Raw genomic sequence first — 108173 nt, forward strand, 5'->3', positions numbered from 1 at the left:
CTTTCCAGTGGATGCTTGAAGCGCACCAGCCGCGCTGGGAGTGATCGGACAACCGGTTCCCGGCGAGCCGCAACGATCGGTTGTGCACGCCTAGGGTGAACCGGTGGACACCGAGGCATTGCGATCGTTCGTCCGGGCGGCCGAGGTCGGACGGCTGCGGCATGCGGCCGATGAGCTGGGCGTGACGCAGCAGGCGGTCTCCAAGCGGATCGCCGCCCTGGAGCGCGAGCTGGGAGTCCGTCTGTTCACACGTACCGCCCGAGGGGTTGAGCTGACGCTCGACGGTCAGGCGTTTCTCCCCCACGCGCGGAGCATCGTCGCGGGTGTCGAGCGCGCCGTCACCGCGGTCAGGCCGGGCTCCCGGGCCCTTCGGATCGACGTCCTCGGTCTGCGGAGCGCGCAGGCCGTCGTCCTGCACGACTACTGGCGGTCGCGTCCCGGAACCGACCTCGACGTGGTGACCCTCCGGGTCGACGACCCGAGCGTGGTGGTCGCCGCCGTCGAAGCAGGCGATGTCGACGCCTCGTTCCGTTCCGTCACCGACCCGGCCGTGCTTCCGCCCGACGTGCAGATGGTCCACGCGTTCGACTCCCCGCTGGAACTTCTCGTCGGCCCGGGGCATCCGCTCGCCTCCGCGCGGAGACTGACGCCGCCGCAGCTGCGCAAGCACCGGATATGGGTGCCGGGTATCGCGCCCCGAAGCGAGTGGGCGGAGTTCTACGATCAGCTCGCCACCGACTTCGACCTGCGCATCGACGCGGCAGGCCCGCACTTCGGAGACCAGGTACTTCTGGACACCCTCGCGGACTCCGCGGACGTGGCCACCCTCGTCGGGGCGCGCGACCGGTACGTCTGGCCGGCGGACCACGACCTACGCCGCATCCCCATCGTGAATCCGACCCTCGCGTACCCGCTCTCGCTCATCCTTCCCAGCAGGAATCCGCATCCGGGACTCCGTGGCGTCATCACCCACCTCGGAAGCCTGCCGAGGCTCCCCGGGGCGGTCTGGCTCCCGTCCTGGGCGACGACGCCGCGGCGCGGCGACACCGCGAATGCCCGCACGGCCCACCCCTGACGAAGGCGGCCCGGGTGGCCGCTGACAGCAGCCCCCACCGGCGTCCGGCGAGTCTTACCCGGTCACCGCTCCACCAGAAAGGACCGTGGCATGTCCGACGACCGTCTCATACGCATCCACAGCGCCGAGTTCCAGGCCATGGCCGACAGGGTCCTGCGGGTCACCGAGCTCACCTCGCGCCTGAACGTCCTGCCCTTCGAGGACGGATCAGGCAGGGCGGAACTGTTCGAACGGATCCTCGGCAAGCCGCTGCCGGCGGGAGTCACGATCTATCCGCCCTTCTACACGGACCACGGCCTTCGCCTGGACCTCGCGGAGCGCGTGTTCATCAACCAGAACTGCACGTTCCTGGACTACGCCGGCATCCGGCTCGGCGATCGTGTGATGGTCGGGCCGAAGGCCGCGTTCATCACCGTCGGTCACCCGGTCGATCCCGAGGAGCGGCGGGAGTGGCTGAGCGGTGCACCCATCGACGTGGCGGAGAACGTGTGGATCGGCGCCGGTGCCACGATCCTGCCCGGCGTCAGCATCGGCCGTGATGCCGTGGTCGCCGCCGGCGCCGTCGTGGCCGACGACGTTCCGCCGGCGAGCCTGGTGACCGGTGGCAAGGCGACCGTGCGCCGACGGTGGTGACGGCATCTCCGGGCCGCGGAGAGCGCCCGAGGCCCTCTCGCCGTGACCCGCCGGCTCACGCGGCCGGCGCATCCGCGATCCTCGACGCCGGCGTCCGCTCGATACGTCGTGATCGTACGATGAAGTCGGTTTTCTCGCCTTTGCGACGTCATCGTGCTGCCGCCCTCCACCAGGCAGCGGTCGAAGGCGGGCTGGCGGCGACGCCCATCCTGGACTGGGGACATCCCCGGGTGTCGAGGTTGGTGAGCGATGCCCGGCGTGAGAACACCGGGACGGACCGGGGTTTTCTGATCGCAGCCCACCGGCTCATCGCCGCACGGGTACGTCCGGTATATGCCATGAACGACACGCAACCGGTCTCCAGGACGCTTCTCCTGGAGCGTGGATCATGCAGCCAGCGGCTGGCGGTGCTGGAAGCGGTGGGGCGGGCCGGCGGGATCGCCGGCCGGGTCAGAGGGCTGCTGGTGGACGGGCGTTTCTGGCATTCGCGATTTCCCCGGCTGCGGGCGTTGGTCCCGCATCAGGTGGTGCTCGCCTGGCCGGAGTTCATGCTCGGCGGCCAGTGGGTGGCCGTCTCCGAGCTCTACGGTGATCTGGGCACGTTGCAGGAGGGAGGCGGGTTCACCAACACCGGCGGTGAGACGCTCTTCGACGCGGTGGCCCGCACCGCCGTGGACTGGGACGGTACGACCTGCTCGTCATGTGACCTGTCCGGCCACGTCCTGACCGATCTGGGGTATTTCAGCTCCCGTGATGCCTTGTTCCAGGCGCATGGCCAGACGCTGTGCCTGCCGGTTCGCATCATCGCGGACCCCATCATGGCTCGCCGGGCGGCGTGAGTCCTGCCGGCGCCGCGCGGAATCCGGAACGGCCGTTCGTCCGTGAACGCCGGGCCCGTCGGGACGCTCCCGCAGGATGGTCACCGGCGACCGCCGGGACACGCGGTGCCCGCGCTCGATCACGGACCACGGATTTTTTCGGCGTACTGTGTCGATCCGGCGGGAGGCCGTTCGTGTAGGTGGTGAGAGGCCGGGAACGCCGGCCGCGACATCCGACTCATCAGGGAGACCAGGGACGATGAAGCACTACCTGCTCAGCATCCAGCAGCCCGACGGCGGCGCCGCCGCCCCCGAGGTCCTGGAGCCGATCATGCGGGAAGTGAACGCATTCAACGACGAACTGCGGGCCGCGGGCGCGTGGGTCTTCGCCGGCGGGCTGCACGACCCCGGCACGGCCACCGTGGTGCGGGTCCGCGACGAGGAGGTGCTCATCACCGACGGCCCGTACACCGAGGGCAAGGAGCACGTCGGCGGCATATCCATCGTCGCGGCGCCCGATCTGGACGCCGCGCTGGAGTGGGGACGCAAACTCGCCCGGGCGACCACGCTCCCGGTGGAGGTGCGCCCGTTCCAGGGCGAACCGGGTGATCACCTGGCGTAGGGGTCGCATGTACCTGTCCACCGCGGAGATCGAGCGGGTCTTCCGCGAGGAGTACGGCCGAGCCGTCGCCGTCCTGGTCCGCCGCTTCGGTGACATCGACGCCGCCGAGGAGGCGGTCCAGGAGGCGTTCGCCGCGGCGCTGCGGCGCTGGCCGTCCGAAGGCCTGCCGCCCAGCCCGGCGGGCTGGATCATCACCGCGGCCGTCAACCGGGCCGTAGACCGCCATCGGCGGGAGTCCTCGCGGGAGCACCGATACGCGCAGGCCGTCCTGCTGAACACCCGCGACGAACCGGCCGAGGAGGGGCCCGTGCGCGACGACCGGTTACGCCTGCTGTTCACCTGCTGCCATCCGGCGCTGGCTCCCGCCGCCCAGGTCGCGCTGACGCTGCGGTTGCTGGGCGGGCTCACCACGGCGCAGATAGCGCGTGCGTTCCTGGTGCCCGAGCCGACGATGGCCCAGCGGCTGGTCCGGACCAAGAACAAGATCCGCGACGCCCGGATCCCCTACCGGGTCCCGCGCGAGGCCGATCTGCCGGACCGCCTGCGCGCGGTGCTGGCCGTGGTCTACCTGATCTTCACAGAGGGCCATACGGCCGGCTCGGGCGAGCGGCTGGGCCGCGACGACCTGTGCGCCGAGGCGATCCGCCTGGCACGTCTGCTGGCCGAGCTCATGCCCGACGAGCCGGAGGTCCTGGGGTTGCTGGCGCTCCTGCTGCTCACCGAGTCCCGGCGGGTCGCCCGTACCGGCCCGGACGGCGGGCTGGTCCTCCTGGCCGACCAGGACCGCACCCGCTGGGACCACGACCTGATCGCCGAGGGCCAGGAGCTGGTGCGGGCGTGCCTGCGGCGCGGCCGCCCCGGCCCGTACCAGGTCCAGGCGGCGATCAACGCCGTGCACAGCGACGCGCCGGACGCCGCCGGCACCGACTGGCGGCAGATCCTGCGGCTGTACGACCTGCTCCTGACCCTGGACCCGAGTCCGGTCGTGGCGCTCAACCGCGCCGTCGCCGTCGCCGAGGTCGACGGGCCGCAGGCGGCGCTTCCCCTGGTCGACGCCCTGGCACGGAACCGGTCGCTGAACCGCTACCACCTGTACCACGCCGTCCGCGCCGACCTGCTGCGCCGCCTGGGCCGCGGAGCCGAGGCCGCGCGGGCCTACGAGGCGGCGATGGCCCGCACGCAGAACGCGGCCGAGCGCGCCTTCCTGCGGAGCCGCCGCCAGGAGCTGGACCCCGACCTGTGACTGCTGATCACCGAACGCGATGCGCTCCGCCGGGAGCAGGCGGACCTCCGGCCCAGGAGGTAGAGCCTGGCCGCCCCGCCTGCCGTCGACGGGCGGGCGCGCTAGCCCGCGGGAGAGGGTACGGCCTGCGCCGCAGCCGGTCCGTCCGCGACGGCGGGAGCGGTTGAGCGGCGGGCGAGGGCGGTGTGGACGAGGCGGGAGACGATGACGGCGGTGGCGGCCAGTGCCCCGGTGCCCGCCCAGATGTACAGCGCGGGCCAGATGTAGGAGACCTGGTCCAGCGTGCCCTCGCGGCGCATCAGGAAGCCGATCGCATCGGCGAGGCCGAGGAAGAGAACGACCGGCAGCGCGTGGGGGATCAGCCGTACGGCCGGGCGCCACACGGCGCGGCCTGCGCGGCGGCGGGCCCAGGCGCGGGCACGGCGGACCCCGATGGAGCCGAGCACGAGGTTGAGCAGCGCCAGGCCGCCCAGCCAGAGGTCCGCGGTCATGGCGAGGGGGACGGCGCCCGCGTCGGGCCGCCCTTCGAGGAGGTCGATCAGGCCGTCGGTGATGATGAGCGCGTCGTCACCGGAGACCATCCCGGTGTTGGTGACGACGGCGATGCCGTACCCGCTCGCGGGCAGGAGCGTCTGCGCGGAGTTGTGGGTGAGCAGCCAGCCGGTGTGCCGGAGCCTGGGCGCTCCTCCGGCGGTCCTTCCCGTCACCCATCCCATGCCGTAGTCGCTGCCGCCCGTGCCGGACGCGGTCTGGGCGGTCCTGACGGTCTCCTCGGGGAGGACGCCGCCGGCGCCGCTCTGCGCGATCAGCCACCTGGCCAGGTCATCGGCGGTGCTGACGACGCCGTAGGAGCCGTTGACGAACCACTTCGGGTGGGAGCGCCTGATGATTCGGTCGTGGATGCGGACGTGGCCCTCGCCGGCGTGGGGGAGGTCCGCGGTGGTGTCCACCGTCATGGTGGACGCCATGCCGAGCGGGCGGAACACGGCGGCGGCCATGTGGTCGGCGAACGGCATCCCGGCCACCGCCTCGGCCAGCCGTGCCGCGACGGCGTAGTTGGGGTTGTGGTAGGCCATCCTGGTGCCCGGGTCGGCGGCCAGCGGGGCGGTCCGCAGCATCGCGACGGCGTCCTCGAGGGTGTCCGGCGCGGGGAGCGTCAGCTCCGGGAAGGTCCGGTCGCTCATCCCGGAGGTCTGCTGGAGCAGCTGCCGCACCGTGATCCTCTCGGCGCGGGGGTCGGCCATGGCGAACTCGGGCAGGTGTTTCCGGACGGGGTCGTCCAGGTGGATCCTGCCCTGGTCGGCGAGGCGCAGCACCGCCAGTGCCGTGAACGACTTCGACAGCGAGGCGAGCGGCATCGGAGTGTCTTCGGTGATCGCCTCGCCGCCGGCCGTGCGGCCGTATCCTGCGGTGTGCACGACCTGGTCGTTCCTGGTGACGGTGACCACGGCGCCCGGCAGCCGGGTCCGCTCGATGTAGTCGCGCACGTGGCGGTCGACCGAGGCCGCCAGCGCGCCGGCCTCGGGCGCTTCCACCGAGGCGCCCGCTCCCGCCGCTCCCGTCCCGAGCAGCATGGCGGTCAGCCCGGCGATCGCTGCGACCTTCCGTACTCTCATCGAGTGCCCCTCCGAGGTGTCCGTTCACGTGGAACGAACGCTAGAAGCGGGCGGGAGGGGCGCACAGCGGACGATCGGACGGACCTCCCCCTGACTTTCGTCAGGTACGGAGCCCTCCGGAGCCATGTTCCTCCGGGCCTGCCCCGGACGGGCATGAGCGATCATCCGAAACGGTGATCTCACGGCAGAATCGGCACATGCAGACCCGTGTTGAGCGCTACCTGGCGCACCTCGACCGCCTCTCCGGCGGGCGGGAGCCGAAGTTCACCCCTTTCCGTTCGACCAGGCCGGGGATGCGCGGCGTCACCGCGATCGTCTACCGCGATCTCCCGGAACCGGGGATCACCACCGGTCTGACCTACGGGCTGTCGCTGTCCGGCGACCCCTCCTGGACCCGCAGCACCCCGGAGCTGTGCATCAGCGTGCACTCCACCGACGATGCCTGGGGCTGGGCGATCGCCTACCTCGCCGAGCGGCTCCGCGGCGGGGACTGCCACTTCGCGTACGGGGACACCATCGGATTCGGGGAACGCGTCTCCAAGGAGAGCGACATGGACGCCTTCGTGCTCTCCGCCCCCCTCGGACTCGCCCGGGAGGACTTCGCGGGCATCGACGTCGGCGACGGCCTTCCCGTCGACATCACCGGCTGCTACCCCATCCACTCCAGCGAACGCCGCTTCATCCAGGACAACGGCGTCGAGGCCTTCTGGAACCTCGACTGGGACCCTTACGACGTGACCCGCGCCGCGGTGGTCGCCTGACCGTCCGGCGGTCTCCGCGCGGCGACCCCGGGCGGCCCGCGGAACCCGCGGTCCGCCCGGCCCTGCCGCGGATCGGGGGAGGCCCGTGCTCACACCGTGAGGACGATCTTGCCGCGGGCGTGCTCCGTCTCGAGGTGGTGGATGGCGTCGGCGGTCTCGCTCAGGGGATAGGTCCGCTGGATGACCGGGGCGAGCTTCCCCGCCGCCACGAGCCCGGCGAGGAAGGCGAGACCCTCGACGTCGGGTTTCTCGATCAGGACGCGGAGCCGCTGGCTCACGAACGGCGAGGTCGCGACGGTGGCGACCAGCCGCGGCAGGGGCCCGAGCAGGGTGCCCATGTTGCCGTGGGAGGCGATGTAGACGCCCTTGGGGTTGAGCACCCGGCGGAACCCGGAGAGCGGGTGGTTGCCCAGGAGGTCGAAGACGGCGTCGAATCGCCGCGCGCCGCGGGTGAGGTCCTCGCGGGTGTAGTCGATCACGTGGTGGGCGCCGATGGAGCGCACCAGTTCCGCGTTGCGGGTGCTGCAGACGCCGGTCACCTCCGCGCCGAGCAGTCCGGCGAGCTGCACGGCGAAGGTGCCGAGCGCTCCGGAGGCCCCGTTGACGAGCACCGTCCGGCCGGGGCCGGCCTCGGCGAGGCGCATCCCCTGCAGCGCGGTCGTCGCCGCGATCGGCAGGGTGGCGGCCTGGGCGAAGGTCACCTCCGGGGGCTTGACGGCCAGGCGCGTTTCCGCCACCGCCACGTACTCGGCGAAACCCTGTTTGTTCGTCTGGCCGAGCACCTCGTCGCCGACCCGCAGGCCTGTCACCTTCGCTCCGACCGCCTCCACCGTCCCGGCGACGGCGCGGCCGAGGACGGGCTGCCTGGGGCGCCGGAGCCCGAGCGCCAGGCGGGCGATGGCGGGGGAACCGTGCATGTCGACCCGGTCGCCGTAGTTGACGGAGGCGGCGCGGACCCTTACGAGCACCTGGTCGTCGCCGGGGACGGGCTTGTCGACGTCGGCGTGGTGCAGGACCTCGGCCGAGCCGTACGCGTTGTGGATGATCGCTTTCATGGGGGTTCCTCGTTCCGGTGGCGGGTGGGAGGGGTTTCCGGGCAGGGGGCATCGCGCCGGGGGGTTCGTCCGGCGTGGGGGTCGGGTCGGGGACGGGGACCGGGGGCTGCTCAGCGGTGACGCGCCCGGCGGATCCCTTCGGCGACGGTGTGGACGATCGTGAGGGCGGAGACCGCGATGATCCCGATGGTGATCCACCGGGGGACGCTCGCCGGCCAGCCGGCCGCCTGGACGAAGGCCGGGTTGAGCACCTTTCCGTTGGCGGCGAGCCAGATCGACGTGACCGGGCAGGCGATGTCGACGAGCGACCCGGTGACGGCGAGGGGGACGCTCCAGCGCAGGTAGTACTTGGCGTAGGAGAAGCCGAGGCTCGCGACCAGCAGGACGATGAACGCGTACACGACGCCGGTCTCCCACAGCCAGGGCGAGAACACGCCGATGGGTGCGCCGTCCGCATCGGTCCGGGTGCTCACCAGCGGTGAGAGCAGCACGAACGCGGTGCCCAGGACCAGCGCGACGGACTCCGTGATCAGCTCGGCGTACCGCAGGCGGCGGCTGGGCGGCTCCGGGAGGGCGGAGGGAGTCCACGGCCGGGGCGGTGTCCGGTGCGGGGCGGCGGCGCGTTCGATGATCGCGAAGAGCAGGGTGGTCCAGACGGCGATGTGCACGCCGGTCGTGAGCGCCGCACTGAGCGTGTCACCGGCCACGCGGAGGGCGGGGGCGCCCTGGAGGGCGCCCACGAGCCCGACGGCCGCGGCGACGGCGGGCACGACCGTCGTGAGCAGGGCCGTCAGCAGCCGCGTGTAGTCGAGGTAGAGGGCGGGGCCGATGAGCTGGATCGGGCGGTCCGCGTAGCCGGCGGCGAGCCGTACCGGGTCGCCGAGCTCGGTGAGGACCGCGAGCTCCGCTGCGGCGGGATCGTCCCCGGCGTCGATGCGGTCGTCGACGGCGTCCGCGATCGAAGCGCGTAGTTCCTTCTCGATGTCGGGGCGCTGCCTGCCGGGCAGGCGGCTCAGGGCCGCCTCGACGTAGCGGTCGGTGAGGGTGCGCGTGGTGGTCATGACCCCCCTTTCAGGGTGCGCAGTGCGGTGTCGAGCTCGTCCCAGTCGCGGCTCAGGGCGTCGGCGAGCGCGGCGCCCAGGTCGCTGGTGCGGTAGAACTTGCGCGGCCTGGACTCCTCGGTGTTCCAGTCGCTGGTCAGCAGCCTCTGCTTCTCGAGGCGGCGCAGGAGCGGGTAGAGGGTGTTGGCGTCGACGGCGAAGCCCGACCTGTCGAGCAGGTCGAGCAGGGCGTATCCGTAGTTCGGCTGCTTCAGGACGAGCAGGCAGGCGAGGACGACGGTCCCTCGCCGCAGTTCCTGCAGGTGCGTCGAGAGCAGCTCATCGTCCAGCATGACTGACACAATACTGTGTGCCACACACTATTGGAAGACCCCCGCCCACTGCGGGGACGGTGATGTCACCCTGGAGATCGTTCGGGACGGATGCGGGCGCGTGCCCGGACCGGACCGGCTAAAGGGTGTCCCCGTACTCGTCGACATCGAGTTCAGCCCGCGTGACCTGCAGAAAGTCGAGAATGCGCCGATCGATACGCCAGCCCAGCGGCCGATGCCGGACGGGGGCGCCGGAAGGTTCCCGATGACCTGACGCGGTTTCCGTGTCCTCGTCGCCGAAGTGGCGGACGACCTGCAGGACGGCGGTGTGCCCGGGTTCGTGCCGGTCCAGGTCTCCGGCCAGCCCGCCGATCACCTCGGCGTACGGCTCCAGCCGGTCGAGCAGGAGCAGGATCATGTCGTCCACCGGCATCGCCGATGACCTGGGGCCGTTGACCTGCCAGATGTGAACGCCCGGACGCGGCGGTTCCAGCCGCCTGCTGCCTCGAATCGTGATCTCGTCGGGTTCGAGGCCGAGCCGTACCGTCATCTCCGCCGCAGACATGCGCTCGCTCTTGAGCGCGAAATAGACATACTGATCGACTTGCATGAGGCGATTCTGCACGCGGCCGCCGGGAAATCCCGGTCGGTGGATGCTCGGGAGGGTATCTCTGGGTTCAGCGCCTCATGATCCGTTGCGCGGCTTATCGCGCCTTCCGTCTCATCGGCGGTACCGGTGGCAGTTCGCCGACTACAAGAGGCCGTCAGTCGTCGGGTGGCATGACATCGATCACGTATTCGAAGACATGGCGATCGCCGACGGCGATCGAGTCGAGCAGTTCCACCGGCAGGCCGGTCACGTCGACTGCGAGGCGTCGAACTCGGGCGACCGGCACACCGGGGCCGATCTTCAGGGTCGCGCTCTCGTCGGGAAGCGGCATTCGGATGCCCAACTGTTCGATGAACCGAGCGATTCGCCGGCCCATCACGTCCTCGATGTAGGACGCCACACCGCCCCGGATTCTGTGATGTTCGGCGATCGGCGTGGAGGCGAACATGACGGCGGGGTAGTAGCCGTCGCTTCGTTGAACGGGCTCGCCGTCGACCATGAAGAGCCGACGTCGGAGGATCACGGGCTCGTTCTCTGCGATCTGGAGGCGTTCGGCTACTTCGGCCGACGCCGGGAGCGTGGTGACCTCCAGCAGTTGCTGCTCGACGTCCAGCCCGTTGGCCGTCATCTCCGCGTTGAAGTTGGACAGCCCGGTGCTGCGCCTGTCGCGCCAGACCGCTCCTGTGGACTGCACGAGGATCTTCGAACGCGGCCTGACGTAGGAGCCGCTGCCCTGCGAGCTGACGATGTGGCCTTCGGAGCGCAGGACGGCCAGGGCCTTCCGCACGGTCGCCCGTGTGGTGTTGTACCGAGTCGTCAGTTCGTTCTCCGACGGCAACTGCTCCCCGGACGTGAACCGGCCGGTGACGATGTCGTCTCGTAGATCGTTTGCGATACGGCTGAACAGCGCCGTACTCATGGGCGTCCTTCCCGTGTCGTCCTCCTCTCAGTGTTGCGGGTTGTAGGACCAGCCGCTCCACGACTCGACCGTGACGGAGACGACCGGGCCCTCGGGAGGCCGGTCCCGGTACTGGCCGTACCGGGCGCTCAGCTGTGTGAGTGCGCGGGCACGGATATCCGGATCATTCGTTATCGCTGCTCGACCGTCCGCACGTGCCCACCACAGCTGGGACCAGTCGTCGTCGTAGTGGTCCGTCAGAAGACAAACCTGATCGTTTTCGACGATGTTGCGTAGCCTGCGGAGGTTCATGGTGCTCTTGGGTTTGTGGTCGATGGCGAACACGATGACGTCCGCATCGACGGCGAAGGTGACGGGCACCAGATGAGGGATGCCGTCACGATCTGCGGTGCCCAGTCTGGCGACCCGCGCCGAGGCGAACCGCTGTCTCGCGTCTGCTCTGTCCATGCGGGCATTCAATCAAGCTGGACCTGACAGTTCGCTTGCATGACCAAGTGTGCTGACCTAGAGTCCAGCTTGGGTATGCAAGTAGGCCGTGGTGGCTGAAAAGCTCGGGCCCGGCAGGCGCTCCAACGCCGTACCGGGCCCTTGATCAGGAATAGAGGTCCTGACCCGTGACACACACTAGACCCCCGAACGCCGCGAACGAGCCTGCCGGTGAGCCGTGCTTCTCCACCGGTCGGCCGCCGCTTCCGATGGGCTGCGCGGTGTGCAGGCATCCGCCGTACGACCACGGTTGCCTGCACCTCGACGCGCACGACTACCAGGCGCCCTCCGATGTCCAGGTGGCCGCCCGCTGGGATCTGATCCGCGCGGCCCGCCTGGGCGAGCTGAGGATGCCCGCCTGGAACTGGGTACGGCCCACCGAGTGTGCCCCGGCGCCCGTCACGGTGGCCGGGACCGAGACCACCGCTCCGGCGACCGCCGACCAGCAGCCCGTCGAGGCGCTCCCGCTCGTGCCCGAGCCCCGTCCGGCCGAGGGCGCGGAGCCGTACCACCTGCCTGTCCAGCCGGTCGGGCACCGGTCTGTCGCTCTCTCAGACCCGATGCCCGCGCCTCGCCCGGCGGAGCCGCCCGAGGCCCGTGCCGTACGGCTTGCGCTCGCTCGTGAACCCCTCGTCATCCGACAGGCCCGCATCATGGCCCGCCGCAGACAGGAGCCCTCCCCGGAAGCTCTCCCCCAGGTGACGGCACGAGGGCCGCAACGCCGAGCCGGAGCAGGCGGGACCGGCCTTGCGACGGGCGCGGGCCGGGTGCGCCGACGAGCTGCCGGTGCTCGGGGAGCGTCTGGCCGTCCAGCCCCGCACCGTCCTCGGGGCGCGAGAACGACGAGCGTGGCCGGCATCTCGGGGGAGGTGCCATGTCCCTGATGACCATGGACCGGGAATGCCCTCAGCGGTCCCTCGTGCTCGCTGAGGAGCGGCAGGCCGCGCTCGCCGACCGCATCGCCCGCGCGTTTCCCGCGTGGACGATCTGGTGGAACGCCGGCATCTGGTACGCCACCGGCCCCTGCTCGCAGTCCGGATGCGGGTGCAGGCGCACATTGCACGCCCCCACCGCGGACGGCCTACGCGAGCAGTTGGCCGCCGGGGAGGAGTAGCGACGGCCACCGTCAGGCAGTCGAACCCGGAGACCACGACGGCCGACTCCGGCGTGACGAGGGAGATGGCTCCGGCTGCGGGGCTGTCGCCTCATCCGCTCCCACCGACGGCGGGTGTGATCGAAGTTGCCTGGCGGCCGGTCGTCTCGGGAGACGTCCGGCGGGTCCTCACCCATATCTGGACGCACCGGACGATATCTCTCACAGGAGGTGTGTTCTATCCCGATCGTTCCGGCTCTGCCGCCGTCGTCGTCCTCGCCGGACGCGACCGGAGGGGTGGAGCGGAGTCCAGCGGCGAGGCGTTCTCCTCCCACTTCAACGTATAGCGGGGGCGGGGGCTTGCGGCAAGGCCCCGGTGCGGGCGCAGAATCGGTGGCCGTGAGCCGGACCGGCCCGGGGAGGCGCCGGGTGGATGCGCGGGGCTCACGTTCACGCCGCGGCCGGCCGGTCGCGGCCGGAGCCGTCACAGGGGAGTTCTGATGCGCGTGCTGCTGTCCACCATCGGGTCGCGTGGCGACGTCCAGCCGCTGGTGGCGCTGGCGTCGGAGCTGAGGGGTCTCGGGCAGGAGGTCCGCATGTGCGTGCCGCCCGACTTCCGGGACTGGATCGACGGCCTCGGAATCCCCGTCGTGCCCATCGGTCCCGAGCTGCGTACGGCCGCCGCCGGCCCGCCGGCCGCGTCGGCGCCGCCGTCACCCGAGCGCATGCGCCGGCTGGCGGAGGCCACGGTCGCCGCCCAGTTCGAAACGGTCGCGGAGGCGGCCCGGGGCTGCGACGTCATCGTGGCCGCCACGGCCCTGCAACTGGCCGCCCGCTCGGTGGCGGAGGGGATGGGGATCCCCTACGTCTTCGCCGCCTACTGCCCGGCGGTCCTGCCCTCGCCGCACCACGCGCCGCCGCCGATGCCGGGGCAGGCACCCGAGGCGGCTGACCACCGCGGGCTCTGGGCCCGGGACGCGGAGCGCTTCGACCACCTGTTCGGCGCCGCGCTCGACTCCCACCGGGCGTCGCTCGGCCTGGCCCCGGTCGCCGGCGTACGCGGCCACATCTTCACCGACCGCCCCTGGCTGGCCGCCGACCCGGTGCTGGCGCCCTGGCCCGAGCCCGCGGACCCCGGCGTCATGCAGACCGGCGCCTGGATCCTGCCGGATGAGCGTCCGCTCCCTCCCGAACTGGAGGCGTTCCTCGACGCGGGCGAACCACCCGTCTACTTCGGTTTCGGCAGCAGCCTCATGAGTGATCCGCAGGACCTCGCCCAGGAGATGGTCACGTCGGCCCGCGCGCTCGGGCGCCGTGCGATCGTGTCCCGCGGATGGGCCGGCCTGTCACCGGCGGACGGCGGGCCCGACTGCCTGTCCGTCGGCGAGGTCAACCAGCAGGCGCTCTTCCCCCGGGTCGCGGCCGTGGTCCACCACGGCGGGGCGGGCACCACGACCGCGGCCGCGCGGGCCGGGACGCCCCAGGTCGTCGTCCCCCAGGTCTACGACCAGCACTACTGGGCGCAACGAGTCCACCGGCTCGGGATCGGAGCCGCGCACCCGCCCGCCGTACCGACCGCCGGCTCGCTGGCCGCGGCTCTCGGCCAGGTCCTCCGGCCCGGCGTGGCGGCCCGGGCGCGGGCCGTCGCCGCCGAGGTGCGCACCGACGGCGCCAGGACGGCCGCGCGGTGCGTGACGGCCTCGGACGGACCGTCCTGAAGCCGGGGTTCCCGGCGCCTCAGAAGCGGTAGCGCAGGATCCTCAGAAGCGGTAGCGCAGGATGCGGCCGATGTCCCGCAGGCCCGGGATGCGGGCCACGATCCACATCTGCACCCGGCCCGCGGCGGGCAGCCTGTCCAAGCCGGGCATGTCGACGCTGCGCAGCGCGTCGAGGCACTCCAGCCCCTCGTGCCAGCCCTCGATCTCGGACGGGTCGTCGACGCCCCAGTGCAGGGTCGCCCCGGCGTTGCGCACGGCGGGCACCAGCTTCTGCATCCGGATGCCCATCGTGCCGTAGCAGTCGAAGAGCAGCTGCCCGCCGGGGAAGTGCCCGGTGATCCGCTGGATGAGCCGCCTGCCCTCCTCCTTGCGCAGGTACATCGTCAGGCCCTCGAAGACGGCCACGACGGGGCGGTCGCCGGGCACCTCGGCGAGCCAGCCGTCGCCGGTCACCGAGGAGCCGATCATCCGGTAGTCGCCCTCCGGGACGGGGAGCAGCCGCTCGCGCAGCTCGACGACCTCCGGATAGTCGACGTCGAACCAGCGGACCGAGGGCGGACGCTCCAGCCGGTGGACCCGGGTGTCCAGGCCGCAGGCCAGGTGCAGGACGGTGGCATCGGGGCGGGCGGCCAGGAACTCGGCGGTCCAATCATCGAGCTGCCTGGCGCGGAGCGCGACGCCGGCCGCGGTCGTGGCCGTGATCCCGGTCCTGCGGAAGTCGTAGTCGATGCGCCGCACCGCCCGCTCGGCCTCGGTGTCGCCCAGGACGGGGTCGGGCGAGCGGCTGTCCAGCGCCCTGCCGTACAGCGTGGCGAGCAGGGTCTCCCGGGCGCCGGTGAGAGTGATCTTCTCGCGGTCCATGGTGCCCCCGGTCGGCTCCGGCGGCCGCCGTACGGCCGCCGCTCCACACTACGCCCGCCGTGTCGGGGATACGCAGGACAGGAGCATCGGCCGGGCCGGGGGTCCGCCACCGGCCCGGCCCCCTCGCCGGTTCCCGGCCCCGTTTCCCTCCGGCCGGCGGGGCGCACCTCCGGCGTCCCCGCCCCGATACCCGTACCACCCGCGAGCCCGGTGCGCGCCCGCCTGTAGCATGCCGCTCGGCCGGCCCGGCCCGGCTCACCGGCCGCAGGGCTCACACGTCTCCGGTCCCCACGCAAGGAGCGCCTCGTGCGAGACATCACCGTGTTCAGCGGCAGCGCCCACCCCGAGCTGGCCGCCGAGATCTGCTCGCACCTGGGAACGCCGCTCCACCCGGTCCGGGTCAAGCGCTTCGCCAACGACTGCCTGGAAGTGCAGCTGCAGGCCAACTGCCGGGAGCGCGACGTGTTCCTCATCCAGCCGCTCGTCGCCCCGGTGCAGGAGAACCTCGTCGAGCTGCTCCTCATGCTGGACGCCGCCAGGGGGGCCTCGGCCGCCAGGACGACCGTGGTGATGCCGCACTACTCCTACGCCCGCTCCGACAAGAAGGACGCCCCGCGCATCTCCATCGGAGCCCGCCTGGTGGCCGACCTCCTGGTGGCCGCCGGAGCGAGCCGGGTGCTGACCATGACCCTGCACTCGCCCCAGGTGCACGGCTTCTTCAGCGTCCCGGTCGACCACCTGCACGCCCTGCGCGAGCTGGCCGAGCACTTCCGGCGGTACGACCTGTCCAACACCGTCGTCGTCTCCCCCGACCTGGGCAACGCCAAGGAGGCCGCGGCCTTCGCCCGCATCCTGGGGGCCGGGGTCGCCATGGGCGCCAAGCAGCGCATCAGCGACGACCGCGTCGTCATCGGCTCGGTGATCGGCGACGTCGAGGGCAAGGACGTCATCATCCTGGACGACGAGATCGCCAAGGGCACGACCGTCATGGAGCTCCTCGACCGCCTCCGCGAGCGGGGGGTCAAATCGGTGCGCGTCGCCTGCACCCACGGCCTCTTCGCGGACGGGGCCGTCGACCGGCTCGGCGACCGGCCCGACGTCGAGGAGATCGTCTGCACCAACACCGTGCCCGTCCCCGACGCCAAGCCCGGCTCCAAACTCCGCGTCCTGTCGATCGCCCCCGCGCTCGCCGAGGCCATGCGCCGCATCCACGACGGCGAGTCGGTCAGCGCCCTGTTCGACGCCCCCTGACCCGCCCGGACGGGCCGCTCCGCCGCGGGTCGCCGCGGCGCCGGGCACCGTCTAGGGTGATCGTCCATGGACGACCTGCCGGGGACGATCGGTACGGCCGCCGCCGTCTTCGCGGGGACCAACGTCGACGACCTCATCGTCCTGACGGTCCTGTTCCTGTCCTCGCGGGCCGGTGGCAGGCCGCGGCCCTGGCAGATCGTCGGCGGCCAGTACGCCGGGATCGCCGTCCTGGTCGCGATCTCGGCCGTCGCGGCGCTCGGCCTCACCGTCGTCCCCGACGCGTGGGTCGGCCTGCTCGGCCTGCTCCCGCTCGGTCTCGGCCTGTGGGGCCTGCGCGGGGCCGTACGGCCGGGCGGCGGAGACGGGGACGGTTCTCCCGTGATCGCCACCGGGCTCCTGACGGTGGCCGGCGTCACCGTCGCCAACGGTGCGGACAACATCTCGGTGTACACCCCGGTGTTCCGCACCACCGGGCTCGCCGCGAGCCTGGTCACCGTGGCCGTCTTCGCGGTCCTGGTCGCCGTCTGGTGCGCGGCCGGATCGTGGCTCGGCTCGCACCGGAGGGTCGTCGCCGCCGTCGAACGGTCCGGCCACTGGCTCGTGCCGGTCGTCTTCATCGTGATCGGGGCCGTCATCGTGCTCGAATCCGGCGTGCTCGGCCGCCTCTGACGCTTCCCGGCCCGGGGCCACGGCAGGCGTCGATCACCGTCGCCCCCGTCCCACGCGCGGGCGGGGACCGGGACGGGCCCGGCGGGGAGGCGGGGCGCGGTGCCGCCGGATCAGCCGGGCGGGGTCGCGACGGGCGTCGGGGCCGGCGCCGGAGACGTCATCCCGGGCGTCGGGGGCGTGGCGCCGGGCGTCGGGGGCGTGGCGCCGGGCAGCGGGGGTGCCGCGCCGGGTGACGGGGACGCCGTGGACGTGCCGCAGGTGCCGGCGGCCCGGCGGGCCAGGACGATCTCGTCGACGCCCTTGGACCGGTACTCCGCCTCCTCCTGCGGGGGCAGGACGTACCGCCAGGAACCGCCCTCGCGGGTGAAGTCGTAGTCGTAGGCGGCCGGGTCGCCGGCACGGGTGGCCGTGACCAGGGCGGTCTCTCCGGTGATCGAGACGTCGGTGACGGTGAACGCCGCGCCGGGGAAGAGCGGCGGGCAGAGCTGGAACAGGCGCACGTACTCGTCACGCGTGATCAGCGTCTGGGACTGCGGGCTCCACAGGTCCCAGAACTCGCCGGAGGCCCCGCTCGCGTAGGCGTCGAACGCCGTCCGGGCGGCCTGCCGTACCGACTCCTCCGTCCGGGGCGCGCCCGAGGCGGAGGAGGCCGGCGGGGAGTTCGGTGCGGCGGGCGGCGGGTTCAGCACCGTGAGGACGATCACGACCGCCCCGATGAGCAGGCCGGCGGCGGTGAGGGCGATCACGGCCAGCCCTCGGCCCGTCTCGCCCTTCGGCGGCGGGCCGTGCTGCGGCGGGTAGCCCACGTTCGGTCTCCGGGGCCGGTCGGAACGGATGCCTGTGATCGTAACGCCCGGGACACCGGGCTGACCATGATCGTCAGCCCTCGTACGGCTCCGCGGGAGCGTCGATCTCCACGAGGTCCGTGGCGGCGAGCTCGGGATGGACGACCCCGGCCGGCAGCTCGTCGAGCGTGCGGGGGATCCAGGTGCCGGTGACCTCGACCCAGGTGTCGGCCGGGGGCGCGGCGACCCCCTTGACCGCGACCTTGAGGGGGAACGCGTCGGCGGCGCAGCAGGCCAGCTGCATGCGGGTGACGTACCACTGGCCTTTCTTCTTCGACGGCACGACGAACCCGGTCAGCCTCACCGGGCGGCCGGTGAGGGACTTCTTCTCGTCGTCCCAGGCCCTGCCGATGAACTCGCCGATCTTCATGTCCACCGGGCCGTCGCCGGCCAGCGGGGTGAAGGCGCTGAGCGCCTGCGAGCGGGGCGGGGGCGTGTCGTCCCGGGCGGCGGCGAACGAGCCCAGGGCGGGCGGCGCGATCAGGAAGATCGCGAACACCGGCAGGCACATCAGCCACGCGATCCGCGGCCCGGCGCCGTGCGCGTGACCGTGCCCGCCGCTGTGCCCGCCTGCGTGACCGTGCCCGCCGTCGTGCCCGTCCGCGTGACCGTCCCCGCCGCGGCCGGCGGCCTCCTTCTCCGGCCGCAGCGACTGGAGCAGACCGGCGAGGCCGAGGAGCACCAGCACCACCCCGGCCCCGATCAGGAACGGCCGGAAACCGGGCTTCACGTAGTTCAGATAGGTCGTGGAGAACGCCGAGATCCGCAGCACGGCCCCGCCGAGCAGGGCCAGGATCAGGTTCTGGGTCACACGGTTCACAGCAGCAGCCATCCGAACAGGGCGCTCGCCGACACGGCGAGCCCGAAGGTCAGCGGGACGAACCTGACCGTGAAGGCCCGGCCGAACGTGCCGGTCTGCAGCGCGATCAGCTTGAGGTCGACCATCGGTCCGACGACCATGAAGGCCAGCTTGGCGATCGGCGAGAACGCGCTCATCGAGGCGGCCACGAACGCGTCCGCCTCCGAGCAGATCGAGAGCAGCACGGCGAGCAGCGCCATGACCAGCACCGCCAGCCACGGGATCTGCGCCACCGCGGTCAGCCACTCGCGGGGGACCAGCACGTTGATCGTGGCCGCGGCCAGTCCGCCGACGATGAGGAACCCGCCCGCGTGCAGCAGGTCGTGCCGCATGGCCTCGGCGAACGCTGCCAGCTTCGAGCCCTCGCCGTGCGGGCGGGACGGGATCCGCAGCCACTCGCTCCTGCCGAACCGGAGCCACAGCCAGCCCGCCAGCACCGCCACGACCAGTGAGGCGCCGAACCTGGCCGCGACCATCAGCGGCTGGCCGGGGAAGGCCACGGCGGTCGCGACCAGCACGATCGGGTTGATCGCCGGGGAGGCGAGCAGGAAGGCCAGCGCCGCGGCCGGGGTCACCCCCCGTGCCATGAGCCCCGACGCGACCGGGACGGACGCGCACTCGCAGCCCGGCAGCACGGCCCCGGCCATCCCCGCGACGGGCACGGCCGCCGCCGGGTGCCGGGGCAGGGCCCGGGTCCAGGACGAGGCGGGGACGAACGCGGTGATCGCGGCGGACAGGGCGACCCCGAAGACCAGGAACGGCAGCGCCTGCACGCAGATCGCCACGAAGACCGTGGCCCAGGTCTGCAGCGCCGCCGAGGTCAGGTACGGCGCGAGCACGAAACGCCCCGCGACGAGGAGCACGACGACGAGCACGAACCCCCACGGCAGAGCCCGCCCCGGTGAGGCGTCGCGCCTCCCCCAGGAGGCCGGCGGGATCGACCCGTCCTCAGCGGCCCACGGCCGGTCCGAGTCTGCGCGGAGAGAGGACATGGCCCGCATCGTCTCAGATTCCGCGGGGTCCGGACCCGCGCCTGTGGACATGTTCCACGTGAAACCCCGGATGTTCACCGGGCGGGGCCGCCCGCGGCGGGGAGGGGCGCTCTCCCGCTCCCGCCGTCCTCCGCACCCGGGACCGGGCGGTGGCGTCCCCGGCTCTCAGGAGCCGGCGGCCGAGAGCTGGGCGAGGAGCCACCGGGGGCCGGTGACCTCGGCGCCGCGCTCGGTGACCCGCTCGCGCAGGGCCCGGTCGGCGGTGACCACGAGGACGTCCTCCCAGGAAGGGGCGTCCTGTACGGCGCGCACGATGGTGTCGTCGCCGCTGCCCGGGGCGGCCATGACGGTGACGCCGGGCAGCGGGGCCACCCCGCGGGCGGCGCCCTCCACCACCATCACGATCCGGGGGAACCAGCGGGCCAGGGCGGGGAAGCGCTCGGGCACGGCACGCAGCCCGCTGCCGACGAGGGCGCTGACCTCGGTCGCCAGCCGGGCGGTGGCCCCGGCTCGGTCCCTCCACCAGCCGTGCTCGGCCCTGGCCCCGACGATGTTGGCGGCGTCCAGGACGATCACCAGGGGGCGGAGGGCCCGGCTGACCGCGGGCCAGGTCTCGGCGAAGCCGGGATGGAGCCTCCTGGCGGCGACCTGGTCGAGGGGGAGCCAGCGCAGGTCGGCGCTCTCGCTGTTGGCCGGGGCGGCGGGCAGCAGTCCGTCGGCCTCGGCGATGACGGTCTCGAAGGACCAGCCGCCGTGGTCGTCCAGGTACACGCCCTGCACGCGCAGGCCGTCGCCGTACAGCGCGGCCTCCTCGCGGGCCTCGCGCAGCGCGCTGGAGATCGCGTCCTCGTGGCTGTCCCTGGCCCCGCCGGGCAGGCCCCAGGTACCGCCGTGGTGGCTCCAGAAGGAGCGCTTCTGCATCAGGATGTGCGGCGTGCCACCGGCATCGTGGTGCACCGCGAGCAGCCCGGAGGCACCGTGCACCCCCCAGTGCCGGTGCCCTCGCGCGCAGTGGGCCCAACCGTCCCCATCACCGGCCGCCATAGCGTCCATTATGCTTAGCGATTTCCTCGCAGGGGGATCCCTCTTCGGCGTTTTCCCGTGCTCCCGGGGGAGCGGACGGGCCCGCTCGTGCGGGAGGGCCCCGCCGCGCGGGGGACGCCCGCGCGGCAGGGCCCCGGGATCCGGGCGGGGCGTCAGCTCCGGCGCAGCCCCGTGTAGTGGAGCTCGGCGAAGCCGGCGACCGCGAGGGCCTGCGCGATGACGAAGGCGACGCCCAGCGGGTTGGGGTCGACCCAGCCGGTGAACAGCAGCGCGATGCTGTCGACGGTCCACAGCACGTTGACGGCGATCACCGCCTGCACGCCCCGCCGGGGAGGGGCCGGACGGGTCGCCAGGTAGGCGAGGTAGCCGGTGAACGGCAGCAGGACGATCCCGGCCCAGCGCAGCAGCGGCTCGGGGAGGTCGAGCAGACCGGCGAGCGGGGTCGCGGCGGCGGCAAGGATGACGGCGAACCCTCCGGTGAGGACGGTGTCGGCCTGCAGCGCGCGGGTGAGCAGGGGGGTGCGGCGGGTCGCGGTGGCGGTCGCGGTCATCGGTCTCTCCTCTGTGGTTCGGCTTTGCGAGTGCGTCGGCTTCCGACGTCCTCAGCACACCGCCTCACCCGCTGCCATCTGCAGACATGGCACTGCCATTCACTGCCGGTTCTCCGTACGGAGATCGTCGGCGACGAGTTTGGCCGCCGCGTTCTGCCAGTTGTAGAGCGTGCGTTCGGGAACCTCGCGGAGGAACCAGTCGAACGCCTGCCGATCCTCGGGGCCGAGCCCGCCGCGCCCGGCCCCGCGCCGGTACGGCCGCAGGCCCCGGACGTACGGGAAGTAGAGCACGTTGTAGAACCGCCACTCCTCGCTCGTGCCGAACTCCCCGTCCCGGGGCTTGAGCCGCCGGATGCTCTCCAGCAGGAGGGTGCGCAGCTCGGCCGCCCGCTCCAGGGGACTGTCGCCGGTGACCCGCTTGTCGATCACCGGCAGGTTGGCGAGCGGGCTGCTGGCGAGCTTGCCCAGGTCGCCGTAGCCCGCCAGGGCCCGCCGCGTCAGGCGGGTGAACTCGGCCTCGTCCAGCGGCGGCGGACCCTGCTCGCGGCGGGGCAGCGCCTCGGCGGAGTCGCGCAGCTCGGCCCGCTCCCGGCGCAGCTCCCGGTCGCCGGGGAAGGCGATCCGGTCCAGGGCCCGGTGCACCGGACCGGCCAGCGTCTGCACGGCGACGGCCACGGCGACCACGCCGAACAGCAGTGCCGCCAGGGCGGGGGAGGTCCCGCCGAGCACGATGGCCAGCGCCACCTGCCCGCCGGAGGCGGCCATCACGACCACCGCCCCCAGCAGGGAGCGCAGCATGTCGCGCCAGAGCGCCTCACCCGCCTGGAACGCGCTGGACATCGCGATGGCCACGCCCAGCAGGGCCATGTCCACGTCGATGGCCAGTACGGCGAGCGTGCCGACCGGGCCGGCCGGGTCGAGCAGCGGGAACACCAGCAGCGCCGCGCCCAGCCCGAAGAACAGCGTGGCGACCGTCACCAGCCCGCCGACCCGCGGCGGCCTGGCCCGAACCAGCAGCGCCAGGACCCCGGCCAGCGGAACCAGCAGAAGCACGCCGGTCACCGCCCGCACCGCGACGCCCGCCCCCGCGACCGCCGCCTCCCCGGCCCCCGCCTCCGAGTCCCAGCCGGTGATCGTCAACCACGCGAGCGCGGCGGCCGTGATCGGGACGAGCCCTCTCGACCAGGCCCTGTCCAGCCGCTCACTCCCGGGGACCAGTGTCAGCACGGCACCGGTCCACAGCAGCACCGGCAGATGCGCCAGCACCGTCTCGGCCGCGGCCAGCACCTCGGAATCCCCGGCGGCGGCGCGCAGCCGCCCGGCCGCCAGCGCGAGCCCGTAGGCCAGCAGTCCCAGCCCGGCCCGCCGCGGCCCGCGCTCCCCCGGATCCCGCACGATCACGTAGAGCCCGAGCCACCATGTCAGCCCGAAAACGGCCGCGACGGCGAAAAGCATGGAAATCCCCTTTCCCCGCCGCGAGCGTACCGATCACCGCCCGTCCCCGGCCCCGTCCCGGAACCGGGCGCCGGGTCGTTCGGCGCGGACCGCAGCCGTTCGAACCGGTGGCCGGAAGCGGTCAACCGCTCGCGGACGCGGACCTCGCCCAGTCCGGCTTGACCGCCATCATCCGGGCCGTCTTGGCGGGGTCCCGGTCGACGAGATCCCCGAGGATCTCGTCCACCCGCTTCAGGACGGCCTCGTCGATCGTCCTGCCGGACGCCGAGGCGTTCTCGGTCACCTGCTCGGGCCTGGTGGCGCCGGCGACCACCGAGGAGACCCCCGGCTGCCGGAGCACCCAGGCGATCGCGAGCTGGGCGGCGGAGAGGCCGCACTCCGCGGCGACGGGGAGCAGGTCCTGCACTTGTTCGAGAAGCCGCGGGCCGAGCACCCTTCCGATGAACGCGGGAGCCCGCCCGCCGGCCTTCCCCCTCGACCCGTCCGGCGGCTCCTGCCCGGGCCGGTACTTCCCGGTCAGCACTCCCTGCGCGAGCGGCTGGAAGGCCAGCTGGCCGATGCCCTCGCGCAGGCAGAGCGGGACGACCTCCGGCTCGATGACCCGCCACAGCATGTTGTACTGCGGCTGGTTGGAGACGATGCGGCTGCGCAGGCCGAGCTCGCGGATGACGGTCAGGGCCGACTCGATCTGCGTGGCCGTCCACTCCGAGACACCGAGGTAGAGCACCTTGCCCTGCCGTACCAGGTCGTCGAAGGCGACCAGGGTCTCCTCCAGCGGAGTCGTCTCGTCGAAACGGTGCGCCTGGTAGAGGTCGAGGTAGTCGGTGCGCAGCCGGCGCAGGGACGCCTCGCAGGACTCCATGATGTGCTTGCGGCTCAGCCCGCGGTCGTTCGGGCCGTCGCCGGTGGGCAGGCAGACCTTCGAGGCGATGACCAGGGACGACCGCCGCACGCCGCCGAGCGCGGTGCCCAGCAGTTCCTCGGCCGCTCCCCGCGCGTAGACGTCGGCTGTGTCGAACGTGGTGACGCCCGCGTCGAGCGCCGCCCGGATGCAGGCCACGGCCTGGTCCCGGTCCACCAGTTCGCCGTGGGTGAGCCAGTTCCCGTAGGTGACCTCGCTGACCATGAGGCCGCTCTGCCCGAGGTGGCGGTGTTCCATCGGCAGTCAGGGCACGGCGCTCTCGTGCGAGGCCGCTCGCCCCGATCCTCCTTTCATGATCGGCAACAGTACCGGGCCCCCCGGCGTGGGGACAGGCCGTCCCGCAGGCGCCGCTCCGGAAGACGGCCTCCGCTCCCCCACTTTCCGTACGATGTACGGTACAGTGTACGGAAAACGATGAGAAGGAGTCGCGATGCAGCAGGACGACGTGCGGAACGGGCTGTTCACGCCGAGCGCCGAAGATCTCGCCGGAGTCGAGGCCTGGTTCGCCGAGTACGACGCCCTGGCCGCGCGGGGCGCCGTCGAGGAGATCGCCGGCCTGGCGGTCTTCCCGCTCAACCTGGCCACCGACGTGCCCGGCGGGTTCGGCGCCGTCCGCCAGTGGGACCGGGAGGAGTTCGTGCGGGTGATGACCGAGGTCATGGGCGGCGGTACGGCGGGCACGGAGACGACGTCCGTCCGGACTCCGCGCTTCCTCACGCCCAACCTCGTGCTGGTCGAGACGGAGGCCACGGTCACGGTGGAGGGGGAGCGGCAGTCGATGCGCTATGCCGACCTCCTGGTGCGCACCGCGGACGGGTGGGCGTTCCAGACCATGGTCCAAGGGGGCTGGGGCCATGGCTGGCCGGCCGCGACCCGGGGCTAGCTGTCCTGCCCCGTGAGGCCGGGTACGCGGACGGCGGGCGCCGCCCGGGCGGCTGAACCCGCACCCGCCGGGAACGCGGACGACCTGTGACCCTCGTCAGGAGGGCACGGGTCGTCTGTCCGCGGAGCGGGGCGGGGGTCAGCGGATCAGCGAGCGGACCAGGTCCCGGGTCTGCTCCCGGCGGTCCCAGGCGACCAGGGCGAACACCGCGGCGAAGGCGACCGGCAGCAGCGCCCAGGCCGGCTCCAGGACCAGGACCTGGGTCAGCGCGGCGCCGGCCATCAGGCCGATGAGCCCGGTCGCCGCGGCCCCGGCCAGCCGGGGGACCAGCAGGCCGATCCCGCCGGCGAGCTCGACGGCCCCGGTCACGTACCGGAACCACTGGCCCCAGCCGATGAGCTCGAAGGTGGTCACCGCGTTCGTCTCCCCGGCGAACTTCGGCAGCGCCGAGGCGACGACCAGGAACAGGCCGATGAGGATCTGGAAGGCCCACAGGACCCTGCGCAGGGTACGGCGGGCGGAAGCGGCGGGGGCGGCGGGGGTCTGGATGGCGGTCATGAGGCGTCCTCTCCGGTGCTGGATCGTTTTCGTTCTCCGACCAGGCGTCGTACGGCCGGACGCGGAATCGACACGGCTCCCGGATTCTTTTCAAGATTTTTCCGCGGCCATCGGGACCGGACACTTCTCGTCGCTCCCGGTGGCAGTCGGTTCGGCATCGCCGAAGAGATCATCATGCCGCTGTCGGCGGGCACTCGCGTCGTCGCCCACTCCCTTCTCGAGATCAAGGCCCTCGACTACTTCTTCTGGATCGAGGACGGCGAACTGCGGTTCTGCTTCGTCGCGCAGGACGGCTACCCCGCACCTCGGTCCGGAGGCTTTCCCTGTCCATGGTGAGCCGGATCCGGCAGGGACGATCCCGACCAGAGATCATCGAAGCTCGTTGCCGGTGTCGCCGCGGTGACGGCCGTGACGGTCGCCCACTTCGGCGATGACCGCGATCGGCCGGGGCGATCTGCGAGGGCAGGGCGCACGAGGGTGTGAGAGGACGGCAGGCACCGGGAACCGATGAGAGGCCGGACCGCAGGCCGGCCGCCCACTGGCGATGCCGGTCCAGGCCTCAGCCGCCGCCCTTGCTGAAGTGCTGGTAGTCCTTGATGCCGGACCAGTAGCCGCCCCACTCCCAGCCGAGCCGTTCGAAGGCCCTGACCACCCGGTCTCCGGGGTTGATCACGCCGGGGGCGTCCACCGGGCGCCTGGCGAACTTCCGGGCGTTGCGGTGCGCCACCGATCCGTCGGAGGAGACGTAGGGGTTCTCCCGGGGGTTGAGGTCGATGGCCCTGCCGTACGCGTGCTGGGACCAGCTGCTCGACCCGGTCGCCGGGCGGCAGTTGAACGCCGAGGTGTTGCCGGCGTCGATCGAGTCGAAGTCGTCGCCCCCGTAGACGTCGACGAGCTCCATCCGGTAGATCGGCCAGCGCCAGCCGTACAGCCGCCGGAAGACCGTGACCACGTCGCCCGTGACGTCCTCGTGCACGACCAGCTCGCCGAGGTGCGGCCTGCCGTCGAAGCCCCAGTAGGTCATCGTGACCAGCCTCAGGTCGCGCACCGGCACCGGGCAGCCCGAGCGCCAGGAGTGCTCGAGCCGCTCGCGGGCGATCCGGGTGACCTTCGCGGAGAACTCCGGCGGCCCGGTGGCGGACGGCGCCGGGGCCGGTGCCGCGGACGGGACGGCCGGCGGGGCCTCGGACGGGGAGGCCGGGGCGGGGGTCGGCGAGACCGGGTGGAGGAGCGAGGCGGAGGCCGAGGGAGAAGGCGAGGAGGGCGGGGTCGCGGCCTTCGAGGGCGCCGGGGACACCGTGGGCGGCACGGGGTCCGGCGCGGGCGTCGTGGCGGGCCCGGAACCGCCGCAGGCGGCCACCGCCAGGCAGGCCGTCAACGCGAGGGCCGCCCGGACACGTGTCACCGAGCCCATCCGGACACGCGTCATGGAATCAGAGCTTCTCACCTGTTCGTCACCCCCGGCGGATGAACGCGACACCTCTCAGCGTAGTCGTTCGCATTCCGGGAGTGAGAACGGCTCGCGCCGCCGCTCCGCCTGCGGGCTCCGGCCGCCGAAGGCGCGTCCCGGCCCCGTGCGTCAGGGGAGCCCCGGCCGCACGGCCCCGGGGGGTCGCCGGAGACCGGGGGTCGTTGACTCTGAAACCAGTTTCCGTCCCCTACTGTGAGCCGGATGGAGCCGGTCGTCGTGGTCGGATGGTGGACCGTGCCGACGCACGGCCTCTTCGTCGGACTGGGAGTCGCGGTCGCCGCCGTGGTCTTCGTGGCCGAGGCCCGCCGCCGGGGGGCGCCGGCGGAGCAGTCGCTGGTGGCCGTGGCGGGCGCGCTGGTGGGCGGGGCGATCGGCATGCGCCTGTCCGGCTGGGCCGAGCACCTCGACCCGGACCTCAACCCGTCCCTGCTCGAAGCCTGGATGTTCGGCTCCCGCAGCGTCCTGGGAGGCCTCACCGGCGCCTACGCCGGCGTGCTCGTGGCCAAGCGGCTGATCGGCTACCGGGAGAGGACCGGCGACCTGTTCGCGCCCGCGGTCGCGCTCGGCATGGCGGTCGGCCGGATCGGCTGCCACCTCACCGAGGCCCCCGGCCGCCCGACCGGCCTGCCGTGGGGCGTGCACGCCCCCGCGACCACGCCGGGCTGCCCCGGCTGCCTGGCCGGGCAGGCCATGCACCCGTCGTTCCTCTACGAGATCGCCTTCCATCTGGCGGCGTTCGCGGCCCTGTGGTGGCTGCGGAGCCGGATCACCCGGCCCGGCGAGCTGTTCACCCTCTACGTCGCCGCCTACGCCGCCTTCCGCTTCCTGGTGGAGTTCACCCGGGCCAACGAGACGGTCTGGCTGGACCTCACCCGCCCGCAGTGGTTCCTCGTCCCCGGCCTGCTGCTGGTCGCCGCGAGATTGGGGTACGGCTACCGCCGGGGCTTCTACGACCCGCTCGTCCGCAAGAAGGAGATGCGCGCATGACCACGCCGGGAGACCCGCCGCAGGATCCGCCCTCCCAGGACCCCCGGCCGGGGGAGCGGCCGCCCGGAGGGGGTTCCGGCACCCCGGGGCCGCCGCCCGGCGGCGGACCGCCTCCCCCGCCCGGCGGCCCGTCGGGCGCGAGCGTGGGGATGGCGCTCCTCGGGGTGGTCGTCTACGTCGTGGTCAACGTCCTGTTCGGCTTCATCGCGCTCGGAACCGGCTCGACGACCGGCTTCGCCGTGGTCGCGGCGCTCCTGGCGCTGCTCACCTTCGGCAGCGGGGTCGTCCTGGTCAAGAGCGGCACACCCCTGGCCAGGGGGATGGGCGTCGGGCTGATGATCGGCTGGGGCCTGGTCACGGTCCTGTCGGCCGGGTTCTGCACCGGCGTCAACCCGGGGCTGTACCAGTGACCGGGCCGGGAATGGCGCTGCGGGGCGACCGCATCCTCCGCTACGTCAACGCGTTCTGCCCGCGCTGCCACGACGAGGACCCCGAGCGTCCGCTGCACGACGTGCCGCGCCTGACCGGGTACCTCGCCGAGCGCGACGGCCGGGTCTACCTGGAGCGCGGCTGCCGCAGGCACGGCCTGGTGCGCACGCTGTACGACGAGGACCCGGAGATCCTCTCCTACCTGGAGGAGTGGACCGCGCCCACCAAGGCCCACCTGCCCGACACGCCGGGGAACTTCGACCCGGTCCCCTCCGCCTACCTGCGGGGGCTCCCCGAGACGCAGACCCAGCACACCTGCATCCTGCTGGAGGACATCGCCGAGACCTGCAACCTGCGCTGCCCCACCTGCTTCGCCGGCTCCGCGCCCGACCTGGGCGGGGTGGTCCCGGTCGCCGACGTGCTGGCCAACGTCGACCAGCGCCTGGCCAGGGAGAACGGCCGCCTCGACGTGCTCATGCTGAGCGGCGGCGAGCCCACCATCCACCCGGAGCTGGGCCTCCTCCTGGCCGAGCTGACCGCCCGGCCGATCACCCGCATCCTGGTCAACACGAACGGGATCCTCCTCGCCCGCGACGACGCCCTCCTCGACCTGCTCACCGGGCACCGCGACCGGGTCGAGGTCTACCTGCAGTACGACGGGACCTCCGCCGAGGCCTCCCGCCACCACCGGGGCGGGGACCTGCGGCGGTTCAAGGCGGACGCCGTACGGCGCCTGTCGGAGCGGGAGATCTTCACGACGCTGGTCATGACGGCCGCGCTCGGCGTCAACGACGCGGAGATCGGCGAGGTCGTACGGCTGGCGCTCGACACGCCCTACGTGGGCGGGGTGTCGCTGCAGCCGCAGTTCGGCTCCGGCCGGTCGGGGGCGATCGACCCGATGGAGCGGCTGACCCACACCGGGGTGTTGCGGCGCCTCGGCCCGCAGACCGGTGGGGTCGTCACCTGGCGCGACCTGACCGCGCTGCCCTGCTCGCACCCGCACTGCTGCTCGGTCGGCTACATGATCCGCGACGACTCCGGCCGGTGGCGGTCGCTGACCGCGCTGATCGGCCACGACCGGCTCAAGGAGAACCTGGGCCTGGTCTCCAACCGGATCGCCGACAGCGAGATCCCGCGCGAGCTGCGGCTGGCCGTACAGGAGTCGCTGCTCGGCCTGCTGTCGGAGCAGTCGTCGCTGTCGCACCCGCAGATCGGCGACCTGTGGCGCGACATCTGCGAGAACTGCGACCTGGGCGTCTCCACCCTGCTGGCGCTGGCCTCCTCGGCGCTGCCGGGGCGGCGGCGCAGGCTCCGCCGGATGCTCGGCGAGCGGGTGGTCCGCATCACGGTGAAGCCGTTCATGGACATGGCGACGATGCTGGAGGAGCGGCTCGTGCAGTGCTGCGTGCACGTGGGCACCCGGTCGGACCAGGACCAGTGCGCCCCGTTCTGCGCGGTCCAGGCCTGGCCCGCCCTCTCCCGGCAGCGGCTCTCCGCCGTCGCCTCGGCCGACCCCGGAGTACGGCTCCCGCTGGTGGACGTGACGGGGCCGGAAGGGCTGGTGGACGTCCGGTGACGGGACCGGAGGGCGCCGTCCCCGCGGGGCGGACGGGGACGGGCCCGGCGGGCGGCCCGGCCCGGGTCGGAGGGGGCGCGGGCGCGGAGCCGTACGATCCGCTCCGGTTGTGCGTCTACGCGACCGTCGCGCTGCTGGCGTGGCTGGGCGGGGCGTGGGTGGTGCTCGGCTTCGCGGTCCTGGGGTTCGCGGGATACCTGCGGGCGCGCCGGGCCGGGCTGGCCCGGAGCAGGTGCCTGCTGCGCGACACCCGGCTCGTGCTCGGGTATCTCGCGCTCATCGCCGCCGCCGCACTCGCCGCCCTGGTGCGGGGGTTCGCCGGCTAGCCGGCGCTCTTGGCATTCCGGTTGGCGGCCGCGGGGAGAGCTTTTTCCGAAAACTCTCGTCATTGTGTTCGAGGCCGCGCTACAGTCGTAGACACCGGATCGAACACGGGTTCGGGCGCCGTCACCGGTGCCATCCGCCCAGGTGAGGGGTGTGCCATGGCGATGCTCGCGCCGTCCTCCGCCCCCTTCACGCCCGCCCCCTCCCCGTCCGGTCCCGCTCCGCGCCTCCCCGGGCCGCGAGGCCTCGTCCGGCGGCGTGCGACACGCCGTAGCGCTTTCTACGGAAATCTAGGACGGCCGCTATATCCCGTCATAAAGTCCGAGACCGTGGACCCCGTGCGCAACCCCTATGCCCCCGGTGCGGGGCAGCGCCCCCCGGAGCTCGCCGGCCGCGACCGCGAGCTGCAGCAGTTCGAGGTCGTGCTGGAGCGGGTGGCCAGGGGCCGCCCCGAGCGCAGCATGGTCGTCACCGGCCTGCGCGGCGTGGGAAAGACCGTCCTGCTCAACACCTTCAAGTCGATGGCCATGCAGCGGCTCTGGGGCACCGGGAAGATCGAGGCCCGCCCCGACCGGTCGATCCGGCGGCCGGTGGCCGCGGCCCTGCACATGGCGATCCGCGAGCTCTCCCCCCGGCACCGTGCGCCCGAGCGCATCGAGGAGTTCCTCGGCGTGCTGAAGGCCTTCGCGATGCGCGACGCCTCCGCGGCCAAGGGCACCTCCCACTGGTCGCCCGGGATCGACGTGCCGGCGGCGCGCGGCCGGGCCGACTCCGGTGACCTGGAGATCGACCTCACCGAGCTGTTCGTCGACGCCGCGGCGGTCGCCACCGACCTGGGCGTCGGGATCGCCCTGTTCATCGACGAGATGCAGGACGTGCAGGTCCAGGACGTCTCGGCGCTCTGCGCGGCCTGCCACGAGCTCTCCCAGAGCGGCGGCCCGCTGATCGTGGTCGGCGCGGGGCTGCCGCACCTGCCGAGCGTGCTGTCGGCCAGCAAGAGCTACTCCGAGCGCCTGTTCCGCTACGCCAGGATCGACCGGCTCGACCGGGAGGCGGCCGACCTGGCGCTCATCGCCCCCGCCGAGGGCGAGGGCGTGGAGTTCACCCAGGAGGCCCTCGACGCGCTCTACGAGGCGGCCGACGGCTACCCCTACTTCGTCCAGGCGTACGGCAAGGTCGCCTGGGACCTCGCGCTGCACAGCCCGATCACCGGCGAGGACGTCAGGGTGTCGGCGCCGGAGGCCGAGGAGGAGCTCGCGGTCGGCTTCTTCGGCAGCCGCTACGAGCGGGCCACGCCGGCCGAGCGCGACTACATGCACGCCATCGCCTCGATCGGAGACGAGCCGGTGGCCACCGCGGAGGTGGCCGAGATCCTCGGCCGCAAGCCGTCCAGCCTCTCCCCGGCCCGGGACAGCCTCATCAAGAAGGGGCTGATCTACAGCGCCGAGCGCGGGCTGATCGCGTTCACCGTCCCGCACTTCGGAAAGTTCCTCCGTTCCCAGCCGATCTGAACGTGTGTTCGATATACTGGAGGCGGGCCCCTAGCCCTCTATACGGCTCTCTAGTGGGGAAGCTAGAGAGCCGTATAGAGCTGAATCATGTCCTGGTCCGGAGACCCTAGCGACCGGCCGCCACGGGGACGGCCTCCGGCCGCGGCGCGGCCTCGACCGTCCGGCCGTCGGCGCCGACCAGGGCGACCCGCACCGCCGGGCGGCGCCCGCTGAGGTGGACCGCGAAGACCACGTCCACCGGCTCGCCCGCGCGGCTCCGCCCCGGATAGACGAAGAACCGCCAGCAGAGCTCCCGCCAGCTGTCGACCGGCTCCGTGCTCGACAGCAGGTCCTGGTTCGACCGCCAGACCGAGCTGGCGCGCAGCCTGGCGGCGGCTGTCGCCGGGCCGGCCGGGCGCCGCTCGCACGGCGCGCGGTGGCGCAGCCTGGCGGCGGCCTCATCGACCTCCGGCGAGAGCGCGACGACCAGCAGCAGCCCGCCGGCCACGGCCAGGCCCTCGATCCAGGAGATCCCGGCCAGCACCGACCACCCCGTGACCGGCCCGGCCCGCAGCGTTCCCACCGCCATGGCGGTCAGCGCCACGGTGCGGACGAGCGAGCGCACCCCCACCGGGATCGCGCTGACGTCGCCGAAGCAGCCGCAGCCCATGTCCGGCCGCCGGCGCCGCAGCTCCCACAGGACGTAGGTGGAGACCGCGAAGAAGGCGATCGTGCCCCAGCGGAAGAACGGGTGCCCGGTGGCCGTCAGCCCGCCCGCCAGGACCGCCTCCGCCGCCGCGCAGCCGAGCATGGCGGGGGCCTGCCACCGTTCGGCCAGCAGCACCGCCGGGCCGAACCCGCTCAACGCGCCGGGCTGTGAACCGCTCGCGACGGTCTTGACCTTCGCCAGCGCACCCAGGGCCAGGAGCAGGCCCAGAACCGGGAGCTGCGCGCCCGCGACCGCCGTCCACACCTGCGTCTGCGCCACCTGCGCCACCTGCGCCACCTGCGTCATCTGTGTCATCCCAATCCGACCCGGGCGTTGAAGCAGCCCTTGGTGAGGTCCCCGCCCAGTTCCACGAAGGAGGAGGGCGACAGCTCCGCGATCCGGCCGCGCGGGGAGGTCCCGCACTCCAGGCACCGGTCGCAGAACCGACCGGCGAGACAGCCGCACGTCACGATCGGCACGATCGAGGTGCGTTCGGCGCACACGTTGCGCACCTCGAGGGTCGAGCCCAGCGCGAGGTAGGGCAGCCCGGTGCAGGAGACCCCGGCCTCGTCGCAGCCGGAGTCGGCGGACTCCAGCATCGGGTAGGCCGCACCCCGTTCGTCCGGATCGAACGCGTCCGACCAGGTCACGGTGGCCGAGATCTGCTCCTGTGCGCCGCCGTACGCCGGCGGCGGCTCGGGCACCGCCGTCCAGCGGTAGGGCGGCTGCGAGGTCGCGGGCAGCCGGGCCCGGGCGACGCCGTCCTCGCGGACGCCGATGGCGTCGAACAGGTAGCCGGGTTCGAGTTTCGGGTGCCGGACCTGGAGCCTGCCCGAGGCCGCGTAGGGGATGACGACGGTGCGGTGGCCCCGGTGCGGCCCGCAGTAGAGCTCCATCGTGCGGTCCCCCGACCTGCCGCGGATCTTCTCGATCACGCCCGTGACCCGGACGGTGTCCGCCCAGATCCGCTCGGCGACCCGGCCGGCCTGCAGCGTTCTGACGACCACCTGCGCGCCCATCGGGAGGTCGGCCGGGGCGACGGTGTCGCCGCGCCAGGCGGTCGCCCACGGCGCGATCACGAGCCGCTCCTCCCTTCCGTCCGGTGTCCCGATGATGATCAGATGTGGGCTGACGTCCAGGATCTCGCCGCTGACGGCACGCAGCAGTTCGCCTTCGTCGGAGACCGGGCCGGGGTCCTGGAGGTTCCGGCCAAGCGCGGCCGCGGCCAGGACGCGGCGACGGTCAACGCTCCATTGGGGCATCGGCGGTCTCCTGTTCTCGGCGGGGTGTTCTGGTCAGCGTCACATGTTCGACGGGGTCTCATGTTCCACAACCGCAAATAATTCAGACAGGGGCCCTACCGGGTAGCAAAATTCACATCCCTGGTAGAACGCCTTGTTGCCCGGGTCACCGCAGACCCGTACTTACCGCCCTTCACCGGCCGTCTGCCAACTGAACCGATCTTTGCATTCGACAGGACGAAATCTGGATTCCGGTTCAGCCGGATCAGAGCCTCCGGCTGCGATTCTGACGACGAGACGCCCCTTGACCACAGGCCGGTGATCGCGGTGACCGACGGGACCCACGACGAGTTCCGTGAGTACGTCGTTGCTCGCGGACCGGCGCTGCTACGCGCCGCCCACCAGGTCACCGGCAATCCCAACGACGCGGAGGACCTGCTCCAGGCCGCGCTGGTCAAGACCTACCTCGCCTGGGAGCGGATCGAGGACCGCGCGGCCCTCGACGGCTACGTGCGCCGGACGATGGTCAACATCAACATCTCCTGGTGGCGGCGGCGCAGGCTGGACGAGTACCCGTCGGATGAGATCCCCGAGCCGGTCCCCGCGGCCGCCCACGACGGCCTGCCCGGACGCCGCGCGGAACTGCCCGAGCAGGTGGAGCGGGCGCTGGAGTGCCTGCCCGACAGGATGCGGGCGGCGATCGTGCTGCGGTACTACGAGGACATGACGGAGCCGGAGATCGCCAAGGCCCTGGGCATCAGCGTCGGCACGGTCAAGAGCACGGTCTCGCGGGGGATGGCCAAGCTCCGCGGCGCCCTCGCCATCCCGGAGCGGCGGCACCTCGAACCGCAGCCCTGAGGATCGCGGGCCCGGCGGCCCGCGACCGGCGTCACTCGGCAGGAGCGAGGTGCGAGCCCGCGGTGGCGCACGGCCGTACGGCGTCGCGGAGAATCCTGAGCGTGTCGAGGAAGGCCGAGAGCCGCTCGGGGGGGAGCAGCCCGGTGAACCAGGTCTCGATGTCCTGCAGATGCTGCGGGAGCACGGCGGCGAGCCTGTCCGTGCCCGCCTGGGTGATCGCGGCGTAGGAGGCCCGGCGGTCGGTGGCGCACGCCTGCCGTACGACCAGGCCCTCGCGCTCCAGCCGGTCCACGACGCGGGTCACCCCGCTGGTGGACAGGTTGGTCTGTGCGGCCAGGTCGCTCATGCGCAGCCGCTGCCCCGGTGAGCGCGCCAGCCGGATCAGGGTCTCGAAGTCGACCTCCGAGATGCCTCCCGCCAGGAGGGCGGGCATGGTCTTCGCCGACAGGCCGCTGGAGACCTCCGCGAGGAGGCCCATCGCGGTCAGCCGGGGGTCGTCAAAGGGAAGCACGCTCACACTGTATGCGACGATAGTTGACGTGAGAAATATTCCTCAGGTAAGAATGTGTTGACGCAAACATCCTCACGGCAAACGTAGACACGGGAGCAGCCATGACCGTCCGCGCCTGGGAGAACCTCCAGATCCCCACCCCCGGCACCTTCACCCTCGACGTGGCCCACACCCGGATCGGCTTCGTCGTCAAGCACATGATGGTGAGCAAGGTCCGCGGCAACTTCGCGGACTTCTCCGGCACGGTCACGATCGCCGAGAACCCGCTGGAGTCCTCCGCCGAGCTCACGATCAAGGCCGAGAGCATCACGACCGGGGCCGCCGACCGCGACGGCCACCTCCGCAGCGACGACTTCCTCGCGGCCGACAAGTTCCCCGAGCTGACCTTCCGCAGCACCCGCGTCGCCGGCCACTCCGGTGACGAGTTCACCCTCGTCGGCGACCTCACTATCCGTGATGTCACCAAGCAGGTCGAGCTCACCGTCGAGTACGGCGGCGCCGGCACCAACCCCTGGGGGCAGGAGGTCTGGGGCTTCTCCATCACGACCGAGATCGACCGCGAGGAGTTCGGTCTGACCTGGAACCAGGCCCTGGAGGCCGGCGGCGTCCTCGTCGGCAAGAAGGTCAAGATCGAGATCGAGGGCGAGGCCAACCGCGCCTGACCCTGCGATCCGCCGAGCCCCTTCCCCAACCGCTCTCCCCGGGGGAGGGGCTCAGGTGTGTCCGTGAATTGAGATCGAGTGTCTTGCATATCGAGAATCCACAGGCTCTTCACCGGCTTCAACAGGTAATCCTCAGGTCTGTCCACAGGTGTGGACGAAGTTATCCACAGCGGTGGACAACCTGGCCGCCGGGCCTCTGGACGACGCGCCCGGCAATCACTTTGCCGCCTTGCCCGCAGGCCGGTACTCTGTGCTGAGCCGCACGGCTACCAGGAGGCTTCGCCTAGTCAGGTCTATGGCGCCGCACTGCTAATGCGGTTTGGTGGCAACACCATCCGGGGTTCAAATCCCCGAGCCTCCGCAGGTGAAAGGCCCTCTCCCGAATCCGGGAGGGGGCCTTTTCCGATCTCTGAAGGGCTCATAGTTGCAGTCCTAGTTGCAACGGCTCACGACTTTCCCCACAGGGCCGAGGCCAGTCGCTCCCCGGCGTCGCGCATGAGCGGCGTGGACACGTGGGCGTACCGCTCGGTCGTGGTGACCCGCGTGTGGCCGAGCACCTCCTGAACGACCCGGATGTTCACGCCCTGCTCGATCAGGAGCGTCGCGGCCGTGTGGCGGGCGTCGTGGACCCGGACGTCCCGCACCCCGGCTTGCTTGAGGATTGTTTTCCACACCTTCCAATCCTCGGTCCGCTCGATCGGGCTACCGTGCCGGGTCGCGAACACGAGGTCGTGATCCTCCCAGCGATCCCCGGCCCTGAGGCGCTCCACGGCCTGGGCCTTCCGGTGCTCCTTGAGGAGCGCGAGCAATTCGGGCGGACACTGGAGAGTGAGCTTGCTCCGGCCCTTACGCTGCCGGAAGACGATCCCGCCGCCTGTGCGCTTCGGGCACCTGTCGGCATGACCGGTGCAGTCCTTGAGACAGGGCCGCTTGTAGCAGGTGTGCCCCTGCTTCGCACAGTCCGGCTTGCAACCGGGCACATGCCCGTGTTCCTTGCAGTTCTTCTTGCAGGGCCATCGGTGCCACTTCTCGCCGCATGCGTGTGGATCGGCGCAGCCGTGCCGCCACTCGGTGCGCTGGATCTGGAACCACGCCCGGATCACGCCGGTCTCCAGGTCGACGTACTGCCAGCGGAGCCCGAGAGCCTCACCCTGGCGGATGCCGAGGGCCAGGGCGACCGACCAGCGGGCGCCGTTCCGTCGGGTGCCGGCCACGTCGAGGATGCGCCGGGCCTCCTCACGGGTCAGCGGCTCGATCTCGGTCGAGGCGGCCGAAGGGGCTTCGACCAGGGTCGCGACGTTCCGCGTGAGCTTGCCGCGCCGTACGGCGATGGTCAGCGCCCGCGACAGGATGCGGTGGACCTTGAGGACCGTGCTTGTCGACAGGCCCTTCTCCAGCATCGCGGTGTACGCGGTGTCGAGGTGCTCGGGAGCCAGCCGGTTGAGCCGGTGCCGGCCGAGCAGCGGAATGACCCAGTGACGGGTCTTGGACCGGTAGTCCACCAGCGTGCGCGGAGCCATCTTGCCCGAGACCACGAGTCGCTCACAGATCACGTCGAGGTACTCGGTCATCCACTCGGCGACGGTGGGCACACGGCCGGGCTTGGTGACCTGACCCGACTCCCGGTTGCCCTCCAGTTCGCTGACCTTCCGGGTCACCTCGGCCTCGGTCTTGCCCATGCGGTGACGGCGGTCGGGAGAGCCGTCCGGCTTGATGCCCACGGTCACCCAGCCGTGCCAGTAACCGTCCTTGCCGAGATAGATCGAGGAGCGGCCGTTCGGCTTCTTCGCCATCACGCCGCCCTCTCCGGTGAACTCTCGGACGCCTCGACCAGGGCACGGGCGAACTCCTGGAGTGCCTCGACATGGATGAGCCGGTAGCCGTCGCGCTTGACCGACTGGAGCTCACCCGTCTTGATCAACCGGAATACGGCGGTACGGCTCATGCCCAGCACGATCGCCGCTTCCTTCGGCCGGTAGAACAGCTTGTCGGACCGGTAGAGCGTGAGGTTCATGTCAGGCCGCCTTTCCGATCGCCGAAGTTGCCGAGAGATCTTGGGTGGGTCGTCCGTCCGCTCTGGCCTTCAGTTCGTCCATGGCCGCGCGCCAGCGTTGGCGTTCGGCGACCATGCGCAGCAGCCGCAGGGTGAGCGAGGGAACGTCACCGTCTCCGGCCGGGACGGGCTTCCAGAGGTAGCGGTGCGGGTCGGTCGGTTCATCGGCCAGGCCGAGGGCTTCCAGGACCCAGGTACGGCGGTCGCGCTTGTGTTCGGCCAGGGTCTTGTTGGACCACTTGCGCGAGACCAGGACCCGGCGACCGGCGTAGCCGAGGTGTTCGGGCTTGTGGGCCTTGCCCCGGCAGCGGCCCGGCATCATGCCCGGCTTGGCGCCCTTGGGTTGCACGCCGTAGCGCAGCCAGTTCGGGCAGGCCGGTGAGCAGGGTTCGTAGCGGAGTGCCGCGATGAGCCGGGCCGCGTGCTCTCGCCGGGCCGCATCGTCGGTATTCAGGCTCTCGCCGAGGGACTTAGTCAGGTACTTGGACAGGTAGCGGATGCACTGGTCGGCGTCCGGGGTCCCGGCGAGCACGCCTTGGACGTCGACCTGGTCGCCGAAGCGGAGCACGTGCAGGGGTTCGGCGTCCTCATCGGCGTCGAGCCGGTCGAGCGCCTCATCCCAGGTCGGCAACAACTCCCCCGTGGCGGGGTCGAGGTAATCCCCTGTTTGGCCGTCCGGGTAGGCCACGCCGCCCGGCAAGTCGGCCCGGGGAGTCCACACCGGCAGGTGATTGCCTTGGAAGCGGACCTCATCGACCGCCGGCCACCACACCTGGTGGTAGGTGGCCGCCGCAATGGCCTTGATCTCCGCACGCGGCAGGGTGCCGCGGATCGCCATGTGCAGATGCGGCGCGAGCCGCTTCTGCGGCTCCACGGACGCGAAGTACTGCACGTCATAGCCCGCTACACGGCGAAGGTTCTGCACGAACCGGTCCACCAGCTTGGAGAAGTGCAACGCGTCCCGCGCGGCCCGCGCATAGTCGTACGTACTCGGGTCGACCGGCACGCCCTGACCGGCCCGGATGCGGCCGTACGAGGGCAGGGTGAGCGTGATGAACATCGACGGCCGGTAGACCTTGCCGTCGGTGCCGGGGAAGGCCCGGCCGAGCGTGGTGGGACTCATGGCCCGCTTAGGCAGGTCCGGGGCATCTTGGCGTCGCCGGGTGGAGCGGGAGCGCTTGGCAGCCGTACGGCCGGACAGGGTGCCCCGCATCCCGGCCGCGCTGATCTCGGCGTCGATCTCGGTGATCGCCGCATCCCAGTCAGCGACCTCCGCAGGCGTGCCGTCGCGTTCGGCCCGGTCCCGGTGCGCCTGCACGTCGGCCCGGAACCCGATCAGCCAGCGCTGGTCCTCGGTGGAGGGGTCCGGTTCGGCGACCGGCTCGGCCTCCAGGTGCCAGCCCTCCCGGCACTGGGTCATGCGCAGGTAGCGGTTGCGCTTGGCGCACGGCGGGCACTTGGCCTCCCGGGTGGCGCCGCAGGGGACGTTGATGTCCTCGCTGTGGCCGGTGCGGACATCCAGCCGCCGCAGCACGATCGGCCGGATGCACACCCCGTTGTGCTTGGCGATCTCCACCGCGACATCCAGCGCCACCGGCATCCTCTGCCGCTCGGCTCGTGAGTTCGGGACGGTCATTCGTTCACCTCCTGCCGGTGCACCTCGGCCAGGTCCGCCCGCAGCCGGTACACGCCGGCGTAGGGGTCGGCGCTGACGGAGACGTGCAGCAGTTCGAAGGCCACCACGCGCTGGGTGCGGTGCGGCCCGAGCAGGGCCAGGATGGGCCGCTCGCAGATCCGGGTGATCTCCTCGTCGGTGCCGTAGAAGCAGACCCTCATGCCGCCACCTCCGCGGCCATGGCCCGGATGTCTGTGTCGGAGACGTAGGCCGCGCGCACCCGGATCGGATCGGGCGAGGCCTCCAGCCGCACGTAGCCGACGCCCGCGCCCTGCTCCGGGATCGGCGAGATGTGATCGGCCAGCGCGCCGCGATTCCGGGCACCATCGCCGAGCACCATGTCCACCTGTTCGGACTCGTCCAACCGGAGAGCGATCTTGTCGGGGAACAGGTTGCGGACGTTCATGACCTCCTTGCGCGGGTCCTGCAAGGCCGCCATGACCCCGACGCCGACCGCCCGGCCCTGTGTGGTCAGGGTCGCGAGAGCCGCGGAGATGCGCAGCTTCAGGCCCTTGTCGGACTGGTAGGCGGTCAGGAACGCCACCTCATCGACCACCACCAGGACGAACGGATCCTCCACGGTGGGGACGTGATCACGGCGCAGGCCGGCGAAGCGGTCGGCCCGCTCCTGCATGACCTCCACCGCCGCTTCCAGCAGTTCGGCGCACTCGGCGGGAGTCGCGGCGTACCGCGTGCCGAACAGCTCCCGGCCGAAGGACAGCTCCATGCGCTTGGGATCCAGCGCCCACACCTCGACCAGGCCCGCCCGCACGGCCGGGAGCAGGCCGCGGATGGCCGACCACAGCACCGAGCCCTTGCCCGCGCCGGTCGCGCCCGCGATCAGGACATGGGTGCCGTGCATCTTCAGTAGCCACGGTGAGCCGTCCTCACGGATGCCGACCCGCACCGGCCCCACCGACACCTCATCAGGGACGGGGACGGCCGGCAACGGAACGGCGAGCGGGTCACGCCGGGGGAAGACCAGCTGCAACCGGCCCGCCCGTGCGATCGACACCCGGCAGGAACGGGCGCCGAAGCCATGCGCCAGGTGCTCGATGCGGTCGCTCCAGTCCTTGACCGCCTGACCGTGCAGCATCTTCACGGTGACCACGTCGGCCCACGAGGTGCAGGTGACCGTGACCAGGTGCGGGAGGTAGTCCCGGCCGCGCAGGTGCCGCCCGAGACCGGAGACGATCATCACGGGTTGCCAGTGCCGCCGGTAGATCCAGACGAAGCGCCACCAGGCCAGCAGCCGCCAGCCCACGATGCGCAGGAACGACGGCCGGTGGAGGAAGCACCAGGCGACCAGAGCGGCTACGGTCCCGGCGGTGAGGCCCAGGCCCCAGCGCCAGCCGTACAACCAGCACACCGCGCCCGGTATGGCGACGACGGCCGAGGCGATGGGGTGCCGCCAGATCAGGCGGACCAGGCCAGCGACCAGCCGCCAGGTGAGGATGACGAGGGTGACGAACGCGGGAGTGCGCACCACGGCCGGGCGGAAGACCACGGCGGTGTCTGGAGTGGTGGAGACGAGGTTCTGTGCCTCGTCGCCGGGCAGTTTCTTGAACATTAGGCTGGGTGCCTCTCTGTGATTCGCATCTGGGGAGAGATCGAGGGGCCGCCGGAAGTTGCCGCTTCTGGCGGCCCCGCTTACGTGTCAGGCCGCGATGTCCTTGCCGGTTGCGGACTTGGCGGGGGCAGCGGCGCGGGGGGAGCGCATCAGGGTGGCCCGGATCGAGTAGGCCAGCCGTCCGGCCTGGGAGACGTACGGGGTGACGCTCATGCCGTCGAACTTGACCGGCGTGAACGGCAGGCCTGGCAGTGACGGCGGGGGAACCGGCTGCACCGGGGACAGGATCTTGACCGCCACCGTCTTCTGGCCGGCCTTCACGGCCGGGTCGGCGTCCATGACGGCGACCTGCCAGACGAGTTCGCCGGTGGTCTTGTCCTTGGCGAAGACGGTGCGGCCGTTGGTGGAGGCGTCGAAGTCCTTGACCTGTTCGACCTCGCCGACGATGTAGCAGCCGTGCGGGAAGACCTGGTCGAAGTTGATGGGGATGGGTCCTTGGATAGCCATGATCTTCTTCTCTCTCGCTTTCTCGACAACTCGTATTGTTGAGTTGCTATGACGATAACCGGCGATCCGGCAACTTGACAAGTCGAGTTTGCGAGACGCTATGTGACGTGAGTCACATCACAATGCGTAGGCGTCTTCCAACTCGTGAAGATCGCCAGGCATGACCAGATCGACGACCACGACGGGGCGGGCCGAGGAGTCGAAGACGTTGGCCATGACACTGATGACGGGAGCGGATTTGCCCAGGCCCAGCAGCTTGGCCTCATCGGTCTCCGGGTGCCGTGCCCCCAGGCGTTCGACGACGTTGGCGAGCCGCAGCCCTTTCACCGTCTGCACGTGATGGCGGACACCTACGGTCAACGGCTCGTTCCGGCCGAGATCGGTACCTTCCGCCACGTCCAGCGGCGACCAGAGGGTGACCAGGTCGCTGGGGCGCTCGCCGTCGCTGAACAGCACGCGGCGCATCATTACCGCGGACGCGGCGGGAATGCCCAGCAGGTCGGCGATGACAGCGGGGGCCGCCCTCTCGCCGGCCTCGATCACTGTGCCTCTCTCGTCGGTTTCCACGCGGTCCAGCACGGCCCGGCTCGGCCGTGAGCCCTCCTCCGGCACCGGTGGAGCGGCCTTGACGTAGGAGCCCTTACCGTGCTCCCGCTCGATGACCCCCCGGAGTTGCAAGACCTGCAAGGCGCGTACCACGGTGGGCCGGGAGACGTTGAACTCGCGCACAAGCTGGGTCTCCGACGGCAGCAACGCGCCGGGAGGGTATGTGCCGTCGTCGATCTTCCGCTTGATCGCCTGGACTATCTGGGCATACTTCGGCGGTGTGAACTCTTCAGGCGACATGACGACCTCATAACAACTCGACTTGTCGTTAAGACTAGCCGTCTTCCGTTATGATGTCTCCCCTTTGCGATCCGCTGGACAGCATCACCGCGCTTCCCCCGTCAGCAGCGCATCCCACAACTTCCGGGCTTTCCGCGCCGACATCCGGTAACTCTCCTCCACCTCCGCGGCCGGTGTCTTCTGCGTGGTGCGCCGGATGAAGCAGACCCCGCCTGACTGGATCAACTCGAAGAACCTCGCCCGGCAGGCACACGTCCAGGCGAGAACGAGCTCACGGCCCGTCGACTGAGGGGAAGTCCACTCGATCCTGCGGCAGTCGCCCTGCGCATGCGGGATATGGGGACTGATGCGACAACACCGATCACTCACGCCGACCGGTCCTCCGGGTGCGGTGAGTACGGCCGGCGTTGCCGAAGCTCCTCCCGACGGCGAACGACCCGGCGGGCAGCGGTCGCCACGTCGTCGGCTGGGGCGAACGCGTAGAGGCGTCGTCCGTTCCCCGCCCTGCTCCTGCCGCACGCCCAGCGGAACCAGTAGCCGTTCGTCCAGACGAGGAGTTCCGCCCAGACCGACACCAGCGCCATGCCGTACCCGATGTGCACATCGGCGTCCACGCCATGCCGTGCCAGCTCATCCCAGAGGAGCTCCGCCGCCCCGGATGCCGACGACGCCGTCTCAGGCCGCATCGCAGGCCGCCTCTCCGGCCCGGCCGGTGCCACGGCAGTGCAGGCACCTGCTCTTCACCCGATCCCCGGGAGCGTTGTCAGCCGGCCCGTCGGCGACGACATCACGTCGGGGAGTCACGTACTTCCATCCCCGACCTGCGCAATGTCTGCACTTTTCAGCCATGACGTGAGAATCAGGCCGAGAGGTGTCACGTCTCGACCGCGCGAGCGGACCATCTACACCCGTGCTGTTCCTCTTTGTTTCTTCCCTGTGCCGTCCTGGCGTTTACTCTGGAATCAATGGCCGGACAAGCGCAGACACAGACCGTGGTTGATCAGCCGATTCTCCTGAAAGTGCTGCTTCGCCAGCATCACTGGCAGACATACGGCACTTTCTGTAGGGAATACGACAAAGCTGCCAAGCAGGTTGATCCCTGCCTGATGGGAAAGTGGCCCAGCCGTACCCAACTGCACCGCTGGTTGTCCGGCGACCTGAAGGGCCTGCCGTACTCCGACCACTGCCGGGTGCTGGAGGCGATGTTCCCCGGCAAGACCGCAGAGGAACTGTTCGCGCCGGTCACCGCCGAAGTGCCGGCACCCAGACAGGCGCCGTCATCGCCTGCTCCGGACATCGGAGGGCAGTTCGCGGACGTGACCGCCGTCTTCAGCAGCCGGTCGGCATTCGCAGCCGCCTACCCGCCCTCAGCCCTGTTCGACAACGCCAAGGAGATCAGCGCCGCCGGCCTGTCCCTCAACCTGCTCTGCCAGAGCTATCCCGACCACCAGCTCAAACGCCTCCTCGAAGGAGGCACCCACATCCGGTGCCTGTTCCTCGATCCGCACGGTACGGCCATCAAAGAGCGCGAAGCCGAGGAACGCTACACCGACTCAACGCTCAGCACGCTGACCGCTCTCAACATCAGCATCCTGACTCGGCTGAAGGGCCGCCTGGACCCGCAGGCGGCCAAGCGCCTGGAGATCGCCGTCTACGACGAAACGATCAGGTTCAATATCCTGATCATGGACCGCGCGACATGCGTGGTCCAGCCCTACCTTCCGCAGGCCCGAGGCGTCGACTCCCCGACCTTCGTGATCACTGACAACACCGCAGCCGAAGGCCTGTTCCCCGTCTTCGACCAGATCTTCACCTCACTTTGGGAGCGGAGCCGACCCGTATGACCACCGACGCCAAGAGCCTGCTGCCCATCGCCCAGCGAGCCGTGGCCATCGCTCACGAGATCGTGCGCACACGGGTTCCCAAGACGATCTCCTTCAAAGGCCACCGCGACATGGTCACCGAGGTAGATGTGGCCGTCGAGCACGCCGTACGGGACTTCCTCTCCCAGGAGACCCCCGACATCGGATTCCTCGGCGAAGAGGAAGGACCCGTCATCCGCGACGGCAGCGGCCTGCTGTGGGCACTGGACCCCATCGACGGCACCGCCAACTTCATGCACGGCATCCCGCTGTCAGGCATCTCCCTGGGCCTGATCCAAGACGACCGCTCCATCCTCGGCGTGATCGACTTGCCGTTCCTGGACATGCTGTACGCCGCCTCCGAAGGCAACGGAGCCACCTGCAACGGGGACGCCATCACCACCAGCAAGGCCGACGAACTCGACGCGGCCATCGTCTCCGTCGGTGACTACGCCGTCGGCGCCGACGCCGACCACAAGAACCGCGTCCGCATCCCGCTGAACCACCAGCTCGCCAGCCGCGTCCAGCGGGTGCGCATGTACGGCTCAGCCGCCATCGACCTGGCGTGGGTTGCCGAAGGCAAGACCGACGCCTGCATCATGCTGTCCAACAACCCCTGGGACACCGCCGCCGGCGTCGTCATCGCCCGCGAAGCCGGAGCCCTCGTCACCGACGCCACCGGCCGCCCCCACACCATGCGATCCCACGCCACCATCGCAGCCGCCCCGGCCGTCCTCGCCCAGGTCATCGGCGTCCTCGCCGAAGCAGGCGCATAGCACTGCCGAATTGTTCAACGCCGCTGCGTTTGGTGGAGAGGAGGGACGGCACGATCTGGCATCCGCTCGATGCCGAAGAAGTTTGAACGCCGTCCAACCACCCCTGCCCTGAAAGGCCCGCCGATGGATACTCCTGGACTGACCCGCTTCGATGAGCTCGTCCAGGCCGCAGCCGAGCTGCGCCCCTTGGAACTGGCCGAACTGCATGAGATCGGCGCGGTATTGAGCGAGGTGATCCAAGCCGCTGCTGCCCTGGCCGTCCGCATGGAAACCGAGACGGCAACTCTGTCGAAGCGGTACGTCTTGCGAGACACCACTGGTGACCTCGATCCGGAAGCGAGGTTGACCGAGGTCCAGGAGCGGATGAGGCGGATGGTCGATTTCCTGCAGAAAGCCAATCGGCACGCTCGCCGCTCTCATGTCGCGATCGGCCGCATCGTGCAAGCCGACCTCAACACCGCCACGCACTGCCCCGAAGCATCAAGGGGGCGAGCCGACCAACAGGGCACCTCTTGATCAGTGATTTTGGTCGCGCGTTGGTCCCTCGGTGACCCGTCGTCTTGCTCAAGCTCATGAGGCGGGACTTCTCGCTAAACGCAGCCGCGTTGCCGAATTGTTCTTGTATGGATCAAGCGGCGGCGCGGCGCGCCGCCGTACCCCCGGCCCTCCGCCCGCCCGCCGTCCGGGCGTGCGGCCTGGGGGCCGGTCCCGGACGGCGGCGGGACACCGGGCCGGGCACCGCACGCCGCCCCGCCGTACTGACCGAACGCTCCGACCGGAGTTGCCGCGCCGCCGCACTGATATAGCCCTACGATCGCCACTGCATGGCTAGCCATCGTAAATGGCTGGGGGCGATCGACGATCCGTGCTTCGTTCCTCAGCACGGCTCAGCGAATGGGAAGGTACGGCCCTTTCCGCGCTCAGCAGTTGCAGCCAGGACATAGCTGTCGGCAGCTCGCCGCGCCGGTCATGGGCTCTTCCCTAAGGAGGTGTGATCGCCTTATTTGAAAATGAGATCAATCGTGGCAATGACGGCCGAGATCATGCCGCAGAAGGCAGCTGTGGTGGCCACCCGCTTCTCTGGCGCCACCCATAGTCCTTGGTTAAGTTCGCGCCACTTCGGCGGCACTACAGCGAACTTCAGCTTCTGCCACTTGTGATGCTGAAGTGAGCACCCCATCAGGATGCCGTTAGCGTTTTTTCGGCAGAATTTTTCCTCACGTGTGAGGGCGCCGCACCACACAGGCACGCGAAAGAGGAAGAACACCGTGGTCAACCCAGACAGAGCCAGCAAGCCCGCAGGGCCGACTGATTGGGTCAGCCAGCCTGTGATCACAACTACAAAGAGGAGGTAGCCCCAGTACTTCCCGAGGGATCCCGATTTCCTTTTAGCCACGTCAGGACACTACTCAAAGCATCCAAATATCAACAGAGAGCTAGTGTTCACTCCACGGCTATGCGCATGTCACGTTGGCTGGGCTCGCGTACCTCTGCCGCCCTGTGCTAGAGGCGTCGAATGGTGTTCCCGCGGGGTTGGTCGCGGAGCCTTCCCCCAGGAGCGTCATCAAGATCCGGACTATGCGCGGAACGCCCGCCCTGGGCGGGGCCGAGACGATCCCCAAAGCACCAGGTCGAAGGGCTGTAAAAGTCAACAAGAGCCCTCCACTTCTAACCCGAAGGTTCTGGACTCGGGTGCCTGTCATGATCAGGACGTGGATTCCCAGGACTCTCCGCTTCACAAGGCGGTCCGGCTCTGTCTCGTCGGCACCCGCACCGAGGAGGCCACCGCCAGGGCTGCCGAGGTCATGGAACGCCTGAAAGACGACGACTGGGAGGCGGCCCTCGTCCTTCTCGAAGATCTTGGCGACGATTGTCCGCAGTCGCCGGAGTTCTGGGGTCTGCTGGCCGATGCTGCGCGCCTGCTATGGCTTCAGCAGGAGGTCGGCTGGTACGAGTGGCGGCGCAGCGAGGCCCGGAACGGCGCTCTCCGGGCTGAACTCTGCCTCTTGCCTGCCGGGGAGGGAGGCCGCAAGGTGCCGGTACTTCCCGGTGAAGTGCTCCGACCCATGTGGGATATCGGACAGCGCACACCTGAGGGCGAGCTTTCGGTCAGTATCGCCTTCCTCTGGCTGGAGGGTCGTACTCCGCTGGAACCGGGCGGGTGCGCGCCGGTGAGGCTCCTTCCCCTGGCTTCCGAGCACTGGCGGCATCTCAAGCCGGGTGATGTGATCATCATGCACGAGATGCGACCGCCCGTCGGAATGGCCCGCGTCATCGAGGTCATGCCGCCCGTGGCGGCTGCTCCTTAGTTGCAGTTCTAGTTGCAATCCAGCGCTGTCCCATGCCGTTCCAGACGGACCGGCCACGTCCGTTGGTCCAGGTTGAACCGATCGGGACGGGCCGGATCCGAGCTGCTAATGCGGTTTGGTGGCAACACCATCCGGGGTTCAAATCCCCGAGCCTCCGCAGGTGAAAGACCCTCTCCCGAATCCGGGAGGGGGCCTTTTGCGATATCCGGAGGGCTCCGGGTTGCAGTTCGGGTTGCAGTTGCCGCCCGTTCGCTGCCCACCGCTCGTCACCCGTCGCCCCAGAGAGCCGACGCCATGCGCTCGCTCGCGTGCTGCATCTGGGCGCCGGCCACGTGGGTGTACCGCTCGGTGGTCGTCACCCGCGTGTGGCCGAGGACCTCCTGAACCACGCGGATGTTCACACCCTGCTCGATGAGGAGCGCCGCGGCGGTGTGCCGGGCGTTGTGGACTCGTCCGTCCCGCACCTCGGCTTGCTTGAGGATCGTTTTCCACACCCTCCAACCCTCGGTCCGCTCGATCGGGCTGCCGTGCCGGATCGTGAGCACGAGGTCGTGGTCCTCTCCGCGATCCCCGACCCCGAGGCGCTCCACGGCTTGTGCCTTCCGGTGCTCCTTGAGGAGCGCGAGCAATTCGGGCGGACACTGGAGAGTGAGCTTGCTCCGGCCCTTACGCGGCCAGATGGCCAGGGGTTCCACCTCGGCCGAGCCGAGGGCGAAGCTGTCCCGTCGCGAGTTGCGGTGGGCACTGGAGGCGATCGTGGTGCAGCACCTGACCGTGGCCCGGATCGCCGAGGTGGTGGCGGTCGCGTGGAGCACCGCGAACGACGCCGTGTTGGCCGAGGGCAAGCGGGTGCTGATCAACGACCCGGCCCGGTTCGACGGCGTGAAGGTCATTGGGATCGATGAGCACGTCTGGCGGTATGCCCGCAAGGGCGACAAGTACGTGACCGTCATCATCGAGCTGACCGCGATGTGTGACGGCACAGGCCCTTCTCGGTTGTTGGACATGATCGGCGGCCGGTCCAAGCAGGCGTTCAAGACCCGGCTGGCCGACCGCGACCCGGCGTTCCGGGACGCGGTCGAGGCGGTCGTGGACGGCTTCACCGGCTTCAAGACCATCATCGAGGAACTGCCAGACGCGGTCGCGGGCATGGCCCGTTCCACGTCGTCCGCCTCGCTTGCGACGCACTGAACCGCTGTCGACGCCGGATCGAGCTCGCCACCCGCTCTACAAGTCCCGACACACGCTGCACATCGGCGCCGACCTGCTCACCGACAAACAGAAGACCCGCCTCGAGGAGCTGTTCTTCGCCAACGAGGACCACCTGTAGGTCGAAGTCACCTGGGGCATCTACCAGCGGATGATCACCGCCTACCGCGAACCCGACCGCAGCGCCGGCCGCAAGCTTATGCAGCAACTGATCACCTCGTTCAGCAGCAGTGTTCCTCGCGCGCTGACCGAGCTGGTCACGCTCGGCCGGACATTGAAGAAGCGGGCCGCCGACGTGCTCGCCTACTTCGACCGACCCGGCACGTCCAACGGCTCGACGAAGGCGATCAACGGACGGCTGGAACACCTACGCGGCTCGGTGCTCGGCTTCCGGAGTCTGACCAACCCCATCGCCGGATCGCTGCTGGAGACCGGCGGGTTCAGACCGCAACTACACCCCCGATCGAGATGAGCCGGTAAACGAACGGCGGCACTCTTTGTTGCGCTAGTGGGATTGGGTGTAGGTCCGTATGTGAAGAAGCCGTGCAAAAGGTGTGAAAGTACGCCTAGAGGCCTGGAAATGCCTTACAGGTACCAGAAGACTGCGCCTGTGCCTCCCGTGATGAAGACAGCCCGCTGGGCCAGATGGCCACTCGTTATGGCGTCGCTCGGGTGGCTCCTTCTGGCCGTGGCGTCGTATCTGGACCTGCCGATATTCCAGAAGATCTGATGGTTCGGCAAGCTCGTGATCATGGTGTTCTGGATATGGGCCGCCCTGTGGTCCTTCACCGCGGTGATGTCTTACCTGTCGCTCAAGACGTACGGCCGTTCCCTCACCGTCCTGTTGGCCTCGGTAACCGTGGGCGCGGTCATCTGGACGACCGACTGGGAGACGGTCTACATCGACAGCCAGTTCTGGTTGCATCGGGACGAGTTCGCCGCCCTCGTCGAGGCGAACGAGAAGGGTCGGCGGCTCACCGCGCCGTGGTGGATGGAGTACCTGTCGATCGACGGTCAGATACGGCAGCAGGGGTCGGTGCTCTACCTGCCGGTGTTCGAGGACTCCTGGCGTGCCGAGACCGGTAGGGGCATCGCTCATCTGCCGGGTTCACCGACCTCGGAGACGATCGTCCAGACCGCCTCGGGGGACATCGGCATCCCCGTGCGCGACCTGGGCGACGGGTGGTGGTGGGTGGAATAGGTCAGATACGGCAGTGGACGGCTGTGGCGTCATCGAACGTCTTGCCTCGTGGCCAGCGTTCGTCGTGCGGGTCGGAGTGCTCGGCTTCGCGGATCTGGCGGATCAGTTCGGCCGGGCCGTCCTGGTCGAGGAGGTCGAGGGCCTGCCGCCAGGTGGTCAGGGTGAAGCGGTCGACGAGGCGGGAGGCGCCGTCGCTGAGCAGTGCGGCGGCGCGTATCTGGTGGGCGGGGCCGGTGCCGGTGAGGGCTTGGTCGGCGGCGAGGGGGTCGGCGGAGGCGACCCAGAAGCCGCCGTCGCGGTTGCGGTGGCCCCGCAGGGTCTCCACATACGCTCGGTGGGCGGCGACGTGTTCGGGGCTGCCGGAGGGCAGGGCGTCCATGGCCGTGCGGTGGGCAGCACCGACGAGGGTTTCCCTGTCATCGCAGATGACCATGGGTTCCACCGTGTCGGCTACGTCCAGGACGAGGACGGAGTCGGCCAGGATCAGCCAGTCCAGGGTGTCGGCGCTGTGGCGCAGCATGACCACGGTGGCCGAGGGCGAGCCCGCGTGGGTCAGGTCGCAGGTGAAGTCGTGCAGGGACGCGACGGTCTTGATGCCTTCGGCGAGGATCTCGATCAGCGGTGTGGAGGTCTGCGTCATGGTTGTGAGCAGGGTGGAGCCGAGGGCGCGGCTGTACCAGGCGACACCGTGGGAGCAGTCCGACTCCGAACCGGCCGGGAGGGCAGGGCGGCTGAGAAGCCGGGGCCGTGGCCGGCCGAAGGACTGTTAGGCTGCCCGCGTGCCGGAAACGATCACCCTGCTGAACCTTCTCGACGACGCGGCGATCCTCTCGCTCGAACACCAGCTCCACCTTCTGGAACTGCTCGGTGACCACAGCTGGAACGTCGACATGCACCAGCAGCGATTCGACTTCATCGGCCCCCGCGCGACCACCTGCGCCGGCTTCCAACTGCTCGGCACCGCCGCCCCCGGTCCGCGGTCGTGGCTGTGGGCGTGGGCGAACCCGTCCGGGTTTCCCGAGCCGCTGGTAGCCGCGTCCGCGGCCCTGCGCGACTTCGGGGAACGGCACGGCATCGCCGAACTCGCCTCCGCGGAGGTCCCGTTCGACGTGCTGCCCGGCTCACCCGCCGAGCCGGCCGCGGCCGTCGGGCTTCTCATGGACGCCGCCAAGGCTGTGACGGGCCACTGGACCTCCTACAACGGCGACGCCGGAGGCGGCACCCGCGCCGCCTTCCTCATCGAGCATCCGGACTTCCGGCTGCCGCCGCCCGATCCGTCCCGCACGGTGCGCGTCATGACACAGGCGCTCACCGACATGTGGGTGACGGACCACCGGCGCGCGCTGCACAGCTACGGCCTGCGGCGGCGGCTCAACCCTGTGTTCAGCCCCGACTTCGCGAAGCTCGCCCTGTCGGGACCGGGTTTCGAGGCGGTCGTGGAGTTCGACCGGTACGACCGCGTCGCCGGCATCGACGCCTCGATGTCGCAGCACTGAGCAGCCGGCCGGGAGGCGAGGCCTGCCCGGGGGAGCGGGGCATCCGGTGGGCGCGGAGCGCGGGCGGATCCGATCGGCCACCGGGGAGATCGGACCGTCTCGTCCCGGAACCTCCCGGAGTTCTCGCGCCTGTCGGTGTGCCGGGGACGAACGACCTTCGCCGTCTCCACGTCCGTGCCGCCGCCCGCCTGGCAGGGTGGAGGGCTGTGAGCATCGACGAGCAGCACCCGCGGGCCGCGCAGGTTCCGGCGTCGCGGCGGCGCGGCGGCCTGGCCACGACCCGCTCGGGCCACCAGGCATCGGAGCGGTCGTTCTTCTGCCGCGTCTGCCAGCGCTGCGAGCGCGGCCTGTGGGTGCCGGCCGGCTGGTACCTGCTGGAGCGTACGCCCGGTGGCAAGGGGCGGCACATCCGGCTCGGCCTGTACTGCAGTGTCGCCTGCCTGGTGCGGGCGGGGGAGATGCTGGAGGAGGGTGCGGCCGTGCACGCCCGGTGGACGGACCTGCCGAGTGAAGAGGAGCGGCGCCGGGAACGCCGGCGGGTCGTCGACGTCGCCCAGACGCTCCTGGCCGGCGGGATGAGCATCCGCCAGGCCGCCGAGCAGCTGGCCGTACCGACGTTCACGCTCAAGACGTGGTTGCGTGAGGCGGGGATCCGCATCGAGCAGGCCGCCGGTGAACGGGAGGCGGCCCGGGGCGCGGTGGCCGCCGCGGCGGCACGGGCCGGGGAGCGGCCGACCGGTGAGCACCACCCGGTGAGCGTCCTCAACGAGTGGGTCCAGCAGGGCCGCATCACCGCGATGGAGTGGGACGTGGTCTCGACGGGCCCGTCGCACGCGCCGGCCTTCACCGCCACGGTGGCCACCCGCCCGGCCGGCGGCGACCGGCTCGCCTCCGCGACCGGCATGGGGGCGAGCAAGGCGGCGGCGCGGGCGGCGGCCGCCGCGGCGCTGCTGGCCGCGCTCGGCGCCGGCTGAGATCTCCGGTACCGCCCGCCGCGCGGATGCCACCATGGACGCCATGCAGACAGACACCGCCCTCCCCACCCGCCCTGTCGGCGAACCCGTTCTGCTCGGCGAGACCCTCCCGGCGCTGATCGACGACCTGAGGGACGCCGGCCCCGGCGGCCACGACCGGCCCGGACCGATCCCCGTCGGCCTGGCCGACCTGGACCTCCTGCTCGGCGGGGGACTGCGGCCGGGCACCCTCACCGTGGTGGCCGCCCGCCCCTCGGCCGGAGCCTCCACCCTGCTCACCGACATGTGCCGCAGCGCCGCGATCGCCTGCGGCGTCCCGGCGCTGCTCGTGAGCTACCAGTCCCCCCGCCGAGACATCGAGCTGCGCATCCTGGCGGCCGAGGCGCGGGTGACGCTGTACACCATGCGCTCGGGCACGGTGCACGACGCCGGCTGGACGTCACTGGCCCAGGCGCGGCCGCGCCTGGCCGGATCGCCGCTGCGGGTCGCCGCTCCCGTGGACTGGCCGACGCCGACGCTGGCCGCGCAGGTCGAACACGCCTGCGCCGAGCACGGCGTTCGTCTGGTCGCCGTCGACGACCTCAACCACATGTGCCCTCTCACCCGCGGAGACTTCCGCGAGCGGGAGGTCACCGAGGCCGCGTACACGCTCAGGGACCTGGCGACGCGCCTGGGCATCGCGGTCGTGGCCGCGGCCCAGCTCGACCGCGGCCCGCAGCCGCGCACCGACCGGCGGCCGAACCTCGGCACCGACCTGCGCGACTCCGACGCCGTGGCGGCCGCGGCGGACACGGTGATCATGCTGCACCGGGAAGACGCCTACGAGCAGGAAAGCCCCCGGGCCGGTGAGGCCGACCTGATCGTGGCCAAGCACCGAGGCGGTCCCACGGGTACGGTCACCGTCGCCTTCCAGGGCCACTACGGCCGTTTCATCGACATGCCCCCTCACCCCTGACGTCCCGCCGTACGGCCCGTGCCGGGTGCCCCGCCAGCCCGTCTCCCGGCCGGGTGCCGCCGACGAGCGCGGTGCGAGCACCGCGTGAGCCGGGCCGGCCTCAGCGGCGGCCGAGCCGCCGCTCCAGGGCGGGGAGGGCGAAGTCCCGGACCCCGGCCAGAACGTCGGACGCGACCGCGGGATCCGGTGCCGGTCCCACGTCCCACCAGTGGTCGCCGCCGTCCGGAAGCAGCTTCCCGATCCGGCTCCACCACGTCCACGGACCGTAGTAGGTCGACGGGGCGGGACGCGGCGGCAGCCGTCCGGCGGACCTGCGCTGCTCCCACAGCTCCTTGGGCACCACGCTGAGATTGACCGTGAAACGGAGCAGCTCCCACGTGCTGCCCGTCGACCTCTGGAATCCCAGCAGCGCCCAGTGGCGGTCGTCGGGGAGCCGGTAGACCTGCCCGGATCCGACGAAGCCGAGCTCCCGGAGGGGCGGCGCGATCTCGTCGCGGAGCATCGATCGGAAGACTTCCTGCGCGGGCGGCACCCGGACATTCAACACCGCACGAGGGAGCGCCTCCAGTTGGGGACCGGATTGTGGTCATGATCACAGTGCGTACTTTTCCTCCGTGATCAGCCTTTCCTGTGTGCACTTCTCCACGGAAGAGAGCAATGCCCTGCCCAAATATGGAGCCGAACACGAGCGGGCCTCAAGCGTGCCCGCCGAACTCCACAGGGGGAAGAACGATGAACGACCTCAAGCGCGGAGCGCTCCGGCTGTCCCTGATCGGCAGCGTGGCCGCCGGCATCCTGGCCGCGGCCCCGACCGCGGGCAACGCCGCCGTCGGCGAACTCCAGATCGCCAAGTCCGGCGCGACGATGACCGTCACGGCGGGGACCGTGACCCGCAACGACAACATCACCGTGCAGGCGGTCAGCGGGCGGATCCACGTGTTCGGCTCGGGGATCCGCGCCGTGCAGGGCGGCGGCTGCACCCAGGTCTCGGCCGGTGAGGTCGACTGCGGCAACGGCGTCACCGGGATCTCCGCCGACCTCGGGAGCGGCAACGACCGCTTCTCGTCCCTCGTCGAGATCAACGGGACCGTCGACGGCGGCTCCGGCGACGACTCCTTCTCCGCCGGGCGGAGCCCGCGCGGGACCGGCCTCACCTACCGGGGCGGTCTCGGGCGCGACACGGTCGACTACAGCTCCAGCAGCACGGGGGTGGTCGTGACCAAGGGCGTCGGCGCGCAGCTCGACGGCCGGGCCTCCGTCGACCGGGACAACGTCTCCGTCGACGTGGAGGTCATCAGGGGCACCGGCCGTACCGACACGCTCGTCGGCGGCACCGGCGCCGACACGCTCATCGGCGGGAACGGGGCGGACATCCTGCGCGGCAACGGCGGCAACGACACCATCGACGCCCGCGACAGCCAGGGCACGAAGGACACCACGATCGACTGCGGCGCCGGCGCCGACACCGCGACCGCCGACGCGGCCGACGCGCCGGTGAACTGCGAGTCCGTCGGCAGGCGGTGAGTCCGCGGCCGTGCGGGCTTCGGCGGGCCGTGAGTCCGCGGCCGCACGTGCTTCGGCCGGACGCGCCCCTGGGGAGGGCGCGTCCGGCCGCCTTTCGGGCGCCCCCGCCTCCCGGCGACGGCAGGAGAGGGCGGTACGTCAGAATTGCGGGCCGCGAGGACCGGAGCGCTCACGGTCGTGCTTCAACGCCATCCGCACGGCGAAGTAGATGACGAAGAACTGCACCAGAATGCCGAACGCCCAGAGGACGACTGTAAAGGCGGAAAATCCTACGAAATCCATTGATCCTCCTCGTAAATGCGATCAGCATGCCCGACCTGTTCGTGCACCGTCCACGCGGTGCGCCGGCCACCGGGTCAGCCGTGGAGCGCGGAGCGGTCGAGGCGGCTCATTCCGGGGACGGGGCGCATGCCGAAGCGCTCGTAGTAGTGCTGGAGCGAGGGCTCGCAGAGCAGGTCGACCGAGTAGAGGTGCCCGGTGCCGTCGAGGATCCGGCGCATCAGCTCCGAGCCGATCCCCCGGTCCTGGTAGGCGGGCAGGACCTCCAGCCAGGGGATGTAGGCGGTCAGCACCCCGTCGCTGATCATGTTGACGAAACCGACGACGCGGTCCGTCTCGTCGTCGACCGCCATGACCGCGCGGTGGCTGCCGCGGAGCACCGCCAGGTGCTGCTCGGGGGAGGCGGCCTTGGGCCAGCCGACGAAGAAGCCCTGCAACTGCTCGGCGCGGATCGTGCCGGCGGCATCGGTGTAGCGGATCATCACCGTATCCTCGCGGTGCTCGCGGGGAGCGCGCAAAGGGTGTTCACGGCCGCCGCCCGCGACCGCCTGCCGTACGCGCGCGTCCCGCGGCCGGGCGCACGTCCCCGCGGCGGTACGGCGCGGGGCCGCCGGTGCGGGCCGCGGTCAGACGCCGCCGTTCACCGCGATGACCTGGCCGGTGATGCCGGTGTTGGCGGCCGACCCCAGGTAGACGACCGCGTTGGCCACCTCGGCGGCGTCCAGCAGGCGGCCGATCGGGGCCCGGTCGCTCTCCAGACGGCCCACGGCCTCGACCATCTCGCCGTTGCGGGCGGTCCTGGTGAAGCCCGGCATGACCACGTTGGACAGGATGTCGCCGTCGCGGCCGAGGCTGAAGGCGGCCGAGCGGCTGAAGCCGTGCAGCGCGCCCTTGGCCGCCCCGTAGTACTCGCCGCCGGCCATGCCCTCGGTGGCGATGCTGGAGGAGACGTGGACGAGCCGGCCGAAGCGGCGTTCGCGCATGGCGGGGGCGACCAGGCGGCTGAGCCGCAGAGCGCCCTCGATGTTGTGCCGGAGCATCTCCAGCCACTCCCCGTCGGCCACGTCCTCGAAGGACGCGTCCGGCCTCGGCGCGGGACCGCCCCAGCGGACCGCGTTGTTGACCAGCACGTCGATCCTGCCGGTCCGCTCCAGCGTCCCGGCCACCAGCGCGGCGGCCGAGGCGGGGTCGCCCAGCTCGTACGGCAGCGCCACGCCGCCGACCTCCCCGGCCAGTTCCCCGGCCTCGTCGGGGGTGCTCCGGTAGGTGAGGACCACGTCGGCTCCCTCGGCGGCGTAGCCGCGGGCGATCTCCCGCCCGATCCCGCCGGTGGCGCCCGTCACGATCACGGTGCGGCCCTTCAGCCCCAGGTCCATCGCTACTCCTTAAGTGGTTAACTAACTGGTCGGACCGCACCCCCGGAAAAGGGGTGCGGGTCGTTCACGTCAGGTGGTCGAGCACCTTGCGCTGGTCCGGCGTGAGGCCGGACAGCCAGGCGTCCTCGGCCTCGCGCCAGAGCTCGCCCACCGGCCTCTCCAGCGCCCTGCCGGCGTCGGTCAGCCAGATCCGCTGGATCCGGCCGTCCGCCTCGTCGCGGCGGCGGACCACCAGGCCCTGCCTCTCCAGGCCGCGCAGCACCTGGGTGACGTTGGCGGCGGACACCTTGGCGCATCCGGCCAGATGCCCCTGGCACAGCCCGTCCTCACGCCAGAGCTGGGCCAGGTAGACCTCCTGGCCCAGGTGCAGCCCCAGCCTTTCCAGGCCGGCCGCGAGCCGGCGCTTGTGGGAGCCGAGACGCATGATCAGTGCGTACATCGTGCTGTCCAGCAGCGAGTAGCCGTTCTCCATGTCCTGCATTAGTTAACCACTTAATGACCTTCGGGCCAAGGCCTCTACGCGCCGAGGTCCTTGAAGGTCGCGGTGACGTCGCGGAGCAGCGGGCCGTGCTCCTCCCCCTTGGTCTCCAGCGTCCAGGTGAGGACCTGGTGGAAGTCCGCCGCGCCCTGCACGAGGGTCACCCAGTAGGTGATCCGCACGCCCTGGGCGGTGCCGTGGAGCTCGTACTGGATCGCGGGGGCACCGTTGATCGTCAGCTGCTGGGGCTCGCCGGCGGAGGTGTTGGTCAGCTTCGTCTGCATCTGCTCGATGACCAGCTTGCCGTAGCCGGCCAGGTCGAGGTCGAAGCTGGCCTTGTCCTCCGTGATGACCATCAGGTACTGCTCTTTGGCCTGGTTGCCCACCTGGACGTCGGCCTCGTTGAGCAGGGAGAGGGTCTCCCAGTCGGCGGGGATGGTGAGCTGGCTCTTGCCGTCGGTGGAGGTGACGGTCCGGCCGTCCGGGACCGCGGGCGGCGAGGACTGCTCGGTCTGGGCCGCGGTGGGCTCGCCGCTGGGGTCGGCCGGGGACGAGGCCGCCGCGGTCGGGGCCGTGCTCGATCCCGCGGTGGGCTTCCCGGAGTCACCCGGGAGCACGACGACGAAGACGACCACGAGGGCGACGACGACCGCGACGGCCACGCCGACGACCCAGGGCCAGACGGGCTTGCGCTTGGGCGGTCCGCCCTGGGGGTACCAGGGGCCGCCCGGACCCTGCTGCTGGCCCTGCGGGTTGTAGGGCTGCTGACCCGGGTTGTACGGCTGCTGGCCCGGGTTGTAGGGCTGGTCCTGGGGGCGGTACGGGATGGTCGGCTGCGGCTGCGACTGCTGGAAGGGCGGCAGCTGCTGGCCGTACGGAGGCTGCTGGGGGGACTGCCAGGGACCTGCGGGGGGCTGTCCAGGCCCACCGGGGGGCTGCTGGCCTTGAGGGTCCTGGGGAGATGATGGAGGCCACATGGACGTAACCGTTCCCTTTGTCAGTTTCTGGAGCGTTCCTTGAGGATAAGCTCTCATGGCATCAGGACGGTCTCGTTACCGGAACCGTCCTGCGGCCACCATCGGCCCCTGAAGCCTGTTGTTTCCGGAAAAATCCGGTGAAACTTCCCAGAATGCTCAGCGATACACGCGCGGGTCGGCCTGCAGCGGGCGCGAGAGCCGCACCTTGATGAATTCGTTGTCGTCGGGCCTGCCCGCCGTACGGCCCGCGGAGAACGGGAAGTTGTTGTCGTCCAGGATCCCCAGGGTGCGGTCGTCGAGGATCACGACGTCCTCGATCGTCTGGAACGGGAAGCGGAAGGTCTCCCCGAAACCGCCCAGGCCGCGGGGGTTCGCCAGGTCGAGCAGGTCGGCGACGAGGGTCTTGCGCAGGCTCTCGCCCCGGGTGTCCACGAGATAGACCTTCTTCGTCCTCGCCGCGTCGCCCTGGAGGTTGTCGCGCTCGATGACCAGGAAGCGGTGCCGGTCCACCGCGACCATGTCGCCGATCGCGTGCTCCGGGCCGTCCATCCGGTAGGCCCAGCGCCTGCCCGTGTAGGCCCGCCTGCGCAGGTCGAACTCCATCATCCGCAGGGTCCCCGCCTCGTCGCCCTGCACGGTGCCCTCCAGCAGCGGGTACAGCCTGCGCCCGTCGACCGAGCGGGCCATCCCCTCGAAGCCCTTGCTCCGGCCCAGGTTGGCCGGGTCGCCGCCGCGCAGCGGGTTCTCCGGCGCCATCACGCTGGGCAGCGGGACCGGAGCCTCCAGGAGCTCGCCGGAGGAGGAGAAGTGCAGCAGGAACGGGCCGAACTCGTCACCGATCCAGTAGGTCCCGTCCCCGGCCCGCACGATCGACTCCACGTCGAAGTCGGCGCCGGTGAGCGTGCGGTCGGCCCGGGTCAGCGGCCAGGTCACGTGACCGGCGGGGTCGCCGAGGTCGAACCCGCCCAGCACCTCGACCGTGCCGCGCCGGAAGTCGGGCCTGATCCGGTGCACGCGCAGCAGGAAGTCGGAGCTGTTGTCCTTGCCGCCGTAGCCGTTGTCGGACAGCACCTCGAAGGTGCCGTCGTGCCGCCGCACGATGCCGCTGAAGCCCTGGACCGGCTGGCCGGCGAAGGGCGGGGTCACGCCGTTGACCGGGGCCGTGCCGAGCGACCTGCCCGAGGGCTCGCTGCCCGGCACGAACGTCAGCGCGGGCAGGGAGGCGAACCCGGTCAGCGCGGCCCGCCCGAAGTCCCCGCCGCCGTGCCCGCGGGACCCGGCTCCGGGGTCGGCGGCCGCCGGGGCGGCGAGGGAGAGGGCCAGTACGGCCGTGCAGAACGTGGTCGCAACGCGTCGTCTCATGCCGGGCACCGTAGGAGTCGTGGATGACGTGCGGAGTAACGCCGGATGTCCGCCCGCAAGCCGTACCCGAATGTCGTACGACGGAACGCCGGACGCCCGCCCGCGAGCCGTGCGGCGGGGGCGCCGGGCGGCTTCCCGCGAACCGGGGACGGACGCCGTGCAACAGAATGCGGCGTCCGCACGTCCCTGTCTTCGTGGAGTTCGCAGAGTTCGTCGCCGCACGGGGAAGCGCGCTGTACCGGTACGGCTACGTCCTCACCGGCAACGCCGAGGACGCGGCCGACCTGGCGCAGGAGGCGCTGATGCGCCTGGGGGACTCGTGGGCGAGGGTGCGCAGGCGAGACGACCCGGAGGGGTACGTCCGCACGACCATGGCCCGGCTGCACATCAGCGCCTGGCGGCGGCTGCGCCGCGAGCGGCTGGTCGCGGAGGTGCCGGAGAAGCCCTACACCGAGGCCGGCTTCGACGGCGACGCCGGACTGTGGGACGAGCTGAAGGGGCTGCCGCCCAAGCAGCGGGCGGTCCTGGTCCTGCGCTACTACGAGGGGCTGCCGGACCAGGAGATCGCCGAGCTGCTCGGCATCTCGCGGGGCACGGTGCGCAGCCAGGCGGCCAGGGCGCTGGACAAGCTCAGGGTACGGGTTTCCGATCTTGAAACGGGGCGGGTTCGATGAACGACAGGTACGAGGAGGAGCTCGTCCGCACGCTGTCCGGGGCGGCGGACGCCGCGCCCGAGCCGCCGGGGGACCTGCTCGGCGCGATCGGGGCGCGGCGGGCCAGGCGGACGCGGAGACGGGTGCAGTCGGTCCTCGCGGTCGCCGCGGTGGTCGCGGTGGTCGGCGGCGGTACGGCGGTCGCGAGGGGGGTCTTCTCCCACAGGGGCGGGGAAGGCCCGATCCTCGCCGACGCCACGGCGACGGCGGTGATGACGACGCCGGCGCCCTCGCCGCAGCGGCCGACGCAGGCCGGGAAGGCCCCGCGGATCCGCCCGGCCGCCGAGGTCTGGCCGGCCGCGGTGTCGACGATCCCGGCCAAGGCGCCGGACGGGTGGAGGTACCGTCCGATCACCGCGCTGAGCGCCACGGAGCTGCTGCTTGCGGCCGAGTCGTCGTTCGAGAGGTCCGGCCGGCTGGAGGTCTACGACACCGCGCGCGGGAGCCGTACCGTGCTCGCCGAGATGCCCGCCCCCGAGGGGGTGAAGGGGTACTTCGCGCAGAGCGTCGACGTGGGAGCCGAGTACGTCGCGTGGTACGGCACGACGCCCGACGGCGGCGACCGGTGGGCCGACTTCTGGGTGGTGCCCCGCACGGGCGGTACGGCGCGGCAGGTCGGCGTGGTGACCGGGGAGCAGGCCGAGGTGGAGGCGCTCGGCACCACCGCGGACTCCGTCGTCTGGTCGGTGTCCGGCGGCGGGGTCTACCGCATGCCGCTGGGCGGCGGGACCCCGGAGCGGATCGAGGGCACCGACGGGCTGCACCTGCTGTCGTGGCCGTGGGCGACCGACGTCGGCGAGCGGGACTGGGAGAAGCCGCAGACCAGGCTGGTCGACCTGGAGACGATGCAGACGACCGAGGTGAGCGTTCCGGAGGGGATGAAGGCCTTCGGCTGCGGCCTGGAGTGGTGCTTCGGGGCGGGGGAGAGCGAGGAGAACAGGATCGTCGCGGGGCGGACGGACGGCTCGCAGCGCAGAACCGTGCCCGGCCTGCACGCCATGGGCCGGGACTTCGTACTGGCCCGGGACTTCGGGATGTTCAGCGTCTCCGGCGTGGTGGGCAGGGACGAGCGGGGCGAGGAGATCGAGGACCACTCCGTTCCCGTGGCAGCGGTGTACGACCCGGTGACCGGGACCCTGGCCGGGGTCGGCAGGTCCGACGGGAGGGGCGGTGGGAGCTACGGGCGCGGTACCTCCTCCTCGCCCAGCTCGATCGTCTACTGGGACGAGGACCTGAGGAACGTGGAGAGGTGCAGGATGGTCGAGGCCGAGAAGATCCCCCGGCCGTCGGGCTTCCCTTCTCCCACCGGCAAGACCAGGCACTGCGAGACGATCCCGGAGGGCGGCGGGAAGGAACTCACGGTCGTGAACCTTCTCGCGGTCCCAAGAACGGAATAAAGTTCCGGACATGAGGATTTTCGCGAACGTCCAGGAACTCAAGGCCGCCGTCGGCGAGCACCTCGGCCGCACCGAGTGGCGGACCGTGACCCAGGAGCAGGTCGGCCTGTTCGCCGACGCAACCGGCGACCACCAGTGGATCCACGTCGACGTCGAGGCCGCGGCCAAGGGGCCGTTCGGCGGGACCATCGCCCACGGCTACCTGAGTCTGTCGCTGCTGCCCTCGTTCATGATGGAGCTGCTGCGGGTGGACGGCCTGGCCATGGGCATCAACTACGGGCTCGACAAGGTCCGCTTCCCCTCCCCGGTCCCGGTCGGCGCTCGGGTCCGGGCGGGGGCGGAGCTGGTGGACCTGAAGGGCACGCCGGCGGGATACCTGTCGAAGATGCGGATGACCGTCGAGGTCGAGGGCCGGGACAAGCCCGCCTGCGTCGCGGACACCCTCTCCCTCTACGTCCCCGCGACCTGACGGGGCCGCCGGGCGTGCCGGTACGCCGCGGGACCGGCGGCGTACCGGCACCGGCGCCCTACGAGGAGTCGCGGGAGAGCTCCTGGGCGAGGATCGCGGCCTGGACCCGGCTGCGCAGGCCCAGCTTGTTCAGCACCCGGCTGACGTGCGTCTTCGTGGTCGCCTCCGCCATGTCCAGCTCGCGGGCGATCTCCGCGTTCGACAGGCCCCGGCCGACGCACGCCAGCACCTCGCGCTCGCGCGGGGTCAGGCTCCCGACGTCGTGCGGCGTCCGCCGGGGTACGGCCTCGCCGAACGCCGAGATCAGCCGCCGGGTGACCGAGGGCGAGATGAGCCCGTCGCCCCGGGCCACCACCCGGACGGCGTCGACCAGCGCGTCGGCGTCGGTGTTCTTGAGCAGGAACCCGGCCGCCCCCGCGCGCAGCGCCCCGAAGACGTACTCGTCGAGGTCGAAGGTGGTCAGGATCAGCACGTCGGCGATCCCGCTCAGCTCGCGGGTGGCCGAGATCCCGTCCAGCCTCGGCATCCGGATGTCCATCAGCACCACGTCGGGCCGCTCGCGCGCCGCCATCTCGACGGCCTGCTCCCCGTCCGAGGCCTCGCCGACGACCTCGATGTCGTCGTGGCCGTCCAGGATGAGGACGATCCCGGCGCGGACCGCCGCATGATCGTCGGCGACCAGAACACGGATCGTCACGGGGTCTCCCGGATGTTCACGGCGACCCGGCCGGCCGGGTCGCGGCACCGGTCGGGTGCGCGGCGGTCGCGGGGCGTGCGGCGGGCGGATGGGCGGCGGGCGGGTGAGCGGTGGGGAGTACGGCCCGCACGCGCCAGCCGCCGTCCCGCGGCCCGGCCTCGACCGCCCCGCCGACGAGCGCGGCCCGCTCCCGCATGCCGACGAGACCCGCCCTCGCGCCGGGGAGCCCCGGAGCGGCTCCGCCCGCCGGGCTGTCCACGGTCAGCACGACCTCGGCCGCCCGGTAGCCGATCTTCACCTCGGCCGTCCCGCCGCCGTGCTTGAGCGCGTTGGTGAGCGACTCCTGGAGGATCCGGTAGCCGGCCAGGTCCACGGAGGCGGGCAGTTCCCCGGCCGTGCCGTCCACGCGGAGCCGTACGGTCAGGCCCGCCTCGCGCGCCCGCTCCACCAGCTCGTCCGCGTCGGCCAGCCGGAGCCGGACCGCCTCGGACATCTCGGGCTCCTCGCCCTCCTGCCGGAGCAGCCCGATCATGGAACGCAGCTCGGCCATCCCCTGGACGCTGTTCTCCCGGACGGACTCCAGCACCTTCCGCACGACCCCGGCGTCCAGGTCCTTGCGCGAGAGCACCGCCGTGGACTGGATGGCGATCGCACTGAAGTGGTTGGCGATCACGTCGTGCAGTTCCCGGGCCATCCGGGCGCGCTCGGCCTGGACCGCGGTCCTGCGGTCCAGCTCCGCCAGGCGCGCCACCTGCTCGGCCCTGGCCCGCTCGGCATCCGCCTGGTCCCGGAACTGCGCCATGAACAGCGCGGTGATGACGGGCATGACGCCGACCAGGGCCATCTGGACCAGGACGATGGCGAAGGCCGCGAAGTCCCGGAAGATGAACGCGGCCACCGAGCCGCCGACGACGGCGATCGACGAGGTGACGCCGAGTATCCACCGGCCCAGCGGGCGCGGGCCGTACAGGACCACCGCGTAGAGGTTGTCGGTGAGGATCAGGATGGTGCCCAGGGACGGGCCCAGCGCGAGGTCGCCGAGGAGCGCCGCGATCCCCAGCGGGAGGCAGAGCAGCGGCCTGCTCCGCCGTACCGCGACCCCCAGGCAGGTGACCAGCAGCGGGGCGGCGAGGAGGTGGACGGGCGTCGGCCGGTCGACGTGGGCCCCCGCGGAGAGCAGGACGAGGCCGCCGGCGAAGCACGCCACCGCCCACAGCACGTCGTCCCGTCTCATGGGTCCCATCTCACCACCTCGGACGGCACCGCTCGTCCGGCCCGGGTCCTGTCCTCCGTACACACAAGGATGTACACCGGTTCATCACGATGAACGGTGAATCGCGAGGGGTGCTCCGCAATCATGAATCCATGGTTCTGGGGATAATCGTCGCCTGCGAGATCGGGTTCTGGGTCCTGCTCGGACTCGGCCTGGCCGCCCGCTACCTGTGGAGGAAGAAGCGGCTCAGCACCGTGCTGCTGATCGCGGTGCCGCTGCTCGACGTCGTCCTCCTGGCCGCCGCCGTGATCGACATGCGCGGCGGCGCCGAGGCCGGCTGGCACCACGGTCTGGCCGCCGCGTACCTCGCCTACTCCGTCGTCTTCGGCCACCGGACGATGAAGTGGGCCGACGCGCGGTTCGCCCACCGCTTCGCCGGCGGCCCCGAGCCGTGGAAGCCCCCCGCGGGCGGCATGGCCAGGGCCCGCTACGAGTGGGTCATGTGGCTGCGGATCGTCGTGGCGTGCGGAATCACGTACGGCCTGCTGCACGGGTTGGTCTGGCTGGTGGACGACCCGTCCAGGACGGAGGCGCTGACCGGGTTCACGGGGGTCCTGGACAAGATCGTGATGATCAGCGCCATTTGGCCGGTGAGCTACACCCTGTTCCCCAAGAAGGTCAGCGAGGATTCTCGGGCCGAGCCTTCTCTCCGGTCGTGAGTCACGGGGTGGTCGTGGGGCGGGCATCGTCTCGTTGGCTCAAGCACCCGTGTCGGGTCTGGTAGAGTTCTCTCTGTCGCCGATCACGTCAAGTGCCCGGCGGCAGGCAAGCGGCCGTAGCTCAATGGATAGAGCATCTGACTACGGATCAGAAGGTTAGGGGTTCGAGTCCTCTCGGCCGCGCAGCAGCTCAAAGGCCCATTCCGATCATCGGAATGGGCCTTTTTGATCTCCGTACAGCAGTGGGATACAGCAACGGGATCTGACGGCATCAGCGGGCTCGCGCCCAGCCTCCAGGGTCAGACTCCGGCGGTCTTGCTCAGGCGCCGCCGAGGCCCTCTCGGAGGCGGCGGACCCACTCTGCCGGGAAGACCTGCTCAAGCCGCTCTCTGCTGGTCTCCAGCATCCCTTCCTTTGCCAAGGGAAGAAGAGCGCCGTCTTGGACCGCCTTGTGATTCTCGGGTGCCGGACAGATCAGGACGGCGAGGATCCGGCACGTCCGTTGAAGCTCCTCGATCCCAGTCGTATGGAGCATGCTCTTGACGGGCTCCCACGCTGTCCGTACGGCCAGAGCCACCAACCCTTCAAGGAGAACGCCGCGACGCTCGGCCTTTCTGGACTGCGTGATGGCCATCGTCACGTACTCCGGTATCCGGTCCATGGCTTTCGAGAACTTCTCGACGGCCTCCGCCAGGGCGACAAGGAGATCGCACCAGAAGTGATTGGTGAGATGTCTTCTGGTCTCTCGCGGCGTGCTGCCGCCGAACCTCTTATCCAGCTCTCTGATTACAGGGCCGGAAAGGACATCGCCGACTTCCTGGATGTGTTCGATGGTTCTCGGGTTCTCGGATAGCCAGTCAACGAGATCGACGGTGGCGCTATCGGTGGCGGCTTCCTGCCTGCGCTTGGACGGCCCTCGTCGGCCTACGGGAGGGCGGGTTTCAGCCCAGTCGGAATCGCTGCGGTCTCTCGCCTCTTGGCGGGCAACGGGAGAAGGGTCGCGAGCCAGCATGAGGCCATAGGTCCAACCATGCTGTGTCCCACCGCATACGGAACATGCGCAGTGATGCCCTTTGGCACGCCCGCAACTCGCTGGATGCGTCATTCGCCCTCCGTTGCGCCGGCGCGAAAGTGAACTGAACGACTTACCCCAAGTACCATTCCTTTAAATCACAAAAATTGATTATCAAAATTCTCGCGATCGCTAGGTGAGCATGTCTTCTCGGTTACAAATCAAACTCTTGCATACTTACGTAAGGCCCTTTGGGTGATCCCAAAGGGCCTTAGAGGGCGACTCATTTGGTGAGTCGGCGGTAGCAAATGAGAGCGGCAGCCAGCGCGACGAAGGACGCGAAGTGGTCCGCGCGGCGCTCGTAGCGGCGATGCAGCCGACGGCATCCGACCAGCCAGGCGATCGTGCGCTCGATCACCCACCGATGACGGCCCAGGCGCTGACTGGACTCGACGCCGCGGCGGGCGATGCGCGGGGTGATGCCGCGCTGCCACAGGAAACGCCGGGAACCGATGAGATGCTGAACCGCAGGTCAGGGGTCACCCCGTGATCGGCCCCGGTCTCAGCCGCCGCCCTTGCTGAAGTGCTGGTAGTCCCCTACATCCAGGATGAGGACATATCGGGAGGATGTCGCCGGCGTCCGGTTGAATGAGGTTCATGACTGCTCATGAGGTGGCCCGGCTGCTGCCTGATATCCCGAGGCTTCGCGACCTGTGCCGGTCCATGGCGGTGCTGGAGGCCATCCTCAGCCCGGACTGGGAGAGCCGCTACCACTCCTTCGACGCGACCTGGAGCCCCGGGGAGGAGATGGCCTCCATGCGCAACGGCTCCGGAGACGAGTACTCCATCGTCTTCTCGGGAGCGGGTGCCTACATCCGCGGCTTCGACCACGAGGCGGTGATGAGCCCGTACGGCGACGACGGACCGTGGCCGGGGGTGCTCGACTCCGTCCCCGAGGTCTTCCGCCACTGCGTGACCGAGCCCGCGTTCTGCGACGAGGACGGCATACCGGTCGTGACCGCCTGCCTGTGGCGCGAGAGCGGCGACGACCGCTGGCGGGTCGGTGAGATCGACTACCCGGACGGTGCGAGCGACCCCGACGGCGCGGCGCACCTGTTCGCGCTGCTGGCCGACCCGTCTGCGGAGGCGTTCCAGCGGTTCGCCGAGGACTACTACGAGGTCCCCGTGGACCTCGATGCGGTGCGGCACGTCTACGCCCTGTGCCCGCTGACGCAGACGGCGGTCACCGCGCTGAACGCCGACCTCACGATGAAGGACCTCGCCGACGACCTCGCGGCAGCCCGGTACCCATCGGCCGCCGGTTGAGAAGACGGTCGGCCCGCAGGGTGATGATCGTGCAACGGCTCGCGCTCTTCGACTTGGACAACACGCTCGTGAACCTGGACGAGGCGTTCCGGACGTGGGCCACGGAGTTCGCCGGCGGGTACGGCCTCGACCGCGAGGCGGTTGACTGGCTGATCGCTCTCGACCAGGCGGGTTACCCGCATCGGGAGGTCTTCTTCGGCAAGGTCCGCGAGCACTTCGCCCTCGCCGAATCGGTCGAGGAGCTGTGGGGCCGCTACCGCAGGCGCATGCCGTACCTCGTGCGCTGCCGGCTCGAGGTGATAGACGGACTGGCGCGGCTGCGTGCGGCCGGGTGGAAGGTGGCCATCGTCACCAACGGCACCGCGGACAACCAGCTCGGGAAGATCCAGCGGACGGGACTGGCCCAGGCCGTCGACGCCTACGCGCTCTCCGGGCTCGAAGGCATCCGCAAGCCCGATGCCGGCCTATTCGAGATCGCGGCCAAGCGGTGCGGCATGACCCTTGCCAGTGGGGGATGGATGGTTGGTGACCACCTGGTCGCCGACATCGGCGGAGGACGGGCCGCTGGCCTGCGGACCGTCTGGATCGACAGAGGGACGTGGCCGGACCAGGAGCACGAGGCGGACCATGTCGTCACAGACGTGCTTCAGGCAATGGAGATCCTACGCGCGGTTCGGTGACCGATCCGGAGGGGAGATGCAAGCGTTGATCTTGCTAACGCAGGTGCTAACAACAGGTCTGGACGGCTCTGGACGACCATGGACTGAGGGACCTCATGGATGCCGTCCGACCTGGGCCGGAAGACGGCTGTGGACGGTCCTGGACGATCGTGTTCTAACTCGTAATAAAGACGTCGTAGGTCAAGAAAGGCCAGGGTCGGGGAGGCCGAACCGCCGGGAGAACTCGCTATGCAGCCCCAGCAACTCCGCCAGCGGAACGGGGTGCCGATCGGTGGCGTCGATGTCGTTCTGGGCTTCAGCTGACCACAGGGGCGGTGTGAACGAAACACCCTGATCGAGAGCCAGCGTTCTCGTTTCCTGCTGCCAGCCCGACCAGCGGAAGCTCTCATAAAAGCCCGCCAGCCGGCCAGACAACAGCCAACGCAGCCAGTTCTCATAGCTGAGCTCCAAGGACTCCCACTCCAGACAGTCCGGAGCGAAATAGAGCACCTCACCGGGCTTGCCCGGTAGTGCACCGGCAGGGGCGACACCGCCTTTGATCGCGAAGACGCCACCAAGCACGTCATAGGCGATGATCAGCCGAGACGGCGCTGGGTGCGCGGAAGCGATCGTGGGCAAGGCACTCGCCCGCAGCAGGTCCGGCATACCGGGCAGGCCCGAGGAACCGCCGAGCACGCGCACCCAGCCATGATCGACCAGCAGGCCGCCGGAGTGCAGGGCCATGGCTCCCAGCCACGATCGCGCCGACACCTGTAACCGATGCAGGCACCTACGGCCTTGTCTGGCGTCCGCTGGCAACATCCTTGTGATCACCTCGCTGGAGGTGATGATCACCTCCAGGAGTGTCGGCCACGCCGGGTCGTCAACGGTGATGAGCTCTTCCATGGTTCGCACCCCGGCATGGTGACACGAAGGACTTGAGCAGGGTGGGAGCGGTATAGCAACGCCGTACAGCAACACCGCCTTACACGATCACACACCACCGACCCGCATCTACCGCCCGACCAGGGCGCGAGTCCGCCGACCTGGAACGCGCCCTTCCTGCGGATCAGAAGGTTAGGGGTCCGAGTCCTCTCGGCCGCGCCACACGAAGAAGGCCCTTGAGCAGGCATTACGCCGCTCAGGGCCTTCTTGCTTTCGGTGCTCACCCGGTCTCTTCCCCGCCTTCGGGAGCCACCGGCGTCTGCCGCCCCGGCAGAGCCCCGAGAGCCCCGAGATTGCCGCCGTCGCCGCCCGCTTGTCGCCCTCCACCAAGCGGCGGCGCGCCGCGCCGCCGGATCGTCCGGAAGGCTCTCGCCGACGGTGACCGCGTCCCCGAGAGCCTTCCGGAGCACCGCGTGAACGTGCTCGACTGTGTTGTCTCGACCGTGTTGTGAGGAGAGGGCGCCGCCGTTCCGTCCTCCGCCGGTCAGCGGCTCCCGACGGACCTTGGCGAGGTCGCCGACCGCAGGGCCTGAAACCGCGGCCTGCCGATCCGGGGCACACGGCAGAGATCGTCACCCGGTGGCCGTTGAGGGTGGGCGGCTCGGCCTCGACGGCGTGCCCCTCCGCCCACCCGGCGAGGTGCTCGGCGAACGCGATCGCGTTCCGGCCGGCGTACTCACCCCGTCAGGCGTTCACGCATCCGGTCAGCGTTATCGCTTGGTGCACTGGTATGCGATCCAGCGCCCGCCGCCGGCGTTGGCGATGGCGTTCCTCTTGGCTCTGGCGGGTGTGCTCCCCCGGCCACCCCAGTAGACGTTTCTCTTGGAGTTGTAGGCGACGGCACCGCAACCGTTGACGAAGGTGGTGAGGACTTTGCAGCTGGAGTGGCCGCACTCCCTCAGTGCCCGCCGCTTGGCGGTAGCCTCTGTTCCGTAGTCCCAAGACCTGCCGATATCGCCGTCCCGCGATACGGCGATGGCGCCGTAATAGTAACGTGCTGCACTTTCCCCCGTCGTAGAGGCAGTAGCTGCTGCGGGGAACGCCGCGGCCAGCGCCCCGCTCGCCATGAAGGCGCAGGCGGCGATGGCGGTGAGCTTCTTGCCTAACTGCATGGTGTTTCCCCTTCGTGTCGTCCGAGCGGACGGCAGTGTCGTGCGGATGAGGAGAGTCTGCGATGTGCCACTTGCAGATCACTTAAACCGATACGTCCAAGGGGAGCTCGTCCGCGAACCGCGCTCTGCCGGGGTGACCCGCTGGCCGAGCGGCCGCATCGCCGTACTCGAGGCCCCGACGCGGGGTGAGCTCGCTGCGAGGACCGGCCGGACCGGGGGATGGGAGTTCGAGGACTACGGGGACTGACGCCCCTCGTCCGTGGTGCGCTTCCCCGCCGTCCCAGGCGGACCGGCCGCGCCCGTCGGCCCGGGTCGAACCGGTCGGGACGGCGGGACGCGCCCAGGACCGGCCGCGGGGCGTCGTCCGGCGGTGATGTCCGCCGCGATGAGCAGCCCGGCGGGGACGACCGCGAGAAGGAAACCGCTCGGTCCGATCAGGCTGACGGCCAGCGCCGCCCAGGCGAGGAGCACCCAGCCGACGTACCCGGGAACGCGTTGTCCCTGCCCCCCCGCCCGTGCCACCAGTAGCCCCAGCAGCATCAGCACCACGGCGAACCCACCCGGCAGCGCCCAGAACGTCGCCACCGAGTCGCTGTCCGCGGCACGGTTGCGGAGGTCCCCGGCGAGCCAGCCGGACCAGGGGGCGAGGCGGGCGAACACGATGGTGTGCGCCACGGCGATCAAGATCATGGTTCGGCCGGCCCAGACGGTGAACCGGCTCGGGGGCGCGGCCGATGCAGGGGGGCGGGCCATGGGTGCGGTGCTCATGGTGCCAGCCTCTCCGGGCCGCGGGCCGGTGTGCTCCCCCGCGGGAGGGGTGCCGCTCCCCCGCTCCGGGGAGTGGCGCAGGTACGGCGCCGGTCGCGCGGTGCCGTGTCAGCGGCCGCGTCAGGACGGTGACGTCCCGGTATCAGCGCGGGCGGCGATGGTGGACGCCATGAACGGTTCGGCGGTCGCGCTTCCGCGGCCCGGTCCACCGGACCCGGCTCGCGGAGGCCATGGCCGCCGCGCCGGGGCCGGTCCCGCAGACCGAACACTGTGCGTAAGGAGATTCATGATGGAAACCGGTAACGGCGGCTTCTCCGCAGCGGGACTGCGCAGACTGCGCGACGTGCTGGCACGGCATGTCGAGTCCGGCAGGATCCCCGGGCTCGTCGCCCTGGTCGGCCGGGGAGGGGAGGCGCACGTCGAAGCGATCGGGACGATGCGCCACGGAGGTGGCGCGCCGATGCGCCGGGACACGATCTTCCGGATGGCCTCGACGTCCAAGCCGGTCGCGATGGCGGCGGCGATGGTCCTGCTGGACGAGTGCCGGTTGCGGCTGGACGACCCGGTGGAGCCGTGGCTGCCGGAGCTCGCCGACCGCCGGGTGCTGAAGCAGGCCGACGGGCCGCTGGACGACACCGTGCCGGCGCGGCGGCCGATCACCGTGCGGGATCTGCTGACCTCCACGTTCGGGCTCGGCATGGACATGACGGCGCTGGGCTCGCCGATCATGGGCGCGATCTTCGAGCGGGGGCTCACCCCCGACCTGCCGGAGCCGATGCCCGGGCCGGACGAGTGGATGCGCCGCCTGGGCACGCTTCCGCTGATGCACCAGCCCGGCGAGCGCTGGCAGTACCAGATCAGCCACGACGTGCTCAGTGTGCTGGTGGCCAGGGTCACCGGCCAGTCGTTCGAGACGTTCCTGCGCGAACGCATCTTCGACCCGCTGGGCATGAAGGACACCGCCTTCCACGTGCCCGCCGACAGGATCGACCGGCTGCCGGCCCTCTACGCCCCCGACCCGCGGACCGGGGAGTTCACCGTGTGGGACGAGGCCGAGGGCGGACGCTGGAGCAGCCCCCCGGCGTTCCAGGGCGGCGGTGGCGGACTGGTCTCCACCGCCGACGACTACCACGCCTACTTCCGGATGCTGCTCAACGGCGGGATGCACGGGAGTGAGCGGATCCTGTCCCGGCCCGCCGTCGAGCTGATGACCACCAACCGCCTCACTCCCGAGCAGCAGGCCGCCCGGCACGCCATGGCCGCCGACAACGTCCATCTGTCGTTCGGCCAAGGCCAGCACGGCGGCTGGGGCTTCGGGATGGCGGTTCGCACCTACCGCGGCGACTACGCGTCCGTCGGCCAGTTCGGCTGGGACGGGGGGAGCGGCACCTCGACCTACGCCGACCCGGACAAGCAGCTCACCGGCATCCTGCTCACCCAGGTCGGGATGTCCGTCCCGGATCCGGCGCGGCTCATCCACGACTTCTGGACCACGCTCTACCAGGCGATCGACGACTGACACCGGCCCCGGCCCCGCCTCCGGCGGTCCGGACGCCCCCGGTTCCGGCAGGACCGCATTCCGCCATCCGTCCGTTCGGCTCACTTCCGTACCACTTCCGAGATCAGTTCCGAAGGAGCGCACCACCATGTCCGTCACCCTTACCGACCAGAACAAGCTCACCCTGCGCACCGCCGCCTGGGGCGCCGTCTCGCTGATGTCCGCCGCCGGTGCCGCCGGTTCGGCCCACAAGGTCGCCACCCACGGCTCCATCGCCCTGACCTCCGCGACCGGCCAGGTCGGGCACGTGCTCGCCAAGGCGCCCAGGGGCGTGAAGTACGGCAGGACCGTGGCCGAACTCGCCGACCAGGTGCTGCCGGCCCTGACGGCGGCCATGATCCTGCTCAGGGAGCAGGCTCCGGCGGAGGCCGACGACTTCCGCAGGACGGTCGTCGTCGCCGTCGAAGCAGCCGCCCGCGCCGAGCAGGGTGAGCCCGGTCCCGCCGTGGCCGAGATGGCCCGCAAGATCACCGCGGCCCTCGACGCCGCCTGACGTACACCGACCCGCACCGCCACTTCCGAAGGAGCACACGACCATGTCCATCACCCAGGCCGGCCAGAACGAGCCCACCCCGCGGACCGGGCCGGACCGCCCGGAGCTGCAGAAGATCATCGAGGAGATCGTCGATTCCGGTTTCGTCGGGATGACGCTGCGGGTGAACGACGAGCGGGGCGAGTGGGTCGGCAGCGCCGGGGCGGCCGTGCTGGGCGGGACAGCCGAGCCGCCGGTCGACGGGCACGTCAGGATCGGCAGCACCACCAAGACCTTCACCGCGGCCCTGGTGCTGCGACTCGTGGCCGAGGGCGGGCTCGAGCTGGACGCCCCGGTGGCCGACCACCTGCCCGAGTCCGGTCTGGACGAGCGGATCACGGTGCGGATGCTGCTGCAGCACACCAGCGGGGTGTTCAACTTCACCGGCGACTACGACCCCGACGGGACGTACGTGCCGGGGATCGCCGCCACCACCGCGGGCAGGGAGTGGGTGGAGAACCGGTTCACGACCTACCGGCCGCAGGAGCTGGTGGAGCTGGCGCTGTCCAAGCCGGCGCGGTTCGAGCCGGGCACGGACTGGAGCTACTCCAACACCAACTACGTGCTGGCCCGGCTGCTGATCGAGAAGGCCACCGGCCACACCTACGCCGAGGAGCTGCAGCGGCTCGTCCTGGGGCCGCTCGGCCTGTCGGGCACCGCGGCGCCGACCACCTGGCCGGACGTCCCCGAGCCGCACGCGCACGCCTACTACCGCTACCAGGACGCGGGCCGGGAGGAGACGGTCGACGTCACCCGCCACAACCCCTCCTGGATCTCCACCGGCGGCGACATGATCTCCACCACCCGGGATCTCCACACGTTCGTCTCCGCGCTGATGGGCGGCAGGCTCCTGCCGGCCCCGCTGCTGGCCGAGATGTGCACGCCGCATCCCAAGGCCGGCTACGGCCTGGGAGTGTTCGTGCAGGACGCGGGCCCGGACGGCGGCACCGTCATCTCCCACAACGGCGGCATCGCGGGCCACGCGGCGCTGATGTACAGCACGCCCGACGGCGGTAGGACCCTGACCGCCTCGCTGAACTACGTGGACGACGCCGCGCTGTCCCTGGGAGAGGCGTTCCAGAAGGCGACGCAGAGGCTCGTCGGGGAGGTGTTCGGCGGCGGGCGGGCCGGCTCGGCCGACGCGGCCGGACCCGCTCGGTAGGCGGGGCCGTCGCGACCGCACGGGCCGGCGGCCCCGCCGCTACGCGCGGGGCTCCAGGCTCGTCTCCCGCCTGATCCAGCCGAGGTAGTCGTCCGTGCCGGCCGCCAGCGGAACCGCGACGATCTGCGGCACCTCGTACGAATGCAGGTCCCGCACCAGCAGGGAGAGCTCTCCGAAGCGCTCCGCGGTGGTCTTCAGCAGCAGCAGCCACTCCTCGGCCTGCCGGATCTCACCGTCCCACCAGTAGGTGGACGTGATCGGCCAGATCTTCTGCGCGTCCGCGGACATGCGCTCGGCCACCACCGCCGCGCAGATCCGGTCGGCCTCCTCACGGCTGCCGGCGGTGACGCGAACCTCAAGGCAGTCCGACGCGTTACGAGACATGCCGCCCACACTGCCGAACCCCCTCGTAAGGATCAAGCGGCGGCGCCGGGAACCGCCGGACGGATGATCGCGGGCGGTACCGCGCTCCCGGAGGCGTCCCGCGGCGCCGGGCCGTCAGGGGACGGGCTCCGGTGACCTGAGACGGACCGGGCCCCCGCGCGGGGGCCCGGCCGATCGGTCAGAAGTACCGGCCGCAGGGGTACTGGCCGCCTTCGTAGCTCCAGCAGAGCTCCACCGTGTAGGGGCGCCCGTCCTCGTAGTGGACCTGGTACAGGCCGGCGTCTCCGTACTCGTCCTGGTACGACCACCACGGGGGCATCGCGTGGGCGGGAGCGGCGGCGGTGGCGCTGATCAGGGCAGCGGCGACCGCGCCGAACAGCACGGTGGCGATGCGCTTGCCCGTCTTGGAGAATCGTGACATCGGTTGCTCCACTCTCGTTCTTCGGAACCGCGGCACAGTCCACCAACGGGGGCTTGGAGATCGGTTGGATCCGACTGGAGATCGCTGCAAGGCGCGAGGGCTCTCCGTGCCGGGGCCGGTCGGGAGGGCTTCCCGTGCGGTGGGAGCGGTGAACGCGCGCCGGATTCCGCCCGGCGCGCCGCGGACGACCGCGCCCGCCTGACCGGTCACCGCGCGCCGGCGGCTCCGGCAGGCGTCAGGGAGGGGCCCTCCAGGCGCTCGACGAGGTGCAGGTCGACCTCGGAGTGGTTGCGGGAGCGGTTGGGCAGGGTGTTGGTGACCAGGACGACGAGGCAGCCGATCCCGGCGTACAGGCCCAGCACCAGAAGGGGGCCGCCGGTATCGGCCGCCGGGAAGTACAGGCTGTCGCGCACGGCGCTGGTGCCGGCGCCGGGCGGCAGCGCCTGGCCGATGGCGCGGGCGGGGCCGGGCAGGAACTCGGGCAGGATGCCGGCGCCGGAGATGACGGTCCCGACGGTGAAGTAGCCCAGCCCCAGGATCGCGCCGGCCGGGCCGACGAGTGCGACGGCTCCGGCGGTGGAGGCGGTGATCGCCAGGGAGATCAGCGTGAACTCGGCCAGCAGCCGCCCCCTGTCGGCGCCGGCGCCGATGTCGAACCAGCTCATCGTCCACAGCACCACCGCGGCCGAGCCCAGGGCGTAGACGAGCAGCGTGGCCACGTGCCCCAGGCCGCGCCGGTAGGAGCGGGGAGTCAGGGGGATGAGGCGGCCCAGGCCGGTGGAGGCGATGGTGCCGCCCAGGGCCAGGGCCTGGACCAGGAATCCGAGGGCGGCGCCGTTGCGGTCGGCGGCGGGCAGCGGGACGACGTCGGAGACGGCGGGCGGGGCGGTCAGCGCCGCGACGGTGGCGGCGGGGACCGCCTGGCCCCGGTCGACGAGGGCCTGGACCTGCTCGCCGGTCTGCTCGGCGGTCGCGGTGGTGAAGGTGGTGCGCAGCAGGTTCGCCGCGGCCGGGCCGGCGGCCGAGGCCAGATACAGGGTGGGCCGCTCGGCGGTGAGGTCCACGCCGCCGTAGACCTCCTTGCCGCGGATCGCGTCGGTGAGCCGCTGCCGTGAGGCGTAGGCGGTGACGGCGAACGCGCCGCCCTCCTCCAGCCGCGCGGTCAGCGCCTGCCGCTGGCCGGGGGCGCCGACGATGCCGACGGGCAGGTCGTGCGGGGCGGGTGCGTGCCCGACGCTGAGGTAGTAGGTGTTGAGGACGAGCTGCAGCAGGATGCCCACGACGGACACGGCCAGGGCGAAGCGGGCGAACCGCCGCGCCGAGGTGACGCGGCCGGTCCGCGCCGTGCCGGGTTCGGGAGCGGGATCGGCGGTGGAGGACATCGCGGCGGGCTCTTTCCGTGACGGGACGTGAACGTTATGTCGCCCACAGTAGTTTTCCGGTAACAAACTGTTCGTCGCGTTCGCGTCTCGGTGTGCCCAACGCCGGGAATGCCGTCGACCGCCGTGCCGTACGGCCTCGTGCGGCTCGGGGGTCGCGGCCGCGCGGGATCGGTCCCGATGGCCTGCGGGGCTTGCCCGGGCGGACGCGGGTCTGTACCGTCACCAAGTGTACGGAACCGTTTCGTACACTTGGAGCGGAGGCGGACGATGGCACGCTGGACTGCGAGGGAGATCCCCGGCCTGGGCGGCCGGAACGCGGTGGTCACCGGGGCGGGCGAGGGAGTGGGCCTCCACACCGCCCTCGAACTGGTCCGGTACGGCGCCCGCGTCGTGATCGCGAGCCGGGACCGGGGGAAGGGCGAGGCCGCGGCGGCGCGGATCCGCGCCGAGACCGGCGGTAAGGGAGGGGGCTCCGTCGAGTGGCTCCCGCTCGACCTGGGCGACCTCTCCTCGGTCGAGCGGTTCGCGACGGGGTTCTCCGCCGCGCACGACGGGCTCGACCTGCTCGTCAACAACGCCGGTGTGATGGCGCTGCCCCGGGGGCTGACCGCCGACGGGTTCGAGCGCCAGTTCGGCGTCAACCACCTGGGGCACTTCGCGCTCACCGGGCTGCTGCTGCCGGTGCTGCTCGCCCGGCCCGGCGCCCGGGTGGTGACCGTGACCAGCGGCCTGCACCGCTCGGGGCGGATGGACTTCGACGACCTCATGGGGGAGCGCCGCTACGGCCGGCTGCGCGCGTACACCCAGTCGAAGCTGGCGAACGTGCTCTTCGCGCTGGAGCTCCACCGGCGCGTCACGGGCGCGGGCGCGGACCTCGTCAGCGCCGTCGCCCATCCCGGGGTCGCCCGCACCAACCTGGCCCGCACCGGCAACCCGATGCAGGGACTGCTGGTCACCCTCGCCAAGCTCCCGGCGCAGTCGGCCGCCGCCGGTGCGCTGCCCTCGCTGTACGCCGCCACCGCTGCCGGGGTCCTCGGCGGAGAGGCCTTCGGCCCGGACGGGTTCGCCGAGCGGCGCGGGCACCCCACCCGCATCCGCCCGGCCGCCCAGGCGTACGACCGGGTCGCGGCCCGGCGGCTGTGGGAGACGTCCGAGGAGCTGACCGGAGTACGCTTCTCTGCGTTCGATCGGGGCGAGGTGCGCCCCTGACCTCCCGCCCGCAGGGGCTCGGACGGGACAGAAGCGGAAGGACCCGGGATGACGGCACAGGGCGCGGGCCGGACGCCGGACGGCCCGGGCGCCGCACGGAACCTCAACCCCGAGCGGGAGCGGGCGATCCTGGACGCGGTCCTGGAGCTCCTGGCGGAGGTGGGCTACGACCGGATGTCCATCGACCAGGTGGCCCGCCTGGCCCGGGCCAGCAAGGCGACCATCTACCGCCGCTGGGCGGGGAAGGCCGAGATGGTCGCCGCCGCCATGCACGGCCTGGCGGTGGAGCACCAGCCGATGCCCGACACCGGCACCCTGCGCGGCGACCTGGCCGCCGGGCTCTCGATGTTCTGCCGGATCTACGAGCGCAAGCACGCCATCGTGCTCGGCCTGCTCCCGGCCATCCGCAGCGACCCGGCGCTCGGGCGGCTGCTCCACCGGCACATGCTGAAGTCCGGCGCGGACGAGGTCGTGGAACTGCTGGACCGCGCCCGGGCGCGGGGCGAGCTCGACCGCGAGCCCGATCTGACGGCGCTCGTCGAGGTCACCAAGGCCCTGCTCTGGCACCGGCTGCTGCTGACCGGCGAGCCGCTCGACGACGGGTTCGTCGCCCGCACCGTGGACGAGGTCCTCCTCCCCCTGCTCCGCGCAGGCTGACCCGCCCGCGCGGGCGCCCGGAAGGCACCCGCGCGGGCGGGCCGCCGGGTCACGCGGCCGCCGCGACCGGGGCCGCGGGCGTGAGCCGGTACGACGGCAGCCCCCGGCGCCTGATCAGCCACTCGGCGACGACGAGGTTGGGCAGCCAGCACAGGAACGGTGCCGCGTTGTAGGCGTTGGCGAACAGCGCGCCGAAGTCGGCCCCCGCCCCCGCGAACGGTTCCTGCACCATGATGAGGACGTTCGTCCAGGCGCGCAGGGTCGTTCCGGCGTAGGTTAACGCGTAGTTGCGGATCATCCACGCCCGGTGGTGGGCCACGTCGCCGCCGCGGATCGCCCGGTAGGCGCGCAGGGCGCTGTAGGCCCAGAGTACGGCCAGCGCGCCGAACCCGAAGAAGCCGACCATCCCGGCCGAGTTGAACGGCAGCATGCCCAGCGACGAGACGGAGCCCAGCGCGACCGCGCCCAGATAGAGGCGGCCGGCGTTGCGGTGTGCGGCGGGGAACCGCCTCCGCAGCCGGTGGGAGAACTGCCATCCTCCCAGGGCGAGAGCGAGCGAGGCGCTGACGACGTGCGCGTAGAAGAGCGCCTGCACCGCCGCCGGGGCGTCCGCGTAGGCGCCCGCCAGCCCCACGTCGTCGGCGGCCAGCGTGCGGAGGCTGCCCTGCGCGTAGGAGGTGAGCGAGTAGGCGGCGATGAGGAGCGAGGACAGGACGACCCAGGTCCAGCCGATCCGCGACCGCGGGTGGGGCCGTCGTGCCGTCGATTCCTTCGCCGCGGTACTGCCGGGCATGGCTCTCCCACCAATGTTTAAGGCATTCACAATGTAAACGTCTTAAACATAAGGGGCAATGTTAAAGTCGTCAACATGGCAGCCGGCGACCGCACCCGCACCTCGTACCACCACGGCGCGCTCCGGGAGGCGCTGCTCGGTGCCGCCCGCGGCCTGCTCGCCGAGCGGGGCGCCGCCGCCTTCAGCCTCAGCGAGCTGGCCCGTCGCGTGGGGGTGAGCGCCGCCGCGCCCTACCGCCACTTCGCCGACCGCGAGGCGCTGCTCGACGCCCTGGCGGACGAGGGCTACGTCGCTCTGGGCGCCGGTCTGGACGAGGCGGCCCGCACCGCTCCTGACCCCGGCGAGCGCGTGATCCGGCTGGGCGTGGCCTACCTGCGGTTCGCCGAGGAGAACCCCGCCGTCTTCGACATCATGTTCAGGGAGCGGCCGGGCCCGCAGTCGGCGGCCGGTCCTCCGGCCTTCCAGATCCTGGTCACCGCGGTGGAGCAGGCGCAGGAGGCCGGCGCGCTGCCCTCCGGTCAGCCGGCCCCGATCACGGCCCGGACGGTCTGGGCGACCATCCACGGCCTCGCCGTCCTGTCCGCGCGGGGGGGTTTCGCCAAGCTGGGCCTCGGTGAGGAGCCGTACCGGCTCATGGCCGAGAGCTTCGCGGTCTTCCTGCGGGACCGGCCCGGCCGATGACGGGCGGCCGCGCCCCGCGGATCCCGTCGCCGGCGGGCGCACCGGCCGGAGCCGCCCGGCACTGGCTAGGATCGGGGCACACGAGCCCTGGTTCCGATGGAGGACGGTGACCGAGCACCCGCGCCCGGAGGGCCGCCCGCGCAGTTCCCTCGCGGTGGCCGGGACGGCGCTGTCCCGCCTGGGGCGCCTGCGCGACCTGCCGGTCATCCTGATGCTGGTGTGGGTGGGGTGGCTGGCCGTCCCGTGGCCGTCCGGCGCTCTCGCCCAGGCCCGCGACGCGACCGGTCAGTCCCTGAGCACGGGCGCCTCGGCGGATCCGGCACTCGGCGCGGACGCTCCGGCCGGGCGGATCCCGCCTCCGGCCGCGCGGGAAACGGCCGCTCCGGGACGGGCGGACGTGCGGGAGCCGGGCCTCCCGGATCGGGCGGGGCTGGACGACCTGATCGCCGCGGAGCGGGCGCGCATCGCCGATGAGGTGCACGACGTCGCCGGGCACGGCTTCGCCGCCATCGCCATGCAGGCCGGGATCGCCCTGCTCATGCTCGACGAGCGGCCCGACCGGGCCCGCGAGTCGCTGGAGGCGATCCGCTCGACCAGCACGCAGGCGCTCGGCCGGCTCCGCTCCGCGCTCGACCTCATCGACGGTTCCGGGGCCGCGGACCACGACCTGTCCCGGCTGATCGGCGGGGTGCGCGCGGCGGGGCTGCCCGTGGACGTGGAGCCCGCCGAGCCGGACGTCCCCGCCCACCTCGAAGGCGCCGTCTACCGGGTCGTGCGCGAGTCGCTGACCAACGTCCTGCGGCACGCCGGTCCGACCAGGGCGCTGGTCCGCGTCACCGGCGACCCGCGCGAGCTCGTCCTGGAGGTCGCCGACCGGGGGAGCGGCCCGTCCGGCGCGCCCGAGGGCCGGGGACTGGCCGGGATGCGGGCCCGGGTGGCGGAGACCGGCGGCACGTTCAGCGCGGGCCCCCGGGAGGGCGGGGGCTTCCAGGTGGTGGCCCGCTTCCCCGCCGGCGCCGTACGGCCCGCGGGGACGGCATGACCCGCGGGCGCCGTACGGCCTGCGGGCCCGCCGGCCGGAGCGCCGCATGAGCCCTCCGCCGGGCCCGATCCGGGTGGCGCTCGCCGACGACCAGGCCGTCGTGCGGATGGGGCTCAGGGCGCTCGTCGACCGCGAGCCCGACCTGGAGTTCGCCGGCGAGGCTGCCGACGGCGCCGCCGCCCTCCGGCTGCTGGCCGAGACCCGGCCCGACGTCCTCCTGCTCGACATCCGCATGCCCGGCATGGACGGCATCGACACGCTGCGGGCCATCGCCGCCGACCCCGCGCTCAACACGACCCGGGTGGTCGTCGTCACCACCTTCGAGGTCGACCGGTACGTCTTCGCCGCGCTCCAGGCCGGGGCCAGCGGGTTCGTCCTGAAGGACAGCGCCCCCGAGGAGCTCGCCCGCGCGATCCGGGTCGTCGCCTCGGGGGAGGCCCTGCTCTCCCCCTCCGTCACCAGGAAGGTCATCGGCCTGTTCGGCCGCCACGACGCCGCCCCGGTCGAGGGCCTCGACACCCTCACCCCCCGGGAGCGCGAGATGATCGCCTGGGTCGCCACCGGCCGGTCGAACGACGAGATCGCCGCGGAGCTGGTCATCAGCCCCGACACGGTCCGCACCCACGTCAGCCGCGCCATGGTCAAGCTGCGCGCCCGCGACCGCGCCCAGCTGGTCGTCTTCGCGGTCAGGTCCGGGCTGGCGATCCCCTGAGGAAGCCCGTGTAGGCGCGCTGCTCCAGTTGCGCCTCGACCTGCTTCACCGTCTCCAGGCCCACCCCCACCATGATGAGGACGGTCGTCCCCCCGAAGGGGAAGTTCTGCTGGGTCGCCGGGTCGCGCAGGATCACGAACGCGATGATCGGGATCAGCGAGAGCGCGGCGAGGTAGGCGGCGCCCGGCGCGGTCAGCCGGGAGAGCGTGAACCGCAGGTACTCGGCGGTGGGCCGCCCGGGCCGGATGCCGGGCACGAACCCGCCGTACCGCTTCATGTTCTCGGCCACCTCCACCGGGTCGAAGGTGATCGACACGTAGAAGTAGGTGAAGGCCGTGATCAGGGAGAGGTACGCCGCCACGTAGACCGGGTGGGAGCCCGAGGCGAGGTGGTACGCGACCCACTCCGCGACCGGCCCCGTGCCGCCCGCCGCCTGCGTCGCCAGCTGGGGGAGGGAGATCAGGGACGAGGCGAAGATGACGGGGACGATCCCGGCCTGGTTGACCTTGAGCGGCAGGTAGGTCGAGGTCCCGCCGTACATCCTGCGCCCGGCCGTCCGCTTGGCGTACTGCACGGGGATCCGCCGCTGCGCCTGCTCCATGGCCACCACCGCCGCCACCAGGACGACGCCCGACAGCAGCATCGCGGCCAGCGCGAACGGGCTGAGCACGAAGACGGTCGAGACGTAGGAGGGGAACACGGCGACCACCTGCACGAAGATCAGCATGGACATGCCGTTCCCGACCCCCCGGTCGGTGATCAGCTCGCCCAGCCGCATGACCACGCACGTCCCGGCCACCATGGTGACCACGACCACCGCGGACGCCGCCGGGCCCGCGTCGTACAGCACCTCCCGGCGGCAGGTGGGGAAGATCCCGCCGGTGCGGGCCATCGCGACGACCGTGGTGGCCTGGAGCACGGCCAGCGCCACCGTCAGGTACCTCGTGTACTGGGTGATCCTCGCCTGCCCCCGCGACCCCTCCTTCCGGAGCGCCGCCAGGCGCGGGACCATCACGGTGAGGAGCTGGACCAGGATGCTCGCGGTGATGTACGGGATGATCCCGAGGGCGAACACCGAGAGCTTCAGCATCGCCCCGCCGCTGAACAGCTGCAGCATGTCGGCGAACCCGCCGCCGGTCCCGCGCAGGCACTCCCGCACCGCGACCACGTTCACGCCGGGCGCGGGCAGGATCTGCCCGAACCGGAACAGCCCGATCACCCCCAGCGTGAAGAGGATCTTCTTCCGGAGGTCGGGCGCGCGGAAGGCGCGGATGAGCAGGGTCGGCATGGTCCGAGTCTGTCCGTACGGCCCGGCGCGGTCGTCCGCTCAGCGGAGGCTCCGCCGTACGCGGATCCGCGTACGCGTCCCCGGCGCCGGGGATTCGGGAGGACCGGGAGGACCGGGAGGACCGGGAGGACCGGGAGGCCGGTCACCCGGTCTTGTGCCGCCTGTAGTAGCGCGCGACGCGGGCGCGGTTGCCGCAGCGGTCGGCCGCGCACCAGCGGCGGCGCGGGTGGGCGGGCAGGAACAGCATCACGCAGTCCTCGGCCTCGCACCGGCGGACCCTGCCGATCGCCGGGTCGGCCAGCAGGTCGGCGGCGGCCTCGGCGAGCCAGGCGGCCAGCCGGACACCGGCCGGGCCGGTGCGCCGCCGGACGGCCACCGTCGTGGTGCCGTTCCAGGACAGCTCCTTGACGGCGGGCGCGGCGTGCTGCGCCCGGTTGAGGCCGTCCAGCGCGGACGCGGGCGGCCGTTCACCCCGCCGCGCGCAGGCGATCGCGGCGGCCGTGTGCTCGCGGACGGCGCGCACCGCGGCCAGGTCCGTCGCGGTGAGCTCCGCCGTCTCGTGCGTCTCGCCGGGAAGCCGGTCGGCCTGCAGCGCCAGCCACGCCCGCAGGTCGGCGGGGGTGGCGAGCAGGTCGCCGGTGGAGGGGCGGGTGTTGACCAGGTCCAGGGCCAGCGGCTCACCGGTCAGCGGAACACGATCACTCACATTTCTAATGGTAAGTCACCGTGTTGACGCATTAGAACCCGGCCTTCTATAACTAATGCATCTTCTAGCGAAGGATGCATGTGAAAATGAGCTTTCCGGCTGTCTCCCGCGTCCTGCACCGCCATCTCGACGTCGACGGGGTGGAGGTCTTCTACCGCGAGTCCGTCCCGGACCGGCCCGACGCGCCCGTCCTGCTGCTGCTGCACGGCTTCCCGTCGGCCTCGCACCAGTTCCGCCGGCTCATCGACGTCCTCGGAACCCGCTACCGGCTCGTCGCCCCCGACTACCCCGGGTTCGGGCACACCCGGGTGCCGGACGGCTTCGCCTACGGCTTCGACCGGCTCGCCGACGTCACCGAGGCCTTCGTGCGGCGGCTGGGCCTGTCACGGTTCGTCATGTACGTCTTCGACTTCGGCGCGCCGGTGGGATTCCGGATCGCGGAGCGGCGTCCCGAGTGGATCACCGGCCTGATCGTGCAGAACGGCAACGCCTACACCGAGGGCCTGTCGCCCGCCGCCCGGGACTTCATCGCGCTGCGGCCCGGGACCGAAGGAGCGGAGGAGGCCGTCCGCGACCTGCTGACCCTGCCCGGCACACGCGGCCAGTACGAGGACGGCGCCGGCGACCCCGAGCTGATCGCCCCCGACGGCTGGACGCTCGACCAGCACTTCCTCGACCTGCCCGGCCGCAAGGAGGCCCAGGTCGCGCTGGCCTTCGACTACCGCTCCAACCTCGAACGGTACGACCGGTGGCAGGCCTGGCTCCGCGAGCACACCCCGCCCGCGCTCATCGTCTGGGGCGCCGACGACCCCTTCTTCCCCGAACCCGGCGCCCGCGCCTACCTGCGCGACCTGCCCGGCGCCGAGCTCCACCTGTTCGGGACCGGCCACTTCGCCCTGGAGGACCACCTGCCGCAGATCGCCCCGCTCGTCGCCGGCTTCCTCGACCGCGTCTGGACCTGAGCCGGGCCCCGGCCCCCACCGGTGCCGGGACGGAGAGGTCTACGCGGGACCGGCGTCGCGGACCAGCAGGGCCGCCTGGACGCGGTTCGCGCAGCCGAGCTTGGTCAGGATCCGGCTCACGTAGGTCTTGATGGTCGGCTCGCTCATGCTCAGCCGCCGGCCGATCTCCGCGTTGGACAGGCCCTCGGCCACCAGGCGCAGGACCTCCGCCTCGCGGGGCGCCAGCGCCGCCAGCCGCCCGGCGGCCTCCCGCCGCCGGGCGGTCTCCGCGGGCGCGACCATGCCCAGCACCAGCCGGGTCACCGCCGGGGAGAGGTAGGCGTCACCGCGGTGCACGGCCCGGACCGCGGCGATCAGCTCGTCGGGCGAGCAGTTCTTGAGCACGAACCCGGCCACGCTGCTCTGCAGGGCGCGCAGCACGTTCGGCTCCGCGCCGAAGGAGGTGAGCACCACGGTCCGCAGCCCGGGCAGCCGCCGGTGCAGCTCCTCGATCGCGCTCAGCCCGTCCATCACCGGCATGCTGATGTCGATCAGCGCCACGTCGGCGCGGTGCGCGATCGCCGCGTCCACCGCCGCCCGGCCGTCCTCCGCCTGGGCCACGACCTCGATGCCGGCCGCCGACTCCAGCACGGCGCGGATGCCCGCCGCGATCAGCGGCTCGTCGTCGGCGACCAGCACCCTGATCACCTCGGCCCTACGCACCGGTCACCGCCTCGCCCGCCCGCCGGTCCGCCTCCGCGGTCGTCATCTCACGCCACCCCCACCAGCACGCTCGCGGGAAGGAGCCCGAACATCATGACCGCGGTGGCGAGCCCGAGCGCGGCCGTGCGGACGCGCGTGATCGGCGGCGGGCCGCCGTCCCACGCGGTCTCGCCGGAGACGGCGCCGGCATCGGCGGGCAGCATCGCGAAGAGCCGGAACTCCCCGCCGGACGGGCCGTGGTGCAGCAGCCCGCCGGCGGGCCGTACCCGTTCACCCAGCCCGGACAGGCCGTGGCCGGACAGGCCGTGCCCGGTGTCGGTGGCGTCTGCGGCATCCCCGGCGCCCACGGCAGCGGCCGGGACTCCTGCGCCGGGGGAGGCCGGGAGAGGGTTGGCGACGGAGAGGAGCAGCGCGTCCGCCTCCCATTCGAGGCCCACCGTGACCGGCAGCCCGGGGGCGTGCTTGGCCGCGTTGGTCAGCCCCTCCTCGACCACCCGGTACGCCGCCTGCCCCGCCGCCGCGGACAGCGGCAGGGGCTCCCCGCGCAGCCGTACGGCCACCGGCACCCCGGCGGCCCGGAACTCCGCCACCACCTCGCCGATCGCCTCGGCTCCGGGCGGGCACCCCGGCGTCCCGTCCGCTCCATGGGCGGTCCCGCCCGCCCCGCAGAGCGTCCCGACCAGCTCGTGCAGCTCGTCCACCGCGTCGCGCGCCGCCCCCGCCAGCCGCCGCACGGCCTCCCGCTGCGCGGCCGGGAGCGGCGAGACCTCCAGCGCGGCCGCCTGGACCGTGACCAGGCTGAGCCGCCGGCCGAGCGAGTCGTGCATGTCCCTGGCGATCCGCAGCCGCTCGCCCAGCCGCTCCTGCTCGGCGAGGAGCTCCCGCTTCCAGCGGAGCTCCCGGTTGTGCCGGTCGAGCGCCGCCACCAGCCGCTCGTGCTGCGCGAGGTATCGTCCGGCCAGCAGGGGCAGCGCCACGAGCACCAGATAGGCGAAGACGACGTTGGGGATCATCCGCGGCTCCGTCGGCCGGGCCGCGAGCTGCAGGGCGAGCCCGCCGAGCGCCGCACCGGCGACCACGGCCGTCCCCCGCCGGGACACGACCGCGCGCCCGGCCCGGTAGGAGGTCCAGAGCATCATCAGGTGGGCGCCGCCGGTCAGCGCGGCCGACGCCAGCACGGCCGCGAACGCGGCCTCCGGTCTCCGGCGGCTCGCCACGACCACCAGCACGAGCGCCAGCGCGTACAGCGGCGCGGCCCAGCCGGGCAGGCCGTCGCGGGCGGCCGCCAGCAGCATGGTGTCCACCAGAACCGCGACGGTGGGGAGGAGGTATCGGCCCAGGTTCCGCATCCTTACATTCTGGCCCCGGCCGGCGCGATGTCCCGGAGTGTGGCGGCGGCCTGTGGAATTCCCCTGCCCGCCCGCCCGCAGGGTCGACTTTGGTCGGCGGAGCCGGCGACTTTCGGGGACTGCCCGCGGCCCGCCCCGTTCCTAGCGTGGACCGGGTGATCGAAGTACGGAGTCTCAGCAAGAGGTACGGGAGCACGGTCGCGGTCGACGGGCTCTCCTTCACGGTGCGGCCCGGCCTGGTGACCGGCTTCCTGGGGCCGAACGGCGCGGGGAAGTCCACCACGATGCGGACGATGCTGGGCCTCGACCGCCCCACGGCGGGGGAGGTCCTCATCGGCGGTGCGCACTACCGGCGGCTGCCCGAACCGCTGCGGCGGGTGGGAGCCCTGCTGGAGGCCGGGGCCGTGCACGGCGGGCGCAGCGCCTACCACCATCTGCTCTGGCTGGCGCGGAGCAACCGGATCCCCGCGAGGCGGGTCCGGGAGGTGCTGGAGCTGGTCGGGCTGGAAAGCACGGCCGCCAAGCGGACCAGGGGCTTCTCGCTCGGCATGGTCCAGCGGCTGGGCATCGCCGCGGCGCTGCTCGGCGACCCGCCGGTGCTGGTCCTCGACGAGCCGGTCAACGGGCTCGACCCCGAGGGCGTCCTGTGGATCAGGAACCTGATGAAGGGGCTGGCCGCGGAGGGGCGCACGGTCTTCGTCTCCAGCCACCTGATGAGCGAGATGGCGCTCACCGCGGAGCACCTCGTCGTGATCGGCGCCGGCCGGCTGCTCGCCGACACCACCGTGCGGGAGTTCGTCGGCGGGTCGGCCTCGCTGGAGGAGGCGTTCATGCGCGTCGCCGGGAACACGGCGGAGTACCGGGCGGGAGGACGGCGGTGACGGGCCCGGAGGCGACCCCGGTGGCGGGTGCGGAGGCGGGGCCGGCTGGGGGCACGACGGCCGCCGTACGGGGAGTCGTCGCCGCCGAGTGGACGAAGATCTGGAGCCTGCGCTCGACGGTCTGGGCCCTGCTGCTCACCGTCGCCCTCAGCACCGGCCTGGGCTACCTGATCGGGCGCACCTTCAGCACCTCCTTCCACGACCTTCCGCCCGGCCAGCAGGAGAACTTCGACCCGCTCTTCCCCACCTTCTACGGCCTCACCCTCGGCCAGCTCCCCCTGGTGGTGTTCGGGGTGCTCCTGGTGGGGGGCGAGTACGGTTCGGGGACGATCCGGGCCTCGCTGGCGGCGGTGCCGAGGCGCGGCCTGTTCTACGGGGGCAAGGTGCTCGCGGCGGCGCCGCTCGTCCTCGCCGTCTCGGCGGTCACCGTACTGGCGACCTTCCACGCCGCGCAGGCGGGGCTGGGGCCGTACCGGATCTCCCTCGGCGCGGACGGGGCGCCGACGGCGGTCGTCGGCGCCTGCCTCTACCTGACCCTCATCTGCCTGTTCGCCACGGGGGCCGCGACGATGCTGCGCAGTTCGGCGGGCTCGCTCGCGATCCTGCTCCCGATCCTCTTCCTCGGCTCGCAGGGGGTCGGCAACCTTCCGCAGCTGAAGCCCGTCCTGCAGTACCTGCCGGACCAGGCGGGCATGGTGATCATGCATCTCACCCTGCCGGGGGATCCGCGCTTCGGCCGCGACTACGGTCCCTGGACCGGGATGGGCATCCTCGTGCTCTGGACCGCCGCCGCCCTGATCGGCGGCTACCTGGTGATGCGCCGGCGCGACGCCTGACGGGCGCCCGGCGGCTGCGGCCGCGCTCCCGGCCGCAGCCGCCGGACGGGCGGTCCCACGGGCGCCCGCCGGGCCCGGCGTCACAGGCGCACGATCATCTTTCCCGTGTTCTCGCCGCGGAGCAGGCCGAGGAACGCGGCCGGGGCGTTCTCCAGGCCGTCGACCACGGTCTCGCTCGCGGTGATCCGGCCCTCCCGGAGCCAGCCGCCGACTTCGGCGATCATGTCGGGCATCCGGGCGGAGTGGTCGCCGACGATGAAGCCGCGCAGGGTGAGCCGCTTGCCGACGGCGAGGGAGAGGTTGCGCGGGGCGGGCGCGGGCTCGGTGGCGTTGTAGACCGCGATCGCGCCGCACATGGCGACCCGGCCGCCGTTGTTGAGCGAGCCGATCGCGGCCTCCAGGTGGTCCGCGCCGACGTTGTCGAAGTAGACGTCGATGCCGCCGGGGGCGGCCTTCCGCAACTGCTCGGCGACCGGGCCGCTGCGGTAGTTGAAGGCCGCGTCGAAACCGAGCTCGCGCAGGTGGGCGACCTTCTCGTCGGAGCCCGCGCTGCCGACGACCAGGGAGGCGCCCTTCAGCTTGGCGATCTGGCCCACGAGGCTGCCCACCGCCCCGGCGGCGCCCGAGACGAAGACCGCGTCGCCTTCCTTGAACGAGGCCACGTCGAGCAGGCCGGCGTAGGCCGTGAGGCCCGGCATGCCGAGCACACCGAGGTGGGCGGAGGGGGAGACGCCCTCGATCCGCTCGACCTTGCGCGCCCTGGAGGCGTCCAGCACGGCCTGCTCCCGCCAGCCCAGGCCGTGCAGGACGAGGTCGCCCTCGGCGAGGCCGGGCGCGCGCGACTCGACGACCTCGCCGACCGCCCCGCCGTCCAGCGGCTCGCCGAGCCGGAACGGCGGCACGTACGACTTCACGTCGTTCATGCGCCCCCGCATGTACGGATCGACCGACATGAACAGGTTGCGGACCAGCACCTGGCCGTCCTGCGGGGTCTGCGGAGCCGCCTCCACCAGGTCGAAGTTGTCGGCGGTGGGCCAGCCGGAGGGACGCGAGGCGAGGTTGATCTGCCGAGACACGATGAGGCTCCTCAAACGTTGATGTGCCTCAAATATACTCATCGGTATGAATGTGACGGGTGAAGTGGTGTCCCTCATGGGAGAGATCGCGGTCCGCTTCAACAGGGGATACGAGGAGGCGGCCACCCGCCACCAGCTCACCGCCCTGCAGGCCAAGGCGCTGGTGCTGGTGGCCGCGGAGCCGCTGCCCATGCGGCGGATGGCGCGCCTGTTCAACTGCGACCCGTCCAACGTCACCGGCATCGTGGACCGCCTGGAGGCGCGGGGCTTCGTCCGGCGCGAGCCGGATCCCGCCGACCGCAGGGTGAAGAACGTCACACTCACCCCGGAGGGCCGGCAGGTCGTGCGGGAGCTCCGTCACTCCCTCGGGTTCGCGGCGGCCCCGCTGGCCGCGCTGACCGAGGCCGAGCGGATCCAGCTCCGGGATCTCCTGAAGCGCATGCTGGAGGCCGACACCGCCGCCGGGGCCCGCTGAGGCGGCCGCCGGGGCGCCCGCGGTCCCGGCTCCCGTGCCGGGCGCGCGTCAGACCGTGAGGGTGAACGCGCCGAGCCCTTCCAGGAGGCGGAGGAAGGGGGTGGCGGGGAAGGCTTCGGCGGCGCCGAGCACGCCGGGTTTGGCCGGCCCCTCGCCGGCGGCCAGCCGTACCGCCGCCTCCACCGAGGCCAGCGCGCCGACCCACCAGATGTCCCGCCCCCGCACGTGCCCGGTACGGCCGCCGCCGCCGGGCGCGGTGGCCTGGACCGCCACGGTGAACTCCGTCCGCGCGCGGGCCGCGGCGTCGGCGTCCTGGCTGGTGAACACCTGCTCCTCCTCGAAGGTGGAGGCGGTGAGCTGGGACTCGACGGCGCGGGCGGGCACGTGACGCGGGATGGTGACGACCTCTCCCGAGGGGAAGGGTGCGATCATCGTGCGGGGGCCGACCGGCGGGGGGAAGGGGAAGACCGTGTTGCGGATCTCCACCGGGCCCACGTGCTGGGCGCCGTCGGCGAAGGTCACCCGGTCGATCTCGCCGATCAGCAGCTCCGCGGTCCGCAACGCGCCCGGCGTCATGCGCCAGCCGGTCACCGCGTAGCCCACCGTCACCCGGTCGACGCCGGCCATCCCCTCGGTCACGGCGGCGGCCAGCAGGTCGGCGAGCCCGCCGTAGAAGCTCATCTGGGGGATCATGACGGCGCCGGTGCGCTCCGCCTCGGCCTGCAGGGACGCGAACATGTATCGCACGTGGTGCGGCTCCACGGCGTGGTCGACGTAGTGGCAGCCCGCCGCCGCGGCGGCCGCGGCGACCGGCTCGCCGGTCCGGGCGTACGGCCCGGCGCAGTGGACGAGCACGGTCGCGCTCTCGGCGAGCTCGCGCAGTGCCGCCGGGTCGTCCAGGGGGGCGACCAGGGTCCGCACCCGCCCGGGGGAGCCGAGTTCGCCGGCCGTCGCCTCCAGCGCCGCGGCGTCGCGCCCGGCCAGCACGATGCTCTGGTCCCGGGAGAGCAGTTCGGCGGCCACCAGGCGGCCGGTGTGGCCGTTGGCACCGTAGATCGCGAAGAGCGGTGCGTCGTTCATGGGCGGCTCGCTTCCGTGCCGGGGCGATGACGTGATTCGAATCTATGTTCGATCTACTTCCCCGTCAAGGACGGTGGCACGGCGCGCGGAAGCGACGTCCGGACGGCTCCGGCGACCGCCGCGCTCCCCCGGGGGCCGAGCGTGATCGTGTAGTGGTTGACCCCGTCCACGGTGGACTCGGCGGTCCCGGGCAGCCACGCGGCGGCCCTGCCCGGGGAGTACAGCGGCGCGTCGGGCTCGTCCAGCATGCCCCGGGCCGCGCGGAGGAACACGGCGGGCACCGGCAGGGGCCGGGGGCGGACGCCCGGCAGCGCGTAGACCTCGGGGGCGTCGGCGAGTGCGGCGCCGATCCGGCACGCGGCCGTGAACCGGCCCTGCGCGCCCGCCGGGTCGCGACGCGGCGGGAGGCCGGTCTCCGCATCCACCAGGTCGTAGTCCGCGTAGGCGGCGCACGCCCCGGTCCAGTCGGCGAACGCCGGGTGCGCGCGCCACAGGTCGCGGTACTCCGCGCGGCTGCCGAACGTCCGCCTCAGCCGGGCCAGCACCGGCCCCACCGTGCGTTCGATCGCCTCCGGCACGTCACCGGCGCCGGGCGGCAGCGGGAGCGGCGCGCCGCCGTCCACCAGGACGAGCCGGTCGACCAGGTGCGGGTGGCGCCGGGCGGTCTCGGCCACGACGAACCCGCCCATCGAGTGCCCGGCCAGCACGGCGGGCCCGCCCCCGTAACGGGCGATCACCGCGGCGAGGTCGTCGGCGTGGGCGGCCATGCCGTACGGCGCGGGCAGGTCCCGGCTGCCGCCCCGCCCGCGCAGGTCCACCGCGACGAACCGGTGGTCGCGCCCCAGCTCCGGGCCGACCAGCGTCCACGCCATGTGCGAGGAGGTGATGCCGTGGGCGGCCACGACCAGCGGTCCCCGGTCCCCCCACACCCCGACCCGGAGCTCACCGCCCCGGACGGGGACCCCTTCCCGCCGGTAGGCCGGCTCCGGGCCGCGGCCGGGCGCCGGGCGGCGGTCAGACACCGCTCGCCGCCCCGCCGGGCCGTCCGCTCACCGGGCCGCCCCGGGGCCGCTCTCCGCGCCGTCCGCCGTACCGTCCGCTGTGCCGTCCACCACGCCGCGCAGGAGCCGGGCGAACTCTTCGGCGCGTTCGATGTGCGGGCTGTGGCCCACCCCGGTGTAGACGACCTCCTCGTAGGAGCCGCCCGCCGCGGCGTACCGTTCGAGCACGGCCCTGGTCTGGGCGACCATCGGCTGGGGCGGGCAGAGCTCCTCGCCGGGCCAGCCGGGGACCACTCCGAGGCTGCCGAGGTTGGCCAGGTCGAACAGCGACGCGTCCGAGACGATCTGGTCGCCGTCGCCGCGCACCCAGGTCACCTTCGGCTTGCGGGGGACCGCGACCAGGTCGTCGGCGATGTCGAACCAGCGCGGGGACATGGCGTTGAGCACGCCGTGCTTCCCGGCGGCCACGCCCGGCCAGTCCTCGGCGGCGGCCGCGTCGCCCGGGTAGTTGCCCTCGGCGATCGCGGTGGACAGCACGGTGTCGAGCAGCATCTCCTCGTCCGCGCCGAGACTCGCCGGGTCGGCGACGTAGTACGTCCGCAGGATCGTCCGGGGCGAGGCCGGGGAGTCGGCGCCGCGGTCGCCGGCGGCCAGGCGCTCCACGAACTCGGGGTTGGCCGCCCCCGCACCGCCCAGGCCGAAGCCGTGCGGCGAGAGCGGAGCCTCCAGCACCAGCCCGGCGATCCGGTCCGGTGCGTCGATCAGCAGCTGCATCGCCACGCCGCCGCCCATCGAGTGCCCGACCACCACCGGGCGCGCGCCCGCCGGGAAGACCTCCTCCGCGTCCAGCAGCGCGGCCAGGTCGTCGGCGAAGTCGCGCAGCCCGCGGGTGGCGTCGACGGCGGCCGTGTCGGTCTCGCCGTAGCCGCGCAGGTCGGGCGCGACGATGCGCCAGTGCGCGGGCAGGTGCCGTACCAGCGGCTCCCAGAACGCGCCGGAGGAGCAGTTGCCGTGGACGAGCAGCACGGGCGGGCCGTCGACCGGCCCGCGGACCAGCAGGCTGTGCCGGAGGCCACGCGCGGTGAGTTTCATGTACGGAATCCTGGCAGGAGGATCCCGGCGGGCCATGTGGCCGGACGCCATAGTTTCCCGCCGCGGGTGTCGTCCGGGCACGTCCCGTGCCCGGCGGGCGGCCGCCGGTGCGCCGGGCACGGGTCAGCCGCCGCGCCGCCGCTGCGCGGTGTCGGCCGCCAGCACGCCGTCGAGCAGGCCGGGGAAGAGCGCGTCGAGGTCGCCGCGGCGCAGCACGTTCATCTTCGCGGTGCCCCGGTAGACCTGGCTGATCACACCGGCCTCGCGCAGCACCCGGAAGTGGTGGGTGGTGGTCGACTTGCTGACCGCCAGCTCGATCGCCGAGCAGGAGGCCCCCTCCTCCCCGCTCAGCCCGGCGAGGAAGCGCACCACCTGCAGGCGCATCGGGTCGGACAGGGCGTGGAGCACGGCCTCCAGGCGGATCTCCTCGCGCTCCGGATGGTCCAGGACTCTGGTGGATGCGGTCGACACGGCGGTTCCCTCCCGTTGCACCGTCCAATTGTACGACGATCATCGTAGTTTGACATCTGCCGTACTACGGTGTTTATCGTATTAGGTGACGGCGGATGCACCCCCGGCATCCGCGACCAGACGAAGGAGCACGGCCGTGAGCGCGTTGTTCGAGTCCCTGACACTGCGGGACCTGACCATTCCCAACCGGGTCTGGATGGCCCCGATGTGCCAGTACTGCGCGGCGGTCGAGGGTCCGGACCAGGGGGTCCCCACCGACTGGCACCTGTCCCACCTGGGCGCCAGGGCGGTGGGCGGGGCCGGGCTGATCATCACCGAGGCCACCGCGGTGGTCCCCGAGGGCCGCATCAGCCCGGCCGACCTCGGCATCTGGAACGACCGCCAGCAGGAGGGGTTCGCCCGGATCACCGCCTTCCTCAAGGAGTACGGCGCGGTGCCCGGCATCCAGCTCGCGCACGCGGGGCGCAAGGCCTCCACGGACCGCACCTGGCGGGGCGGCGCCCCCGTCGGCCCCGACCGGCACGGCTGGCAGCCGGTCGCCCCGAGCCCGGTCCCCTTCACCGACGGCTACCCCGTCCCGGACGAGCTGGGCGTCGAGGAGATCCACCGGCTCGTCGAGGCGTTCGGCGCCGCGGCGCGGCGGGCGCTGGCCGCGGGCTTCCAGGTGGCCGAGGTGCACGGCGCGCACGGCTACCTGATCAACGAGTTCCTCTCGCCGCACGCCAACCGCCGCACCGACGCCTACGGCGGTTCGTACGAGAACCGCACCCGGTTCGCGCTGGAGGTCGTGGACGCGGTCCGCGCGGTCTGGCCGGAGGAGCTGCCGGTCTTCTTCCGCATCTCGGCCACCGACTGGCTGACCGAGAACCCCGAGGACGGCCGCGAGGGCTGGACCTCCGACGACACGGTGCGCTTCGCCAAGGACCTGCTCGCGCACGGCGTCGACCTGCTGGACACCTCCACGGGCGGCGTCGCGGCGGGGGCGCGGATCCCCGCCGCCCCCGGCTACCAGATCCCGTTCGCGGCCCGGGTGAAGGAGGAGACGGACCTGCCGGTGGGCGCCGTCGGACTGATCACCGAACCCCGGCAGGCGGAGGAGATCGTCGCCTCGGGGCAGGCCGACGCGGTGCTCCTCGGCCGGGAGCTGCTGCGCAACCCGTACTGGCCGAACCTCGCCGCACGCGAGCTCGGGGCCGGGGGCCGCTGGCCCGACCAGTACCACCGGGCGGTCTGACCCGGTCCGCTCCACGGCGCCCGGGGGCGGGCCGGGCCCCCGGGCACGGGAGGGGGCTCCGGCCCCCGGCGGGCGTCACGGGACCAGGACGATCTTGCCCTTCGTGTGGCCGCCCGCCACGAGCTCGTGCGCCTTGGCCGCCTCCGCCAGCGGCAGCACCTGGTCCACGTGGACCTTCAGCCGGCCGGACTCCGCCAGTTCGACCAGCCGGCCCAGGTCGGCGACCGAGGGCCGTACGGACACCACCTCCAGCCGGATCCCCAGCTCGGCCGCGCGCTCCGGGGTGATTCCCCCCATCGGGCCGCCGAGCGCGCCGACCAGCAGGCCGCCGGGCCTGAGCGCGGCCGCGGAGCGCTCGCCGTACTCGCCGCCGACCAGGTCGAAGACCACGTCCACCGGGCCGGCCTCCGCCACGAAGTCCGCGGCGGTGTAGTCGATCAGCCGGTCCGCGCCGAGGTCGCGGAGGAAGGCGTGGTTGGCGGCCCGGGCGGTGCCGATGACGTGGGCGCCGCGGGCCTTGGCGATCTGCACGGCCAGGTGGCCGACGCCGCCGGCGGCGCGGTGGACGAGCACGCTCCGGCCCTCCTCAAGGCGCGCGATGCCGACGAGCGCCTGCCACGCGGTCAGGCCCGCCAGCGGGAGCGCGCCCGCCTCCTCCACGGTCAGCCCGGCGGGGCGGTGGACGATCTCGTTCGGCGAGACCAGGACGTAGTCGGCGTGGACCTTGGCCTCGGCGGGGAAGGCGGGCATGCCCAGCACCTCGTCGCCGGGGGCGAACGCCGAGATCCCCGGCCCCGTGGCCTCGACCGTGCCCGCGAGGTCCCAGCCGAGTGTGAACGGCGGCTCGCCGAGCAGCGGGTAGTGGCCGGCCCGGACGGCCACGTCGACCGGGTTGACACCGGCCGCGCCGACCTTGACCAGCACCTCGCCGTAGCCGGGGACCGGGCGCTCCACCTCGGCGATCTCGAGCACGGACGGGTCGCCGAAGGCGGACTGGGTGACGGAACGCATCGTGATCTCCTTGATAGGGGCTTTCGGAGATCAATCGTTCAGGAAGCCGGTACCTCTAGGAAAGAAGGCACCTTTCGGATATATAGGTACCTTATGGATACCAGTTGTGACGTGCAGCGGTTCGACATCAACGCGTACCTGAAGGACTGCGCCTCGCGGACGGTCCTGGAGGCGATCGCCAACAAGTGGACCTGCCTGCTCGTGGACGCCCTGCAGTACGGCCCGGTCCGGTTCGGCGCGCTGCGCCGCAAGCTCGACGGGATCACCCAGAAGAGCCTCACCCAGACGCTGCGGGCCATGGAGCGCGACGGGATGGTGGTCCGCACCGTCTATCCGACGATCCCGCCGCGGGTGGAGTACGAGCTCAGCCCGCTGGGGCGGAGCGTGGTCGGGCTGATGGAGGGCATCAAGCGCTGGTCCGAGGAGCACGTGGGCGAGATCCTGACGGCCCGGGACGCCTACGACCTGCGCGCCGAGGAGGAGCCCCGGCCCGTGCCGGCGGGGTGAGAGGCGGTACGGCGGGCGTACCGCCGCCGGACCGGCCGGCTCCGCGCACCCGCTCCGGCGTCAGCCGGTCCGTGCGGTGCGCACCCGTCCCGGTCTCAGCCCGCTCCGTAGCGGATCATGAACTCGTGGTCGATGTCGCGTCCCACCTCGGGGTCGCGCACCGGGGCGACAGGCTGCGTCGTGACCATCCGGTCGAACGCGATCCGCTCGGGGAGGCTGCGCCAGCGCTCCGGGTCGTCCTGCTCCACGGCGCCTCCCCCGCGATCTCCTGTGGTCCCAGGTTACGGCCTCCCCGGTCCGCTGAACAGGGAGGCCGGGAAGGAGACGTAGGCGGCCAGGGCGTCGGCGGCGCCGGGGACGTCGGCCACGGGGTGGCGCCGCTCGGCGTGCTGCCAGGAGAAGAACCGGCCTCCGTAGCCGACGAACACCCAGACGGGCAGGTGCGACTGGTGCGGGTGGACGACCAGGGCCTCCCCGCGCAGGTCGGCGGGGACCCCCCGTTCGGCGAGATGGGCGCGGAGTCGTTCCAGGAATTCGGCCTCGACCATCCCTCCATTATCCATGACTCTGTGTGAATGTCCCGTTGCACGGAGTTATCAGACGGGAATCGAAACCCCAAGACCGCCCCGGGTCCGCGCGCCGTACCGCTCCTTCTCCCCGGCGAGGTCGAGCGGCTTGATGCTGGTGCGCCCGGCGAGCACCTCCTCGGTGAGGAGGTGCGCGGGGACGATCCAGGAGACCTCGAACTCCAGGCCGTCGGGGTCCTTGGCGTACAGCGCCTTGGTGGTGGAGTGGTCGGAGGCGCCGGCCAGCGCGCCGAGCTCGCCCAGCTTGGCGGCGATCCGCTCCAGCTCCTCCAGGGTGTCCACCTCCCAGGCCAGGTGGTAGAGGCCGACGGTGGCGCGGCCGGCCCCGGACGGGCCCGCCTGGGCGCCGATCTCGAACAGGCCGAGGTCGTGGTCGTTGCTGGACCCGGAGGCCTGCAGGAACGCCGCGCCCGGCATGCCCATGACGACCCTGAAGCCCAGGGCCTCCCGGTAGAAGGCGACACTGCGCTCGACGTCGCGCACGAACAGGACGGCGTGGTTGAGCCGCTGGACCGGCATTTCTTCCTCCCGGGGAATATTGAATATTTAACTACTTAACTCCCAGTGCACAAGGGAAATTCCCCGCGGAACGGCGCGGCGCACACGGGAGCGCGGTCTACCGGACCGTCCCCGCCGGAGACCGGCCGGCCGGCGGACCGGGGACCGCCCCGGCCGCCGCCAGGTGGGAGACGGGATCGGCGATGATCCGCTGGATCACCTTCCCGGCCGCGCCGAGCGTCGCGGCGTCCCCGCCGAGCCGTGAGACGGCGAGTTCGGGTACGGCGCGGCGCATCGCCGCCAGCCGGTCGGCCATGGTCGCGGCGGCGGCTCCGGAGATCCACGGGAAGAGCGGGGCGAAGACGCCGCCCAGCACGATCGTGCCGGGGTCGAGGAGGTTGGTGGCCGAGGTGAGGGCGACGCCGAGGGCGTGCCCGGCGCGCTCGCACGCCCGCAGCGCCCGCCCGTCGCCGTCGCGCAGGCGGCGGACCAGCTCGTCCGGGTCGTCCAGGCCCGCGGCGCGGAGCAGGGCCTCCTGGCCGGCGTACTGCTCCAGGCAGCCCCGGCCGCCGCAGCGGCAGGCGGGGCCGCCGGGGAAGACGACCACGTGGCCGAGCTCCCCGGCGAGGCCACGCGCGCCCCGGAAGAGCGCACCCCCGATCACGAGTCCGGCTCCGATGCCGATCTCCCCGGAGACGTGGAGGAAGTCGCCGCGGCCCGAGCCGAACCAGAGCTCGCCCAGCGCGGCGAGGTTGGCCTCGTTGTCCACCTCGACGGGGAACCCCCATCCCGCGGCGGCCGGTGGGCGGGGGGCTTCCGGGGCGGCCCCGGTGGAGGGCGCCGTGCCGAGGAGGCCGCCGACGTCGACGTCCCGCCAGCCGAGGTTCGGGGCGCTGTGCAGCAGGCCGCCCTCCACCGGGCCGGGGACGGCGAGGGTGGCCCCGCCGATCACCAGGCCCGCCGCACGCGCTTCGTCCACAGCCCTGTGGATAATTTTTCCCAGGTGGGAGAGGGTTTCCACAGGGGTGTGGGAGCTGTTGTCCACAGGCTGTGTATAACGCAGCCGTACGGCGAGAGTGAGGTCCACCACGCACGCGGAGAGGTAGTCGACGTTGATCTCCAGGCCGAGGGCGGCCACCCGCCCGCCGCTCAGCGCGAGCGTCGTGCCCGGCCGGCCGCGCTCGCCGTCCCGGAGCGTCCCCGTCTCGGTCACCATGCCCGCCGCGATCAGGTCGCCCACCAGCTTGGAGACGGTGGTCTTGGTCAGCCCGGTGGCGTCGGCCAGCGCGGCCCGGGTGACCGGGCCGCTCCGGCGGACCTCGGTGAGGACCACCCCGAGGTTGCGCGCGCGCATCGCGTCATGCCGTACGGCCTGCGTCATGGGACCCCGCGTCGTCGTGGAACTCCGGTCGTGGCGCCTCGCGCCGGGCGGGCGGCGCGCCGTCCGGCATCTTGCCATCCGGCACCCGGCCCTTGACGTCCGCACCCTCCGGATCCATATTAAGTCCATAACGTGGATTAAATAGGAGGACCGTCCATGAGCGCCTACACGCCCACCCCGCAGGACCGCTTCACCTTCGGCCTGTGGACCGTCGGCTGGCAGGCCCGCGACCCGTTCGGCGACGCCACCCGGGCCGCGCTCGACCCGGTGGAGACCGTCCACCGGCTGGCCGGGCTCGGCGCGTACGGCGTGACCTTCCACGACGACGACCTGCTCGCCGTCGAGCCCGACCGGGACAAGGCGATCGAGCGCTTCAAGGGCGCGCTGGCCGAGACCGGGCTGAAGGTCCCGATGGCCACCACCAACCTCTTCACCCACCCGGTCTTCAAGGACGGCGCGTTCACCAGCAACGACCGCGACGTCCGGCGGTACGCGCTGCGCAAGGTGATCCGCAACATCGACCTGGCCGCCGAGCTGGGCGCGACCACCTACGTCTGCTGGGGCGGCCGGGAGGGGGCCGAGTCCGACGCGGCCAAGGACGTCAAGGCCGCGCTCGACCGCTACAAGGAGGGCCTGGACCTGCTGACCTCCTACGTGATCGACAAGGGCTACGACATCCGGTTCGCCCTGGAGCCCAAGCCGAACGAGCCCCGCGGCGACATCCTGCTCCCGACCGTCGGCCACGCGCTGGCCTTCATCAACGAGCTGGAGCACCCCGAGCGGGTCGGCCTCAACCCCGAGGTGGGCCACGAGCAGATGGCCGGGCTGAACTTCGTGCACGGCATCGCCCAGGCCCTCTGGCACGGCAAGCTCTTCCACATCGACCTCAACGGCCAGCACGGGCCCAAGTACGACCAGGACCTGATCTTCGGCCACGGCGACGTGAAGAGCGCGTTCTTCCTGGTCGACCTGCTGGAGAACGGCGGCTACGACGGCCCCCGGCACTTCGACTACAAGCCGCTGCGCACCGACGACGCCGCCGACGTCTGGGAGTCGGCCGCGGCCAACATGCGGACCTACCTGATCCTCAAGGAGAAGTCCGCGGCGTTCCGCGCCGACCCCGAGGTGCAGGAGGCGCTGGCCGCCAGCCGGGTCGGCGAGCTCGCCGAGCCCACGCTGGCCCCCGGTGAGACCCTCGACGACCTGGCCCGCGACGACTTCGACCCGGACGCCGCCTCGATGCGCGGCTTCCACTTCACCCGGCTGAACCAGCTCGCCCTGGAGCACCTGCTCGGAGTGCGCGGATGACGCTCGTGGCCGGGGTGGACTCCTCCACCCAGAGCTGCAAGGTGGTGATCAGGGACGCGGAGACGGGCGCCCTGGTCCGGCAGGGCCGGGCGGCCCATCCGGAGGGCACCGAGGTCGACCCCGGGGCCTGGTGGTCGGCACTGGGCGAGGCGATCGACCGGGCCGGCGGGCTGGACGACGTCGCGGCGCTCAGCGTGGCGGCGCAGCAGCACGGCATGGTCTGCCTCGACGAGTCCGGGGACGTCGTGCGCAAGGCGCTGCTCTGGAACGACACCAGGTCGGCGCGGGCCGCCGCCGACCTGGTGGAGGAGCTGGGCGGACCGGCGAAGTGGGCCGAGGCCGTCGGCAGCGTGCCGGTCGCCTCGTTCACGGTGAGCAAGCTGCGCTGGCTGGCCGAGCACGAGCCGGAGAGCGCCCGCCGTACGGCCTCGGTCTGCCTGCCGCACGACTGGCTGACCTGGCGGCTGGGCGGGGAGTTCGTCACCGACCGGGGCGACGCCTCCGGGACCGGCTACTGGTCCCCCGCGACCGGCTCCTACCGCGAGGACCTGCTCCAGACCGCCTTCGGCTCCGTCCCGCAGCTCCCCCGGGTGCTGGGCCCCCGGGACGGCGCGGGCGAGGTCCGCCTCGCCCGCTCCCCGGTCCCGGGCTCTGCCGGAACCGCCCCGGGTCCGGGCTCTGCCGGAACCGCCCCGGGTCCGGGCTCTGCCGGAACCGTCCGCGTCCCGGACGGGGTACGGCTCGCGCCCGGGACCGGGGACAACATGGCCGCGGCCCTCGGGGTCGGGGCCCGGCCCGGGGACGTGGTGGTCTCGATCGGGACGTCGGGGACGGCCTTCGCGGTGGCGGAGGGCCCGAGCGCGGACCCGTCCGGGGCCGTGGCCGGGTTCGCCGACGCCACCGGCAGGTTCCTGCCGCTGGTGTGCACGCTCAACGCGGCCCGGGTGCTCGACGCCGCCGCCCGGCTGCTGGGCGTGGGCCCGGACCGCCTGGACGAGCTGGCGCTCTCGGCCCCGGCGGGGGCCGGGGGACTGGTCTGCGTGCCCTACCTGGAAGGGGAGCGCACCCCGAACCTGCCCGACGCCACCGGGTCGCTGCACGGGCTGACCCTGGCCACCTCGACCCCGGCCCACCTGGCCAGGGCGGCGGTGGAGGGCATGCTCTGCCACCTGGCCGACGCCTTCGACGCCCTGGGGCTGGACCCGGCCCGGGTGCTGCTCGTCGGCGGCGGGGCCAGATCGCAGGCGGTACGGCGGATCGCCCCGGCGGTCTTCGGGCGGCCGGTGCTGGTGCCCGAGCCCGGGGAGTACGTCGCCGACGGCGCGGCCCGGCAGGCCGCCTGGCTGCTGGCCGGGGGCGGCGAACCGCCCGCCTGGGAGACGAGCCCGGCCGGACGCTACGAGGCCGACGCCGTCCCCGGCGTCAGGGCCCGCTACGCCGAGGCCCGCGACCGGGGCTGATCACCCCGCTCCGCGCCGGTTCCCGCCGCCCGCCCCCGCCGTACCGGCGCGAGGCCGGCACGGGGACCGGCGCGGGATGGGCCGGGAGGCCGCCGGCACGGCCGGCCGGGATCAGGGATGGATCAGGGTCGGGTCAGGGGTCGATCCGGATGTTCGGAGAGGCGTTCCGGGGACAGTGTGGAGACATGCTCCGCTTGAAGACGTTCCTCCCCCTGATCGCCTGCGCGGGAATCCTGCTGGCGGCCGTCGCGGCCGTGGTCGGGCAGATCGACCCCGACCCGTACCTCGACCCGCTCGACCTGACGGTCAGCGAGTACGCCGTGCTGGACCGGGGCGGGGCGACCGGGCTCGCCATGATGGCGCTGGGCGTCGGGTCGCTCGCGCTGGTGGCCGGCCTGCGGGCGGCTCAGGCGCCGGTGGGGGCCCTGGCGGAGCGGCTGATGCTGGTGTGGGGCGGGGCGCTGCTGCTCATCGCGATCGTGCCCGCCGCCGCGCCGGGGCTGGCCCTGGGCGCGGGCGCCCAGGTGCACCGGTACGTGTCGGTCGCCGCGTTCGCGGTGATGCCGGTGGCGGGGGCGCTGATGGCGGCGCGGTTCGGCCGGGACGAGCGGTGGCGGCCGGTGGCCAGGCCGCTGGAGTGGCTGGCGCTGGCCGGGGGGTTCGGGCTGCTGGCGATCACCTACGTGGCGCTGCCGGGGGACCGGGTGCTGATCGGCCTGGTCGAGCGGGCGCTGCTGGGCACCGAGGTCGCGCTGGTGGGCGTGCTGGCCGTACGGCTCGCCCAGCTCACCTGGCCGCGGGCCGTCCGCCTGCCCTGGGGCGCCCGGGCCGTGCGGGGAGCGGCGGGCTCGCGGCGCTCGCGGGTCGCCCTGGGCTGAGGACCCGTCCCCGGGACGTCCCCCGCTCCCCAGGCGTCTCCCCGATCCTCAGGACGTCCTCAGGACGTCCTGGCGGCCCCGGGACGTCCTCCGATGTTCACGGCGGGCTCACCCCGCAGCGCCGTGGCGTTCATGTGAGGCCGTTACCTCTGTACCTCAACGGTCACACTGGGCCGGACTTGTCGCTTCTCATGACTATTTCATGACATGTCACAAATAGGACACAGATATCTGGACCAGTCAGTGCTATCCTCGTCGCCGGTCTAGCGATCGCCCGGAGGGGTCCTCTCCTCTGGCGCCCCCGGAGCGAACCGTCGAGGTGAAATGGCATCGAGCAGGTCCATCCGGTTCAAGGTCTCCGTGCTCCTGGCGATTCCCCTCGTCTCCCTGGTGGCGCTGTGGGGCTTCGCCGCCGCCACGACCTCGGATGAAGTGATCACGCGGCTCAACGTGGGCACGCTGAGCGACGGAATCATCAAGCCCGGCAACGTCCTGCTGAACAACCTCCAGCGTGAGCACCTCCTGTCGGCCGAGTATCTGGCCACCCGCTCGGAGACGGACCGCTTCGCGCTCCTCGGCCAGCGCACGGTGACCGACCAGGCCCGGGACCGGCTCCGCGAGGAGTCGGCGGACGAGTCCGTGCAGTCGCTCCTGACCCCGCAGACGAAGGTCCTCTTCGACAGGATGATGACCCACGTCGGGCAGCTCGACGCGGTCCGCGCCAAGATCGACGAGGGCCGGATCGGGATCGTCGAGCTCACCGAGGAGTTCGGGCTGATGCCCGACGTGTTCCAGCGGATCACCGTCAACGTGACGATCGGCAACGCCGTCGAGGCACGCGCCGTGATCACGCTGGCCCACTCCAAGGACTTCCTCACCCGCCAGCGTGCCGTCGCCGCCGGAGCCCTGGCGGCGGAGCGGCCGCTCACGCCCGAGGAGGCGAGGCTGTTCTCCCGGTTCACCACCATGCACGGCTTCCTCATGAAGCAGGGTCTGGCGGACCTCTACACCGAGGAACTGCGCGCCCCCTTCGCCAAGGTGGCGGCCTCGCCGGTGCACGACCGCTTCACGGCGATGGTGGAGGACCTGCTGGCCGGCACGACCGTGCCGTACAACGACTGGCGGTCCGTCACCGACCAGCTGGACGACGACTTCCAGATCCAGATCGGCGCGGCCACCGCCTTCATGACCGAGCGGGCGCGCGACAAGGCCGTCCCGATCTTCGTCAGGGCCGGTGTCGCCGGCGTCCTCGGGCTCGTCGCGGTCATCGCCTCGCTGGCCGTCTCCTACCGGCTGGGCCGCGGCCTCACCCGGGAGCTGGGCGGCCTGCGCCGGGCCGCCGCGGAGATGGCCGAGGTCCGGCTGCCCCGGGTCATGGAGAGGCTGCGCCGGGGCCAGGAGGTGGACGTGGCGGCGGAGGCGCCCGCGCTGGAACCGCTGGGCAGCACCGCCGAGGTCCACGCCGTCGCCGCGGCGTTCGACAGCGTCCAGCACCGCGCCCTGGACGCCGCGGTGGAGCAGGCCAGGCTCCGCGAGGGCGTCGCCCAGTCCTTCCGCAGCCTCGCCCGCCGCAAGCAGGGCCTGCTCCAGCGCCAGCTCAAGCTGCTCGACGGGATGCAGAAGCAGACCGAGGACCCCGAGACGCTGGAGGCCCTCTTCAAGCTCGACCACCTCACCACCCGCATGCGCCGCCACGCCGAGGGCCTGGTGATCCTGTCCGGCGGCGCGGCCGGACGCAGGTGGCGCTCGGCGGTCCCGATGGAGGACGTGCTGCGCGGCGCGGCCGCCCAGGTCGAGGAGTACGGCCGGGTGCGGATCTACCCGATGCCGGGCAGCACGCTGACCGGCGGCGCGGTGGCGGACATGATGCACCTGTTCGCCGAGGTCATCGAGAACGCGACGGTCTTCTCCCCGCCCGGCGCCGAGGTCTCGGTCCGGGGCGAGCTCGTGGGCCGGGGCTTCGCGGTCGAGATCGAGGACCGGGGACTCGGCCTGGACCCGGACAAGCGCAGCGCGATCAACGCGCGCCTGGCCAGCCCGCCGGAGTTCGACCCGGCGGAGACCGACCGGCTGGGCTTCGCGGTGGTCGGCATCCTGGCCGCGCGGTACGGGGTCAACGTGGTGCTGCGGCCCTCGCCGTACGGCGGGACCGGGGTGGTCATCCTGATCCCCGAGACGCTGCTGGGCGAGCCGGACCCGGTGCCCCCGTCGCGTCCGGGCGGCGCGCCGGCCGAGCTCGCGGGCGTGACCGTGCCCGACGACGCCGCCGAGCTCGTCCAGCCCGCCGGGCAGATCCCCGCGCGGGCGCACTCCGCCACGGACGTGTGGCGGACGCCGCAGCGGCGCGGCGGCGGGCTGCCCCGCCGGGTGCGCCAGGCGAACATGTCACCGCGGCTGCGGCAGGGACCCGAGGCGGTCCCGGCGGCCGGAACGGAGGCCGGAGCGGAGCTCACGGCCGTGTCCGAGGTCCGTCCCGGGGTCGCCGGGACCGCCTCGGGGAACGAGGAGAGATCGCCGGAGGAGGCGAGAGCGTTACTGAGCTCGTTGCAGTCGGGGTGGCGGCGCGGGCGGTCCGAGAGCGAACACAATGGCGGGGAAGGGGCTTGACCACGTGCCGGGTGAGCTGTATTGGCTGCTGGACGACTTCGTCACGAGCGTGGCGGACGTCTCGCATGCGCTGATCCTGTCCAACGACGGGCTGATGGTGGCCTCGTCGAGAGGACTGAGCAAGGAGGACGCCGACCACCTGTCGGCGGTGGCCTCTGGCTTCCAGAGCCTGGCCAAGGGAACGAGCCTGCAGTTCGGCGGTGGAGCCGTACGGCAGACGATGGTGGAGATGGACTCCGCGTTCCTGTTCGTCACCTCGGCCGGGCAGGGAAGCTGCCTGTGCGTCATGACGACGGGCGCCGCGGACGTCGGCCTGATCGCCTACGAGATGGCCCGGCTGGTCGGCCGGGTCGGGCAGCACCTCGCCACCGGCCCCCGGGCGGCGGGGCAATGAGCGGCGAGATCGAGTGGATCGACGAGGAGGCGGGACCGGTCGTCCGCCCCTACGCCATGACCGGCGGCCGGACCAAGCCGTCCTCGACCGCGTTCGACCTGCTCTCGATGGTGGTGGCGACCGGCGCGGCCGTCTCGCCCCGGGCGCACCTCGGCTCGCAGCACCGGAAGCTGCTCGGCCTCGTCGGCCGGGCCCGGCCGATCGCGGAGATCGCCTCGGACGTGGAGCTGCCGATCGGAGTGATCAGGGTGCTGCTGGGCGACCTCCTCGACCAGGGCCTGATCCTGGTCCGGCAGCCGATGCCCGCGGCCGCCTCGCCCGCGCAGAGCCTCCTGCAGGAAGTGATCAACGGCCTGCGGGCCCTGTGAGGGATCGCTGACGGGCATGCGTACGCCGCGGGGCTCCCCTCCGGGAAGACGGAGGGGAGCCCCGCGGCGTACGCCCGTGCGGGACTAGGACTGGCTCGCGGTCAGCACCTTCAGAGAGTGCTCGACGAGCGTGATCAGCACGTTCTTGGCCGACGCGCGGCGCCGTACGTCGCACATGAGCACCGGGACGTCGGGGTCCAGGTCCAGCGCGGAGCGCACGTCCTCGGCGTCGTAGCGGTCGGCGTCGTCGAAGCAGTTGACCGCGACGATGAACGGCGTGCCGCGCTGCTCGAAGTAGTCGATCGAGGGGAAGCAGTCGGTCAGCCGCCGGGTGTCGGCCAGCACGACCGCGCCCAGCGCGCCGTAGGACAGCTCGTCCCACATGAACCAGAACCGCTCCTGGCCGGGCGTGCCGAACAGGTAGACGACCAGCCCCTCCCTGATCGTGATGCGGCCGAAGTCCATCGCCACCGTCGTCGTGGTCTTGCCCTCCACGCCGTCGGTGTCGTCGATGCCGATGCCGCGGTCGGAGAGCACCTCCTCGGTGCGGAGGGGGCGGATCTCGCTGATCGCGCCGACGAGCGTGGTCTTGCCCACACCGAAGCCGCCCGCGATGAGGATCTTGAGCGCGACGGGTTCGTCAGAGGGCTCGAAGTCCATTGATCACTTCCTTGAGAATGCGCTCACTCGCCGAGGCGCGTCCGATGGATATGAGGCCGTGGTCCTGCAGGTCGCCCAGGAGGACCCGGACCACGCCGAGCGGCAGGCCGATCTCCGAGGCGACGTCGGCCACCGAGGTCGCGGTGGTGACCAGGGCGAGGATGCGTTCCTGCTCCGGTCCGGGGACGAACCCGCCGGACGGAGTGGTCCCGGTCGCGGTGACCAGGGCGACCAGGTCCAGCGCGTCGCCGGAGGACCGGGTACGGCCTCCGACGAGCGCGTAGGGCCGGACCACCGGCCCGGCCTCCTCATCCATCCAGCGGGTCATGACAGGCCTTGGCGTGGATTGGCAGATATGTGCTGTCCGACTCGCTTGACCAGCATCGCCATCTCGTAGGCGATGTGGCCGACGTCGGCGTCGGAACTGCTCAGCACGGCGAGGCAGGTTCCCTGCCCGGCGGCCGTGACGAACAGGAAGGCCGATTCCATCTCCACGATGGTCTGGCGGACGTCGCCGCCGCCGAAGTGGCGCCCCGCCCCGCGCGCCAGGCTCTGGAAGCCGGCGGCGACGGCGGAGAGATGCTCGGCGTCCTCCCGGCTGAGGCCCTGGGAGAAACCGACGGCGAGCCCGTCGGTGGACAGGATCACCGCCTGCCGTACCGCGCCCACCCTGCTGATCAGGTCGTCGAGGAGCCAGTTGAGCTCGCCGGTTTTGCTCAGGTTTCCGGCCATGTGACCTCCTCCGTAGGACTTGTGACCATGATGCCGTGTCCGGCGCCTTCGCTCCGCCCGGTCACGTGTCCTCCCTCTCGCCGCTCTTATGGGGTGCGAAGTCGTCTCCGTGGTCCTCGCGCCCGCGCCGGGTGCCCGCCTGGAAGGCGGAGAACAGCGCGCGGGCCTCCTCCGGGCAGCGCCCGGCCGGCGGCTCCTGCCCGGGTTCCACGGGTTCCTGCGGCCTCTCCGCGGGAGCGGCCGGGGCGTCCTGGCGGAGCTGGGGGGCGAGGTTCGCCTGCCGTACGCGGCGGGGCAGGTTCCCGGGGCCGGTGGCCTCGCGGACCGGCGCGCCGGTGCCGGCGGCCGCGCCGGGTGCGTCGGTGTCGGCCACCACGGTGAGCGTCGGCGCGGCGAGGGGCGGGGAGGCCGGTGCCGGGGTGCGCGGGACCGTCCTGGTACGGCGGGGCAGGCCGGTGCCGGAGGGGGCCGGGGCCAGCGCCGCCGCGGCGGCCGTCTCGGAGAGCCCGGCGGGACGTCCGGCGACCCGCTCGGCGGTGATGGAGATCGCCGGGGAGTCCTCGGCGATCAGCCCGCGGGGGATGAGCACGATGGCCGTGGTGCCGCCGAACGACGACGCGCGCAGGACGATCTGGATCCCGTGCCGGGTGGCGAGCCGGCCCACGACGAACAGGCCCAGCCGGTCGCTGTCGGCCAGGTCGAACTCCGGCGGGTCGGCCAGCCGCGCGTTGATCTCGGCGTACTCCACCGGGCCCAGTCCCAGGCCGCGGTCCTCGACCTCGACGGCGAACCCGTTGGCCACCATCTCGCCGCGCACGGTGACCACGGTCTGCGGCGGCGAGTAGACCGTGGCGTTCTCGACGAGCTCGGCGAGCAGGTGGGCGATGTCGGCGACGGCCTCCCCGTCGAGCAGGACCTCGGGCAGCGGCGCCACGTTGACCCGCTTGTAGTCCTCCACCTCGGCGATGGCCGCCCGGACGGCGTCGATCGCCGGCACCGGCCTGCGCCACGCCCGGCCGGGCGCCGCGCCGGACAGGATGATCAGGCCCTCCGCATGGCGGCGCATGCGCGTGGTCAGGTGGTCCAGGCGGAACAGGTCGTCGAGGCTGTCGGGATCGGTCGCCCGGCGCTGCATGCCGTCCAGCAGGGTGAGCTGGCGGTGGAGCAGGCCCTGCTTGCGGCGGGCCAGGTTGACGAAGACCTGGCTGACGCCGTGGCGCAGCCGGGCCTGGTCGACCGCGGCCTCGACCGCGGTGCGCTGCACCGATCCGAAGGCCCGGGCCACGTCGCGGATCTCGGCGGAGCCCTTCGCCTCGATGATCGGAGCCTCGGCCTCCACGTCCACCTCCTCGCCGTGCCGGAGCCGCGTCACCAGGCGGGGGAGCCGTACGTCCGCCAGGTCGAGCGCGGTGGAGCGGAGGTCGGCGAGCTCGCCCGCGAGGCGGCGGCCGAAGCGGACCGAGATGACGATCGAGGCGACGACCGCGATCAGGCCGGCGCCGCCCGCGACGGAGATCCGGATCACGATGCCGGTGGCCAGTGAGCCCGACTGGTCGGCCAGCGTGGTCCCGGCGGCGGCGCCGAGCCGGTCGAGCCAGTTCGTCAGCGGGTTCGCGATCTCCAGCCAGCGCTCGGCCTCGGCGGGCAGCCGGTCGCCGGTCGCCGAGACGATGGCCCGCTCCATCGCGGTGAACTTCTCGAAGGCGGTGGAGTTGAGGGTCTCCCGGTACGGCCTGCCGAGCGTGACGTCCAGCGCGGACAGGCCGCGCGCGTGCAGGAACTCCCGGGTGGCGGCGTACTCGGCGAAGGCGGTGCGCTCCTCGGGGGAGAGCCGGGAGTCGATCAGCGCACCGCTGATCAGCGCGCTCTCCCTGGCCATCATCTCCCGGGCGTTGCCCATCACCTGCACCGCCGTGGCCTGCTGGAAGACGACCAGGTCGGGGACCGCGACGAGCTGGCCGTACAGGAGGAAGACGGAGTCCAGGATCTGGTTGTAGCCCGACAGCACGCTCAGCCGGGTGCTCTGCCCGTCGTCGATCCCGTCGCGGATCTCCCGGAGCCCGTCGAGTTTGCTGAGCGTCTCGCTCAGGGAGACGCGGAGTTCGGCGGTGCCCGGCTCGTACGTCCGCACGGCCTCCCGGAACCGGTCGGCGGCCCGGTCGGTGCGGGTGCGCTGCTCGCCGATCCCGCTGGTGAGGATGCGCGAGGTGATCGCCACGGACGACTGGGAGCGCTCGGCCTGGAGCTGGGCGCCCAGCTCGGTGGAGGCCACGCCGACCGTCTCGTAGAGGGCGTCGGCCCGGAGCAGGGCGGCGCCGTCGCCGGCGGTGAGGTTGAGCACGAAGCCCCACAGGGCGCTCAGGGAGAGCAGGGGCAGGAGCAGCAGCAAAGAGATCTTGAACCGAATCGAGCGGTTTCCAGAGCCCATGCCCACTCGTCCCAACCTCTGAGTGTGTGGAGGCTTGCGC

General features: G+C 71.9%; 119 protein-coding genes, 2 tRNA genes and 3 pseudogenes. 57 read left to right on the forward strand and 67 right to left on the reverse strand.

Features of this window, described 5'->3' with window-relative positions:
• Positions 1-103 precede the first annotated feature (103 nt).
• The 5 genes from FHS22_RS00590 to FHS22_RS00610 all read left to right on the forward strand — a co-directional run bounded on the left by FHS22_RS00590 (position 104) and on the right by FHS22_RS00610 (position 4391).
• Entirely contained in the window at positions 104-1075 is a 972-nt protein-coding gene (locus tag FHS22_RS00590) for a LysR family transcriptional regulator (RefSeq protein WP_184937328.1), read from the forward strand.
• 90 nt (positions 1076-1165) lie between these two features.
• A complete protein-coding gene (locus FHS22_RS00595; protein ID WP_184937330.1) occupies positions 1166-1708 on the forward strand; it encodes a DapH/DapD/GlmU-related protein in 543 nt (180 codons plus the stop codon).
• Positions 1709-1827: 119 nt separating this feature from the next.
• The gene (locus FHS22_RS00600) at positions 1828-2547 is read left to right on the forward strand and encodes a hypothetical protein (RefSeq protein WP_221473070.1); all 720 of its coding nucleotides are present in this window, start codon (positions 1828-1830) and stop codon (positions 2545-2547) included.
• A gap of 238 nt (positions 2548-2785) precedes the next feature.
• Positions 2786-3148 (forward strand): YciI family protein, encoded by a 363-nt coding sequence (locus tag FHS22_RS00605; RefSeq protein WP_184937331.1) that lies wholly within the window; start codon positions 2786-2788, stop codon positions 3146-3148.
• Positions 3149-3155: 7 nt separating this feature from the next.
• Positions 3156-4391 carry an RNA polymerase sigma factor gene (locus FHS22_RS00610; protein ID WP_184937332.1) on the forward strand — a complete coding sequence of 412 codons (1236 nt, stop codon included), beginning with the start codon at positions 3156-3158 and terminating at the stop codon, positions 4389-4391.
• 101 nt (positions 4392-4492) lie between these two features.
• On the opposite strand, the gene FHS22_RS00615 is transcribed toward FHS22_RS00610, so the two are convergent.
• Positions 4493-6007: a serine hydrolase domain-containing protein gene (locus FHS22_RS00615; protein ID WP_184937333.1), complete on the reverse strand. Its 1515-nt coding sequence runs from the start codon at positions 6005-6007 to the stop codon at positions 4493-4495.
• Positions 6008-6204: 197 nt separating this feature from the next.
• Here FHS22_RS00615 and FHS22_RS00620 point away from each other — a divergent pair, with 197 nt between their 5' ends.
• Complete coding sequence (locus FHS22_RS00620) at positions 6205-6768, forward strand: suppressor of fused domain protein (protein ID WP_184937334.1); 564 nt, start codon at positions 6205-6207, stop codon at positions 6766-6768.
• Positions 6769-6857: 89 nt separating this feature from the next.
• Here FHS22_RS00620 and FHS22_RS00625 read toward each other — a convergent pair whose 3' ends face one another.
• The 6 genes from FHS22_RS00625 to FHS22_RS00650 form a co-directional block, all read right to left on the reverse strand.
• Positions 6858-7823: an NAD(P)-dependent alcohol dehydrogenase gene (locus FHS22_RS00625; RefSeq protein ID WP_184937335.1), complete on the reverse strand. Its 966-nt coding sequence runs from the start codon at positions 7821-7823 to the stop codon at positions 6858-6860.
• 110 nt (positions 7824-7933) lie between these two features.
• Entirely contained in the window at positions 7934-8884 is a 951-nt protein-coding gene (locus FHS22_RS00630) for a permease prefix domain 1-containing protein (RefSeq protein ID WP_184937336.1), read from the reverse strand.
• Complete coding sequence (locus FHS22_RS00635) at positions 8881-9216, reverse strand: PadR family transcriptional regulator (RefSeq protein ID WP_184937337.1); 336 nt, start codon at positions 9214-9216, stop codon at positions 8881-8883. The genes FHS22_RS00630 and FHS22_RS00635 overlap by 4 nt, the downstream gene beginning before the upstream one ends.
• A 118-nt stretch (positions 9217-9334) precedes the next feature.
• Positions 9335-9820, reverse strand: a complete 486-nt coding sequence (locus FHS22_RS00640; protein WP_338047539.1) for a DUF4279 domain-containing protein — start codon at positions 9818-9820, stop codon at positions 9335-9337.
• 139 nt (positions 9821-9959) lie between these two features.
• Entirely contained in the window at positions 9960-10724 is a 765-nt protein-coding gene (locus tag FHS22_RS00645) for a GntR family transcriptional regulator (protein WP_184937339.1), read from the reverse strand.
• A gap of 27 nt (positions 10725-10751) precedes the next feature.
• Positions 10752-11171 (reverse strand): TIGR03668 family PPOX class F420-dependent oxidoreductase, encoded by a 420-nt coding sequence (locus FHS22_RS00650; protein WP_184937341.1) that lies wholly within the window; start codon positions 11169-11171, stop codon positions 10752-10754.
• Positions 11172-12084: 913 nt separating this feature from the next.
• Here FHS22_RS00650 and FHS22_RS00655 point away from each other — a divergent pair.
• The gene (locus FHS22_RS00655) at positions 12085-12324 is read left to right on the forward strand and encodes a hypothetical protein (protein ID WP_184937343.1); all 240 of its coding nucleotides are present in this window, start codon (positions 12085-12087) and stop codon (positions 12322-12324) included.
• Positions 12325-12803: 479 nt separating this feature from the next.
• Complete coding sequence (locus FHS22_RS00660; RefSeq protein WP_184937345.1) at positions 12804-14021, forward strand: glycosyltransferase; 1218 nt, start codon at positions 12804-12806, stop codon at positions 14019-14021.
• Between the two features lie 42 nt (positions 14022-14063).
• Here the strand turns inward: FHS22_RS00660 and FHS22_RS00665 are convergent, their stop codons facing one another.
• The gene (locus FHS22_RS00665) at positions 14064-14882 is read right to left on the reverse strand and encodes a class I SAM-dependent methyltransferase (protein ID WP_184937347.1); all 819 of its coding nucleotides are present in this window, start codon (positions 14880-14882) and stop codon (positions 14064-14066) included.
• A 306-nt stretch (positions 14883-15188) separates the two neighbouring features.
• On the opposite strand from FHS22_RS00665, the gene FHS22_RS00670 reads away from it, so the two are divergent.
• Both FHS22_RS00670 and FHS22_RS00675 read left to right on the forward strand, forming a co-directional pair.
• Positions 15189-16133 carry a ribose-phosphate diphosphokinase gene (locus FHS22_RS00670; protein ID WP_184937349.1) on the forward strand — a complete coding sequence of 315 codons (945 nt, stop codon included), beginning with the start codon at positions 15189-15191 and terminating at the stop codon, positions 16131-16133.
• 66 nt (positions 16134-16199) lie between these two features.
• Positions 16200-16802, forward strand: a complete 603-nt coding sequence (locus FHS22_RS00675; protein WP_184937351.1) for a cadmium resistance transporter — start codon at positions 16200-16202, stop codon at positions 16800-16802.
• 110 nt (positions 16803-16912) lie between these two features.
• On the opposite strand, the gene FHS22_RS00680 is transcribed toward FHS22_RS00675, so the two are convergent.
• The 7 genes from FHS22_RS00680 to FHS22_RS00710 all read right to left on the reverse strand — a co-directional run bounded on the left by FHS22_RS00680 (position 16913) and on the right by FHS22_RS00710 (position 23707).
• On the reverse strand, positions 16913-17608 hold the full coding sequence (locus FHS22_RS00680) for a nuclear transport factor 2-like protein (protein ID WP_184937353.1): 696 nt from the start codon (positions 17606-17608) through the stop codon (positions 16913-16915).
• Between the two features lie 73 nt (positions 17609-17681).
• On the reverse strand, positions 17682-18458 hold the full coding sequence (locus tag FHS22_RS00685; protein WP_338047540.1) for a TIGR03943 family putative permease subunit: 777 nt from the start codon (positions 18456-18458) through the stop codon (positions 17682-17684).
• Between the two features lie 5 nt (positions 18459-18463).
• Entirely contained in the window at positions 18464-19498 is a 1035-nt protein-coding gene (locus FHS22_RS00690; protein WP_184937357.1) for a permease, read from the reverse strand.
• A gap of 165 nt (positions 19499-19663) precedes the next feature.
• Positions 19664-20542, reverse strand: a complete 879-nt coding sequence (locus FHS22_RS00695) for an NUDIX hydrolase (RefSeq protein ID WP_184937359.1) — start codon at positions 20540-20542, stop codon at positions 19664-19666.
• Between the two features lie 152 nt (positions 20543-20694).
• Positions 20695-21093: a hypothetical protein gene (locus tag FHS22_RS00700; RefSeq protein ID WP_184937361.1), complete on the reverse strand. Its 399-nt coding sequence runs from the start codon at positions 21091-21093 to the stop codon at positions 20695-20697.
• A 99-nt stretch (positions 21094-21192) separates the two neighbouring features.
• Positions 21193-22548 carry a hypothetical protein gene (locus FHS22_RS00705; protein ID WP_184937363.1) on the reverse strand — a complete coding sequence of 452 codons (1356 nt, stop codon included), beginning with the start codon at positions 22546-22548 and terminating at the stop codon, positions 21193-21195.
• A 121-nt stretch (positions 22549-22669) separates the two neighbouring features.
• Positions 22670-23707, reverse strand: a complete 1038-nt coding sequence (locus FHS22_RS00710; RefSeq protein ID WP_184937365.1) for an aldo/keto reductase family protein — start codon at positions 23705-23707, stop codon at positions 22670-22672.
• Positions 23708-23900: 193 nt separating this feature from the next.
• On the opposite strand from FHS22_RS00710, the gene FHS22_RS00715 reads away from it, so the two are divergent.
• The gene (locus FHS22_RS00715) at positions 23901-24353 is read left to right on the forward strand and encodes a nuclear transport factor 2 family protein (protein WP_184937367.1); all 453 of its coding nucleotides are present in this window, start codon (positions 23901-23903) and stop codon (positions 24351-24353) included.
• A gap of 138 nt (positions 24354-24491) precedes the next feature.
• Here the strand turns inward: FHS22_RS00715 and FHS22_RS00720 are convergent, their stop codons facing one another.
• A complete protein-coding gene (locus FHS22_RS00720) occupies positions 24492-24911 on the reverse strand; it encodes a DoxX family protein (protein WP_184937369.1) in 420 nt (139 codons plus the stop codon).
• Between the two features lie 15 nt (positions 24912-24926).
• Here FHS22_RS00720 and FHS22_RS00725 point away from each other — a divergent pair, with 15 nt between their 5' ends.
• The gene (locus tag FHS22_RS00725) at positions 24927-25247 is read left to right on the forward strand and encodes a DUF6461 domain-containing protein (protein ID WP_184937370.1); all 321 of its coding nucleotides are present in this window, start codon (positions 24927-24929) and stop codon (positions 25245-25247) included.
• A gap of 223 nt (positions 25248-25470) precedes the next feature.
• Here the strand turns inward: FHS22_RS00725 and FHS22_RS00730 are convergent, their stop codons facing one another.
• On the reverse strand, positions 25471-26340 hold the full coding sequence (locus tag FHS22_RS00730) for a M15 family metallopeptidase (protein WP_260407555.1): 870 nt from the start codon (positions 26338-26340) through the stop codon (positions 25471-25473).
• Between the two features lie 243 nt (positions 26341-26583).
• Here FHS22_RS00730 and FHS22_RS00735 point away from each other — a divergent pair, with 243 nt between their 5' ends.
• From FHS22_RS00735 to FHS22_RS00755, 5 genes are all read left to right on the forward strand, one after another.
• Positions 26584-27369 carry a prolipoprotein diacylglyceryl transferase gene (locus tag FHS22_RS00735; RefSeq protein WP_184937372.1) on the forward strand — a complete coding sequence of 262 codons (786 nt, stop codon included), beginning with the start codon at positions 26584-26586 and terminating at the stop codon, positions 27367-27369.
• On the forward strand, positions 27366-27779 hold the full coding sequence (locus tag FHS22_RS00740) for a hypothetical protein (RefSeq protein ID WP_184937374.1): 414 nt from the start codon (positions 27366-27368) through the stop codon (positions 27777-27779). Before FHS22_RS00735 ends, FHS22_RS00740 begins: the two co-directional genes overlap by 4 nt.
• Positions 27776-29374 carry a radical SAM protein gene (locus FHS22_RS00745; protein ID WP_338047541.1) on the forward strand — a complete coding sequence of 533 codons (1599 nt, stop codon included), beginning with the start codon at positions 27776-27778 and terminating at the stop codon, positions 29372-29374. Before FHS22_RS00740 ends, FHS22_RS00745 begins: the two co-directional genes overlap by 4 nt.
• Positions 29371-29700, forward strand: a complete 330-nt coding sequence (locus tag FHS22_RS00750) for a hypothetical protein (protein ID WP_260407556.1) — start codon at positions 29371-29373, stop codon at positions 29698-29700. Before FHS22_RS00745 ends, FHS22_RS00750 begins: the two co-directional genes overlap by 4 nt.
• A gap of 327 nt (positions 29701-30027) precedes the next feature.
• The gene (locus tag FHS22_RS00755) at positions 30028-31209 is read left to right on the forward strand and encodes an ATP-binding protein (protein WP_184937376.1); all 1182 of its coding nucleotides are present in this window, start codon (positions 30028-30030) and stop codon (positions 31207-31209) included.
• A 106-nt stretch (positions 31210-31315) separates the two neighbouring features.
• On the opposite strand, the gene FHS22_RS00760 is transcribed toward FHS22_RS00755, so the two are convergent.
• Positions 31316-32203: a MauE/DoxX family redox-associated membrane protein gene (locus FHS22_RS00760; protein WP_221473072.1), complete on the reverse strand. Its 888-nt coding sequence runs from the start codon at positions 32201-32203 to the stop codon at positions 31316-31318.
• Positions 32204-32208: 5 nt separating this feature from the next.
• Positions 32209-33159, reverse strand: coding sequence for a hypothetical protein (locus tag FHS22_RS00765; protein ID WP_184937378.1), 951 nt, complete (start codon positions 33157-33159; stop codon positions 32209-32211).
• 306 nt (positions 33160-33465) lie between these two features.
• On the opposite strand from FHS22_RS00765, the gene FHS22_RS00770 reads away from it, so the two are divergent.
• Complete coding sequence (locus tag FHS22_RS00770) at positions 33466-33996, forward strand: SigE family RNA polymerase sigma factor (protein WP_184938300.1); 531 nt, start codon at positions 33466-33468, stop codon at positions 33994-33996.
• A 31-nt stretch (positions 33997-34027) separates the two neighbouring features.
• Here FHS22_RS00770 and FHS22_RS00775 read toward each other — a convergent pair whose 3' ends face one another.
• Positions 34028-34507 (reverse strand): MarR family winged helix-turn-helix transcriptional regulator, encoded by a 480-nt coding sequence (locus FHS22_RS00775; protein ID WP_338047542.1) that lies wholly within the window; start codon positions 34505-34507, stop codon positions 34028-34030.
• Between the two features lie 101 nt (positions 34508-34608).
• Here FHS22_RS00775 and FHS22_RS00780 point away from each other — a divergent pair, with 101 nt between their 5' ends.
• A complete protein-coding gene (locus FHS22_RS00780; RefSeq protein WP_184937380.1) occupies positions 34609-35169 on the forward strand; it encodes a YceI family protein in 561 nt (186 codons plus the stop codon).
• 272 nt (positions 35170-35441) lie between these two features.
• Positions 35442-35530 (forward strand) — tRNA-Ser (locus FHS22_RS00785).
• Between the two features lie 85 nt (positions 35531-35615).
• On the opposite strand, the gene FHS22_RS00790 is transcribed toward FHS22_RS00785, so the two are convergent.
• The 8 genes from FHS22_RS00790 to FHS22_RS00825 form a co-directional block, all read right to left on the reverse strand.
• On the reverse strand, positions 35616-36962 hold the full coding sequence (locus tag FHS22_RS00790) for a tyrosine-type recombinase/integrase (protein WP_221473073.1): 1347 nt from the start codon (positions 36960-36962) through the stop codon (positions 35616-35618).
• The gene (locus tag FHS22_RS00795) at positions 36962-37183 is read right to left on the reverse strand and encodes a helix-turn-helix domain-containing protein (protein ID WP_184937382.1); all 222 of its coding nucleotides are present in this window, start codon (positions 37181-37183) and stop codon (positions 36962-36964) included. The genes FHS22_RS00790 and FHS22_RS00795 overlap by 1 nt, the downstream gene beginning before the upstream one ends.
• A 1-nt stretch (position 37184) precedes the next feature.
• The gene (locus FHS22_RS00800; RefSeq protein WP_184937384.1) at positions 37185-38858 is read right to left on the reverse strand and encodes a replication initiator; all 1674 of its coding nucleotides are present in this window, start codon (positions 38856-38858) and stop codon (positions 37185-37187) included.
• Entirely contained in the window at positions 38855-39058 is a 204-nt protein-coding gene (locus tag FHS22_RS00805; protein ID WP_184937386.1) for a hypothetical protein, read from the reverse strand. The genes FHS22_RS00800 and FHS22_RS00805 overlap by 4 nt, the downstream gene beginning before the upstream one ends.
• Positions 39055-40467 (reverse strand): FtsK/SpoIIIE domain-containing protein, encoded by a 1413-nt coding sequence (locus FHS22_RS00810; RefSeq protein ID WP_184937388.1) that lies wholly within the window; start codon positions 40465-40467, stop codon positions 39055-39057. Before FHS22_RS00810 ends, FHS22_RS00805 begins: the two co-directional genes overlap by 4 nt.
• An 87-nt stretch (positions 40468-40554) precedes the next feature.
• Complete coding sequence (locus FHS22_RS00815) at positions 40555-40974, reverse strand: plasmid replication, integration and excision activator (RefSeq protein WP_184937390.1); 420 nt, start codon at positions 40972-40974, stop codon at positions 40555-40557.
• A gap of 117 nt (positions 40975-41091) precedes the next feature.
• Complete coding sequence (locus tag FHS22_RS00820) at positions 41092-41820, reverse strand: GntR family transcriptional regulator (protein WP_184937392.1); 729 nt, start codon at positions 41818-41820, stop codon at positions 41092-41094.
• A 365-nt stretch (positions 41821-42185) separates the two neighbouring features.
• A complete protein-coding gene (locus FHS22_RS00825) occupies positions 42186-42434 on the reverse strand; it encodes a hypothetical protein (RefSeq protein ID WP_184937394.1) in 249 nt (82 codons plus the stop codon).
• A gap of 351 nt (positions 42435-42785) precedes the next feature.
• On the opposite strand from FHS22_RS00825, the gene FHS22_RS00830 reads away from it, so the two are divergent.
• The 3 genes from FHS22_RS00830 (at position 42786) to FHS22_RS00840 (ending at position 44974) form a co-directional block, all read left to right on the forward strand.
• Positions 42786-43664: a DUF5919 domain-containing protein gene (locus FHS22_RS00830; protein WP_221473074.1), complete on the forward strand. Its 879-nt coding sequence runs from the start codon at positions 42786-42788 to the stop codon at positions 43662-43664.
• On the forward strand, positions 43661-44458 hold the full coding sequence (locus FHS22_RS00835) for an inositol monophosphatase family protein (RefSeq protein ID WP_184937396.1): 798 nt from the start codon (positions 43661-43663) through the stop codon (positions 44456-44458). The genes FHS22_RS00830 and FHS22_RS00835 overlap by 4 nt, the downstream gene beginning before the upstream one ends.
• Positions 44459-44527: 69 nt before the next feature.
• On the forward strand, positions 44528-44974 hold the full coding sequence (locus tag FHS22_RS00840; RefSeq protein ID WP_184937398.1) for a hypothetical protein: 447 nt from the start codon (positions 44528-44530) through the stop codon (positions 44972-44974).
• A gap of 484 nt (positions 44975-45458) precedes the next feature.
• On the opposite strand, the gene FHS22_RS00845 is transcribed toward FHS22_RS00840, so the two are convergent.
• Positions 45459-45854, reverse strand: a complete 396-nt coding sequence (locus FHS22_RS00845) for a hypothetical protein (RefSeq protein WP_184937400.1) — start codon at positions 45852-45854, stop codon at positions 45459-45461.
• A 316-nt stretch (positions 45855-46170) separates the two neighbouring features.
• Here FHS22_RS00845 and FHS22_RS00850 point away from each other — a divergent pair, with 316 nt between their 5' ends.
• A complete protein-coding gene (locus FHS22_RS00850; protein WP_184937402.1) occupies positions 46171-46767 on the forward strand; it encodes a hypothetical protein in 597 nt (198 codons plus the stop codon).
• Positions 46768-47033: 266 nt separating this feature from the next.
• On the opposite strand, the gene FHS22_RS00855 is transcribed toward FHS22_RS00850, so the two are convergent.
• A complete protein-coding gene (locus tag FHS22_RS00855; protein ID WP_338047543.1) occupies positions 47034-47357 on the reverse strand; it encodes a tyrosine-type recombinase/integrase in 324 nt (107 codons plus the stop codon).
• On the opposite strand from FHS22_RS00855, the pseudogene FHS22_RS00860 reads away from it, so the two are divergent.
• A pseudogene (locus tag FHS22_RS00860) lies at positions 47242-48448 on the forward strand (ISL3 family transposase). The gene FHS22_RS00855 and the pseudogene FHS22_RS00860 sit on opposite strands and share 116 nt — an antisense overlap.
• Before the next feature lie 279 nt (positions 48449-48727).
• Positions 48728-49177, forward strand: a complete 450-nt coding sequence (locus tag FHS22_RS00865; protein WP_184937406.1) for a hypothetical protein — start codon at positions 48728-48730, stop codon at positions 49175-49177.
• A gap of 1 nt (position 49178) precedes the next feature.
• Here the strand turns inward: FHS22_RS00865 and FHS22_RS00870 are convergent, their stop codons facing one another.
• Positions 49179-49817, reverse strand: coding sequence for an integrase (locus tag FHS22_RS00870; protein WP_260407557.1), 639 nt, complete (start codon positions 49815-49817; stop codon positions 49179-49181).
• Between the two features lie 139 nt (positions 49818-49956).
• On the opposite strand from FHS22_RS00870, the gene FHS22_RS00875 reads away from it, so the two are divergent.
• From FHS22_RS00875 to FHS22_RS00885, 3 genes are all read left to right on the forward strand, one after another.
• Positions 49957-50673: a DUF6882 domain-containing protein gene (locus FHS22_RS00875; protein WP_184937408.1), complete on the forward strand. Its 717-nt coding sequence runs from the start codon at positions 49957-49959 to the stop codon at positions 50671-50673.
• 206 nt (positions 50674-50879) lie between these two features.
• A complete protein-coding gene (locus FHS22_RS00880; RefSeq protein ID WP_184937410.1) occupies positions 50880-51647 on the forward strand; it encodes a putative dsRNA-binding protein in 768 nt (255 codons plus the stop codon).
• A 43-nt stretch (positions 51648-51690) separates the two neighbouring features.
• Positions 51691-52602 (forward strand): DnaB-like helicase C-terminal domain-containing protein, encoded by a 912-nt coding sequence (locus FHS22_RS00885; RefSeq protein ID WP_184937412.1) that lies wholly within the window; start codon positions 51691-51693, stop codon positions 52600-52602.
• Between the two features lie 100 nt (positions 52603-52702).
• Here FHS22_RS00885 and FHS22_RS00890 read toward each other — a convergent pair whose 3' ends face one another.
• Positions 52703-53104, reverse strand: coding sequence for a DUF4304 domain-containing protein (locus FHS22_RS00890; RefSeq protein WP_184937414.1), 402 nt, complete (start codon positions 53102-53104; stop codon positions 52703-52705).
• Positions 53105-53334: 230 nt separating this feature from the next.
• Here FHS22_RS00890 and FHS22_RS37240 point away from each other — a divergent pair, with 230 nt between their 5' ends.
• Complete coding sequence (locus FHS22_RS37240) at positions 53335-54126, forward strand: calcium-binding protein (protein ID WP_221473075.1); 792 nt, start codon at positions 53335-53337, stop codon at positions 54124-54126.
• A gap of 138 nt (positions 54127-54264) precedes the next feature.
• On the opposite strand, the gene FHS22_RS00900 is transcribed toward FHS22_RS37240, so the two are convergent.
• The 6 genes from FHS22_RS00900 to FHS22_RS00925 form a co-directional block, all read right to left on the reverse strand.
• Positions 54265-54408, reverse strand: a complete 144-nt coding sequence (locus FHS22_RS00900; protein WP_184937416.1) for a hypothetical protein — start codon at positions 54406-54408, stop codon at positions 54265-54267.
• Between the two features lie 74 nt (positions 54409-54482).
• Positions 54483-54887, reverse strand: a complete 405-nt coding sequence (locus FHS22_RS00905; protein WP_184937418.1) for a GNAT family N-acetyltransferase — start codon at positions 54885-54887, stop codon at positions 54483-54485.
• Between the two features lie 144 nt (positions 54888-55031).
• On the reverse strand, positions 55032-55781 hold the full coding sequence (locus FHS22_RS00910; RefSeq protein WP_184937419.1) for an SDR family NAD(P)-dependent oxidoreductase: 750 nt from the start codon (positions 55779-55781) through the stop codon (positions 55032-55034).
• Positions 55782-55845: 64 nt separating this feature from the next.
• The gene (locus FHS22_RS00915; protein WP_184937421.1) at positions 55846-56262 is read right to left on the reverse strand and encodes a MarR family winged helix-turn-helix transcriptional regulator; all 417 of its coding nucleotides are present in this window, start codon (positions 56260-56262) and stop codon (positions 55846-55848) included.
• A 35-nt stretch (positions 56263-56297) separates the two neighbouring features.
• Complete coding sequence (locus FHS22_RS00920; protein ID WP_184937423.1) at positions 56298-57236, reverse strand: hypothetical protein; 939 nt, start codon at positions 57234-57236, stop codon at positions 56298-56300.
• 156 nt (positions 57237-57392) lie between these two features.
• Complete coding sequence (locus FHS22_RS00925) at positions 57393-58598, reverse strand: esterase-like activity of phytase family protein (protein WP_184937425.1); 1206 nt, start codon at positions 58596-58598, stop codon at positions 57393-57395.
• 194 nt (positions 58599-58792) lie between these two features.
• Here FHS22_RS00925 and FHS22_RS00930 point away from each other — a divergent pair, with 194 nt between their 5' ends.
• Genes FHS22_RS00930 through FHS22_RS00940 form a run of 3 tightly spaced genes read left to right on the forward strand, consistent with a single transcriptional unit; the run spans position 58793 to position 61177 of the window.
• Complete coding sequence (locus FHS22_RS00930) at positions 58793-59272, forward strand: SigE family RNA polymerase sigma factor (RefSeq protein WP_338047544.1); 480 nt, start codon at positions 58793-58795, stop codon at positions 59270-59272.
• Entirely contained in the window at positions 59269-60708 is a 1440-nt protein-coding gene (locus FHS22_RS00935; RefSeq protein WP_184937429.1) for a hypothetical protein, read from the forward strand. The genes FHS22_RS00930 and FHS22_RS00935 overlap by 4 nt, the downstream gene beginning before the upstream one ends.
• A 10-nt stretch (positions 60709-60718) precedes the next feature.
• On the forward strand, positions 60719-61177 hold the full coding sequence (locus tag FHS22_RS00940) for a MaoC family dehydratase (protein WP_184937431.1): 459 nt from the start codon (positions 60719-60721) through the stop codon (positions 61175-61177).
• Positions 61178-61235: 58 nt separating this feature from the next.
• On the opposite strand, the gene FHS22_RS00945 is transcribed toward FHS22_RS00940, so the two are convergent.
• Positions 61236-61874 carry a response regulator gene (locus FHS22_RS00945; RefSeq protein ID WP_184937433.1) on the reverse strand — a complete coding sequence of 213 codons (639 nt, stop codon included), beginning with the start codon at positions 61872-61874 and terminating at the stop codon, positions 61236-61238.
• 16 nt (positions 61875-61890) lie between these two features.
• Positions 61891-63108, reverse strand: coding sequence for a sensor histidine kinase (locus FHS22_RS00950; protein WP_260407558.1), 1218 nt, complete (start codon positions 63106-63108; stop codon positions 61891-61893).
• 131 nt (positions 63109-63239) lie between these two features.
• Here FHS22_RS00950 and FHS22_RS00955 point away from each other — a divergent pair, with 131 nt between their 5' ends.
• Complete coding sequence (locus tag FHS22_RS00955; RefSeq protein WP_184937437.1) at positions 63240-63806, forward strand: hypothetical protein; 567 nt, start codon at positions 63240-63242, stop codon at positions 63804-63806.
• 110 nt (positions 63807-63916) lie between these two features.
• Positions 63917-63989, forward strand: a tRNA-Arg gene (locus FHS22_RS00960).
• Positions 63990-64125: 136 nt separating this feature from the next.
• Here the strand turns inward: FHS22_RS00960 and FHS22_RS00965 are convergent.
• Both FHS22_RS00965 and FHS22_RS00970 read right to left on the reverse strand, forming a co-directional pair.
• Positions 64126-64818: a hypothetical protein gene (locus FHS22_RS00965; protein WP_184937439.1), complete on the reverse strand. Its 693-nt coding sequence runs from the start codon at positions 64816-64818 to the stop codon at positions 64126-64128.
• Between the two features lie 283 nt (positions 64819-65101).
• A pseudogene (locus FHS22_RS00970) lies at positions 65102-65323 on the reverse strand (transposase); the annotation flags it as partial.
• A 152-nt stretch (positions 65324-65475) separates the two neighbouring features.
• On the opposite strand from FHS22_RS00970, the gene FHS22_RS00975 reads away from it, so the two are divergent.
• Together FHS22_RS00975 and FHS22_RS00980 are read left to right on the forward strand one after the other, a co-directional pair.
• Positions 65476-66144 carry a hypothetical protein gene (locus tag FHS22_RS00975; RefSeq protein ID WP_184937440.1) on the forward strand — a complete coding sequence of 223 codons (669 nt, stop codon included), beginning with the start codon at positions 65476-65478 and terminating at the stop codon, positions 66142-66144.
• On the forward strand, positions 66141-66824 hold the full coding sequence (locus FHS22_RS00980; RefSeq protein ID WP_260407559.1) for an HAD family hydrolase: 684 nt from the start codon (positions 66141-66143) through the stop codon (positions 66822-66824). The genes FHS22_RS00975 and FHS22_RS00980 overlap by 4 nt, the downstream gene beginning before the upstream one ends.
• A gap of 180 nt (positions 66825-67004) precedes the next feature.
• Here the strand turns inward: FHS22_RS00980 and FHS22_RS00985 are convergent, their stop codons facing one another.
• From FHS22_RS00985 to FHS22_RS00995, 3 genes are all read right to left on the reverse strand, one after another.
• Positions 67005-67709 carry a DUF2625 family protein gene (locus FHS22_RS00985; RefSeq protein ID WP_221473076.1) on the reverse strand — a complete coding sequence of 235 codons (705 nt, stop codon included), beginning with the start codon at positions 67707-67709 and terminating at the stop codon, positions 67005-67007.
• A gap of 749 nt (positions 67710-68458) precedes the next feature.
• Positions 68459-68860: a DUF4189 domain-containing protein gene (locus tag FHS22_RS00990; protein ID WP_184937444.1), complete on the reverse strand. Its 402-nt coding sequence runs from the start codon at positions 68858-68860 to the stop codon at positions 68459-68461.
• 234 nt (positions 68861-69094) lie between these two features.
• Entirely contained in the window at positions 69095-69628 is a 534-nt protein-coding gene (locus FHS22_RS00995) for a DUF6463 family protein (protein ID WP_184937446.1), read from the reverse strand.
• Positions 69629-69917: 289 nt separating this feature from the next.
• On the opposite strand from FHS22_RS00995, the gene FHS22_RS01000 reads away from it, so the two are divergent.
• From FHS22_RS01000 to FHS22_RS01010, 3 genes are all read left to right on the forward strand, one after another.
• Positions 69918-71147, forward strand: a complete 1230-nt coding sequence (locus tag FHS22_RS01000; protein ID WP_184938309.1) for a serine hydrolase domain-containing protein — start codon at positions 69918-69920, stop codon at positions 71145-71147.
• A 127-nt stretch (positions 71148-71274) separates the two neighbouring features.
• A complete protein-coding gene (locus FHS22_RS01005) occupies positions 71275-71679 on the forward strand; it encodes a hypothetical protein (protein ID WP_184937448.1) in 405 nt (134 codons plus the stop codon).
• Positions 71680-71722: 43 nt separating this feature from the next.
• Positions 71723-72880: a serine hydrolase domain-containing protein gene (locus FHS22_RS01010; RefSeq protein ID WP_184937450.1), complete on the forward strand. Its 1158-nt coding sequence runs from the start codon at positions 71723-71725 to the stop codon at positions 72878-72880.
• A 39-nt stretch (positions 72881-72919) separates the two neighbouring features.
• Here FHS22_RS01010 and cutA read toward each other — a convergent pair whose 3' ends face one another.
• From cutA to FHS22_RS01025, 3 genes are all read right to left on the reverse strand, one after another.
• On the reverse strand, positions 72920-73264 hold the full coding sequence (cutA, locus tag FHS22_RS01015) for a divalent-cation tolerance protein CutA (RefSeq protein ID WP_184937452.1): 345 nt from the start codon (positions 73262-73264) through the stop codon (positions 72920-72922).
• A gap of 178 nt (positions 73265-73442) precedes the next feature.
• Positions 73443-73685, reverse strand: a complete 243-nt coding sequence (locus FHS22_RS01020; protein ID WP_184937454.1) for a hypothetical protein — start codon at positions 73683-73685, stop codon at positions 73443-73445.
• Positions 73686-73891: 206 nt separating this feature from the next.
• Complete coding sequence (locus FHS22_RS01025; RefSeq protein ID WP_184937457.1) at positions 73892-75067, reverse strand: hypothetical protein; 1176 nt, start codon at positions 75065-75067, stop codon at positions 73892-73894.
• A 267-nt stretch (positions 75068-75334) separates the two neighbouring features.
• Here FHS22_RS01025 and FHS22_RS01030 point away from each other — a divergent pair, with 267 nt between their 5' ends.
• Positions 75335-76276, forward strand: a complete 942-nt coding sequence (locus FHS22_RS01030; protein WP_184937459.1) for an oxidoreductase — start codon at positions 75335-75337, stop codon at positions 76274-76276.
• Positions 76277-76324: 48 nt separating this feature from the next.
• Entirely contained in the window at positions 76325-76933 is a 609-nt protein-coding gene (locus FHS22_RS01035) for a TetR/AcrR family transcriptional regulator (RefSeq protein ID WP_184937460.1), read from the forward strand.
• Between the two features lie 49 nt (positions 76934-76982).
• Here the strand turns inward: FHS22_RS01035 and FHS22_RS01040 are convergent, their stop codons facing one another.
• On the reverse strand, positions 76983-77726 hold the full coding sequence (locus FHS22_RS01040; RefSeq protein WP_184937462.1) for a DUF2306 domain-containing protein: 744 nt from the start codon (positions 77724-77726) through the stop codon (positions 76983-76985).
• Positions 77727-77801: 75 nt separating this feature from the next.
• On the opposite strand from FHS22_RS01040, the gene FHS22_RS01045 reads away from it, so the two are divergent.
• The 3 genes from FHS22_RS01045 to FHS22_RS01055 all read left to right on the forward strand — a co-directional run bounded on the left by FHS22_RS01045 (position 77802) and on the right by FHS22_RS01055 (position 80161).
• Positions 77802-78407, forward strand: coding sequence for a TetR/AcrR family transcriptional regulator (locus FHS22_RS01045; protein WP_184937464.1), 606 nt, complete (start codon positions 77802-77804; stop codon positions 78405-78407).
• Between the two features lie 106 nt (positions 78408-78513).
• Positions 78514-79449: a sensor histidine kinase gene (locus FHS22_RS01050; RefSeq protein ID WP_184937466.1), complete on the forward strand. Its 936-nt coding sequence runs from the start codon at positions 78514-78516 to the stop codon at positions 79447-79449.
• Between the two features lie 46 nt (positions 79450-79495).
• Entirely contained in the window at positions 79496-80161 is a 666-nt protein-coding gene (locus FHS22_RS01055; RefSeq protein ID WP_184937468.1) for a response regulator, read from the forward strand.
• Here the strand turns inward: FHS22_RS01055 and secY are convergent.
• Together secY and FHS22_RS01065 are read right to left on the reverse strand one after the other, a co-directional pair.
• On the reverse strand, positions 80136-81449 hold the full coding sequence (gene secY, locus FHS22_RS01060; protein WP_184937470.1) for a preprotein translocase subunit SecY: 1314 nt from the start codon (positions 81447-81449) through the stop codon (positions 80136-80138). The two genes, FHS22_RS01055 and secY, sit on opposite strands and share 26 nt — an antisense overlap.
• Before the next feature lie 142 nt (positions 81450-81591).
• A complete protein-coding gene (locus FHS22_RS01065; protein ID WP_184937472.1) occupies positions 81592-82155 on the reverse strand; it encodes a CGNR zinc finger domain-containing protein in 564 nt (187 codons plus the stop codon).
• A gap of 86 nt (positions 82156-82241) precedes the next feature.
• On the opposite strand from FHS22_RS01065, the gene FHS22_RS01070 reads away from it, so the two are divergent.
• The gene (locus tag FHS22_RS01070) at positions 82242-83117 is read left to right on the forward strand and encodes an alpha/beta fold hydrolase (protein ID WP_184937474.1); all 876 of its coding nucleotides are present in this window, start codon (positions 82242-82244) and stop codon (positions 83115-83117) included.
• A 39-nt stretch (positions 83118-83156) separates the two neighbouring features.
• On the opposite strand, the gene FHS22_RS01075 is transcribed toward FHS22_RS01070, so the two are convergent.
• On the reverse strand, positions 83157-83819 hold the full coding sequence (locus FHS22_RS01075; protein WP_338047545.1) for a response regulator transcription factor: 663 nt from the start codon (positions 83817-83819) through the stop codon (positions 83157-83159).
• A gap of 47 nt (positions 83820-83866) precedes the next feature.
• Positions 83867-85168: a sensor histidine kinase gene (locus FHS22_RS01080; RefSeq protein WP_184937476.1), complete on the reverse strand. Its 1302-nt coding sequence runs from the start codon at positions 85166-85168 to the stop codon at positions 83867-83869.
• 155 nt (positions 85169-85323) lie between these two features.
• Between FHS22_RS01080 and FHS22_RS01085 the strand changes: the two are divergent.
• Both FHS22_RS01085 and FHS22_RS01090 read left to right on the forward strand, forming a co-directional pair.
• Positions 85324-85980 (forward strand): annotated as a pseudogene (locus tag FHS22_RS01085) (ABC transporter ATP-binding protein); the annotation flags it as partial.
• 65 nt (positions 85981-86045) lie between these two features.
• Positions 86046-86885, forward strand: a complete 840-nt coding sequence (locus tag FHS22_RS01090; protein ID WP_221473077.1) for an ABC transporter permease subunit — start codon at positions 86046-86048, stop codon at positions 86883-86885.
• 80 nt (positions 86886-86965) lie between these two features.
• On the opposite strand, the gene FHS22_RS01095 is transcribed toward FHS22_RS01090, so the two are convergent.
• On the reverse strand, positions 86966-88003 hold the full coding sequence (locus FHS22_RS01095) for an NADP-dependent oxidoreductase (protein ID WP_184937480.1): 1038 nt from the start codon (positions 88001-88003) through the stop codon (positions 86966-86968).
• A gap of 4 nt (positions 88004-88007) precedes the next feature.
• On the opposite strand from FHS22_RS01095, the gene FHS22_RS01100 reads away from it, so the two are divergent.
• A complete protein-coding gene (locus FHS22_RS01100) occupies positions 88008-88436 on the forward strand; it encodes a MarR family winged helix-turn-helix transcriptional regulator (RefSeq protein WP_184937482.1) in 429 nt (142 codons plus the stop codon).
• Between the two features lie 48 nt (positions 88437-88484).
• On the opposite strand, the gene FHS22_RS01105 is transcribed toward FHS22_RS01100, so the two are convergent.
• From FHS22_RS01105 to FHS22_RS01120, 4 genes are all read right to left on the reverse strand, one after another.
• Positions 88485-89516: a saccharopine dehydrogenase NADP-binding domain-containing protein gene (locus FHS22_RS01105; protein ID WP_184937484.1), complete on the reverse strand. Its 1032-nt coding sequence runs from the start codon at positions 89514-89516 to the stop codon at positions 88485-88487.
• Between the two features lie 53 nt (positions 89517-89569).
• Positions 89570-90538 (reverse strand): alpha/beta hydrolase, encoded by a 969-nt coding sequence (locus tag FHS22_RS01110; RefSeq protein WP_221473078.1) that lies wholly within the window; start codon positions 90536-90538, stop codon positions 89570-89572.
• Between the two features lie 27 nt (positions 90539-90565).
• The gene (locus FHS22_RS01115; protein WP_184937486.1) at positions 90566-91609 is read right to left on the reverse strand and encodes an alpha/beta fold hydrolase; all 1044 of its coding nucleotides are present in this window, start codon (positions 91607-91609) and stop codon (positions 90566-90568) included.
• 123 nt (positions 91610-91732) lie between these two features.
• Positions 91733-92080: an ArsR/SmtB family transcription factor gene (locus FHS22_RS01120; RefSeq protein ID WP_184937488.1), complete on the reverse strand. Its 348-nt coding sequence runs from the start codon at positions 92078-92080 to the stop codon at positions 91733-91735.
• A 136-nt stretch (positions 92081-92216) separates the two neighbouring features.
• Here FHS22_RS01120 and FHS22_RS01125 point away from each other — a divergent pair, with 136 nt between their 5' ends.
• A complete protein-coding gene (locus FHS22_RS01125) occupies positions 92217-93314 on the forward strand; it encodes an NADH:flavin oxidoreductase/NADH oxidase (RefSeq protein WP_184937490.1) in 1098 nt (365 codons plus the stop codon).
• A gap of 75 nt (positions 93315-93389) precedes the next feature.
• On the opposite strand, the gene FHS22_RS01130 is transcribed toward FHS22_RS01125, so the two are convergent.
• Positions 93390-94325 (reverse strand): NADP-dependent oxidoreductase, encoded by a 936-nt coding sequence (locus FHS22_RS01130; protein ID WP_184937492.1) that lies wholly within the window; start codon positions 94323-94325, stop codon positions 93390-93392.
• Positions 94326-94436: 111 nt separating this feature from the next.
• Between FHS22_RS01130 and FHS22_RS01135 the strand changes: the two genes are divergently transcribed.
• Complete coding sequence (locus FHS22_RS01135; protein ID WP_338047546.1) at positions 94437-94832, forward strand: winged helix-turn-helix transcriptional regulator; 396 nt, start codon at positions 94437-94439, stop codon at positions 94830-94832.
• Positions 94833-94927: 95 nt separating this feature from the next.
• Here the strand turns inward: FHS22_RS01135 and FHS22_RS01140 are convergent, their stop codons facing one another.
• The 4 genes from FHS22_RS01140 to FHS22_RS01155 form a co-directional block, all read right to left on the reverse strand.
• Positions 94928-95080 carry a hypothetical protein gene (locus tag FHS22_RS01140; RefSeq protein ID WP_184937496.1) on the reverse strand — a complete coding sequence of 51 codons (153 nt, stop codon included), beginning with the start codon at positions 95078-95080 and terminating at the stop codon, positions 94928-94930.
• Positions 95081-95113: 33 nt separating this feature from the next.
• The gene (locus FHS22_RS01145; protein ID WP_184937498.1) at positions 95114-95380 is read right to left on the reverse strand and encodes a hypothetical protein; all 267 of its coding nucleotides are present in this window, start codon (positions 95378-95380) and stop codon (positions 95114-95116) included.
• Positions 95381-95428: 48 nt separating this feature from the next.
• Positions 95429-95938 (reverse strand): VOC family protein, encoded by a 510-nt coding sequence (locus tag FHS22_RS01150; protein ID WP_184937500.1) that lies wholly within the window; start codon positions 95936-95938, stop codon positions 95429-95431.
• Positions 95939-96035: 97 nt separating this feature from the next.
• Entirely contained in the window at positions 96036-97271 is a 1236-nt protein-coding gene (locus tag FHS22_RS01155) for an ROK family transcriptional regulator (protein WP_260407561.1), read from the reverse strand.
• A 183-nt stretch (positions 97272-97454) separates the two neighbouring features.
• Here FHS22_RS01155 and xylA point away from each other — a divergent pair, with 183 nt between their 5' ends.
• The 6 genes from xylA (at position 97455) to FHS22_RS01185 (ending at position 104313) form a co-directional block, all read left to right on the forward strand.
• Positions 97455-98606: a xylose isomerase gene (gene xylA, locus FHS22_RS01160; RefSeq protein ID WP_184937504.1), complete on the forward strand. Its 1152-nt coding sequence runs from the start codon at positions 97455-97457 to the stop codon at positions 98604-98606.
• Positions 98603-100066 (forward strand): xylulokinase, encoded by a 1464-nt coding sequence (locus FHS22_RS01165; RefSeq protein WP_184937506.1) that lies wholly within the window; start codon positions 98603-98605, stop codon positions 100064-100066. Before xylA ends, FHS22_RS01165 begins: the two co-directional genes overlap by 4 nt.
• Positions 100067-100251: 185 nt before the next feature.
• Positions 100252-100944, forward strand: a complete 693-nt coding sequence (locus FHS22_RS01170) for a DUF998 domain-containing protein (protein ID WP_184937508.1) — start codon at positions 100252-100254, stop codon at positions 100942-100944.
• A 324-nt stretch (positions 100945-101268) separates the two neighbouring features.
• Entirely contained in the window at positions 101269-103551 is a 2283-nt protein-coding gene (locus FHS22_RS01175; RefSeq protein ID WP_184937509.1) for a sensor histidine kinase, read from the forward strand.
• A 4-nt stretch (positions 103552-103555) separates the two neighbouring features.
• Positions 103556-103945, forward strand: a complete 390-nt coding sequence (locus FHS22_RS01180) for a roadblock/LC7 domain-containing protein (protein ID WP_377296769.1) — start codon at positions 103556-103558, stop codon at positions 103943-103945.
• A complete protein-coding gene (locus FHS22_RS01185; protein WP_184937513.1) occupies positions 103942-104313 on the forward strand; it encodes a DUF742 domain-containing protein in 372 nt (123 codons plus the stop codon). The genes FHS22_RS01180 and FHS22_RS01185 overlap by 4 nt, the downstream gene beginning before the upstream one ends.
• Positions 104314-104397: 84 nt before the next feature.
• Here FHS22_RS01185 and FHS22_RS01190 read toward each other — a convergent pair whose 3' ends face one another.
• The 4 genes from FHS22_RS01190 to FHS22_RS01205 form a co-directional block, all read right to left on the reverse strand.
• On the reverse strand, positions 104398-104973 hold the full coding sequence (locus tag FHS22_RS01190; RefSeq protein WP_184937515.1) for a GTP-binding protein: 576 nt from the start codon (positions 104971-104973) through the stop codon (positions 104398-104400).
• Positions 104954-105301 carry a DUF742 domain-containing protein gene (locus tag FHS22_RS01195; protein ID WP_184937517.1) on the reverse strand — a complete coding sequence of 116 codons (348 nt, stop codon included), beginning with the start codon at positions 105299-105301 and terminating at the stop codon, positions 104954-104956. Before FHS22_RS01195 ends, FHS22_RS01190 begins: the two co-directional genes overlap by 20 nt.
• The gene (locus FHS22_RS01200) at positions 105298-105705 is read right to left on the reverse strand and encodes a roadblock/LC7 domain-containing protein (protein ID WP_184937519.1); all 408 of its coding nucleotides are present in this window, start codon (positions 105703-105705) and stop codon (positions 105298-105300) included. The genes FHS22_RS01195 and FHS22_RS01200 overlap by 4 nt, the downstream gene beginning before the upstream one ends.
• A gap of 61 nt (positions 105706-105766) precedes the next feature.
• Complete coding sequence (locus FHS22_RS01205) at positions 105767-108133, reverse strand: sensor histidine kinase (RefSeq protein ID WP_184937521.1); 2367 nt, start codon at positions 108131-108133, stop codon at positions 105767-105769.
• Positions 108134-108173: the final 40 nt, after the last annotated feature.

The organism is Thiemannella venezuelensis (assembly GCF_014203605.1).
Classification (GTDB): domain Bacteria; phylum Actinomycetota; class Actinomycetes; order Streptosporangiales; family Streptosporangiaceae; genus Planomonospora_A; species Planomonospora_A venezuelensis.

Excerpts from the sequence above, each read along its gene's own strand:
- FHS22_RS00595 (WP_184937330.1), top strand. The coding sequence starts at position 1,166 with ATGTCCGACGACCGTCTCATACGCATCCACAGCGCCGAGTTCCAGGCC.
- FHS22_RS00600 (WP_221473070.1), top strand. The coding sequence starts at position 1,828 with ATGAAGTCGGTTTTCTCGCCTTTGCGACGTCATCGTGCTGCCGCCCTC.
- FHS22_RS00605 (WP_184937331.1), top strand. The coding sequence starts at position 2,786 with ATGAAGCACTACCTGCTCAGCATCCAGCAGCCCGACGGCGGCGCCGCC.
- FHS22_RS00610 (WP_184937332.1), top strand. The coding sequence starts at position 3,156 with ATGTACCTGTCCACCGCGGAGATCGAGCGGGTCTTCCGCGAGGAGTAC.
- FHS22_RS00615 (WP_184937333.1), bottom strand. The coding sequence starts at position 6,007 with ATGAGAGTACGGAAGGTCGCAGCGATCGCCGGGCTGACCGCCATGCTG.
- FHS22_RS00620 (WP_184937334.1), top strand. The coding sequence starts at position 6,205 with ATGCAGACCCGTGTTGAGCGCTACCTGGCGCACCTCGACCGCCTCTCC.
- FHS22_RS00625 (WP_184937335.1), bottom strand. The coding sequence starts at position 7,823 with ATGAAAGCGATCATCCACAACGCGTACGGCTCGGCCGAGGTCCTGCAC.
- FHS22_RS00630 (WP_184937336.1), bottom strand. The coding sequence starts at position 8,884 with ATGACCACCACGCGCACCCTCACCGACCGCTACGTCGAGGCGGCCCTG.
- FHS22_RS00635 (WP_184937337.1), bottom strand. The coding sequence starts at position 9,216 with ATGCTGGACGATGAGCTGCTCTCGACGCACCTGCAGGAACTGCGGCGA.
- FHS22_RS00645 (WP_184937339.1), bottom strand. The coding sequence starts at position 10,724 with ATGAGTACGGCGCTGTTCAGCCGTATCGCAAACGATCTACGAGACGAC.
- FHS22_RS00650 (WP_184937341.1), bottom strand. The coding sequence starts at position 11,171 with ATGGACAGAGCAGACGCGAGACAGCGGTTCGCCTCGGCGCGGGTCGCC.
- FHS22_RS00655 (WP_184937343.1), top strand. The coding sequence starts at position 12,085 with ATGTCCCTGATGACCATGGACCGGGAATGCCCTCAGCGGTCCCTCGTG.
- FHS22_RS00660 (WP_184937345.1), top strand. The coding sequence starts at position 12,804 with ATGCGCGTGCTGCTGTCCACCATCGGGTCGCGTGGCGACGTCCAGCCG.
- FHS22_RS00665 (WP_184937347.1), bottom strand. The coding sequence starts at position 14,882 with ATGGACCGCGAGAAGATCACTCTCACCGGCGCCCGGGAGACCCTGCTC.
- FHS22_RS00675 (WP_184937351.1), top strand. The coding sequence starts at position 16,200 with ATGGACGACCTGCCGGGGACGATCGGTACGGCCGCCGCCGTCTTCGCG.
- FHS22_RS00690 (WP_184937357.1), bottom strand. The coding sequence starts at position 19,498 with ATGTCCTCTCTCCGCGCAGACTCGGACCGGCCGTGGGCCGCTGAGGAC.
- FHS22_RS00695 (WP_184937359.1), bottom strand. The coding sequence starts at position 20,542 with ATGGCGGCCGGTGATGGGGACGGTTGGGCCCACTGCGCGCGAGGGCAC.
- FHS22_RS00700 (WP_184937361.1), bottom strand. The coding sequence starts at position 21,093 with ATGACCGCGACCGCCACCGCGACCCGCCGCACCCCCCTGCTCACCCGC.
- FHS22_RS00705 (WP_184937363.1), bottom strand. The coding sequence starts at position 22,548 with ATGCTTTTCGCCGTCGCGGCCGTTTTCGGGCTGACATGGTGGCTCGGG.
- FHS22_RS00710 (WP_184937365.1), bottom strand. The coding sequence starts at position 23,707 with ATGGAACACCGCCACCTCGGGCAGAGCGGCCTCATGGTCAGCGAGGTC.
- FHS22_RS00715 (WP_184937367.1), top strand. The coding sequence starts at position 23,901 with ATGCAGCAGGACGACGTGCGGAACGGGCTGTTCACGCCGAGCGCCGAA.
- FHS22_RS00720 (WP_184937369.1), bottom strand. The coding sequence starts at position 24,911 with ATGACCGCCATCCAGACCCCCGCCGCCCCCGCCGCTTCCGCCCGCCGT.
- FHS22_RS00730 (WP_260407555.1), bottom strand. The coding sequence starts at position 26,340 with ATGACGCGTGTCCGGATGGGCTCGGTGACACGTGTCCGGGCGGCCCTC.
- FHS22_RS00735 (WP_184937372.1), top strand. The coding sequence starts at position 26,584 with ATGGAGCCGGTCGTCGTGGTCGGATGGTGGACCGTGCCGACGCACGGC.
- FHS22_RS00740 (WP_184937374.1), top strand. The coding sequence starts at position 27,366 with ATGACCACGCCGGGAGACCCGCCGCAGGATCCGCCCTCCCAGGACCCC.
- FHS22_RS00760 (WP_221473072.1), bottom strand. The coding sequence starts at position 32,203 with ATGACGCAGGTGGCGCAGGTGGCGCAGGTGGCGCAGACGCAGGTGTGG.
- FHS22_RS00765 (WP_184937378.1), bottom strand. The coding sequence starts at position 33,159 with ATGCCCCAATGGAGCGTTGACCGTCGCCGCGTCCTGGCCGCGGCCGCG.
- FHS22_RS00780 (WP_184937380.1), top strand. The coding sequence starts at position 34,609 with ATGACCGTCCGCGCCTGGGAGAACCTCCAGATCCCCACCCCCGGCACC.
- FHS22_RS00790 (WP_221473073.1), bottom strand. The coding sequence starts at position 36,962 with ATGGCGAAGAAGCCGAACGGCCGCTCCTCGATCTATCTCGGCAAGGAC.
- FHS22_RS00795 (WP_184937382.1), bottom strand. The coding sequence starts at position 37,183 with ATGAACCTCACGCTCTACCGGTCCGACAAGCTGTTCTACCGGCCGAAG.
- FHS22_RS00800 (WP_184937384.1), bottom strand. The coding sequence starts at position 38,858 with ATGACCGTCCCGAACTCACGAGCCGAGCGGCAGAGGATGCCGGTGGCG.
- FHS22_RS00805 (WP_184937386.1), bottom strand. The coding sequence starts at position 39,058 with ATGAGGGTCTGCTTCTACGGCACCGACGAGGAGATCACCCGGATCTGC.
- FHS22_RS00810 (WP_184937388.1), bottom strand. The coding sequence starts at position 40,467 with ATGTTCAAGAAACTGCCCGGCGACGAGGCACAGAACCTCGTCTCCACC.
- FHS22_RS00815 (WP_184937390.1), bottom strand. The coding sequence starts at position 40,974 with ATGGCTATCCAAGGACCCATCCCCATCAACTTCGACCAGGTCTTCCCG.
- FHS22_RS00820 (WP_184937392.1), bottom strand. The coding sequence starts at position 41,820 with ATGTCGCCTGAAGAGTTCACACCGCCGAAGTATGCCCAGATAGTCCAG.
- FHS22_RS00830 (WP_221473074.1), top strand. The coding sequence starts at position 42,786 with ATGGCCGGACAAGCGCAGACACAGACCGTGGTTGATCAGCCGATTCTC.
- FHS22_RS00835 (WP_184937396.1), top strand. The coding sequence starts at position 43,661 with ATGACCACCGACGCCAAGAGCCTGCTGCCCATCGCCCAGCGAGCCGTG.
- FHS22_RS00840 (WP_184937398.1), top strand. The coding sequence starts at position 44,528 with ATGCCGAAGAAGTTTGAACGCCGTCCAACCACCCCTGCCCTGAAAGGC.
- FHS22_RS00865 (WP_184937406.1), top strand. The coding sequence starts at position 48,728 with ATGGTGTTCTGGATATGGGCCGCCCTGTGGTCCTTCACCGCGGTGATG.
- FHS22_RS00870 (WP_260407557.1), bottom strand. The coding sequence starts at position 49,817 with ATGACGCAGACCTCCACACCGCTGATCGAGATCCTCGCCGAAGGCATC.
- FHS22_RS00885 (WP_184937412.1), top strand. The coding sequence starts at position 51,691 with ATGCAGACAGACACCGCCCTCCCCACCCGCCCTGTCGGCGAACCCGTT.
- FHS22_RS00890 (WP_184937414.1), bottom strand. The coding sequence starts at position 53,104 with ATGCTCCGCGACGAGATCGCGCCGCCCCTCCGGGAGCTCGGCTTCGTC.
- FHS22_RS37240 (WP_221473075.1), top strand. The coding sequence starts at position 53,335 with ATGAACGACCTCAAGCGCGGAGCGCTCCGGCTGTCCCTGATCGGCAGC.
- FHS22_RS00900 (WP_184937416.1), bottom strand. The coding sequence starts at position 54,408 with ATGGATTTCGTAGGATTTTCCGCCTTTACAGTCGTCCTCTGGGCGTTC.
- FHS22_RS00905 (WP_184937418.1), bottom strand. The coding sequence starts at position 54,887 with ATGATCCGCTACACCGATGCCGCCGGCACGATCCGCGCCGAGCAGTTG.
- FHS22_RS00910 (WP_184937419.1), bottom strand. The coding sequence starts at position 55,781 with ATGGACCTGGGGCTGAAGGGCCGCACCGTGATCGTGACGGGCGCCACC.
- FHS22_RS00915 (WP_184937421.1), bottom strand. The coding sequence starts at position 56,262 with ATGCAGGACATGGAGAACGGCTACTCGCTGCTGGACAGCACGATGTAC.
- FHS22_RS00920 (WP_184937423.1), bottom strand. The coding sequence starts at position 57,236 with ATGTGGCCTCCATCATCTCCCCAGGACCCTCAAGGCCAGCAGCCCCCC.
- FHS22_RS00925 (WP_184937425.1), bottom strand. The coding sequence starts at position 58,598 with ATGAGACGACGCGTTGCGACCACGTTCTGCACGGCCGTACTGGCCCTC.
- FHS22_RS00935 (WP_184937429.1), top strand. The coding sequence starts at position 59,269 with ATGAACGACAGGTACGAGGAGGAGCTCGTCCGCACGCTGTCCGGGGCG.
- FHS22_RS00940 (WP_184937431.1), top strand. The coding sequence starts at position 60,719 with ATGAGGATTTTCGCGAACGTCCAGGAACTCAAGGCCGCCGTCGGCGAG.
- FHS22_RS00950 (WP_260407558.1), bottom strand. The coding sequence starts at position 63,108 with ATGAGACGGGACGACGTGCTGTGGGCGGTGGCGTGCTTCGCCGGCGGC.
- FHS22_RS00955 (WP_184937437.1), top strand. The coding sequence starts at position 63,240 with ATGGTTCTGGGGATAATCGTCGCCTGCGAGATCGGGTTCTGGGTCCTG.
- FHS22_RS00965 (WP_184937439.1), bottom strand. The coding sequence starts at position 64,818 with ATGCTGGCTCGCGACCCTTCTCCCGTTGCCCGCCAAGAGGCGAGAGAC.
- FHS22_RS00975 (WP_184937440.1), top strand. The coding sequence starts at position 65,476 with ATGACTGCTCATGAGGTGGCCCGGCTGCTGCCTGATATCCCGAGGCTT.
- FHS22_RS00985 (WP_221473076.1), bottom strand. The coding sequence starts at position 67,709 with ATGGAAGAGCTCATCACCGTTGACGACCCGGCGTGGCCGACACTCCTG.
- FHS22_RS00990 (WP_184937444.1), bottom strand. The coding sequence starts at position 68,860 with ATGCAGTTAGGCAAGAAGCTCACCGCCATCGCCGCCTGCGCCTTCATG.
- FHS22_RS00995 (WP_184937446.1), bottom strand. The coding sequence starts at position 69,628 with ATGAGCACCGCACCCATGGCCCGCCCCCCTGCATCGGCCGCGCCCCCG.
- FHS22_RS01000 (WP_184938309.1), top strand. The coding sequence starts at position 69,918 with ATGGAAACCGGTAACGGCGGCTTCTCCGCAGCGGGACTGCGCAGACTG.
- FHS22_RS01005 (WP_184937448.1), top strand. The coding sequence starts at position 71,275 with ATGTCCGTCACCCTTACCGACCAGAACAAGCTCACCCTGCGCACCGCC.
- FHS22_RS01010 (WP_184937450.1), top strand. The coding sequence starts at position 71,723 with ATGTCCATCACCCAGGCCGGCCAGAACGAGCCCACCCCGCGGACCGGG.
- cutA (WP_184937452.1), bottom strand. The coding sequence starts at position 73,264 with ATGTCTCGTAACGCGTCGGACTGCCTTGAGGTTCGCGTCACCGCCGGC.
- FHS22_RS01020 (WP_184937454.1), bottom strand. The coding sequence starts at position 73,685 with ATGTCACGATTCTCCAAGACGGGCAAGCGCATCGCCACCGTGCTGTTC.
- FHS22_RS01025 (WP_184937457.1), bottom strand. The coding sequence starts at position 75,067 with ATGTCCTCCACCGCCGATCCCGCTCCCGAACCCGGCACGGCGCGGACC.
- FHS22_RS01030 (WP_184937459.1), top strand. The coding sequence starts at position 75,335 with ATGGCACGCTGGACTGCGAGGGAGATCCCCGGCCTGGGCGGCCGGAAC.
- FHS22_RS01035 (WP_184937460.1), top strand. The coding sequence starts at position 76,325 with ATGACGGCACAGGGCGCGGGCCGGACGCCGGACGGCCCGGGCGCCGCA.
- FHS22_RS01040 (WP_184937462.1), bottom strand. The coding sequence starts at position 77,726 with ATGCCCGGCAGTACCGCGGCGAAGGAATCGACGGCACGACGGCCCCAC.
- FHS22_RS01045 (WP_184937464.1), top strand. The coding sequence starts at position 77,802 with ATGGCAGCCGGCGACCGCACCCGCACCTCGTACCACCACGGCGCGCTC.
- FHS22_RS01055 (WP_184937468.1), top strand. The coding sequence starts at position 79,496 with ATGAGCCCTCCGCCGGGCCCGATCCGGGTGGCGCTCGCCGACGACCAG.
- secY (WP_184937470.1), bottom strand. The coding sequence starts at position 81,449 with ATGCCGACCCTGCTCATCCGCGCCTTCCGCGCGCCCGACCTCCGGAAG.
- FHS22_RS01070 (WP_184937474.1), top strand. The coding sequence starts at position 82,242 with ATGAGCTTTCCGGCTGTCTCCCGCGTCCTGCACCGCCATCTCGACGTC.
- FHS22_RS01080 (WP_184937476.1), bottom strand. The coding sequence starts at position 85,168 with ATGCGGAACCTGGGCCGATACCTCCTCCCCACCGTCGCGGTTCTGGTG.
- FHS22_RS01095 (WP_184937480.1), bottom strand. The coding sequence starts at position 88,003 with ATGAGTATATTTGAGGCACATCAACGTTTGAGGAGCCTCATCGTGTCT.
- FHS22_RS01100 (WP_184937482.1), top strand. The coding sequence starts at position 88,008 with ATGAATGTGACGGGTGAAGTGGTGTCCCTCATGGGAGAGATCGCGGTC.
- FHS22_RS01105 (WP_184937484.1), bottom strand. The coding sequence starts at position 89,516 with ATGAACGACGCACCGCTCTTCGCGATCTACGGTGCCAACGGCCACACC.
- FHS22_RS01115 (WP_184937486.1), bottom strand. The coding sequence starts at position 91,609 with ATGAAACTCACCGCGCGTGGCCTCCGGCACAGCCTGCTGGTCCGCGGG.
- FHS22_RS01130 (WP_184937492.1), bottom strand. The coding sequence starts at position 94,325 with ATGCGTTCCGTCACCCAGTCCGCCTTCGGCGACCCGTCCGTGCTCGAG.
- FHS22_RS01145 (WP_184937498.1), bottom strand. The coding sequence starts at position 95,380 with ATGGTCGAGGCCGAATTCCTGGAACGACTCCGCGCCCATCTCGCCGAA.
- FHS22_RS01150 (WP_184937500.1), bottom strand. The coding sequence starts at position 95,938 with ATGCCGGTCCAGCGGCTCAACCACGCCGTCCTGTTCGTGCGCGACGTC.
- FHS22_RS01155 (WP_260407561.1), bottom strand. The coding sequence starts at position 97,271 with ATGCGCGCGCGCAACCTCGGGGTGGTCCTCACCGAGGTCCGCCGGAGC.
- xylA (WP_184937504.1), top strand. The coding sequence starts at position 97,455 with ATGAGCGCCTACACGCCCACCCCGCAGGACCGCTTCACCTTCGGCCTG.
- FHS22_RS01165 (WP_184937506.1), top strand. The coding sequence starts at position 98,603 with ATGACGCTCGTGGCCGGGGTGGACTCCTCCACCCAGAGCTGCAAGGTG.
- FHS22_RS01170 (WP_184937508.1), top strand. The coding sequence starts at position 100,252 with ATGCTCCGCTTGAAGACGTTCCTCCCCCTGATCGCCTGCGCGGGAATC.
- FHS22_RS01175 (WP_184937509.1), top strand. The coding sequence starts at position 101,269 with ATGGCATCGAGCAGGTCCATCCGGTTCAAGGTCTCCGTGCTCCTGGCG.
- FHS22_RS01185 (WP_184937513.1), top strand. The coding sequence starts at position 103,942 with ATGAGCGGCGAGATCGAGTGGATCGACGAGGAGGCGGGACCGGTCGTC.
- FHS22_RS01190 (WP_184937515.1), bottom strand. The coding sequence starts at position 104,973 with ATGGACTTCGAGCCCTCTGACGAACCCGTCGCGCTCAAGATCCTCATC.
- FHS22_RS01195 (WP_184937517.1), bottom strand. The coding sequence starts at position 105,301 with ATGACCCGCTGGATGGATGAGGAGGCCGGGCCGGTGGTCCGGCCCTAC.
- FHS22_RS01200 (WP_184937519.1), bottom strand. The coding sequence starts at position 105,705 with ATGGCCGGAAACCTGAGCAAAACCGGCGAGCTCAACTGGCTCCTCGAC.
- FHS22_RS01205 (WP_184937521.1), bottom strand. The coding sequence starts at position 108,133 with ATGGGCTCTGGAAACCGCTCGATTCGGTTCAAGATCTCTTTGCTGCTG.